Source organism: Hymenobacter psoromatis, assembly GCA_001596155.1.
GTDB lineage: Bacteria > Bacteroidota > Bacteroidia > Cytophagales > Hymenobacteraceae > Hymenobacter.
On the sequence record CP014771.1, the window covers coordinates 57,672 to 173,014 of the forward strand.

103 protein-coding genes, 1 tRNA gene and 2 pseudogenes (1 of these 106 only partly in view) are annotated in these 115,343 nt (G+C 60.6%); 52 read left to right on the forward strand and 54 right to left on the reverse strand.

The window, feature by feature from the left end:
• The 3 genes in view from A0257_00270 to A0257_00280 are tightly spaced (at most 26 nt apart) and all read left to right on the forward strand, a layout consistent with a single transcriptional unit that may run on beyond the window.
• On the forward strand, window positions 1–535 hold the 3' portion of the coding sequence (locus A0257_00270; GenBank protein AMR25671.1) for an SAM-dependent methyltransferase. The gene continues 206 nt to the left of window position 1, outside the view; the window shows 535 of its 741 coding nt (coding positions 207–741); its start codon lies off the left edge, out of view; its stop codon occupies window positions 533–535.
• Window positions 536–555: 20 nt separating this feature from the next.
• Window positions 556–771, forward strand: coding sequence for a hypothetical protein (locus A0257_00275; protein ID AMR25672.1), 216 nt, complete (start codon window positions 556–558; stop codon window positions 769–771).
• 26 nt (window positions 772–797) lie between these two features.
• Complete coding sequence (locus A0257_00280) at window positions 798–1,895, forward strand: carnitine dehydratase (protein AMR29566.1); 1,098 nt, start codon at window positions 798–800, stop codon at window positions 1,893–1,895.
• 154 nt (window positions 1,896–2,049) lie between these two features.
• Here the strand turns inward: A0257_00280 and A0257_00285 are convergent, their stop codons facing one another.
• From A0257_00285 to A0257_00305, 5 genes are all read right to left on the reverse strand, one after another.
• The gene (locus A0257_00285; protein ID AMR25673.1) at window positions 2,050–2,502 is read right to left on the reverse strand and encodes a hypothetical protein; all 453 of its coding nucleotides are present in this window, start codon (window positions 2,500–2,502) and stop codon (window positions 2,050–2,052) included.
• A gap of 226 nt (window positions 2,503–2,728) precedes the next feature.
• Window positions 2,729–3,718 (reverse strand): hypothetical protein, encoded by a 990-nt coding sequence (locus tag A0257_00290; protein ID AMR25674.1) that lies wholly within the window; start codon window positions 3,716–3,718, stop codon window positions 2,729–2,731.
• Window positions 3,719–4,105: 387 nt separating this feature from the next.
• Entirely contained in the window at window positions 4,106–4,933 is an 828-nt protein-coding gene (locus A0257_00295; GenBank protein ID AMR25675.1) for a hypothetical protein, read from the reverse strand.
• 111 nt (window positions 4,934–5,044) lie between these two features.
• The gene (locus A0257_00300; protein AMR25676.1) at window positions 5,045–6,718 is read right to left on the reverse strand and encodes a hypothetical protein; all 1,674 of its coding nucleotides are present in this window, start codon (window positions 6,716–6,718) and stop codon (window positions 5,045–5,047) included.
• Between the two features lie 18 nt (window positions 6,719–6,736).
• Window positions 6,737–9,835, reverse strand: coding sequence for a hypothetical protein (locus tag A0257_00305; GenBank protein AMR25677.1), 3,099 nt, complete (start codon window positions 9,833–9,835; stop codon window positions 6,737–6,739).
• A gap of 721 nt (window positions 9,836–10,556) precedes the next feature.
• On the opposite strand from A0257_00305, the gene A0257_00310 reads away from it, so the two are divergent.
• The 4 genes from A0257_00310 to A0257_00325 all read left to right on the forward strand — a co-directional run bounded on the left by A0257_00310 (window position 10,557) and on the right by A0257_00325 (window position 14,186).
• Entirely contained in the window at window positions 10,557–11,258 is a 702-nt protein-coding gene (locus tag A0257_00310; protein AMR25678.1) for a hypothetical protein, read from the forward strand.
• A gap of 6 nt (window positions 11,259–11,264) precedes the next feature.
• On the forward strand, window positions 11,265–11,738 hold the full coding sequence (locus tag A0257_00315; GenBank protein AMR25679.1) for a hypothetical protein: 474 nt from the start codon (window positions 11,265–11,267) through the stop codon (window positions 11,736–11,738).
• 119 nt (window positions 11,739–11,857) lie between these two features.
• Window positions 11,858–13,042, forward strand: coding sequence for a hypothetical protein (locus A0257_00320; protein ID AMR25680.1), 1,185 nt, complete (start codon window positions 11,858–11,860; stop codon window positions 13,040–13,042).
• A gap of 289 nt (window positions 13,043–13,331) precedes the next feature.
• On the forward strand, window positions 13,332–14,186 hold the full coding sequence (locus tag A0257_00325; protein AMR25681.1) for a hypothetical protein: 855 nt from the start codon (window positions 13,332–13,334) through the stop codon (window positions 14,184–14,186).
• Window positions 14,187–14,379: 193 nt separating this feature from the next.
• Here the strand turns inward: A0257_00325 and A0257_00330 are convergent, their stop codons facing one another.
• From A0257_00330 to A0257_00365, 8 genes are all read right to left on the reverse strand, one after another.
• Complete coding sequence (locus tag A0257_00330) at window positions 14,380–15,234, reverse strand: dienelactone hydrolase (protein AMR25682.1); 855 nt, start codon at window positions 15,232–15,234, stop codon at window positions 14,380–14,382.
• A 76-nt stretch (window positions 15,235–15,310) separates the two neighbouring features.
• A complete protein-coding gene (locus tag A0257_00335; protein ID AMR25683.1) occupies window positions 15,311–16,621 on the reverse strand; it encodes an ABC transporter in 1,311 nt (436 codons plus the stop codon).
• 131 nt (window positions 16,622–16,752) lie between these two features.
• Entirely contained in the window at window positions 16,753–17,388 is a 636-nt protein-coding gene (locus A0257_00340; GenBank protein ID AMR25684.1) for a hypothetical protein, read from the reverse strand.
• Window positions 17,389–17,424: 36 nt separating this feature from the next.
• On the reverse strand, window positions 17,425–18,738 hold the full coding sequence (locus tag A0257_00345; GenBank protein AMR25685.1) for a deoxyribodipyrimidine photolyase: 1,314 nt from the start codon (window positions 18,736–18,738) through the stop codon (window positions 17,425–17,427).
• 168 nt (window positions 18,739–18,906) lie between these two features.
• The gene (locus A0257_00350) at window positions 18,907–19,623 is read right to left on the reverse strand and encodes an oxidoreductase (protein AMR25686.1); all 717 of its coding nucleotides are present in this window, start codon (window positions 19,621–19,623) and stop codon (window positions 18,907–18,909) included.
• 57 nt (window positions 19,624–19,680) lie between these two features.
• The gene (locus A0257_00355) at window positions 19,681–20,091 is read right to left on the reverse strand and encodes a hypothetical protein (protein AMR25687.1); all 411 of its coding nucleotides are present in this window, start codon (window positions 20,089–20,091) and stop codon (window positions 19,681–19,683) included.
• Window positions 20,081–20,269, reverse strand: a complete 189-nt coding sequence (locus A0257_00360; GenBank protein AMR25688.1) for a hypothetical protein — start codon at window positions 20,267–20,269, stop codon at window positions 20,081–20,083. The genes A0257_00355 and A0257_00360 overlap by 11 nt, the downstream gene beginning before the upstream one ends.
• 263 nt (window positions 20,270–20,532) lie before the next feature.
• Window positions 20,533–21,468, reverse strand: coding sequence for a transmembrane permease (locus tag A0257_00365; protein AMR25689.1), 936 nt, complete (start codon window positions 21,466–21,468; stop codon window positions 20,533–20,535).
• Window positions 21,469–21,610: 142 nt separating this feature from the next.
• Here A0257_00365 and A0257_00370 point away from each other — a divergent pair, with 142 nt between their 5' ends.
• The 3 genes from A0257_00370 (at window position 21,611) to A0257_00380 (ending at window position 26,998) form a co-directional block, all read left to right on the forward strand.
• Window positions 21,611–22,906 (forward strand): AAA family ATPase, encoded by a 1,296-nt coding sequence (locus tag A0257_00370; GenBank protein AMR25690.1) that lies wholly within the window; start codon window positions 21,611–21,613, stop codon window positions 22,904–22,906.
• Window positions 22,907–23,183: 277 nt separating this feature from the next.
• Window positions 23,184–24,971, forward strand: coding sequence for a signal peptide peptidase SppA (locus tag A0257_00375; protein ID AMR25691.1), 1,788 nt, complete (start codon window positions 23,184–23,186; stop codon window positions 24,969–24,971).
• A gap of 137 nt (window positions 24,972–25,108) precedes the next feature.
• Window positions 25,109–26,998, forward strand: coding sequence for an aminopeptidase (locus A0257_00380; protein ID AMR25692.1), 1,890 nt, complete (start codon window positions 25,109–25,111; stop codon window positions 26,996–26,998).
• A 41-nt stretch (window positions 26,999–27,039) separates the two neighbouring features.
• Here A0257_00380 and A0257_00385 read toward each other — a convergent pair whose 3' ends face one another.
• Entirely contained in the window at window positions 27,040–27,381 is a 342-nt protein-coding gene (locus tag A0257_00385; protein AMR25693.1) for a hypothetical protein, read from the reverse strand.
• Window positions 27,382–27,702: 321 nt separating this feature from the next.
• On the opposite strand from A0257_00385, the gene A0257_00390 reads away from it, so the two are divergent.
• Entirely contained in the window at window positions 27,703–28,518 is an 816-nt protein-coding gene (locus A0257_00390; GenBank protein AMR25694.1) for a purine-nucleoside phosphorylase, read from the forward strand.
• Here the strand turns inward: A0257_00390 and A0257_00395 are convergent.
• The 5 genes from A0257_00395 to A0257_00415 all read right to left on the reverse strand — a co-directional run bounded on the left by A0257_00395 (window position 28,515) and on the right by A0257_00415 (window position 32,922).
• Window positions 28,515–28,910, reverse strand: coding sequence for a hypothetical protein (locus A0257_00395; protein AMR25695.1), 396 nt, complete (start codon window positions 28,908–28,910; stop codon window positions 28,515–28,517). The two genes, A0257_00390 and A0257_00395, sit on opposite strands and share 4 nt — an antisense overlap.
• Before the next feature lie 26 nt (window positions 28,911–28,936).
• The gene (locus A0257_00400; GenBank protein AMR25696.1) at window positions 28,937–29,185 is read right to left on the reverse strand and encodes a hypothetical protein; all 249 of its coding nucleotides are present in this window, start codon (window positions 29,183–29,185) and stop codon (window positions 28,937–28,939) included.
• An 18-nt stretch (window positions 29,186–29,203) separates the two neighbouring features.
• Window positions 29,204–30,031: a hypothetical protein gene (locus tag A0257_00405; GenBank protein AMR25697.1), complete on the reverse strand. Its 828-nt coding sequence runs from the start codon at window positions 30,029–30,031 to the stop codon at window positions 29,204–29,206.
• Window positions 30,032–30,163: 132 nt separating this feature from the next.
• Window positions 30,164–32,446 (reverse strand): TonB-dependent receptor, encoded by a 2,283-nt coding sequence (locus A0257_00410; protein ID AMR25698.1) that lies wholly within the window; start codon window positions 32,444–32,446, stop codon window positions 30,164–30,166.
• A 170-nt stretch (window positions 32,447–32,616) separates the two neighbouring features.
• Window positions 32,617–32,922, reverse strand: a complete 306-nt coding sequence (locus A0257_00415; GenBank protein AMR29567.1) for a thiol reductase thioredoxin — start codon at window positions 32,920–32,922, stop codon at window positions 32,617–32,619.
• A 152-nt stretch (window positions 32,923–33,074) separates the two neighbouring features.
• Here A0257_00415 and A0257_00420 point away from each other — a divergent pair, with 152 nt between their 5' ends.
• The 12 genes from A0257_00420 (at window position 33,075) to A0257_00475 (ending at window position 47,501) form a co-directional block, all read left to right on the forward strand.
• A complete protein-coding gene (locus tag A0257_00420) occupies window positions 33,075–33,800 on the forward strand; it encodes a hypothetical protein (protein ID AMR25699.1) in 726 nt (241 codons plus the stop codon).
• A 12-nt stretch (window positions 33,801–33,812) separates the two neighbouring features.
• Window positions 33,813–34,937, forward strand: a complete 1,125-nt coding sequence (locus tag A0257_00425) for a hypothetical protein (protein ID AMR25700.1) — start codon at window positions 33,813–33,815, stop codon at window positions 34,935–34,937.
• Window positions 34,938–34,947: 10 nt separating this feature from the next.
• Entirely contained in the window at window positions 34,948–35,370 is a 423-nt protein-coding gene (locus tag A0257_00430) for a GNAT family acetyltransferase (protein ID AMR25701.1), read from the forward strand.
• Window positions 35,371–35,388: 18 nt separating this feature from the next.
• Window positions 35,389–36,162: a hydrolase TatD gene (locus A0257_00435; protein ID AMR25702.1), complete on the forward strand. Its 774-nt coding sequence runs from the start codon at window positions 35,389–35,391 to the stop codon at window positions 36,160–36,162.
• Between the two features lie 92 nt (window positions 36,163–36,254).
• On the forward strand, window positions 36,255–37,331 hold the full coding sequence (locus A0257_00440; GenBank protein AMR25703.1) for an L-asparaginase 1: 1,077 nt from the start codon (window positions 36,255–36,257) through the stop codon (window positions 37,329–37,331).
• 144 nt (window positions 37,332–37,475) lie between these two features.
• Window positions 37,476–37,566: transfer RNA gene (locus A0257_00445), tRNA-Ser, on the forward strand.
• Window positions 37,567–38,406: 840 nt separating this feature from the next.
• On the forward strand, window positions 38,407–39,507 hold the full coding sequence (locus tag A0257_00450) for an efflux transporter periplasmic adaptor subunit (GenBank protein AMR25704.1): 1,101 nt from the start codon (window positions 38,407–38,409) through the stop codon (window positions 39,505–39,507).
• 101 nt (window positions 39,508–39,608) lie between these two features.
• Window positions 39,609–42,806, forward strand: a complete 3,198-nt coding sequence (locus tag A0257_00455; protein ID AMR25705.1) for a multidrug transporter AcrB — start codon at window positions 39,609–39,611, stop codon at window positions 42,804–42,806.
• Complete coding sequence (locus A0257_00460; protein AMR25706.1) at window positions 42,799–44,235, forward strand: RND transporter; 1,437 nt, start codon at window positions 42,799–42,801, stop codon at window positions 44,233–44,235. Before A0257_00455 ends, A0257_00460 begins: the two co-directional genes overlap by 8 nt.
• Before the next feature lie 433 nt (window positions 44,236–44,668).
• Window positions 44,669–45,274 carry a hypothetical protein gene (locus tag A0257_00465; GenBank protein AMR25707.1) on the forward strand — a complete coding sequence of 202 codons (606 nt, stop codon included), beginning with the start codon at window positions 44,669–44,671 and terminating at the stop codon, window positions 45,272–45,274.
• Between the two features lie 104 nt (window positions 45,275–45,378).
• Entirely contained in the window at window positions 45,379–46,143 is a 765-nt protein-coding gene (locus tag A0257_00470) for a hypothetical protein (protein ID AMR25708.1), read from the forward strand.
• A 20-nt stretch (window positions 46,144–46,163) separates the two neighbouring features.
• Entirely contained in the window at window positions 46,164–47,501 is a 1,338-nt protein-coding gene (locus A0257_00475) for a hypothetical protein (GenBank protein ID AMR25709.1), read from the forward strand.
• Window positions 47,502–47,535: 34 nt separating this feature from the next.
• Here A0257_00475 and A0257_00480 read toward each other — a convergent pair whose 3' ends face one another.
• The 6 genes from A0257_00480 to A0257_00505 all read right to left on the reverse strand — a co-directional run bounded on the left by A0257_00480 (window position 47,536) and on the right by A0257_00505 (window position 53,044).
• A complete protein-coding gene (locus tag A0257_00480) occupies window positions 47,536–48,120 on the reverse strand; it encodes a hypothetical protein (protein AMR25710.1) in 585 nt (194 codons plus the stop codon).
• Between the two features lie 71 nt (window positions 48,121–48,191).
• The gene (locus tag A0257_00485; protein AMR25711.1) at window positions 48,192–48,815 is read right to left on the reverse strand and encodes a hypothetical protein; all 624 of its coding nucleotides are present in this window, start codon (window positions 48,813–48,815) and stop codon (window positions 48,192–48,194) included.
• Window positions 48,816–49,039: 224 nt separating this feature from the next.
• A complete protein-coding gene (locus A0257_00490; GenBank protein ID AMR25712.1) occupies window positions 49,040–50,290 on the reverse strand; it encodes an aspartate aminotransferase in 1,251 nt (416 codons plus the stop codon).
• A gap of 83 nt (window positions 50,291–50,373) precedes the next feature.
• Window positions 50,374–51,000: a hypothetical protein gene (locus tag A0257_00495; protein ID AMR25713.1), complete on the reverse strand. Its 627-nt coding sequence runs from the start codon at window positions 50,998–51,000 to the stop codon at window positions 50,374–50,376.
• Between the two features lie 192 nt (window positions 51,001–51,192).
• On the reverse strand, window positions 51,193–52,170 hold the full coding sequence (locus tag A0257_00500; protein AMR25714.1) for an electron transfer flavoprotein subunit alpha: 978 nt from the start codon (window positions 52,168–52,170) through the stop codon (window positions 51,193–51,195).
• Between the two features lie 133 nt (window positions 52,171–52,303).
• Window positions 52,304–53,044: an electron transfer flavoprotein subunit alpha gene (locus A0257_00505; GenBank protein ID AMR25715.1), complete on the reverse strand. Its 741-nt coding sequence runs from the start codon at window positions 53,042–53,044 to the stop codon at window positions 52,304–52,306.
• A 148-nt stretch (window positions 53,045–53,192) separates the two neighbouring features.
• Between A0257_00505 and A0257_00510 the strand changes: the two genes are divergently transcribed.
• The 9 genes from A0257_00510 to A0257_00550 all read left to right on the forward strand — a co-directional run bounded on the left by A0257_00510 (window position 53,193) and on the right by A0257_00550 (window position 68,233).
• Window positions 53,193–53,528: a hypothetical protein gene (locus A0257_00510; protein AMR25716.1), complete on the forward strand. Its 336-nt coding sequence runs from the start codon at window positions 53,193–53,195 to the stop codon at window positions 53,526–53,528.
• A gap of 128 nt (window positions 53,529–53,656) precedes the next feature.
• Window positions 53,657–54,340 (forward strand): DNA-binding response regulator, encoded by a 684-nt coding sequence (locus A0257_00515; GenBank protein ID AMR25717.1) that lies wholly within the window; start codon window positions 53,657–53,659, stop codon window positions 54,338–54,340.
• Window positions 54,341–54,373: 33 nt separating this feature from the next.
• A complete protein-coding gene (locus tag A0257_00520; GenBank protein ID AMR25718.1) occupies window positions 54,374–55,789 on the forward strand; it encodes a hypothetical protein in 1,416 nt (471 codons plus the stop codon).
• Window positions 55,790–56,045: 256 nt separating this feature from the next.
• Window positions 56,046–57,605, forward strand: a complete 1,560-nt coding sequence (locus tag A0257_00525; GenBank protein AMR25719.1) for a hypothetical protein — start codon at window positions 56,046–56,048, stop codon at window positions 57,603–57,605.
• 136 nt (window positions 57,606–57,741) lie between these two features.
• On the forward strand, window positions 57,742–58,848 hold the full coding sequence (locus A0257_00530; GenBank protein ID AMR25720.1) for a hypothetical protein: 1,107 nt from the start codon (window positions 57,742–57,744) through the stop codon (window positions 58,846–58,848).
• A 166-nt stretch (window positions 58,849–59,014) separates the two neighbouring features.
• A complete protein-coding gene (locus A0257_00535; protein ID AMR25721.1) occupies window positions 59,015–62,122 on the forward strand; it encodes a cation transporter in 3,108 nt (1,035 codons plus the stop codon).
• A gap of 303 nt (window positions 62,123–62,425) precedes the next feature.
• Window positions 62,426–63,736 (forward strand): hypothetical protein, encoded by a 1,311-nt coding sequence (locus A0257_00540; protein AMR25722.1) that lies wholly within the window; start codon window positions 62,426–62,428, stop codon window positions 63,734–63,736.
• Between the two features lie 86 nt (window positions 63,737–63,822).
• A complete protein-coding gene (locus A0257_00545; protein AMR25723.1) occupies window positions 63,823–64,923 on the forward strand; it encodes an efflux transporter periplasmic adaptor subunit in 1,101 nt (366 codons plus the stop codon).
• 157 nt (window positions 64,924–65,080) lie between these two features.
• The gene (locus tag A0257_00550; protein ID AMR25724.1) at window positions 65,081–68,233 is read left to right on the forward strand and encodes a cation transporter; all 3,153 of its coding nucleotides are present in this window, start codon (window positions 65,081–65,083) and stop codon (window positions 68,231–68,233) included.
• 109 nt (window positions 68,234–68,342) lie between these two features.
• On the opposite strand, the gene A0257_00555 is transcribed toward A0257_00550, so the two are convergent.
• From A0257_00555 to A0257_00575, 5 genes and pseudogenes are all read right to left on the reverse strand, one after another.
• Complete coding sequence (locus A0257_00555; protein ID AMR25725.1) at window positions 68,343–69,275, reverse strand: hypothetical protein; 933 nt, start codon at window positions 69,273–69,275, stop codon at window positions 68,343–68,345.
• A 116-nt stretch (window positions 69,276–69,391) separates the two neighbouring features.
• Window positions 69,392–69,994 (reverse strand): annotated as a pseudogene (locus A0257_00560) (hypothetical protein).
• A gap of 110 nt (window positions 69,995–70,104) precedes the next feature.
• Window positions 70,105–72,147, reverse strand: coding sequence for a hypothetical protein (locus A0257_00565; GenBank protein AMR29568.1), 2,043 nt, complete (start codon window positions 72,145–72,147; stop codon window positions 70,105–70,107).
• 282 nt (window positions 72,148–72,429) lie between these two features.
• On the reverse strand, window positions 72,430–72,792 hold the full coding sequence (locus A0257_00570; protein AMR25726.1) for a hypothetical protein: 363 nt from the start codon (window positions 72,790–72,792) through the stop codon (window positions 72,430–72,432).
• Window positions 72,793–73,110: 318 nt separating this feature from the next.
• A complete protein-coding gene (locus A0257_00575) occupies window positions 73,111–74,598 on the reverse strand; it encodes a hypothetical protein (GenBank protein ID AMR25727.1) in 1,488 nt (495 codons plus the stop codon).
• A 203-nt stretch (window positions 74,599–74,801) separates the two neighbouring features.
• Here A0257_00575 and A0257_00580 point away from each other — a divergent pair, with 203 nt between their 5' ends.
• Together A0257_00580 and A0257_00585 are read left to right on the forward strand one after the other, a co-directional pair.
• Window positions 74,802–75,434 (forward strand): hypothetical protein, encoded by a 633-nt coding sequence (locus A0257_00580; GenBank protein AMR25728.1) that lies wholly within the window; start codon window positions 74,802–74,804, stop codon window positions 75,432–75,434.
• Between the two features lie 276 nt (window positions 75,435–75,710).
• Window positions 75,711–76,214, forward strand: a complete 504-nt coding sequence (locus A0257_00585; protein AMR25729.1) for a hypothetical protein — start codon at window positions 75,711–75,713, stop codon at window positions 76,212–76,214.
• Window positions 76,215–76,248: 34 nt separating this feature from the next.
• On the opposite strand, the gene A0257_00590 is transcribed toward A0257_00585, so the two are convergent.
• From A0257_00590 to A0257_00600, 3 genes are read right to left on the reverse strand one after another with little or no spacing between them, the layout of a single operon-like run.
• Window positions 76,249–76,935, reverse strand: coding sequence for a peptidoglycan peptidase (locus tag A0257_00590; protein AMR25730.1), 687 nt, complete (start codon window positions 76,933–76,935; stop codon window positions 76,249–76,251).
• Between the two features lies 1 nt (window position 76,936).
• Entirely contained in the window at window positions 76,937–77,722 is a 786-nt protein-coding gene (locus A0257_00595; protein AMR25731.1) for a hypothetical protein, read from the reverse strand.
• Between the two features lie 5 nt (window positions 77,723–77,727).
• Window positions 77,728–78,477 carry a beta-ketoacyl-ACP reductase gene (locus tag A0257_00600; GenBank protein AMR25732.1) on the reverse strand — a complete coding sequence of 250 codons (750 nt, stop codon included), beginning with the start codon at window positions 78,475–78,477 and terminating at the stop codon, window positions 77,728–77,730.
• 94 nt (window positions 78,478–78,571) lie between these two features.
• Here A0257_00600 and A0257_00605 point away from each other — a divergent pair, with 94 nt between their 5' ends.
• A complete protein-coding gene (locus A0257_00605; GenBank protein ID AMR25733.1) occupies window positions 78,572–79,807 on the forward strand; it encodes a geranylgeranyl reductase in 1,236 nt (411 codons plus the stop codon).
• A gap of 172 nt (window positions 79,808–79,979) precedes the next feature.
• On the opposite strand, the gene A0257_00610 is transcribed toward A0257_00605, so the two are convergent.
• Complete coding sequence (locus A0257_00610) at window positions 79,980–80,792, reverse strand: ABC transporter ATP-binding protein (GenBank protein ID AMR25734.1); 813 nt, start codon at window positions 80,790–80,792, stop codon at window positions 79,980–79,982.
• 101 nt (window positions 80,793–80,893) lie between these two features.
• Window positions 80,894–81,625: an ABC transporter permease gene (locus A0257_00615; protein ID AMR25735.1), complete on the reverse strand. Its 732-nt coding sequence runs from the start codon at window positions 81,623–81,625 to the stop codon at window positions 80,894–80,896.
• A gap of 118 nt (window positions 81,626–81,743) precedes the next feature.
• Between A0257_00615 and A0257_00620 the strand changes: the two genes are divergently transcribed.
• Window positions 81,744–82,433 carry a short-chain dehydrogenase gene (locus A0257_00620; protein ID AMR29569.1) on the forward strand — a complete coding sequence of 230 codons (690 nt, stop codon included), beginning with the start codon at window positions 81,744–81,746 and terminating at the stop codon, window positions 82,431–82,433.
• A 116-nt stretch (window positions 82,434–82,549) separates the two neighbouring features.
• Here the strand turns inward: A0257_00620 and A0257_00625 are convergent, their stop codons facing one another.
• Window positions 82,550–83,329, reverse strand: coding sequence for a hypothetical protein (locus A0257_00625; GenBank protein ID AMR25736.1), 780 nt, complete (start codon window positions 83,327–83,329; stop codon window positions 82,550–82,552).
• 22 nt (window positions 83,330–83,351) lie between these two features.
• Between A0257_00625 and A0257_00630 the strand changes: the two genes are divergently transcribed.
• The 4 genes from A0257_00630 (at window position 83,352) to A0257_00645 (ending at window position 87,710) form a co-directional block, all read left to right on the forward strand.
• On the forward strand, window positions 83,352–84,044 hold the full coding sequence (locus tag A0257_00630) for a short-chain dehydrogenase (protein AMR25737.1): 693 nt from the start codon (window positions 83,352–83,354) through the stop codon (window positions 84,042–84,044).
• A gap of 161 nt (window positions 84,045–84,205) precedes the next feature.
• Window positions 84,206–85,114, forward strand: coding sequence for a gliding motility-associated ABC transporter ATP-binding subunit GldA (locus A0257_00635; protein ID AMR29570.1), 909 nt, complete (start codon window positions 84,206–84,208; stop codon window positions 85,112–85,114).
• Window positions 85,115–85,257: 143 nt separating this feature from the next.
• Window positions 85,258–85,983 (forward strand): gliding motility-associated ABC transporter permease subunit GldF, encoded by a 726-nt coding sequence (locus tag A0257_00640; protein ID AMR25738.1) that lies wholly within the window; start codon window positions 85,258–85,260, stop codon window positions 85,981–85,983.
• Between the two features lie 2 nt (window positions 85,984–85,985).
• Window positions 85,986–87,710 carry a gliding motility-associated ABC transporter substrate-binding protein GldG gene (locus A0257_00645; GenBank protein AMR25739.1) on the forward strand — a complete coding sequence of 575 codons (1,725 nt, stop codon included), beginning with the start codon at window positions 85,986–85,988 and terminating at the stop codon, window positions 87,708–87,710.
• A 10-nt stretch (window positions 87,711–87,720) separates the two neighbouring features.
• Here A0257_00645 and A0257_00650 read toward each other — a convergent pair whose 3' ends face one another.
• A complete protein-coding gene (locus tag A0257_00650; GenBank protein AMR25740.1) occupies window positions 87,721–88,008 on the reverse strand; it encodes a hypothetical protein in 288 nt (95 codons plus the stop codon).
• Window positions 87,996–88,175, reverse strand: coding sequence for a hypothetical protein (locus A0257_00655; GenBank protein ID AMR25741.1), 180 nt, complete (start codon window positions 88,173–88,175; stop codon window positions 87,996–87,998). The genes A0257_00650 and A0257_00655 overlap by 13 nt, the downstream gene beginning before the upstream one ends.
• Window positions 88,176–88,219: 44 nt before the next feature.
• On the opposite strand from A0257_00655, the gene A0257_00660 reads away from it, so the two are divergent.
• On the forward strand, window positions 88,220–89,227 hold the full coding sequence (locus tag A0257_00660) for a hypothetical protein (protein AMR25742.1): 1,008 nt from the start codon (window positions 88,220–88,222) through the stop codon (window positions 89,225–89,227).
• Window positions 89,228–89,450: 223 nt separating this feature from the next.
• On the opposite strand, the gene A0257_00665 is transcribed toward A0257_00660, so the two are convergent.
• Together A0257_00665 and A0257_00670 are read right to left on the reverse strand one after the other, a co-directional pair.
• Window positions 89,451–90,884, reverse strand: coding sequence for a peptidase M48 (locus A0257_00665; protein AMR25743.1), 1,434 nt, complete (start codon window positions 90,882–90,884; stop codon window positions 89,451–89,453).
• Window positions 90,885–91,067: 183 nt separating this feature from the next.
• On the reverse strand, window positions 91,068–92,273 hold the full coding sequence (locus A0257_00670) for a hypothetical protein (protein ID AMR29571.1): 1,206 nt from the start codon (window positions 92,271–92,273) through the stop codon (window positions 91,068–91,070).
• 329 nt (window positions 92,274–92,602) lie between these two features.
• Here A0257_00670 and A0257_00675 point away from each other — a divergent pair, with 329 nt between their 5' ends.
• Window positions 92,603–94,882 carry an aconitate hydratase gene (locus tag A0257_00675; GenBank protein ID AMR25744.1) on the forward strand — a complete coding sequence of 760 codons (2,280 nt, stop codon included), beginning with the start codon at window positions 92,603–92,605 and terminating at the stop codon, window positions 94,880–94,882.
• Between the two features lie 73 nt (window positions 94,883–94,955).
• Window positions 94,956–95,492 carry a hypothetical protein gene (locus A0257_00680; protein AMR25745.1) on the forward strand — a complete coding sequence of 179 codons (537 nt, stop codon included), beginning with the start codon at window positions 94,956–94,958 and terminating at the stop codon, window positions 95,490–95,492.
• Here A0257_00680 and A0257_00685 read toward each other — a convergent pair.
• Entirely contained in the window at window positions 95,483–95,671 is a 189-nt protein-coding gene (locus tag A0257_00685; protein ID AMR25746.1) for a hypothetical protein, read from the reverse strand. The genes A0257_00680 and A0257_00685 overlap by 10 nt on opposite strands.
• A gap of 290 nt (window positions 95,672–95,961) precedes the next feature.
• Between A0257_00685 and A0257_00690 the strand changes: the two genes are divergently transcribed.
• The 6 genes from A0257_00690 to A0257_00715 all read left to right on the forward strand — a co-directional run bounded on the left by A0257_00690 (window position 95,962) and on the right by A0257_00715 (window position 100,759).
• The gene (locus A0257_00690; protein ID AMR25747.1) at window positions 95,962–96,273 is read left to right on the forward strand and encodes a hypothetical protein; all 312 of its coding nucleotides are present in this window, start codon (window positions 95,962–95,964) and stop codon (window positions 96,271–96,273) included.
• Between the two features lie 70 nt (window positions 96,274–96,343).
• On the forward strand, window positions 96,344–97,279 hold the full coding sequence (locus A0257_00695) for a hypothetical protein (protein AMR25748.1): 936 nt from the start codon (window positions 96,344–96,346) through the stop codon (window positions 97,277–97,279).
• Between the two features lie 277 nt (window positions 97,280–97,556).
• Window positions 97,557–98,552 carry an aldo/keto reductase gene (locus tag A0257_00700; GenBank protein AMR25749.1) on the forward strand — a complete coding sequence of 332 codons (996 nt, stop codon included), beginning with the start codon at window positions 97,557–97,559 and terminating at the stop codon, window positions 98,550–98,552.
• A 97-nt stretch (window positions 98,553–98,649) separates the two neighbouring features.
• Window positions 98,650–99,375, forward strand: a complete 726-nt coding sequence (locus A0257_00705) for a hypothetical protein (protein ID AMR25750.1) — start codon at window positions 98,650–98,652, stop codon at window positions 99,373–99,375.
• A gap of 332 nt (window positions 99,376–99,707) precedes the next feature.
• Window positions 99,708–99,968, forward strand: a complete 261-nt coding sequence (locus tag A0257_00710) for a hypothetical protein (protein ID AMR25751.1) — start codon at window positions 99,708–99,710, stop codon at window positions 99,966–99,968.
• Between the two features lie 95 nt (window positions 99,969–100,063).
• Window positions 100,064–100,759: a hypothetical protein gene (locus A0257_00715; GenBank protein ID AMR25752.1), complete on the forward strand. Its 696-nt coding sequence runs from the start codon at window positions 100,064–100,066 to the stop codon at window positions 100,757–100,759.
• Window positions 100,760–100,898: 139 nt separating this feature from the next.
• Here the strand turns inward: A0257_00715 and A0257_00720 are convergent, their stop codons facing one another.
• The 3 genes from A0257_00720 to A0257_00730 all read right to left on the reverse strand — a co-directional run bounded on the left by A0257_00720 (window position 100,899) and on the right by A0257_00730 (window position 103,694).
• A complete protein-coding gene (locus A0257_00720) occupies window positions 100,899–101,591 on the reverse strand; it encodes an NAD-dependent deacylase (protein AMR25753.1) in 693 nt (230 codons plus the stop codon).
• Between the two features lie 159 nt (window positions 101,592–101,750).
• Complete coding sequence (locus tag A0257_00725) at window positions 101,751–102,599, reverse strand: hypothetical protein (protein AMR25754.1); 849 nt, start codon at window positions 102,597–102,599, stop codon at window positions 101,751–101,753.
• A gap of 183 nt (window positions 102,600–102,782) precedes the next feature.
• Window positions 102,783–103,694 (reverse strand): hypothetical protein, encoded by a 912-nt coding sequence (locus tag A0257_00730; protein AMR25755.1) that lies wholly within the window; start codon window positions 103,692–103,694, stop codon window positions 102,783–102,785.
• A gap of 75 nt (window positions 103,695–103,769) precedes the next feature.
• Between A0257_00730 and A0257_00735 the strand changes: the two genes are divergently transcribed.
• Window positions 103,770–104,129 (forward strand): hypothetical protein, encoded by a 360-nt coding sequence (locus A0257_00735; GenBank protein AMR25756.1) that lies wholly within the window; start codon window positions 103,770–103,772, stop codon window positions 104,127–104,129.
• Between the two features lie 200 nt (window positions 104,130–104,329).
• Here A0257_00735 and A0257_00740 read toward each other — a convergent pair whose 3' ends face one another.
• The 7 genes and pseudogenes from A0257_00740 to A0257_00770 all read right to left on the reverse strand — a co-directional run bounded on the left by A0257_00740 (window position 104,330) and on the right by A0257_00770 (window position 111,438).
• On the reverse strand, window positions 104,330–104,662 hold the full coding sequence (locus A0257_00740) for a tRNA-binding protein (protein AMR25757.1): 333 nt from the start codon (window positions 104,660–104,662) through the stop codon (window positions 104,330–104,332).
• A 20-nt stretch (window positions 104,663–104,682) separates the two neighbouring features.
• Entirely contained in the window at window positions 104,683–105,249 is a 567-nt protein-coding gene (locus tag A0257_00745) for a hypothetical protein (protein AMR25758.1), read from the reverse strand.
• A gap of 347 nt (window positions 105,250–105,596) precedes the next feature.
• Window positions 105,597–106,907: pseudogene (locus tag A0257_00750) on the reverse strand (MATE family efflux transporter).
• A gap of 196 nt (window positions 106,908–107,103) precedes the next feature.
• Entirely contained in the window at window positions 107,104–108,060 is a 957-nt protein-coding gene (locus A0257_00755; protein ID AMR25759.1) for a hypothetical protein, read from the reverse strand.
• Between the two features lie 119 nt (window positions 108,061–108,179).
• On the reverse strand, window positions 108,180–109,121 hold the full coding sequence (locus A0257_00760; protein AMR25760.1) for a tellurium resistance protein TerC: 942 nt from the start codon (window positions 109,119–109,121) through the stop codon (window positions 108,180–108,182).
• Window positions 109,122–109,208: 87 nt separating this feature from the next.
• On the reverse strand, window positions 109,209–109,991 hold the full coding sequence (locus A0257_00765; protein AMR25761.1) for a dolichyl-phosphate beta-D-mannosyltransferase: 783 nt from the start codon (window positions 109,989–109,991) through the stop codon (window positions 109,209–109,211).
• Between the two features lie 91 nt (window positions 109,992–110,082).
• Entirely contained in the window at window positions 110,083–111,438 is a 1,356-nt protein-coding gene (locus tag A0257_00770) for a hypothetical protein (protein ID AMR25762.1), read from the reverse strand.
• A gap of 85 nt (window positions 111,439–111,523) precedes the next feature.
• On the opposite strand from A0257_00770, the gene A0257_00775 reads away from it, so the two are divergent.
• Window positions 111,524–112,027 carry a D,D-heptose 1,7-bisphosphate phosphatase gene (locus tag A0257_00775; GenBank protein AMR25763.1) on the forward strand — a complete coding sequence of 168 codons (504 nt, stop codon included), beginning with the start codon at window positions 111,524–111,526 and terminating at the stop codon, window positions 112,025–112,027.
• 28 nt (window positions 112,028–112,055) lie between these two features.
• Here the strand turns inward: A0257_00775 and A0257_00780 are convergent, their stop codons facing one another.
• The 3 genes from A0257_00780 to A0257_00790 form a co-directional block, all read right to left on the reverse strand.
• Window positions 112,056–112,964 carry an epimerase gene (locus tag A0257_00780; GenBank protein ID AMR25764.1) on the reverse strand — a complete coding sequence of 303 codons (909 nt, stop codon included), beginning with the start codon at window positions 112,962–112,964 and terminating at the stop codon, window positions 112,056–112,058.
• A 236-nt stretch (window positions 112,965–113,200) separates the two neighbouring features.
• A complete protein-coding gene (locus A0257_00785) occupies window positions 113,201–113,884 on the reverse strand; it encodes a GTP cyclohydrolase (GenBank protein ID AMR25765.1) in 684 nt (227 codons plus the stop codon).
• Complete coding sequence (locus tag A0257_00790; GenBank protein ID AMR25766.1) at window positions 113,874–114,287, reverse strand: 6-pyruvoyl tetrahydrobiopterin synthase; 414 nt, start codon at window positions 114,285–114,287, stop codon at window positions 113,874–113,876. Before A0257_00790 ends, A0257_00785 begins: the two co-directional genes overlap by 11 nt.
• 223 nt (window positions 114,288–114,510) lie before the next feature.
• Between A0257_00790 and A0257_00795 the strand changes: the two genes are divergently transcribed.
• On the forward strand, window positions 114,511–115,218 hold the full coding sequence (locus A0257_00795) for a hypothetical protein (protein AMR25767.1): 708 nt from the start codon (window positions 114,511–114,513) through the stop codon (window positions 115,216–115,218).
• Window positions 115,219–115,343: the final 125 nt, after the last annotated feature.

The window sequence follows — 115,343 nt, forward strand, 5'->3', positions numbered from 1 at the left end:
AGCCGAAGCCGAGGAGCGGCCCAATATTCATTACCAGGTAGCCACGGCCGAGCACACGCCCTTCCCCGACGACTATTTTGACCTGATTACCGTGGGGCAGGCCGTGCACTGGTTCGACCAGGAGGCCTATCACCGCGAGGTGCGGCGCGTGGCCGGCCCCGGCACCGTGCTGGCCGAGTGGGGCTACCAGTTTTGCTACACCGACCAACCGGGCCTTAACCAAGTGCTCAAGCAGTTTTACGACGAAACGTCGGCCCCTTACTGGGATGCCAACCGCCGCCATGTTGAAAACAAGTATGCTGAGCTGCTCTTTCCGTTTGCTCGGGTGCGGCAGGCTCGGTTTACTGTGACCAAGCACTGGCAGTTAGCCGATATGCTGGGCTACCTGCGCTCGTGGTCGGCCACTGCCAACTATGCCCGGCAGCACGACGGGGCCGATATGGTGCTGCTCGTAGCCGACGAGCTGGCGCGCCAGTGGGGGGTAGGGGAGCGAGAAGTAGTATTTCCCATATTTGCGCGGGCCGGCGTAGTGTAATGAATCAGTAATCTTTTTCGATGAAAGCTAAAAAAATTCTCTGCCTGCCCGTCGGTTGGAAAGTGCGCGTGAAGCTGTCGGCCACTGGTACTTATACCGTGCTACTCTTCAAGCAGCAGCAAGTTCGCATGGAGTTGATGTGCCAGAAAGCCTCCATTGCGATGGCCGTGTGGGAATGCGTAGCCTGGGCGTCGCGGGTGCAAACCGATAAAAAGCTACTATATCCATTAACCTGATGACTGCTACCCTGCCCTTTGACGGCCTGCGCGTGCTGGAGCTGGCTACCGTGCTGGCTGGCCCGCAAGTGGGCCAGTTTTTTGCCGAATTGGGGGCAGCGGTGCTGAAAATAGAATCGCCCGCCGGCGACGTAACCCGCACCTGGCGCACCGCCGGCGACGACCCCGAGAGCAGCGTGTCGGCCTATTTTGCCGCCTCCAACTGGGGCAAAACTTCGCTGGTGCTCGACCTGACCCAGCCCACCGCGCAGGCCGAGCTGCACCGGTTGGCCGCCCAGGCCGATGTGCTGGTGGCCAGCTTCCGGCCCGGTGCTGCCGAGCAGTTGGGCGCCGGCCCTACCCCCCTGCTGGCCCTCAACCCGCGCCTCATCTACGCGCACCTCACGGGCTACGGCCCCGCCAGCCCGCGCGTGGGCTACGATGCCGTGCTCCAGGCCGAAACCGGTTTTATGCACCTCAATGCCGCTGGCCCGGCCGACCCGCCCCAGAAAATGCCGGTGGCTTTTATTGATTTATTCGCCGCGCACCAGCTCAAAGAAGGCATCCTTACGGCACTCTACCAGCGCGAAAAAACCGGCCTGGGCGCGCTAGTGGAAGTGAGCCTGCACGACAGCGCGCTAGCCTCGCTGGCCAACCAGGGCGCTACCTGGCTCACCACCGGCCACGACCCCGTGCCGCTGGGCTCGGGCCACCCCGGCATTGTGCCCTACGGCACCGTTTACCGCGCCGTCGAGGGCCAGCGGCTGGTGCTGGCCGTGGGCACCGACGCGCAGTTTCAGCAATTGTGCCTGGTGCTCATGCGCCCGCACTGGGCCGCCGAGCCACGCTTCGCTACCAACCCTGCGCGGGTGCGCCACCGCCAGGCGCTCGAAGAGCTGCTGCTGGTGCGCATCGCGGAGCTCAACGGCGCGGCCCTGCTGCACGAGCTGGCCCGCCTGGGCGTGCCGGCCGGCGCGGTGCGCTCGGTGGGCGAGGCCCTGGACCAGGATGCGGCGCGGGCCATGCTGCTGCCCCCGGCGGCTGCCTTTCCCTACCCCGGCCTGCGGACCGTAGCGTTTCGCAGCTCGGCCTGGCCCACTGCCGCTACCTTGCTGCCCCCCTCGCCGTTGCCCGAGGGGGGGTAGGCGCGGTAATTGGACAAGCGCCGCCTTGCAGCGCCTTCCCAGGCTTTACCGTTGAGGTAATACATTATTCCTCGCCAAGTAATGTAGAAGAGAAGGAAAAGGATAATCTGCTCAAAACCACAGAAGCGTTGGTGCGCCTGCGCGCCCTGAAACTCTAGTTATCGTCGCGCCCGCTGGCGAGGCCGGGAGGCGGCGTGCCCTGATTGCCGCGCACCGTAGGAATGCCCATCTTCTCCTCGCGCTTCTGCTGGTAGCGCGCGAATTGGGGAGCGGTAAGCACGTCCTTGAGCTGCTCCAGGCGCGCCAATCCAATATCCTCGATATAGCCGCGCAGCTTGATGGGCTCCTGACGGTAGCGCACGCGGGCTGCCTCCAGGTTGCGCACCGAGTTAGTGTTAATTACCCGGACTTTTTCAACCTGGGCGGGGCTTAGGCTGAGCGCCTGCGTCATATTAACGGTCAGCGATTCAACCCGGTCGGCCACCGAGCTAAGCCGGGGCGATACGGGTTCAGTGGGCTTAATAACCGCCGAAGCCAACTGAGCCATTACCGGCGTGGCGGCCAGCGAAATGCCAGCGGCGACCAGAAACATAGGAAAGGGGCGCATAATATAAAAAGTATCGTAAAAATTACGTAAAGGCTACTTTGGAACGAATGCCTGGTGCAGGCTAAGTACCCGTTGCTAATTAGTTTGCTATAAAAGAACGTCATGCTGAGCTTGCCGAAGCATCTCTACCACGAGAGTAATCTCAACGTTTAGAGTGAGTTACGCAGTAGAGATGCTTCAGCAAGCTCAGCATGACCGTCTACTTTACCATGAACTGTGTTAGAATTTAAGAGGCCTGGGCCAGTTTCGAGCAAAAATCAGCTTGGTAGGGCACACCCGATTTGATAATAGCAAAGGCCTGCTTGAGGAGTTTGTTGCAGACGGCAATCAGGGCTAGTTTCTTGTTCTTGCCTTTGGCCACTAGGCGGTCAAAAAGGGCCGCACAAGCCACGTTCGTTTTCTTGGCCGAAAAGCTGCACATAAAGAGCTTGCCGCGAATCAGCCCCCCACCCATTTTGGTGATGCGCACCTTCCCGCGGATACTCGTGCCCGAGGTATGCTCGCGGGGGGAGAGACCGGCTAAGGCAATGACTTGCCGGTAGTTATCGAAGTGAGTGAAGCCGCCGACAAAGAGCAGTAGCATGCCCGCTGTTTTGCGCCCAATGCCAGGAATGGAGCACAACAGCGTCATTTCCTGCGCAAAGCGCCGTTCTAACAGGGCCAGTAGTTCGGCCTCTACCGCTTCCACTTGCTGCGTTAAGGTCTTGAGCAGCTGCTGAAGCCGTTTCAAAGCGAGTTTGCTCACAATAGGTTGGTGCTGTAAGGCTTCCAACGAGTTGCTAATCATCACTTTTTGCTTGAGTAACTGCTCATTGACCTGTTCTAGGTGCCGGCACTCGACCAGGACCGCTTCGTCCGGCTGCCAGACTTTCAACGGCTGTTGCTGACCATAGCGCAACAACCACTGCGCATCTTTGCGCTCGCTTTTGCCCTTACCTAAGTGCAGTTGAATGAAGCGTCTAATTACCAGCGGATTGAGCACGGCCACCTGTCCGCCCTGTTCATGCAGGTAGTAAGCCAGGGCCAGATTATAGGTGCCCGTGGCTTCCATCACAAACTGGCACTGCCCGCCGCACGCCTTCACTAGCTGCTGAAAGCCCGCTTTGGTATTGCTGACTTCCAGGTGCTTAATCTGGTCATTTACTTGATAACAGACGGCCAGCGTGGCTTTGCTCACGTCCAGGCCGACAACGGGTAACGAAGAGGCGATAACCATTAAGTACAGCAGTAAAAGAGTGGAGAAAAAGTAGTAAAAAAGGACTTCTAGGGTGTCTTTTACTATCCTGATACAGGCTCGGTGGCCTACTGGAACTGTCCAAAGTGACCCTAAAAAAGAGCGGGGATTGTCATGTTAAACGGGCTCCAACGCCCCATAAGATTAGAATCTTATTCCGCTCCTTTCCTTTCATTGGCCCAAATTAGAGGGCGTACCTGAACATAGGATAAAGTATTTGCCAACGGGTACTTAGATTACGCTAAATCGCTAACGCTGGCAACTACCATTTTGGTGCCGAAGATAGCAATTGCACAAAAAAAGCCGCTGATTTCCAGCGGCTTTTCATGAAAAATGCAATTTGTTCTAGCATAAGAACCTTGCCGTCGATTACTTAATGGTAAACGTTCCCCCAGTTGATTTACCGGTCGCATCGAAAGAGCCGGGCGTTAGTAAGATGGTATAAGTGCCATCAGCAGCAACGCTTAGGTTTCCACCATCTTGCGTTAGTGCGCCACCAGTAGGGACAGCGCCGCCCAGGTTAGCCGTCCAGTCGCTGTTAAAGCGAAATTTATAGCCGGCTGGGCTGGTGCCGGCCAGTGCTTTAATTGGGCCTTTATACGAATACGTTTTGCTGGCACAATCGTAGGTCATCACTACATCGGTGCTCCACCCGCTTATCGCGTCACCAATAAGGCTCCAGGATTTGGCTGGTTGCGCGCAGTACACGTACGTGGTGGCCGCCAGCGGTACTACATTAGAAAAAGAGGTAGAATTGGAGGCGTAGCTGGCATTGAGTCGAACTTCTACATCGGTAGCGGTGCCGGGAGTGAGACCCAGGTTAATGAGCGCCGTATTTAGGTCGCTTACCGTCACGGTAGTAGTCGAAGCCCCGGTTGTTGAAGCACTGCCAGCCACAATAGAAACCGGCGTAGTGAAATTACTCCCCTTTTTGGCGAACTGCAGATAATACGTGATGGCAGGCAAAGTCGCCGTATTGTCGGAGATGCTCAAGGACTTAACCGGCGTCCAGGTAAACGTTATCGCGGTGTTAGCAGCATTAGCCTGAGTCAGGGTAACGGTGGTAGCCGAAGCGGTGAGCGTAGGGCTATTGGAAGGCGTAAGGATGGTGCGTACTTCGTCCTTTTTGCAGGAGGAGAAGCTAATGGACGCGAGCGCAAGTGCTCCAGCCGCGATTCTGATAATCCAAGGTTTCATGTAAAGCAGTGGCTAGTGGGTGAAGAAATACTATCCGACGAATTTCTCAGAACTCGGAATCGTTTCACTCAGCGAAACGATTCCGAGTTCTGAGAAATACCGTAGTAAAAACTAGTAACCGGGATTTTGCACCAGGTTAGTATTAATGCTCAACTCGGAAGAAGGCAATGGGAATAGCTGAAGGTGGTCATCCACACTGTTACCATTGATAGAGGTTCCCCCCTTCCACTGCCAGTTATAGTTATTAGTGAACTTGCCGAAGCGAATGAGGTCGGTGCGGCGGGTGGCCTCCCAGTGCAATTCCCGCGAACGCTCGTCCAGGAAAAACTGGAAGTTGTTAGCAGTCAGCGTCGCGGCCGTTACGGCACCGGCCGTGCCGCCAGGTTGGCCCTTGAAAGCCCGGTTGCGCACAGTGTTCACGTACTGCAAGGCCAGACCAGCATCGCCGGTGCCCCCGCGCGAAACGGCTTCGGCATACGTTAGGTACATGTCGCCTAGCCGAAGCATGGGGTAGTCAGTATCCACAAAAGTGGCATCTGAGCCCGCTGCGCCGGCTGAGGTAACATTGCGGAATTTTATGGGTACGTAGCCGTTAGAAAAGTCGGTGAGTGAAGTAACATTCAGCGTCTGACCAACAACGTGGAAGCTGCCGCGTTCGTCAGCGGCCGTGTCGGGAAACTGCGTAAAAAGGCTGGGGGTAGCCCTGGTGCCACCCCAGCCACCCCCAATCCCGTAAGGAATTGGGCTCCAGTCAGTGCCGGCAGTACCCGAAACCGAAGCGTGGGTCAGGAAAGTGGTGCCACCATAGGATTGAGTCGTCTTGCCATCGAACACGACCGGGAAAATAACTTCCGTATTGTTCTGGTTATTATCAGCCAAAAACAGCTTGCCATAGCCGTTCTTAACTAATGGAGAACCAGTGGCTGCGTTAGGTAGCAGGGAGTAGCCCGCATCGATTACTTTCTTGGCATAGGTGGCCGCATTGTTGTAGCAAGCGGGAGCCGCGCTGGTTCCGGCGTAGGTTACGCCATTCAGGTACATTTTAGCCAGCAGCGCATAGGCGGCAGCCTTGTCGGCCCGGCCATACTCATTGGTGCGGGGGGCGAGTAGCGCGCCGTCAATGGCTTGCAGCTCCGACTCGATATACTTGTACAAGTCGGCCCGGCTAATCTGCTTGGGCAGGGTTGATGTGCCAATGGAACTGTTTTCATCCGCGAAAGGCGGGTTGCCATACAGGTCCATCGCGTGGTAGTAAGCCAAGGCCCGCAGGAAACGTACTTCGGCCCGATACGCCGCAATATTGGCCGCTTCGGCGCTTGAAATACCCCGCGAGGCCAGTTTGGCATCGGTAGATTCCTGCAGGTAGCTGTTGCAGATAGTTATCTCATACAGCAGGCGGCTATACAGGCCCCGAATCAGCACGCCGCTCGATGTCCAGTTCATGTTGTGCCAGTCCTGCACACCAGGGTCGCCCCACTGAATCACGGCTTCGTCGGTGGTCAGTTCCTGCGCGCTCCAGTACTGGCGGATATAGTCAGAAGTACCCTGGTCGATACCCTGGATATCGCCGCTGCTGGCGTCGGGACCGCCAGGACCGGTGATAGCAAAGCCCGCATATGCTTTGGCCAACTGGGTTTTGTAGCCCGCGGCGTCTTTAAAGACGACATCGGCGCTTAGGTCGTACGTGGGAGTACGGTTCAGGTCTTTCGTGCAGGACGGGGCCAGCAGCAGGGTAGTAGCAGCTAACGAAAGTGCTTGCGCACTACGAATAAATACTTTTTTCATGACAGGGCGGGAAGTGTCTTAAATATTTAGGTTCAGGCCAAAAGTATAGGTGCGCGGCCGGGGGTAGGTGTTGTTGTCAACCCCGTTGGAAATCTCCGGGTCCAGGCCCGTATACTTCGTGATTACGAACACGTTCTGAACTGCAAGCGTGAGGTTTAGATTCCCGCGGCTATTGAGGACCTTGCCGATGTTGTAGCCCAGTGTAGCGTTCTGCATACGCAGGAAAGAAGCATTCTGGATGTAGTAGTCCGACGAATAGTGATTGGTAGCATTCGCGTTCGGAAACTGCGTAAAGAGCGCGTCTGTCGTGACGTTGCCTAAGTAATTGCTGGAGCCGGTAATACCATAATAATTACCATTACCCGACTGAATGTTGTTGTACACATAGTTGCCGAGGTTGCTGCGGAGCGTGAAAGCAAGGCTCAGGCTCTTGTAGGTCACGTTGGAGCTGAAGCCCAGGATAACCGGCGGCGCTGACTGCTTGTAGAAATAACGGTCGTTGCTGTCCACTTTGCCGTCGCCGTTCAGGTCAGCATATACGCCGTCGAGCGGCTTGCCATTGGTGTCATACACCTGCTTGGAGGCGTAGAACGACGACGAGGGCTGGCCCACGGCAAAGATGCCGATGTTGGTGCCGGTGCCGCCCGAAATGCCGTTCGTCTCAAGACCCACGAAGCCGGGCTGTTGCGGCCCCAGCGACAAAATCTTGTTTTTGTTGTAGGTGGCGTTGAAGTTCACGTCCCAACGGAAGTCGGTCGAGCGGACTGGGTTCAGGTTCAGGTTCAACTCTACCCCCCGGTTTTCCAGCGAGCCCACGTTGAAGACGTAGTAGTTGGTGAAGTTGGTCAGGCCGGGCAGGTAGATGCCGTTGAGCAGGTCGGTCGTTTTACGATAATAGGCATCTACCGAAGCCGTAATCCGACCTTCCAGGAATCCTACGTCCAGGCCCGTGTTGTAGGTAGTGGTAGTTTCCCACTTCAGGTTGCTGTTATAGCCTAAGGGCGAATAGGGGTCGTACGTAATATTACCCAGTGTATATTGGGCATTTGGGGAGTTGTGCGTGTAGCGCGGAATAGTGGGGTAGTCACCAGCTATCCCGAATACATCCTGTTGGCCCGTGCGCCCGTAGCCCAGGCGCAGCTTCAAGTCCGAGAAAGTAGTGTTGTCCTTCAGAAAATTCTCCCCTTTGACGCGCCAGGCAAACGAGGCAGCCGGGAACAAGGCGTTCCGGTTGTTGGCATTGAAGCGCGATGACGCATCATTACGCAGAGTGCCCGTTACCAGGAAGCGGTCCTTGTAGTTGTAGTTTAACCGGCCGTAATAAGAGAGAATAGTGTACTGCGTACGGTAAGGCGTAGCAGCGGCGACGCGGGTAATGAGCTGCGGCAGGCCGCTGGCATCGTAGTTTCCATCCTGGCCCAGGTAGCTGTCATAGGCCGGCGAGGTCGTAACGAAGTCTTGATACGAATAGCCAGCCAGCAGCTCCAGGTGATGGTCACCAAACTGCTTGCTGTAGTTGAGGTAAAACTCCAGGAGCTTGTTGTTACGGTTCTGCTTATATAAGCTGTAAGAACCCCCACGGGCATTAGCAGTAGCGGGCGAAGCAACACGCGGCGTATTAAAGTAGTCGGTGGCCAGCTGGACGCTCTGATTATTGGCACCACTGCTGCTCAATACATCGTAGCCTACGTTCAGGTTGGCGTGCAGGTCGGGCAGAAAGTGTAGCTTATAATCCAATTGCACGTTGCCAATGCTGCGCAGCACCGTGCTGCGGTCGCGAGTCAGCTTCAACTGGGCCACGGGGTTGCCCGGCACGTTTTGCTGAGGCGAGCTGGTAGGATTGGTAGGGTCTTGCAGGTAGGTATAGTAGCCACCATAAGCCGAATTACCCGAATATATGGGTAAGGTTGGATTAAAGGCCGCCGCTGAGCCGATGGCACCATTGTCGGCAAAATTGTTGTCAGTTACCGAACCCTTGACGTTTAAGTTGATGCGCAGGTGGTTATCCAATACCACCGGAGTCAGGCTGATGGAGCCAGTATTACGCACAAGCTTATTCGTAATCAGTATCCCCTGCTGATTCAGGTTGCCATACGACGCGCGGAAGGGGAGTGCTTTGCCTATTGAGCCAGTCAAGCTCACGTTGTTGTCGTACGTCATGGCCGTGCGAAAAATCTCGTCCTGCCAATTGGTGTTAGCGGTGCCTAACAGGCTGGTCTTGGTAGGTGCCAGCTGCTGCACGGCGGCCCGAAACGCATCAGCCGACAGGACTGGCAGCGAGTTGTAGCGCCGCGAGAGGGAGGTCTGGGACCGGACATTCACTGTTAGCGCTTCACCCGCCAAACCCTTTTTAGTCGTAATCAGAATAACGCCATTGGAAGCCCGGGAGCCGTAAATGGCAGTAGCCGAAGCGTCTTTCAACACGGTAAACGTCTCAATGTCATTTGGGTTGATAAGTGACAGTGGATTAGGCACCCCCGCGAGTGCTCCTACCCCAGAAGTAGGCGGATTATCAACGGGCACCCCATCAATTACAATCAGCGGGTCGTTGCTGGCATTCAGCGAAGAACCACCGCGAATACGAATAGTGTTGGCTGAGCCAGGAGCCCCGCCACCATCCGTGATTTGCACGCCGGCTATCTTGCCTTGCACCAATTGCTCGGGGGTAGTCACTTGGCCTTGCACGAAATCCTTAGCCGATACCGTAGTGACCGCGCCCGTCACGTCCTGCTTGCGCTGGGTGCCGTAGCCCACCACCACGGCCTCACCCAGGGCCGTCGCGTTTTCGCCGAGCGGTTGGGCTGGTACGTTGGTCGTTTTGCCGGCGGCAATCGTCACGGGCACCCGCGAGGTCGAATAGCCGATAAAGGAAATTACCAGCGTGTGGTCCCCGGCTGGCACGCCCGGAATGGTGTACGTGCCGTCGGCGTTGGTGGAGCCGCCTACGGAAGTGCCCTCTATCAGTACCGTAACGCCGGGTAGGCCTTCCTTTTTGGCGTCTGTTACGCGGCCGCTTACCGTGCCGGTAGTAGCCTGAGCCCAAGCGCCTAGTGAGGCAGTCAGACTAAGAGTTAAAAGTAGGAGAAACCGTAGTTTCACCAGGTAGGAGTGTTTCATAAAGTGTTGAAACGGGTGGGGAAAAGTGAAATAAGTAAAGGCAAGTACTTGAGTTGGTTTGCCGTTTGCAGCCCTTGGGGACTAGAAAAGCTACCGGCACCAGCAAGTCAAAAATGTTGTCGAAAAGAAGTTGCCAACAACCACAAACGATTGCGGATACAAGCCGCTGAAATGTTACCAAATTGTTAGAATTTACGACAAGATAAGCTAATATTCTACCACAAACCAACTAAAAAACCCCCTGCGGCCGTGGGCAGCCAGGGTTATGCCAGTGTTGCCGGGTAAGGTCAGAAGCGTGCCTTTGACTGCCAGTGAGCCCGGTGTGAAGGGCCGCAAACCCCGACGTAAGTCGCCATAGCCTGAAACAGCGGAAAGCACGCTAAGTAAAATTCATTCTCCCAACTTATTAGGGTAGTAGTTGGCGTATTAAACCATCTGCTTGAAGCCCCACTGCCGCTCAGCGAGGGGGTAGGGGGCCGGCGCTGCCTGTTATTTTTCAGGCCCCAAAGCCCACCCTTAGCCTGGGGGTAGGGCCGGAACAAAAATTGAAAATAAGCGGCATCCTAGTTGCTACGCGAGGCGGCAAATGCAGTGGGAGCAGGGTGCCGGCTCCAAAGCCAGGTTTCGCGATTTGAAACGGCGCACGAGCCCCTACCCCCGGCCCGGCAGGCTTGCCCGCTACGGAGTACCGGACGTACTTTTGGTTGATTTCGTCTTCCTTATGAAAGCTATTTACTGTATTCTGCTACTAAGCATCTCGGTACTAGGCCGCTCAGCTGTGGCTAACGCGCAGGCGCGGCGTCCCGTGCCTGGCAAGTCGTCGGCCAAGGGCAAGCCCGGCAGCCGGGTAGCAGCTCCACCAGCACCTATGGAAACGGCCCGGCGCGTGGATAGCCCCGCTGACGAAGGCAAGGCCCCCCTCCTTATCAGCAAAGTGAAAATAAAAGAACCGGTATTGGTGTTTTACCAGCAGGCCGCGCCCAATAAGGGCGTGCAGCAACTGTTGATGGACGAAAAAAACTTGCCGCTGCTCAAAACTATGCCTCTCGAAGACCTAGTGGCCCGCCGCGAGGTCTTCCTTGATGGCCTGGGCAACTACGACCCGCCCAAAACCGCAGCCGATGCCGAGAAATACCGCCTCACGGGCGTGAGCCAGCTGGCCAGCAGCGAAAAGCGCAAGAGTGCCCCCGACGGCCGCAGCACCTACGCCCGCCTGAAAGTGCCCAGCCCCGGCGACCTCTACGTGGTGCGCGAGTCGGCCGAAGAATACCGGCACTTTGTGAGCGGCCCCCAGAAGAAGGGCTCGCGCATCGACTTTAGCGTGAACGCGCTGCCGGGCGTCGATTCGGTGCGGGCCATTTATACGCTGCGCAAAATTGACGCGTCGGAACGGGGCGCGGGCAGTGGTGACATCATCCGGTAGCAACGTATGAACATTACGGAGGCCATTGCCCAGCACGTGCTGGATGCGCACGAAGGCAACAACTGGACGGAAGTTGACCTGGCGCACACGTTGCGGGATATCACGCTGGCCGAGGCCACGACCCAAACCGCCGCCTCGCCCAATACCATTGCAGGGCTGGTGGGCCACCTCGCCTACTGGAACCGGGTGATGGTGCGCCGCGCCCAGGGGCAGGCTATTGTGGTAGGCCCGGCCAATGGATTTGACGGCCCTACCCCCCAATCGGAGGCCGAATGGGCGGCCCTGTGCGCCGATGCGCTGGCATCGGGCCGCGAGCTGGCGGCGGCGGTACGCGACTTCCCGGAATCGCGCCTGCCGGAGCCAATTATGCCAAAGTACTCGTCGGCCTACAAGAACCTGCAAGGCGTTGTCGAGCACCTGCATTACCACCTGGGGCAGTTGGTGCTGCTGAAAAACCTGGTGCGAAATCAGGCTGCGTAGAGAATGGCTTACCAGCAAATGCTTGGAGCACGGCGGTTTTTTGTCGAATTAAAAATAATAAATCAAAAAATACAATTGAATATTTTTTAATTTATTATTTTTAATTTTCAATTCGATATATGAAGTACAAAACCGCGCTAGGTTGGCTGCTGTTGGCGGCTATTACAACCTCCCCGGCGCTGGCCCAAACTACGCTGCGCCTCACTTCCCTACCCCCCGCTACCCCGGCTGGCCAGCCCATCTACGTGGCGGGCTCCTTCAACAACTGGCAGCCAGCCGCCGCGGATTACACCCTGGCCCGGCAGCCCGACGGCACGTACCAGCTGACCCTGCCCGCCACCGTGCGCGGGCCGCAGGAATTCAAGTTTACGCGCGGCTCCTGGGCGACCGGCGAGGCCGATGCCAGCTTTCAGCCCGTGGCCAACCGGCACGCGGAGGTGGGGGTAGGGCCGGCGACCCTCAGCTTTCAGGTACTGAACTGGCAGGACCAGCGCCCCGGTGGGACCCCGGCCGTTCCCAAACTACATACGCTGGCCGCCAACGTGCGCGTGCTGGCCGATTCCTTTTGCCTACCCCAGCTGCACGGGCGGGCGCGGCGCGTCTGGCTCTACCTGCCACCCGGCTACGCCAAGAGCAAGGCCAGGCGCTACCCGGTTTTGTATTTGCAAGATGGCCAAAATGTGTTTGACGAAGCCACTGCCTTTGCTGGCGAGTGGGGCGTGGACGAAACCCTGAACCAGCTGGCCGCCAGTGGCCAGGACCCCACCGGCTGCATCGTAGTGGCCATAGACAATGGCGGCGACCGCCGGCTCGACGAATACTCGCCCTGGGTAAATGCCGAGTACAAAAAAGGCGGCGAAGGCGACCAGTACACCGATTTTCTGGCCCTTACCCTCAAGCCCTACATCGACGCGCACTACCGCACCCGGCCCGACGCGGCGCACACGGTCATTGCGGGCTCCAGCATGGGCGGGCTCATTGCGCTGTACGCAGGCCTCAAGTACCCGCAAGTATTTGGGCGGGTAGGCGCGTTTTCGCCGGCCATCTGGTTTGCTAAAGACTCTATGCTGGCTTATGAGCGGCGGCACCGGCCCGCGCCGCGCGCCAGCCGCTTCTACTTCGTGGCTGGCCCGGCCGAAAGCGAAACGATGCTGCCGCTGATGGCTGCCGCGCGCGATGGCCTGCTGGCCAGGGGATTAGCCCCACGCCAGCTGCGCCTGGTAGCCCCCGCCGACGGCAAGCACGCCGAATGGTTCTGGCGGCGCGAGTTTGGCCCTGCTTACCGCTGGCTGCTAGCGAAATAGAGAGCAGAAAGGCAAAAATTAATTAAATCTTCATTAAATTCGAAAAATAAATTTGCAGAGTTGCCAGCTACTCGTATATTTGCCACCACATGAACCGCCCGCATCTAGTCATTACCGCGATGAATTGCCGCCCCAAACCGGGGTCCGGAATCGCGCGTTATGGCCAGCTGCCACGGGTACCAAGCAAGTAAAAATGCTACTACCCTCCCCGTTCAGCCCAGCTTAACAGCCCGATTCCAGTCCCCTGGAATCGGGCTTTTTTTTTGAATTTTACCCTATCGTTACCGCTATGTCACTGCACCTGCTTGCCCGTCCGCAACACCCCGCTGCCCCCGCCTCGGGCATGGTCTGGAAGATGCTATTTGACCGTCAGCAAGCGCTGCTGCACCGCTGGGCCGGGGCCGGCTTCTGGCAGGCGCTGGCCGAGCTGGGGCTGCGGCGCGACACGCTGCCCAACCTCACTCAAATCAGCCGCCTGGTGCAGCAGCGCACCGGCTGGACGCTGCTGCTCACCGGCACGCCCGTGAGCGACGCCACCTACTACGCGGCCCTGGCCCGGCGCGAGCTGCCGGTAGTGTCGCGGCTGCGCGGTTTCAGCGAGTTTGACCAGCCGCCGGGCGGCGTCGATTTGTTTGCCGACCTTTTTGGGCGGGTTGCGCTGCTGCTCCAGCCCGGCTATGCGCAGGCGCTGCACGAACTGGGCCGCGCCTGGGAGCTGGCCACTACGCCGGCCACGGTGGGGCTGCTGCGCCGCTTTGCCCGCGCCACGTTCGAGCGCGGGTTATTCAAAAACGAGGGGAAAACGCATTTCTACGGCGCTGCGCTGCTCACTACCCCTCGCTACCTGCACGCTGCCGCCGTAGCCGAGGCTACCGCCTACCAGCCCCTGGCCAACGCCATGCGCTACCTCAGCCCGCCCGCCACCGAGGCCGACCTGACGGCCGTAGGCCCGGAAGTATATTTCGTGGCCGAAAGCTGGGCTGAGCTGAGTGCCGCCATCGCGCAGCTGAGCCAGGAGCTGGTGAAGCTGCGGCGCCAGGCCATCGGTAGCCAGCCAGTGCCGTTTACGGCTATGCCCACCGATTACACCAGCCGGCAGCATGCTTTTGTAGCCCGCATACCGGGCCTGCGGCAGCCAGATTAACTAACTGCTGTTGCGCGGTTTGTTCGGTAAAGCACCGCTGGGGCAGTAGCGCGATTTTTGTAAATCGCGCTACTGCCCACTGCGTGACGCCAGTTAAATAAGCAGGGGTAGGGATGAGATAGAACGCAAAAGCGCCCACTTTAGTAGAAGCGGGCGCTTTTGTGCAATACTTAAGCTGCGTTGCAGCAACCAGTTACGCCTTCAAGCGGGCTTTCAGGTAGGCCAGGGCTTTTTGATGAGCGTCGGCGGCTAGCTCCTTGTTGTACTTGGGATTGGAGGGGTTGGCGAAAGCGTGGTCGGCGGGATATTCCTTCACCGTTACCTTTTTACCAGCGGCGGCCATGTCCTTCTCGAACTGCTTCACCACCTCGGGATTAATCCACTTATCCTGCTCGGCAAACAGGCCCAGCACGTCGGAATGCAGCGTTTTGAGCTTGGCCACATCCTTTTCGGGCATCCCGTAATACATTACGCAGCCCACGGTTTGCTTGCCGCCGAGCAGGGCTGCCTGCAGGCTCCAGCCGCCGCCAAAGCACCAGCCAATGGAGGCAAACTCGGCCTTGGGGCCGGCGTATAGTTCGGCCCCTTTGATGATGGCGTCGGCGCGCTCGGTTTTCACGCCCTGCATCAGCTTGCCGGCTTCTTCGGGGGTAGTGGCTACCTGGCCATCGTAGAGGTCGAGGGCAATGACGTTGACGCCGGGCATTTCCTGCGCGTACATCGCCGATTCCTTCTTGATGTAGTCGTTCAGGCCCCACCACTCGTGAATCACGAACAGATATTTGTTGCTCGGCTTGGCGCTCTTGATTTCAAAGCCGTGTCCGGTCTGGCCATCGGTAGTCTTAAATTCAATCATCTGGCCATCACCCTCGTAGGAGTAGGGTAGGGGCGCGTCGTGGCCGCCCGAAAAGTCCTTGTCGGTAGCCAGCATGGCGAAGGCTTCGGTAGCGCTGGCCGTAGTCGGGCGGGCGCAGCAGCTCATCGCGCTTTGGGCGGCGGCCGACCCAAAGATGCACGCAGTAGCCAGGAGTAGCAGTAGTTTTTTCATGGTGGTGAAAAGAAAAATGGTCTGATTAGGTGATACCTAACCAGACCATTCGGCAGAGGTTTGCAAAACGCGGAAACTAGGCGTCGTATTGAGTGCGCACTACCGCGCCTAACTCAGTCAGCAGCGAAAACAGCCCCACGTAGGTGCGGTTCAGGTACACGAAGTGGGCCGAGCCGCGGGGCTCGCGCTGCTGGCGCAGGTCCTGGTCCTGCATCAGGTCGTCGCCCAGGCTGTAGAGACTTTTGAGGTAAGTAGGGTCGCCGAAGTCGAAGGTTTCCTGCCGAAAAGGCCGGCCCACCAATTCCAGCGACTGCGTGAGCGTGCGCAGGTACATTTCGCGCAGGGCGGGCGCGTCGGTGGGGCGCAGTACGCCGGCCTCAGTGAGCAGGGTAGCGAGGCGGGCGGGGTCGGCGAGGGTTTCGGGGGCCAGCAGCGACAGAAACTGCTGCTGCTCCAGCAGCGGCACGTCTTTCACGCAGCCAAAATCTAGCACGCCCACCGTGCCGCCATCGGTGAGGCTGAACAGGAAGTTGCCGGGGTGCGGGTCGGCGTGCAGCTGCCGCAGCTCGCGCAGCTGATATTGGTAAAAATCCCAGAGCGCCTGCCCGAGTTGGTTGCGCACTTCCTGGCTGGGGTTTTCGGCCCGAAACTCCTGGAGGTGCTGGCCGGGCAGCCAGTCCATCGTGAGGATGCGTGCGGCCGACAGGGCGGGGTAGTAGGTCGGAAATTGCAGGTGCGGCAGGTGGCCGCACTTGGCCGCCACGGACTGGCCGCGGCTCAGTTCCAGCTTATAGTCAGTCTCTTCGAGTAGGCGCGCCTCCACCTCGGCGATGTAGGGGCGCAGAGTTTCCTCCTTGAGGCCCATCACGCGCAGGGCCACCGGCTTCACCATCGCAATGTCGGACCGGATGCTCGCGCCTACCCCCGGATACTGTACCTTCACGGCCAGGTCCTTGCCCATTTTGCGGGCAAAATGCACCTGCCCGATGCTGGCCGCCTGCCGCGCATTGGGCTCAAATTCGTCGAAAACCTCGCTCGGCGAATGCCCGAAAGCATCGCGAAACGCCTTGACTACCAGCGGCCCCGACAGCGGCGGGGTCTGGTACTGCGCCTGGCGGAACTGCTCGGCGTAGGCGGGGGGTAGGAGATTTTTCTCCATCGCTAGCATCTGGGCCACCTTCAGCACCGAGCCCTTCATCTCGCTTAGCGTGCCGTAAAGCTCGGCGGCGTTGGCCTGGTGCAGGTCAGCCATCGGCGAGTCGGCCCCCACGGCTTTTTTGGCGTAGTGCTGCACGTAGTTGGCCCCCACTTTAAAGCCGGTTTTGGCGAAGCGGGCGGCGCGAGCCACTTTGGAAGTGGGCAGCGACTCCTGGGGTTGGTCAGACATTTGGGAGGTAGGGACTAAGAATATAAAGGCTGTCATTGCGAGCAAAGCGAAGCAATCGCACCAGAACGATACCCACGCCGGTCGTTCCGATGCGATTGCTTCGCTTTGCTCGCAATGACAGAGCCTAGTTGTTACGAGTGCTTGTGCAGCAAGAACCGCCCGAAATCGAGGGCCGAATCGAAGGTATTCCGACCCACCAGGTCGAAGCTCAGCGTCACGGCTTTTTCCACGGCCGCGTCGGTGCGTTCGAAGTTGGTTGACTCGTCGCGCACGAAATAGAGCAGGATAAATTGCAGCTGGCGCCGGAAAATGCGGCCGTAGCCATCCTGCAAAAACGGCCGGCTGGCCACCTCACCCGTGGCGCGACCTTCGTGCAGCAACCCCCGTACAAAGTCCTCGAAATCATCCTCAAACCGGTTCAGCACCTTGGGCACCAGCGCCGGCTGGCGCTTCTGCGAGCGGCCTAACGTAAGCAACACGAAACTGCGGTTGTTTTTCAGGATTTCGAGCAGCGTGTAGTAAAACGCCAGCAGCTTTTCGCGGGCACCGTAGCCTTGCCAGGCGGGCTCCTGGGCCGCCTGTGTGCGGGCATCGTGGCCAAAAGCGACCCAGGCCTCACGGTCGATGGCCGCGAAGGAGGCGTAGTGGCGGTAAAAATCACCCTCCGAAATACCCTGCGCATCGGCAAAGACAAAAACGGTTTTGGGCGCGTGGCCGTGGCGGCGTAGGTAGTCGAGGTAGGCGGCTTTAAGGTCGGCAGATTCCATAGCCGTATAACCAGCTGGCCGGCCTGCTGGTTCAGGCTACTTATTCCGAGCCTTGCGGATGAGGTCAATGGCCCGCTCGCGGCCAAACTTGTGGTCCACAATGGGGGTAGGATAGTTGTCGGTGCCGAACTCGGGCACCCACTGCTTCACGTACTCATACGCGGGGTCGTACTGTTTTTGCTGGCTGTCGGGGCTATATACTCTGAACCAGGGCGCGGCTATGGCCCCGGTGCCGGCCATCCACTGCCAGTTGCCCACGTTGTTGCTCATGTCATAGTCGAGCAGCTTCTCGGAGAAATAATGCTCGCCCAGCCGCCAGTCGATAAACAGCTGCTTCACCAGCAGGCCCGCCGCCGCGATGCGCGCCCGGTTGTGGATATAGCCGGTTTCGTTGAGTTGGCGCATCCCGGCGTCCACGAGGGGGTAGCCGGTGCGGCCCTCGCACCAGGCTTGGTACTGCGCCTCATCGTCGCGGTAGGGCAGGTGGCGCATCTTGGGGTCGTAGGCTTCGGTGGCGGTGTTGGGGAAATGCCAGAGCAGCATCATAAAGAAATCCCGCCAAATCATCTCGTTCAACAGCTTGTTGTTCAGCTCCTGGGCCTGCTGCATGAGCTGCCGGATGCTCACCGTGCCAAAGCGCAGATGCACCGACATGCGGGTGGTGCCGCGCTTTTCAGCCGGCAAGTCGCGCACCTTATCGTAGCGCTTCACTACCTCGGCGGGGGGTAGGGCGGCGGGCGGCGTCCACTGCTCATGCCGCGCAAAACCCATGCTCGGGAGCGTGGGCCGCTTGGCATCGGCGGGGTGGGGTAGGGCCAGGTTTTCCTGCTTAAAAAGCCGGCTCGACGGATGCGGCTTGAAATCATCGGGCGTCACCTTGGCCTGCCACGCTTTGGAATAGGCCCCGAATACTTTCGGCGGTTTGCCGTTTTTGGTCAGCAGCTCATCCTTGGCAAAAATTACCTGGTCCTTGAAGGCGTTGAATTCTACGCCGTTCTTTTCCAGCAGCTTCGCGATGGCCGCATCGCGCTCGGTGGCGTAGGGCTCGTAGTCCTCGTTGGTGTACACGGCCGCCACGTCGTAGTCTTTCAAGAGCTTAGCAAACACCTCTGGCGTGCGGCCGTAGCGCGCCAGAAAGCCGCCGCCGGCCTCATGCGCCTCGTGGGCCAGGCGCTCCACCTGGTCAAAAATAAAGGTGAGGCGAGCGTCGTCCTTCGGCAATTTTTCCAGGATAGTCTGGTCATAAATGAACAGCGGCAGCACCGGGTGGCCGCTTTGCAAGGCCGCCGCCAGGCCCGCGTTATCCTGAAAGCGCAGGTCGCGCCGATGCCAGAAGAGGGTGATTTTCATGGTAATGTGTTCACGAAGTGACAAAAAATCGCTAGCCCGTCATTCCGAGCTTGCCGAGGAATCTTGCTCGCGCCGTTCGAGTGTCGGTCAACGATGCGAGCGAGATTCCTCGGCAAGCTCGGAATGACGGGCTAGCGATTTCCTAACTAGCTTATTAGCTTATATAAATTATTTTAACTTGCCCATGCCGCCATCCACGGCCAGCACTTGGCCGGTGATGAACGTGGCTTGGTCAGACAGCAGGAAGGCGGCCATGCTGGCCAAGTCGGTGGCCCGGCCCACGCGCTGCAAGGGGTGGCGCCTGGCGCCGGCTTCGGCCTTTTCGGGCGTGTTGAGCAGGGCGGCGGCCAGGGGCGTATCGGTGAGGCTGGGTGCCAGACAGTTGACGCGCAGGCCGCTGGCGGCGTATTCGGCGGCCAGGGCGCGGGTGAGGCCCTCCACGGCGGCTTTGGCCGTGGCAATGCTGGTGTGGAAACTCATGCCCACGGCGGCCGCTACGGTGCTGAACAACACCACGCTACCCCCGCCTTCGGCCTTCTTGAGGCGCTTCACGGTGGCTTGCAGCGCCTGCACCGCGCCCAGCACGTTCAGCTCAAAATCGGCGCGAAAATCATCGGCCGGCACCCGCTCGAAAGGCCGTAGCTTGATGGAGCCGGGGCAGTACACGAGGCCGTGCAGCACCTCGGGCAGCGCGTCGAAGGCGGTGCCCACGGGCTGGGTAGCGTCGTAGGTGAAGTGGGTGGTGCTCAGGGCTGCCAGCTCGGGCGAGAGGTGGCGCGAAGCCGTGAAAAGCGTGGCACCGTCGGCCGCCAGCAGCTGGGCCGTGGCCAGCCCGATGCCCGACGAAGCGCCGACCACGAGGATATTCTTACCAGTAAAATTCATGAATGGCAGCGATGCAAAAGATGGACCTTGCAAACGGCCCAACCGGCGCAATGTTCGCTACACCACGAACGGATTGACGACGCGCAGGGTGCCTTCGACGAGCTGCCCGGCATTCAAATCTTCCGAATAAAGCGTATCGCAGCCGCATTCGAGCGCGGCGGCCACAATGAGCGCATCGAACCAGGAAAACCCGTAGCGATGGGCCAGGCGCGTGGCGTGGGCAATAGTAGCGGGGGTAGTGCTGCTAACCTGATGGCTGGCAGTAAGCTCAATCAGGGCGGTTTGGATATCGGGCCAGGCGGCCTTCATCTTGCGGTGGCTCACATTGACGAACTCAACAAGTACTTGCGTAGATATCCACGTCTCGCCACTGCCAATGGCGGTAATTGCCTGCGCCTTTTTAAGCACTTCATACCCCGAGTAGGCGTAAATCAGCACATTGGTATCCAGAAAAATTCTAGCGCTCATTGGCTTCCTCCCTGTTGAACTTAAAGCCACGTGTATCCAGCTTTAGAGCATCGAATGTGGCGGGCGGGCGGGGCACGGCCAGGGAAGAAGCCGAGATAGTGAGTACCCCCAGGGACTGCAATTCTTCCAGCAGGCGGCGGGCGTGTTCGTTTTGAAGGGTGACGGTGACGGTTTCCATAAGAATGACAAGCCAGATTGAGGAGTACAAGTTACGGCGAAAACCGCCGCCCTACGCCGCTTAGCGCGGGATGGCCCGGCGCGCGGTTTCCAGCGGCAGGTGGGGGTAGGCGGGCGGCAGGGCGGCGTCCAGCTCTGGTTTTTTGTCCAGAAAAATGGGCTCGTTTTCGTTGGCCAGGTTCCAGGTGCCGAGGTAATGCACCTGGCCCGCCGCCAAGGGATAGCTCGTCCATCGCATAGAGCCGCAAAGTAAGGCCAGCCCGGTCACTGGTTTTCGGTCGTCGCCAGTAGCTCGGTGGGCACCGGGCCGGGCCGGGGCTTACGGCTCACCAGCCACACGCCCACGAAGATGAGCGCCGCCTGCCAGGCCTTATCCAGGGTAAAACGGTCCTTGCCCGTGGCCACGGCGATGAGCACCGCCAGCACCGGCTGCAAGTAGATGTACACGCCCAGCAGCGCCGGCGTAGCGTACTTCAACGCCCAGTTATTCAAGAGGTAAGCCAGGATGGTGAGAAAGAAAATCATGTAGCCCAGCTCGGCCCAGATGAAGAGCGGAAAGCGGCCGTAGTCGGCCGCGAGGGCCTGCGACAGCCCCGCCGGGATGGCAATGACGCCGCCCACCAGAAAGATGCGCGCCAGCACCGTGAAGGCGTTGTATTTGCGCATCAGCGGCGCTACCAGCACCAGGTACAAGCCAAAAACCGTGGCATTGAGTAGCAAATACAGATTGCCCAAAAAGGCCGCCTGCGGCACCGCGCCGTTGCTGGGCCGGCTCAGGATGAGGGCCGCCGCGCCGGCCGCGCCCAGCCCAATGCCCACCAGCTTTTGCGGCGTAATCTTATCCTTGAGCAGCACCGCCGAGGCCAGCACCACCACAATGGGCGAGATGGTTTGGAGCAGCGACGCGTTGATGGGGGTAGTGAGGTTGAGGCCCGCGAAAAAGGCCAGTTGATTGAGCCCGATGCCCAGCACGCCGCACGCCACGGTCCGCAGGTTGTCGGCCCGCCCGCTGATGCGCTCGCGCGGGGCCACCAGCAGCTTGAGCAGCCCAAAAAACAGCGCCGCTCCCGCAATGCGCAGCGTCACGATGCCCAGCGGCTGCATGTAGCGCGGCATAATGTCCTTGGCCAGGCTATACGTGCCCGCGTAGATGAGCGAAACCAGGAACAGGGCCGCGTGCAGGCGAATTTTGGCGAACATAGGGGGGTAGGGCAGGCAGCGCGGAAGTAGCGCGAACTTTGTAGTTCGCGTCCCGCGCCGGCCGCATCTATTGCAACGGCCGGCCCGAAACGCGAACTACAAAGTTCGCGCTACTTCCGCGCTCTTCCCGTTACGCTGTTTCATGGCTTTCCTTTTCGATATCCCTACCCCCCCGCCGCTGGCCGAACGCCGCCGCCCGCGCCGCCTGGCCGACTACGCCGGCCAAACCCACCTGCTGGGCGAGCAGGGCGTGCTGCGCCGCTACCTGGCCGCCGGCCGCCTACACTCCCTCATTTTGTGGGGGCCGCCCGGCGTGGGCAAAACCACCCTGGCCCTGCTGCTGGCCGAAGAATTAAAGCGCCCTTTTACCATGCTTTCGGCCATCAATGCCGGCGTGAAGGACGTGCGCGAGGTCATCGAGCGGGCCAAAAAGCAGTCGGGCACCATCCTGTTTATTGATGAGATTCACCGCTTTAGCAAGGCGCAGCAGGATGCGCTGCTGGGCGCGGTGGAGAACGGCACCGTCACGCTCATCGGGGCCACCACGGAGAACCCGTCGTTTGAAGTAATTCCGGCGCTTCTGTCTCGCTGCCAGGTCTATACGCTGGAGGCGCTGGGGGCCGATACGCTGCGCGAAATCGTGCGCCGGGCGCTGGCCGAAGATGAGCAGCTCAGCCAGATTCCGACCGATGTGGTCGAAGACCACGCCCTGCTGGCCCTCAGCGGCGGCGACGCCCGCAAGCTGCTGGGCCTGCTGGAACTGGTGGTGCAAAGCACCCCGCCCGACCCCGCCACCGGCCGCGTGCAGCTCACCGATGAGGCTGTGCAGCGCACCGCCCAGCGCCCGCTGGCCCGCTACGACAAGGGCGGCGAGATGCACTACGACGTGATTTCGGCCTTTATCAAAAGCATCCGCGGCTCCGACCCCAACGCCGCGCTCTACTACCTGGCCGTGATGCTCGAAGGCGGCGAAGACGTGAAATTCATCGCCCGCCGCCTGCTTATTCTGAGTTCCGAAGACATCGGCAACGCCAACCCCAACGCCCTGCTGCTGGCCCAGAGCTGCTTCCAGGCCTGCACCGTTATCGGCCTGCCCGAGTCCGATTTAATTCTGAGCCAGACGGTTATCTACCTCGCCACCTCGCCCAAGAGCAACGCGGCCTACACGGCCATTCGGGCGGCGCAGGCCCAAGTGCGAGCGCAGGGCGTGCATCCGGTGCCGGTGCCGCTGCGCAACGCGCCCACCAAGCTGCTCAAGGAGCTGGGCTACGGCCAGGCCTACCAGTACTCGCACAATGCCGCGGGCAACTTCGCCTACCAGGAATTTATGCCCGACGCCCTGAGCGGCACCCGTTACTATGACCCCGGCGACAACCCCGCGGAGGCCAAAATCCGGGAGCGCCTGCGCGAGTGGTGGCAGGAAAAATACGGCTACTAATAATCGCGGCTTAATCGCGGATTTAGCGGATGGCGCGGATTTCGCAGATTCGGATGGCGCGAAATACTGTGGGGGGCAGTTAGGCTGGTGGGAGGGGGTAGGCGGCCGAAAAGCTGCGGCTTGTAATGCCGGGCAAGTTTGGTCGATAGAAAGCCCACGCGGCCCAAAGGCTGGCCGCGCCGCCTGCAAACGGCGTTATCTTGCCCCGCATTTTCAAATAGCCATTAGCGCCATTCGAATCTGCGAAATCCGCGCCATCCGCTAAATCCGCGATTTTATGAGTCAGTTTTTCAAGTTTGTATTCGCCACTCTGGTGGGCCTGGTACTCTTTTCTTTTGTCGGCTTCCTGCTGATTGTGGGTCTGGTGGCGGCCGCCAAAAGTGCCGGCGGCGACAAAGAAATTGCCAGCAACTCGGTCCTGGAGCTGAAGCTCGACAAGCCCATTACAGAGCGCCAGGAAGGCAGCGACTACGGCCCGCTGGGGGGGGGTAGCGCTAGCATTGGCCTGCTGAATCTGCGCCAGGCCATTGCCGAAGCCAAGGACGACGCTGATATTAAAGGCATTATGCTGCGGCTGGAGCTGGTGCAGGGCGGCATGGCCTCACTCACGGAAGTGCGCGACGCGCTGCTCGACTTCAAGAAATCGGGCAAATTCATCGTTTCCTACGCCGAAGTTTCTTCCGAGAAAAGCTACTACCTGGCCAGCGTGGCCGACCAGATTTACCTGCATCCGCAGGGCTCGCTGGAGTTCAACGGCCTCAGCTCGGAAGTTACGTTTTACAAAAACCTGCTTGATAAGTTGGGCATCGACGTGCAGATTTTCCGGGTGGGCTCCTTTAAGAGTGCCGTGGAGCCGTTTTTCCGCACCAGCTTCTCCGATTCGGCCCGCGCCCAAACCGTGTCGTATCTCAACTCTATTAATGATGACATGATTGCGCAGGTGGCGGCCAGCCGCCAGATTGCCGTGCCGCGCCTGCACACTATTTCCGATTCGATGCTGGTGCGCGACGCGCCCGACGCCCTGCGCCTGGGCCTCGTGACCAAGCTCGGCTACTACGACGAAGTACTTGACTACCTGCGCGGTAAGCTCGGCACGGCCAAAGACAAAAAGCCGAGCATTATCAGCCTGAGCGACTACCACGAAGGCGGGCAAATCAAGCAGCGCGAAGGCAGCACCAGCGGCCAGCGCATCGCCGTCATCTACGCCGAGGGCGACATCGTAACTGGTAACGGCTCAAGCGATAACATCGGGGGCGACAAGTTTGCCGCCGCCATCCGCAAGGCCCGCCTCGACGACAAGGTGAAGGCCGTAGTGCTGCGCGTGAACTCGCCCGGCGGCTCGTCGCTGGCCTCCGACGTGATTTACCGCGAAGTGCTGCTCACCAGCAAGGTCAAGCCCATCGTGGCCAGCATGGGCGACGTGGCGGCCAGCGGCGGATACTATATCAGCATGGCCTGCGATACCATTGTGGCTCAGCCCAATACCATCACGGGCAGCATTGGCGTGTTTGGCCTGCTGCCCAATATTCAGAAGCTGTTGTCTGATAAGCTTGGCGTGACGGTGGACCGCGTGGAAACGGGCAAGTTCTCGGACTTCCCCACCATCACGCGCCCGCTCACCGACTACGAAAAAACGCAGTTTCAACGCGAAATAGACAAGATTTACGCCGACTTCACCAGCAAGGCGGCCCTGGGCCGGCACATGCCCGTGGAGCGCCTGCGCCGCCTGGCCTCGGGCCGGGTCTGGAGCGGCAGCGAGGCCAAGGCCCGCGGTCTGGTCGATGTGCTGGGCAGCTACGACGATGCCGTGCGCCTGGCCGCCGCCCACGCCCACCTCAAAGACGGCGACTACTCAGTACAGCGCCTGCCGCGCCAGAAAACTAGCTGGGAGCGCCTGCTCAACCGCTTCGGCGGCGACGACGACGACGACCAAACGGCCGCCGCCGAGGCGCGTTTTGCACAGGCCAAGCTAGGGCCGCTCTACCCGGTGTATCGCCAGTACCAACTGCTGCTGCAAATGCGCGGCATGCAGGCCCGCCTGCCATATGAGCTGGAAATCAAGTAGATTAATCAGTGATTGAAACAAGAACGTCATGCTGGGCTTGTCGAAGCATCTTGCTCGCGCCGTCAGGGTTACTAACCCAACGATGCGGTAGAGATGCTTCGACAAGCTCAGCATGACGTTCTTTTGTAATAAGTACTATGAAAAAATTTCCTACTGTTGCGGTTTTTGGTGCCCTCCTGCTGGCTGGCCTTGCCCCCGTCGCCCACGCCCAAACTGCTCTCTACCAGCCCCGCGACATTAAGCGGGCGTTTGACAGGGGCACCCGCGCCGCCGACGGCCGGCCCGGCCCCAACTACTGGCAAAACCGCGCCCGCTACGACATCACGGTGCAGGCCCTACCCCCCGCCCGCGCCATCAAGGGCCGCGAAACGATTACCTATTTCAACAACAGCCCCGATACGCTGAAATCACTGGTTTTCAGGCTGATTCAGAATATTCACAAGCCTGGCGCGGCCCGCGACCGCGACGCCGCGCCCGACTACCTGACCACCGGCGTGCAGGTCGATAGCTTTGCCGTGAACGGGCAGGCGCGGCCCTTCGACAGCCAGCGGGCGGGCACCATGCAAGAGGTGGCCCTACCCCGCCCGTTGCTGCCCCACGACTCGGTGCGGCTGAACGTGGCCTGGCATTTCCCTATTTCGCTGGAAAGCGGGCGCGAGGGCATGATTGACAAGACGACGTTCTTTCTGGCCTACTTCTACCCGCGCGTGGCGGTTTACGACGACTACAACGGCTGGGACCGCCTGCCCTTCGTGGACAGCAAGGAGTTTTACAACGACTTCAACGACTACACGTTGCGGGTGCAGGCCCCGGCCAACTACCTCGTGTGGGCCACCGGCACGCTGCAAAACGCCTGGCAGGTGTTGCAGCCGACTTACGCCAAGCGGCTCGAAAAATCCATGACCAGCGAGGCGTTGATGCACATTGTCACGGCCGCCGATTTGGCCAAAAAAGACATTACTGCTCAGCGGCCCATCAACACCTGGGTGTGGACGGCCCGCGACATTTCGGACGTGACGCTGGGCCTGAGCGACCACTACGTGTGGGACGCGGCCAGCGTAATCGTGGACCCCGCCACCAAGCGCCGGGCCAGTGTGCAGGCCGCATTTGCCGATTCCACGGCCGATTTTCACTCGTCGGTGAAGTTCAGCCAGAATGCGCTGAGCTGGTTTTCGCGCAACTGGCCGGGCGTGCCCTACCCCTTCCCCAAGATGACTGTTTTCCAGGGTTTTGCCGACATGGAATACCCGATGATGGTGAACGACAGCCCCGAAAGAGACCTGCAATTTGCGCAGCTGGTGCAGGACCACGAGATTGCGCACACGTATTTCCCGTTCTACATGGGCATTAACGAAAGCCGCTACGCCTTCATGGACGAGGGCTGGGCCACCACGTTTGAGCTGCTGATTGGGCGGGCCGAGAACGGCGAAAAAGCGGCCGACGAGTTCTACCGCAAGTTTCGGGTCACGCGCTGGATTCACGACCCCAGCACCGCCGAGGACTTGCCCATCATCACGCCCAGCAGCGAGCTGCGGTCGGGCTACGGCAACAATTCGTATGGCAAGGCATCGCTCAGCTATCTGGCGCTCAAGGATATGCTCGGCGATGAGCTGTTCAAAAAGAGCCTGCACGCCTACATGGACCGCTGGCACGGCAAGCACCCCATTCCGTGGGATTATTTCAATTCGATGAGCAACGCCTCGGGCCAGGACCTAACGTGGTTTTTTCACAACTGGTTCTTTACCAACGGCTATATTGACCTGGCCCTCACCAAAGCCGACCGAACGGCCCAGGGCACGGCCATCACCATCCAAAACGTGGGCGGCTTCGCCGTGCCGGTCGATTTGAAAGTGACCTACGCCGACGGCAGCACCGAAACCTTGCACCGCTCGCCCGACCTCTGGCGCGCCAACCAGCAGCAGGCCACCATTGCCCTACCCCCCGGCAAAATAGTGAAGTCAGTGGCCCTCGACCACGGTATCTACCTGGACGCCGACCCGCGCAACGACCAGCTGGCCGTGCAGTAGTTGGCTAGCGCAAGCAGCCGCTATTCGCTTTGTAGCCTAACTTAGAAAGCATAGCCCAGGCTGAAATAGCCATCAAATACGGAGCCCGGCTGCCCGACGTTATACCAGTTGCCCACGTAGTAGCAATCGCACATTTCGCCAAGGTTATGCGGATAAAATCGCAGGCCTAGGCCTGCATCGAAAAGAAAGTGCTGGCTGAACCGCCACTGATATCCCAAGCCAAGTCCGCCACCGTGGCCATTTATTTTGGTAGATGCAGTGATAGGCGGCGCGCCTGGGTAGTTGCTCACTACCTGGGCATTGTGGCTGAACGCGCCTGCCTGCACTTGCAGGTAAAGCCCCGTTGGTGCTAGCGGGCGGAAATAAACGCGTGCCGCCAGCATCGCCTGGTAGCCTGGGTAGTCAGCGCTGAAGTAACGCGTCCCGCGCACACTGAGCGACAAATGCCGCGACAGCCGCTGCTCGTACTGAAGGCCAACATTGGCCGATAGGCCATAAATGCCTAGTGATAACACGTGCCCACCCACTGGCTGAACCGGTGCTGCTTCCTGCGCTGCTACAGCCCGCGCCACGCATGCTAAGCCTAGAATAAATAAAGGTGTTTTCATACTGGAAAAGACTACTTAGAATGGCGTGATGGTAAATGTAAAGGTATCTTGCCGGGCGTATTGCCTTATTACCTGACTCTTATTCTCCATCAACCGTTGCAAGCCATCCAAGCCGCCGTCGCCTACATTCAGGCCCAATCCAATCATTTTCAGCCCACTACCGGCATCATCCTCGGCACCGGCCTGGGCGCGCTGGCCAAAGAGGTCGAAGTCGAGCACGAAATCAGCTACGCCGACATTCCCAATTTCCCGGTTTCGACGGTGGAGAGCCACGCGGGCCGGTTGCTGCTAGGCACGCTGGCCGGGCAGAAAGTAGCCGTGCTGCAAGGCCGTTTTCACTATTACGAGGGCTACTCGATGGCCCAGGTGGTGCTGCCCGTGCGGGTGCTGAAGCTGCTGGGCATCCGGCAATTATTTGTGAGCAACGCGGCCGGCGGGCTGAACCCCGAGTTTGCTATTTCAGATTTAATGCTGATTGATGACCACCTCAACCTGCTGCCCGGTAACCCGCTCATTGGCCCTAATCTGGACGAGCTGGGGCCGCGCTTCCCCGACATGCACGCGCCCTACGATGTTGGCCTGCTGGCCCGCGCCCGCGCGGCGGCCGAGGCCCTGGGCCAGGGCGGCACCACCCAGCGCGGCGTGTACGTGGCCGTGCCTGGCCCCATGCTTGAAACGCCCGCCGAATACCGCTACCTGCGCTTCATCGGGGCCGACGCGGTGGGCATGAGCACCGTGCCCGAGGTTATCGCGGCGCGCCACCTGGGCCTGCCGGTGCTGGCCGTGTCGGTCATCACCGACCTGTGCTACCCCGGCCAGCTCAAGCCGGTTGTAATCAGCGATATCCTGGCCGCCGCCGCCGTGGCTGAGCCGCGCCTCACGGCCCTGATGAAAGCCGTGCTGGCGGGCTAGCGCACCGGCAGCCCCTCAGTCAGGGCGGCGGCGCGCAGGCGAGTGTCGTGGGTGAAGAAGCCGTTGAGCGGGCCGCCGGCCCGCTCAACGGCGAGTTGAATGGCATCCAAACTGCGCAGGGCCAGGGCGTGGTGTTTACGAACCAGCTTGGCCGCTTGGGCAAGCAATTCCGAGGATAGGACTATCCGCTGAAAAGCGGGCCAGTCGGCCGCTAGCAGGCGCAGGCGGCGGGTGGCCAGATTTTGCGTTAGCACGTGCTGACGAACTTTGGTTTGGAACGCGGAATGCAGTTCTACCCAAGCCAGCTCAGCTACGACCAGCGTATCGCGGTCTAGTTGAATTTGGGCGCGCAAGGCCGCCGAATCAGCTTCCTGATAGTAGAGCTTCAGCAACGAGGAGGAATCCAGAAAAAATTTCACTAGGGCGACTCCTCTCGCTCTTCCAGCACAGCATCCGATACACTACTGCCCGGCGTGGTAGGTAACGCCAGCGCTTCATCAAACGAGAAACGAGGTTTTTTAGAGGGCATTGCCACTGCAACACACTCGGGCTTACTAGCCAGAAACGTAACGAGCACTTCGCCCGCCGGGAGGTTAGCGGCGGCCGGCAGCGGCTCGCTCAGCCGCACCACGCCGTTTTCATACGTTCCGCGCACAGTTATTAACATGAGTCTAAGGTAACGACTTTACTTCAGATACACCGTGCGCTGGTCGCTCACGAGCACCGTGAAAATGCCCAGGCCGCCCTGCACGTTGCTGTGGATGGACGAGGGCTGCGCAAACGGGTTGCCGTTGGCGTTGCGGGCGTTGCGCACCGACTGCCGGAAGTCGTAATATAGCGAGTCGAGGTGGTAGAGGGTGGTCGTGACCGTGTCGCCGGGCACGAAGCGATAGGTCGTGACCTGGGCGTAGGGCTGGCCATTAAAAAGCCGGTCGTTGAGGTCGTTATCGGTTTCCGAGTTGTCGGACGGTTTGCCCTTGTGCAGCATCAGGCGGTAGAAATCGTTGGTGACGCCGGGGTCAGTCCACTTGGTCACGAAGTAGGCCTTTTTATTGGCCCCGGTCAGCGCGTTGAACTTGTACTGCGCCGAGTCGATGCGAATGAACGTGGGCACGATGGTGGTGCCCGTGAGGTGCCGCCCGCGCTTGTCCTGCGCATCGAGGCCAAATTGCTGGCCGGCCTGGGCCACGAGCGGCGTGGTGCCAATGTGGGTGTAGTACTTGCCGGTGACGTTATCAATGCCGGGACTGAAACGCAGGGGTAGGGGCCGGCCGCCGGGCAGCGTCAGGGTCACGGTTACGTCGGTGGGCAGCTGCACGGTTTGGCCATTCGTGAGCGCAAGTATCTGCGAGCCAGCCGCTACGGCCTGGCCATCATCCAGGTACGGCACCGATTCGGTAATGGTGAGGCGCGGTATTTCGCCGTTTTGCAAATAGCACTCGGCCACGAGTTGGTTGGCGTAGTAGGGCAGGGGCACGTTCACGTCGTTTTGCAGGCTTTTGCAGCCCGCCAACAGCCCTACCCCCCCCGCCAAGACCAACGTTAAAACCCGCGTACTTATCTTCTTCCCAACCATAACTATAACCATTAAAAAATAATCGTCTACAAAATCCGTGAAATCCGCTAAAATCCGTGTAATCCGTGATTAGAATTTGAAATTATACGTCACTGACGGGATGAACGGAAACAGCGATACCTGCTGCGCCCGGTAGCCCGTCACCTGGTCCGTCACTTTGTCGCGGGTTTGCTCGAAGTAGATGAAGTAGGCGTTGCGCCGGTTATAAGCGTTATAAATGCTGAACGTGAGGTCGCGGTCGCCGCCAATGCGGGTAGGCCGCAGCTTGTACACCAGGCCCAGGTCGAGGCGGCTGTAGGGAATCATGCGGTACGAGTTGCGGTCGGGGTACACGGGCACGGCCTGGATGCCGCCCTGGTAAATATCCTGGATAGCAAAGCGGCCCAGCGGCAGGGTAGTGGGCGCGCCGCTCGTGTACACAAAGCTGGCCGTGAGCGAGACGCGCGGATTGAGCTGGTGAATAACTACGACGTTCAGGTTGTGCCGCCGGTCGTAGTTGGGGTAAAAATCCTGGCCGTTATTGATGCCCGTGGTACCGAGCTGAGGCGGAAAATTGCGCTTGGTCCAGGCCAGCGTGTAGCCAATCCAGCCGGTAGTTTTGCCGGTCTTTTTCTCCAGATAAAGCTCATTGCCGTAGGCCCAGCCGCGCCCGAAAAGGAACTGCGTATCGAGGTTGTTATTGGCAAAAATCTGGGCCCCGTCTTTGAAGTCAATCTGGTTGTTGGCCCATTTGTAGTACACTTCATCGGTGAGCAAAAACTTGCCGCCGCCGAGCAAAAAGCTCGCGCCCGAGCTCACCTGCTGTGAGCGCTCGGGCTTCACCGAGAGGCGCGACGGGTACCAGATATCGGTGGGCAGCGACGCGCCCGAGTTCGACACCAGATGCACGTACTGGTACATGAGCGCGTAGCTGGCTTTCAGCGCCACCTTGTCGGTGAGCGAATAGCGGGCCGATGCGCGCGGCTCCAGGCCGGCAAAGTGGTCGGTGCCGCTCTGAAAGCCTGACAGCCGCAGCCCTAATTCGGTCTGAAATTTATCGTTAACCTTGATATTATCGCTGGCGTAAAGGCCGGCTTCCTGGCCGAGGTAATTAACGTCGGAATTGATATTCAGGCTGTTATCCTGCGAGCTGCGCTGCAAGCGCCCTACCCCGAAATTGTGGGCCGTAACCAGGGCACCAAACTTGATGGTGTGCTGGTCGTTGGGCACGTAGTCGAAATCGGTGCGCGCCGTGTAGTCCAGAATGGTCGAGCCCAGGTTGAAGGTAAACTGGTCAATGCTGTTGCCCAAATTATACTTGTACGAGGTCACCGACGCGGTGGTGTTGGCCGTGAGCCGGGGCGAAAACACGTGCTGCCAGCGCAGCGCGCCCAGCGTGTTGCCCCAGTTAAACGTGGCCTGAAAGCCATTGGGCGAGGTAAAGCCGAAGATATCGCGCCCCAGGTAGCCCGTAAAAAACAGCTGGTCCTGGGTGCCGAGCGTGTAGTTGGCCTTGGCGTTGAAGTCGTAGAAATAGTAGTCCGGGATGGGCGTGTAGTCTTCTTTGCTGGCATTGGCCCGGTTGAGGGCGCGGGTAAAAATGTCGAAATACGTGCGCCGCCCGCTCACGATAAACGAGCCTTTGCCCTTGCGTATCGGCCCCTCAAAGCTGAGCCGCGACGAGATGAGGCCGATGCCGCCCGTGGTCACGAACTTGCCGCGGTCGCCTTCGCGCAGCTTCACATCGACCACCGACGAAAGCCTACCCCCATACTGCGCCGGGAAGCCCGACTTATACAAATCGACGCTCTGCACGGCGTCGGAGTTGAACACCGAGAACAGCCCGAACAAGTGGTTGGGGTTGTAAACCACCACGTTATCGACCAGCACCAGGTTCTGGTCGGCCGAGCCGCCGCGCACGAATAAGCCGCTGCTGCCCTCGCCGCCGCTTTGCACGCCGGGCTTGAGCTGCAGGGTTTTCAAAATATCGACCTCGCCAAACAGAGCGGGTAGCAATTTGGCCTCCCGAATGCTGAGGTGCTCGACGCCCATCTGGGTGGTTTGCAGCTTCTCTTTCAGCGTCTGCTCGCCCCGCACCACCACCTCGCCGAGCTCGCTAGCCACCGCTGCCAGCGTGAAACTGTGCTGCTGGTTGCGGTGCAGAGTCAGGCTCAGCGTCTGGGAGGTGTAGCCCACGAACGACACCACCACTTGCTGCGGCCCCTCGGGCAGGCTGAGTTTGTAGTGGCCATCGGCCTCGGCGGCCGTGCCCAGCCCCAGCGCTGGCACCGCCACCGAAGCGCCGGGCAGCACGCCGCCGTCGCTACCCCTCACTACCCCACTCAGCACGTGTTGCGCCTGGGCCCAGCCCAAGTGAGGAAAGGTTACTAGTAAAACACTGATTAATATAAAATTGCGTAGTAGCACGTCTCGAATCATAACACAAAGTAACGGCCCGCGGGCGCGTGTTGCGCCAACGCCGAGCGCGTTGCTTTAGTTTGTGGCCCGGCCACTTTCCTGCGCGGCAATACTACCCAGGCAGCTTATATATAAGCTCCCACTGCCTGCGCGAGCTGGGTGGCCGGCACCACGCCCGCCTGCCGCCACACCGGCTGCCCTTTGTGAAAAAGAATGAGAGTAGGGATGCTTTGTACCTTGAATTGCTGGGCCACCGCCTGGTTTTTGTCCACATCTATCTTAATGATGCGCAGCTTGCCCTCGTGCTGCGCGGCAAATTGCTGCAAGATGGGCGCCATCGTCTTGCACGGGCCGCACCAATCAGCATAAAAATCGACCAGCACGGGCATGCCGGGGCTATTAATGAGTTCGGAAAAGGACTTGCGGGGCATGGCTTTTTTAAGTATGAAGTAGAAATTATGAATTGGGGCGGGGTAGGGCGGCAAGTGGTCGGCCGACTGCAAAAACTGGCAACGGTAAGTTTGTAGGCCAAAGCCAGCCCTGGGTTCAGGTAGTACCCATCTGCTGAGGCTACGGTTTCGTTTTGCCGCTTCCTAATCCGCTTACGCGCCCGCCAGCCTGGCTGCACCCGCTGTTTCCGGGCAGCGAGTGGCGGGGTGCGCCGGTGGGACCCACCGGCGCACCCCGCCTCTACCTCACCTTCGACGACGGCCCCATTCCCGACGAAACGCCCTGGGTGCTGGAGCAGCTAGCCGCCTACCAGGCCCCGGCTACGTTCTTTTGCGTGGGCGACAACCTGGCCCGCCACCCCGACATTGCCCGCGCCGCGCTGGCCGCCGGCCATCGCCTCGGCAACCACACTCAGCACCACCGCAGCGCCTGGAACACGCCCCGCGCCGCCTACCTGGCCGGCGTGGCCGAGTGCGAGCAAGTGCTGGATGAATTGGGGCTTGGTGCTTGCTCAGTGCTTGGGGGGGATAAAGCAGCCGAGAATCTCAATCCCAAGCACCAAGCCCCAAGCACCAAGCCCCAAAACCCCCTCTTCCGCCCGCCCTATGGCCGCTTAACCTGGCCGGTGCTACGGGCGCTGCGCGGGCAGTACCGCATAATTATGTGGTCACTGCTTACCCGCGACTACGACCCCGCCCTACCCCCCGAAACCGCGCTGCGCCTGACGCTGGCCGCCACCCGCCCCGGCGACATCGTGGTGCTGCACGACTCGCGCAAGGCCAGCCGCTCGCTGCGCTTTTTGCTGCCCCGGCTGCTGGCCCACTTCAGCGAGTTGGGCTACGAATTCGCGCTGTTATAAGTTGATTGTCAGATGCTGAGCCTGCTATTTTGCGTGAGCGTCGCCTACTGCCTGCTGTGGCTGGGCTGGCTGGCCTACGTGACGTGGCGGTTGGCCCGGCGCACGGGCGCGCCCGCGCCGGTGGCGCTGCCCACGCCGCTGCCGCGCGTGAGCATTCTCATCGCGGCCCGCAACGAAGCGGCCGCCCTGCCGCGCTGCCTGGCCAGCGTGCGGGCGCTCGCCTACCCCCCCCATTTGCTCGAAGTGCTGCTCGGCGACGATGCCAGCACCGACGCCACCCGCGCCGTGGCCGAGGCCGCCATGTGGGGCTTTGCGGGTGATTTTCAGGTAATTTCTATTACCGATACATTGGGCCCGGCGCGGGGCAAGGCCAACGTGCTGGCCCACCTGGCCCGCCGCGCCACTGCTGACTATCTGCTCATTACCGATGCCGACATTGCCCTACCCCCCACCTGGGTGCCGGCCATGCTGGCCCACGCCGCGCCGGACGTGGGCACCGTCACGGGCCTCACGGTGGTGCAGGGGCCGGGCTGGCTGGCCCGCCTCCAGGGCCTCGACTGGCTGCTCTCGCTGGCCTCCATGCAGGTGGCCACCGACGCGGGCCAGCCCATGACGGCGATGGGTAACAACATGCTCGTGACCCGCGCCGCCTACCGCGCCACCGGCGGCTATGAGGCGCTGCCATTCTCCATCACCGAAGATTTTGCCCTGTTTGAGGCCGTGAACGCGCGGGGCTACGGCTTCCGGCAACTGTTCGAGCCAGCCGTGCGGGCGGCCTCGCTGCCGGCGGGCTCGTGGGCCGAGTTGCTGCGGCAGCGCCTGCGCTGGATGCGCGGCGCGGCGGCCTTGCCCCCCAAGGTGCAGGTGAGCTTGGTGCTGTTTAGTGGCTACTGGCTGGCGGTGGTGGGCCTGCTGCTGGCCGGCCGGCCGGCCTGGGCGCTGGGCGCGCTGGCCCTCAAAATAGCCGCCCAGGGCCTCATGGCCGGGGTGGCCGCGCGCCGCGCCGGCCTACCCCCCCCGGCTGGGTTGGTGGTAGTCGGCTACGAGTTTTTTTCGTTAGCGCTCCTCACTGACCTCACCATCCGGCGCGTATTTGGGCCTAAAAAAGTTGATTGGAAAGGGCGGGCTTATCAATGAGCAGTTAATAATGAGCAGTGAGCAAGTTGTTATTCAGCCCATTGCTGCCGTGCAGACCTACGCCCTGCGCCACGCGGTGCTGTGGCCCGATAAGCCGCCGGCCTACGTGCGGCTGCCCGACGACGACGCGGGCCAGCATTTCGGCGCGTTCGTGGCGGGCGAGCTGCGGGCGGTAATTTCGCTGTTCGTGACGCCCGCGGGTGAGGCGCGCTTTCGCAAGTTTGCCACCGACCCGGCCTGGCAGGGTAGGGGCCTGGGCACGGCGCTGCTGCGGCACACCAGGCAGGCGGCGCGGGCGCGGGGAGCCACCGCGCTTTGGTGCGATGCCCGCCAGAATGCCCTGCCGTTTTACCAGCGTTTTGGCTTGGTGCCGGAGGGCGACGTTTTTTACAAAGGCGACATTGCGTATTTGCGGCTGCGCTGCGCGCTTTAAGAAGATAATCTGCTTAGTATGAAGTTAATAGAAACCCACGCGCACCTCTATTCCGAGCAATTCCGGCCCGACCAGGCCGAGGCGCTGCACCGCGCCGTGGCGGCGGGCGTCGGCACCATTTTGCTGCCCAACGTGGACCACTCGACCATCGACGCCATGCTGGAGTTGGAGGCCATCGCCCCCGGCACCTGCCACGCCATGATGGGCCTGCACCCCTGCTCGGTGGGGCCAACTTTTGAAAAGGACCTGCAGGAAGTGGCCGACTGGCTGGCCCGGCGGCCCTTCGTGGCGGTGGGCGAGTGTGGCATCGACCTCTACTGGGACAAAACCTACCTGCCGCAGCAGCAAGCAGCCCTGCGCGAGCAGCTGCGCCTGGCCAAGCAGTACGATTTGCCCATCGTGCTGCACACCCGCAACGCCTTCGAAGAGGCCTACGAACTGGTGGCCGAAGCCCAGGATGGCAGCCTGCGCGGCGTGTTTCACTGCTTCTCCGATGGCCTGGCCGAAGCCGAACGTATTATCGCCCTGGGCTTTAAGCTGGGAATCGGGGGGGTAGCAACCTTCAAAAACGGCGGCCTCGACCAAGTGCTGCCCCATGTGGGCCTGGAGCACCTGGTGCTCGAAACCGACTGCCCCTACCTGGCTCCGGTGCCCTACCGCGGCAAGCGCAACGAGCCGGCCTACCTGCCCCTGGTGCTGCACCGCGTGGCCACGTTGCTGGGCCAGTCGCCCGATGCCGTAGCCGGGGCCACCACCCGCACCGCCCGCGAGCTATTCCGGCTGGCGGAGTAACTATGAATTATGAATTATTTTCCGGTTCTCATTTCTTGCCCTCTTCCTCTTTATTCAATTCATGATTCATAATTTCTAATTCATAATTAAAAATGAGCTTACCCCTGTTGGCGCTGCCCACTGCCGCCGATGCCGCCGACGCGGCGGCCCCGCGTCTGCTCATTCTCTACACCGGCGGCACGGTGGGCATGGCCGTGAACCGGCGGCAGGAGCTGGTGCCCATGCACTTTAGCAAGCTGGGCAAACGCATGCCCGAGCTGCGCCAGCTGCCCTACCGCCTGGAGCTGCTGGCCTTTCCGCAGCCTATCGACAGCAGCAACGTGACACCCGCCGACTGGCTGCTGCTGGCCCAGCTCATCGGGTTGCACTATGCTGATTTTGATGGGTTTGTGATTTTGCATGGCACTGATACGATGGCTTATTCGGCGGCGGCGCTCAGCTTTTTGCTCGAATATCTGGGCAAGCCGGTCATTTTCACCGGGGCGCAGGTGCCCGTGGGCCGCACCCGCTCCGATGCCACCCGCAACCTACTCACGGCCTTGGAGATAGCCGCCGCGCGCCACCCCCGCGCCCACACCGTGCGCCTGCCCGAGGTGGGCTTGTTTTTCAACGACGTGCTTATTCGCGGCACCCGCGCCAAAAAGGTCGAGAGCCAGCAGTTCGCCGCCTTCAAAAGCGAGAACTACCCGCCGCTGGTCCGCGCCGGCATCAACCTCGATTTCAACGATAAAAGCATTCGCCTGCTGCCCGCCGCCCGCCTCAAAGTGCACCAGAAGCTGGAGGAAAAAGTAGCCGTACTGCGGCTGTTTCCGGGCATCACGGAGGGGGTAGTGGAGGCCGTGCTGAGCGTGCCCGGCCTGCGCGGCTGCGTGCTCGAAACCTATGGCTCGGGCAATGCGCCCACCGCGCCGTGGTTCCTGGCCTGCCTCGAACGGGCCTATGCCCGAGGGGTTTACCTGCTCAACGTGAGCCAGTGCGAGGAGGGTAGGGTGGTGCAGGGCCACTACGAAACCAGCGCCCGCCTCGCCGGCCTGGGCATCATCGGCGGCGACGACATCACCACCGAGGCCGCCATTACCAAGCTCATGTTCGTGCTTGGCCTGGGGCGCAATGAGGTCGAAACCCGGCAGCTGCTCAGCCATGACCTGCGCGGCGAGATTACCCTGTAGGGTGAGCGGATGTGTGGTAAGTTTAGCTTGCCGTTTTAGCTGCTGCGGCCCGCGTCCGGCAGGCTAAAGCCTACCCTACATTCTCCCGGCAAGCCGAAGCTTACCGCACACTGCGCTTTCCTGCCTATCTTTGCAGCCCCATTCAGAGAGGTGTCCGAGTGGTCGAAGGAGCACGCCTGGAAAGTGTGTATAGCCCAAAAGGTTATCGTGGGTTCGAATCCCATCCTCTCTGCAAAAAGCCCCGTTTCCAAGTTGGAAGCGGGGCTTTTGATTTTGTGAGAAATGGTCGCCAACGAGCTCCTTACAAAAGCTTTTCGCGGGTGACGTTTGAATAACTGCGTAATAGCAGTGAACAATATTCCCAGCCTTATTTTGAAAAATAAGCTGAGCAAAATTAGTCAGGGACTACTTCGCCCAGATGTTTTGAGCGGACTCGAACGGTCATAGCAAACGCTAGCCAGCAGGCAGCAGATAAAATGCAATTTTATCCGCTGCCTGCAATCCCGAACTCAGAGTTGATTAGCTGTAGTGCGCCGGATTAGAAAATTCTAATTTCTTTCCAATACTACGTTAATACGACCACCGCAATTTTGTCTCAATACCCTTGGCCTTTGGGCCAGCACGCCCTACCAAGCGGGTACGCTAGTGGCGGTTCAGCCAGTCACAATGCAACTTCTTTATCTAGTCTTCCTCGTTTCTTCATGTCTTCTTAATAGCAAAATGCTGACTTTTGTATCACCCAGCACTCGATACTGGTAATTCAGTGTCGGCTTATTCCCACCATTCTACGCTCATAAAATTTGAATTGGGGCCAGCATGTTGCTGGCATTCAAAAGCTTTTTGCTTTTTGAATATAGCTGATAGATAGGCATGCAAAACATAGTAGTTGAAATATCCATTCGCGGGATGGGTTTTGTATTTTGGCAACGATGTCTGTCGGACAACCAATGAGCCAACCAACATAAAGACGGGCTGACTTTGTAGTGCCGGCTGCCAACCTACTGTTGGGGCTGGTAATCATTGTTTGCCTGGTTTCCTACCTATAAATTTTTTCTGGATTACCAAGCGCTTAGTTATGATTTCTGATGCTTTTGTGAAAAGAATATTCCTGTTCCTGAGCTTGTTTGTTGTGTGTTGCTGCATCAGTTGCTCAAGCAAGAAGGAGGAAAAAGAAGAGCAGGTCAAGCTTCTGGTTACCAGTCCTTTGAAGAAGGACACAACCGTTACCAGAGAGTATGTGGCCCAGATTCACGCCTTCCAGCACATTGAGCTGCGGGCCCTGGAGAAAGGCTACCTGCAAAAAATCTTCGTGGATGAAGGGCAGACCGTGCAAAAGGGCCAGCCCATGTTCCAGATTACGCCCCTCATCTACCAGGCTGACCTGCAAAAATCGGAGGCGGAAGCCAACTACGTAGGGATGGAGTATAAGAACACGAAGAGCCTGGCCGACAGCAACATCGTGTCGAAAAATGAGTTGTCGCTGTCGCGGGCCAAGTTCGATAAGGCCAAGGCCGACGTGTCGCTGGCCCAGACGCACCTGCAGTTCACGTCGATTAAAGCCCCGTTTACGGGCATAATGGACCACTTTCAGGGCCGGCTGGGCAGCCTCGTGGCGGAGGGGGACCTGCTGACGACGCTCTCCGACAACAGCAAAATGTGGGTGTACTTCAACGTGCCCGAGGCCGAATACTTGGCTTATAAGGCGCAGGCCAAAGCTGACAACATCGTGAACGTGCAGCTGCTGATGGCCAACAATGAGCTGTTTCCGCTCTCTGGCAAGGTGCAAACCATTGAGGCCGACTTCAACAACGAAACCGGCAACATTGCCTTCCGGGCCACCTTTCCGAACCCCAACGGGCTGCTGCGCAACGGCGAAACCGGCAGCGTGCTGATGACGGTGCCGCTCAAAAATGCCATTATTATTCCGCAGAAAGCTTCCTTCGAAGTGCTGGAAAAGCGCTACGTGTACGTGGTGGATGCCAAGAACATCGTGCATCAGCGCGAGATTGCCATTGCGTCGGAACTGCCTGACCTATACGTGATTAAATCAGGGCTGAACGCCAGCGACAAGATTCTGCTCGAAGGCATCCGCAAGGTGAAGGACGGCGATAAGATTAGCTACACCTTCGAGAGCATGAAGCAGGTGCTGCCCACGCTAAAAGTATATTCTGAATAGTGTTTTGGTGCTTGGTACTTAGTGATTGAGCCGTTCAACGAGCTGCTACCTAAACGACCCAAGCACCAGGCACCAAGCCCTAAGCACCAATTTTCTATTCTATGTTTAGTAAATTCATTCGCAGGCCCGTATTTGCCATCGTTATCTCGATAGCAATTGTCCTGTTGGGTATGCTGGCTATCAAGACCCTGCCTACCTCGCAGTTTCCCGAGATTTCGCCGCCGATGGTGATGGTGAGCGCGGCGTACCCCGGAGCCAGCGCCAAGGTGCTGACCGAGTCGGTGCTGATTCCGCTGGAGCAAGCCGTGAACGGCGTGCCGGGCATGAAGTACATGACCTCCGACGCGGTGAGCGCGGGCGAGGCCAACATCCAGGTGGTGTTTAACCTGGGCACCAACCCCGACCAGGCCGTGGTGAACGTGAACACCCGCATCGCGCAGGTGCTCAACCGCTTGCCTGTGCTGGTGCAGCGCGAGGGCGTGATTGTGAACCGCGTGGTGCCGAACATGCTGATGTACGTGAACTTGTACAGCAAGGACAAGAACACGGACATGAAGTTCCTCTTCAACTTCGCCGGTGTGAACATGCTGCCCGAGCTGCAGCGCATCAACGGCATCGGGCGGGCCAACTTGCTGGGTAGCCGGCAGTACGCCATGCGCGTGTGGCTCAAGCCCGACCGGATGCGGGCCTACAAAATCTCGGTCGATGACGTGATGAAATCCATTGGCGACCAGAGCGTGATTGGCTCGCCGGGCCGCATCGGGCGCTCGGACGGGGGCCGCGCCGAGGCGCTGGAGTACGTGCTCTCGTATAAGGGCCGCTTCAACGACGCGGACGAATACAAAAACATTGTGCTGCGGGCCAACGCGAACGGAGAAATGCTGCGCCTCAAGGACGTGGCCAACGTGGAGCTGGGTAGCGAATTCTACGATATCTACTCTAACCTCGATGGGTACCCGTCGGCGGCAATGGTGCTTAAGCAAACCTATGGCTCAAACGCCAGCGACGTAATCGCGCAGGTGAAAGCCAAGCTGGAGGAGATGAAGAAAACGTCGTTTCCGCCCGGCATGGACTACAAAATCAGTTACGACGTGTCGAACTTCCTCGATGCTTCGACTGAGAACGTGATTCATACCCTGCGCGACGCTTTTATTCTGGTGGCGCTGGTGGTGTTCCTGTTTCTGGGCGACTGGCGCTCCACGCTTATCCCGATTATTGCCGTGCCGGTTTCGCTCATTGGGGCGTTTGCGGCCATGCAGGCGTTTGGGCTGACTATCAACATGATTACGCTCTTTGCGCTGGTGCTTGCTATTGGCATCGTGGTGGATAACGCCATTGTGGTGGTAGAAGCCGTGCACGTAAAGATGGAAGAGAAGCACCTGTCGCCCTTCGGGGCGGTGCAGGAAGTGGTGGGCGAAATCAGCGGCGCTATTATCGCCATCACCATCCTGATGACGGCCGTGTTCGTGCCGGTGGCCTTCATGAGCGGTCCGGTGGGTATTTTCTACCGGCAGTTCTCCATTACGATGGCCACGGCCATTATCATTTCGGGGGTAGTAGCGCTCACGCTCACGCCGGTGCTCTGCGCCATGCTGCTGAAAAACACCCACGGCCAGCCCCGCTCCAAAAACCCCCTCAACCGCTTCCTCGACTGGTTTAACCGCGGCTTCGACCGCCTCACCAAGAGCTACACTGGTCTGCTGCAAAAGGTGGTGGACAAGCGCCTCGTGACGCTGGCGATGCTGGGGGCCTTCCTAGCGGGCATCTACTTCATCTCCCTCAATCTCCCTACCGGCTTTATTCCGAGCGAAGACCAGGGGATGCTGTACGCCATTGTGCAAACGCCGCCCGGCTCGACGCTGGAACGCACCTACGCCATTTCGGAAAGGTTGCAGCAGTTGGCCAAGGACGTGCCGGGCATCCAGAGTATTTCGACGCTGGCGGGCTACGAGGTGCTCACCGAAGGCCGCGGCTCCAACGCGGGTACTTGCTTGATTAACCTCAAGCCCTGGTCCGAGCGCAAGGAATCTATCCACGACGTGGTGGCGGCCCTGGAAATCAAGGCGAAGGAGATACCGGGAGCCAACATTGAATTCTTTGAGCCGCCGGCGGTGCCGGGCTACGGCGCGGCGGGTGGTTTCCAGTTGCAATTGCTGGATAAAACCAACACCGGCGACTACAAAGCACTCGAAAAAGTAAACAACGAGTTCCTGGCCAACCTCAAGAAGCGCAAGGAGCTGGCGGGCCTCTTCACCTTCTACTCGGCCAAATACCCGCAGTACGAGCTGGAGATTGACAACGACCTGGCCATGCAGAAAGGCGTGGACATTGGCAACGCCATGAATACGCTCAGCATCATGATTGGCTCGACTTACGAGCAGGGCTTCATCAAGTACCAGCGCTTCTTTAAGGTGTATGTGCAGGCCGCGCCCCAATACCGCCGCTTGCCGGAGGACGTGCTGAACATGTGGGCCAAAAACGACAAGGGCGAAATGGTGCCGTTCTCGGCCTTCATGAAAATCGTGAAGACCCAGGGTGCCAACGAGATTAACCGTTACAATATGTACACTACCGGCTCCATCCGGGGCGATGCCGCCCAGGGCTACAGCTCGGGCGAGGCCATTAAGGCGGTGCAGGAAGTGGCGGCCAAAACCCTGCCGCGCGGCTACGACATCGACTGGGGCGGCCTCTCGAAAGACGAGGTGGGCCGGGGCAACGAGGCAGTAGTTATTTTCCTCATCGTGCTGGCCTTCGTGTACCTGGTACTCGCCGCGCAGTACGAGAGCTTCCTGCTGCCGCTGGTCGTTATCCTGTCGCTGCCCACGGGTGTGTTCGGTTCCTTCCTGCTGCTCAAAACGATGGGCTTGGCCAACAACATCTACGCCCAGGTGGGGCTGGTGATGCTGGTAGGTCTGCTGGGCAAAAACGCGGTGCTTATCGTGGAAGTCGCCGTGCAGAATCACGAGCGCGGCATGTCAATACGCGACGCGGCCATTGAGGGTGCCCGCGCCCGATTCCGCCCGATTCTGATGACCTCCTTTGCTTTCATTGCGGGTCTGATTCCGCTAGTGCTGGCCACCGGCGCGGGGGCCAATGGCAACCGCACCATCGGCACGGCGGCGCTGGGCGGGATGCTGTTCGGCACCGTGTTCGGGGTAATTATTATCCCTGGCCTGTACTTCCTGTTCGGCACCATTGGCGCGGGCCGCAAGCTGATTGACGATGAAAACGAATATCCGATAAGCGAGGGTTTGGAACCGCGTGTATTAGTTGAAGAAGAATTGGAAGCTCATGCTTAAGAGACGAATTTATCAAGGCCTGACCACGGCCAGCCTGGCACTGGCCGTGGCCGGCTGCAAACTGCCCACGCTGGTGCAGCGCAACGTGAACCGCACGGTGCCCGCCACTTATAACGGCAGCACGCAGGACACCATTAGCACGGCCCGGATGCGCTGGAAGGAGTTTTTTACCGACCCCGACCTGGCCGCGCTCATCGACACGGCCCTGCAGCACAACCAGGAGCTGAACATTACGCTCCAGGAAATTCAGATTGCCCGCAACGAAATTCAGGTTCGCAAGGGGGAGTATCTGCCTTTCCTATCGCTGGGCGCGCAAGCGGCAGCCGAAAAGCCGGGCCGCTACACCCTGCAAGGTGCCACGGAAGATGCCATCAATATTCAGCCCGACCACGCCACGCCTACCCCCCTGGCCAACTACCAGCTGGGCGCGTTCGCGAGCTGGGAGGTCGATATCTGGCACAAGCTGCGCAATTCGCGCAAGTCGGCGGCCACCCGCTACCTGGCTTCCGTGGAGGGCAAAAACTTCATGGTGACCAACCTGATTTCCGAGATTGCCAATTCGTACTACGAGCTGCTGGCCCTCGACAATCAGTTGCTTATCCTAAAGCAAAGCATTGAGATTCAGGAGAATGCCCTGCGCATCGTGCGGGAAGAAAAGGAAGCAGCCCGCGTGACGGAGCTAGCGGTAAAACGCTTCGAGGCCCAGGTCCAGAACTCCATCAGCCTGCAATACAAGACGCAGCAGCGCATTGTGGAGACTGAAAACCAGATTAACTTTTTAATGGGCCGGTTTCCGCGGCCCATTACCCGCGACGACCAGGCTTTTGCGGGCCTGGTGCCGACGACCATTCAGGCTGGTGTGCCCGCGCAGCTGCTCAGCAACCGCCCCGATATCCGGCAGGCCGAGCAAAACCTGGTGGCCGCCAAGCTGGACGTGCAGATAGCGCGCGCCAATTTTTACCCGTCGCTGGGCATTTCCGGGGGGGTAGGGTTTGAGGCATTTAAGCCCGGCCTGCTGTTCACCACGCCCGAGTCGATACTCTATAACCTGGCCGGTGATTTATCCGCGCCGTTGATTAATCGCAACGGCATCAAAGCCCTGTACGTCACGGCCAATGCTTTGCAGCTCCAGGCGGTGTACAACTACGAGCGCACCGTGCTGAACGCGTACATAGAGGTGTCTAACCAACTGTCGAACATCAACAACCTGCAAAGCAGCTACGACGCGAAGCTGAAAGAAGTACAGGCCCTCAACCAGTCTATCCGTATTTCTAATAGCCTCTTCAAAGCCGTGCGGGCCGACTACACGGAGGTGCTTTTCACGCAGCGCGACGCGCTGACCTCGAAATTTGACCTGACCGAAACCAAGATGCAGCAGCTCAATGCCACGGTGAACATCTACCGCGCGCTGGGCGGCGGCTGGAATTGATAAGGATTCTGGTTTGGATTAGCCGAAATTTGGAACGAGCGCCCTCCTGAGTATCCCCCAGGAGGGCGCTCGTTTTATAGGTAGGGTGCGGGGCTTGCCCCCGCCCGTCGTTGAACAATGAGCGCTGGTTACGTGCAGCGACGGGCGGGGGCAAGTCCCGCGCCCTACCCCCGGTCGCTCACCTTCACTTGCCAGAAAGTGTTCTATTGGTTAAAAAAGTGGGTAAATAAGGCCCCCTTGCCCATAGCTGAAGTACCAAAGCTAAATCGTTGTCTGCTTGCTGGTTTAGTTAGCGGTATCCTTATGGTTAAATGCTGGCCGTCGAGATTACTTTCGCCAATCCGCGTATTTGCTGTCACATACGGGGGTAGTAAATCCGTAAGCAATGTGCCTGGGTAAGGTATATTGCGCAGTTTAGCCAACTGTAGAAAGCATGAAATCTTTTGATAGTGATAGTGAAGTGCACCGTCGCCGCATTGTGGCGCGCGCCGTGGCCGTGACGGCCAACACGGCCCTGGCCCCCCGGCGCTACGAGCGGCAGCTGCTGGACCGCTACCAACAAGGCGAACTCACTATTGACCAGGTTATTAACCTGCTGGATATCAGTACGTATCAGGTGCTTTATCATAGCGTGGCTGTGCGGCCATTTACTGAGGCCGAGCTGCATACCTTACTCAAAAATGCCCATAGCTTCAACGTTCGGCAAGGCGTCACGGGCATTTTGCTCTACAGCGATAGCCGGTTCGTGCAGCTGCTGGAAGGCGATGAGCAGTCGGTGCGCAAGCTCTACGACCGCATTCAGCAAGACCCCCGGCACACCCAGGTAGTAACCGTGAGCGAAGGGCCGGGGCCGTGCCGGCGGTTTGCCGACTGGAGCATGGGCTTTGGGCGGGTGGCGGGGCCCGAAATGGCCGAAGCCCTCGACACGGTGCTGGGGCAGGGGGTAGCGCCGGCGCCGGAAGTAGCCGAGCCCTACTTGCTGGCGCTGCTGCAGGCGTTCGGCGTGGACCCGGCTGCTCTGCCAAGTCCCGGGAAGTAGCTGTAACGCGCCGGTCAGCTGGTCGATGAAGGGATGCTGCGGGGGGAATGCAAGCGCGCACGTGCAACTTGCCGCCTCGGGGACTACCCGATATCACCAACGCTATGCAACTCGAATTACAAAATCTAACCAGGTCCTTTGGCCCTAAAACCGTGTTGCGCGCCGTGAGCCTGACCGCCCACACCGGCTACTGCGTGGGCGTGGTGGGCCGCAACGGCGCGGGCAAAAGCACGTTGTTCAACCTGTTGGCCAACACCTTGCTACCCAACGGCGGCCGCTTGCTGCTCGATGGCCAGCCGCTGGGCGAGACGTTTCCCGTGGCGGTGAAGCGGCGGATGGGCGCGCTGGTCAACCAGGCCTACCTCGTCGAGCAGCTCACGGCTGGGGAATACCTGCAATTCGTGGCCCGCATCTACGAGCTGCCCGCCGCCCAGGCGCGCATCGACAGCTTGCTGACGCACTTGCTGGAAGACTACGCGGCCGTGCGCCACAAGCGCCTTGGCACGTTTTCGACCGGCATGAAGCAGAAAGTAGCCGTGGCCTCGTGCCTGCTGCACCGGCCCGAGCTGCTTATTCTGGATGAGCCCTTCAATGGCCTCGACGTGTTTGCGGCCGAGAGTCTGTTGGCGCTGCTGGCCAGCTACCGGCCGCAGGCCATCACGTTTGTGTCGTCGCACAACCTGGCCCACATCGAAAAAATCGCTACCCACCTGCTGGTTATCGATGACAGCGAGGTCAAATACTGGGGCACGCTGGACGAGTTCCGGCACGGCCAGCGCACCCTGCTTGACGAGGCGCTGCTGCGCCTGCTGCACCCTACCCCCACTGGCCCCACCCAAGACCTGACATGGCTCACCAACCAGCGCTAGGCCCCCGTTTGGGCCATTTTTTGCCCTACCTGCTGCGCTGCCGCCTGCGCGCCGTGCTGTGGGCCGATGATGGCGGCGAGCGCGCTATCACGCTGCTGCTGCTCGCGCTCATGCTGGCCTACGGTGCCGGCCTGGGCTATATGCTGAATCACCAGACGGCCGGCCCGCGCCATTTTTTGCCCGAGATGCTGGTTGGCCTCAACGCACTGTGGCTGGTGTCGGCGCTGCTCATCGACTTCTTCCCGTCCCTGCGGCCGGTGGTGCGCACCGTGCCCGAGCACTTTCCGGTATCGGCCCGGCTGAACGTGGTGACGGCCTTTCTGCTCGATTTGCTCACACTGCGCCGGGTGTTGGTAGTGGCCGTGCTGCTGGCCGCGCTGGCCGTGGCTCCGCGCCACGCGCTGGTGCCGGGCTTCAGCCTGCTGCTGGTGCTGGGGGCCAGCATGCTCAGCTTCAACGTGCGGCTGCTGGTGGCGCTGCGTCGCTGGCGGCACCCGCTGCTGCTGGCCCACCTCGCCAGCCTGGGCCTGATGCTGGCGTGGCTGGCCTGGCCCACCGCCCCCCACCACCAGGCGCTAGGGGTGGGCATGGCTCTGCTGCCCTGGCTGCTGGGCGCGGCGCAGCTCTACTGGCTCGGCCCGTATTTCAGCGCCCGCTATCTGCCCGCCGAGACCGAAGCTCCCGCTGCCCAAACCCTAAGCCGCCTACCCCTGGTCTGGAAAGTATATGGCCGCAAAACCTGGCTGCCCCTGCTAATAGGACAGGTGCTCAAAGCCTTGCTGTTTATTATCACCGGGTTATACCTCGTGGAGAAAGGCAAGCTGGTCACTAATTCGTTTTTCTACCTAGTTCTGGTGCCCAGCGTTAACTTCACCTATGTCAATAATAACCTATTTGGCTTCCTGCGCGAGCTGACGGCCAACGAGTTGCTGCGGCTGGGCCTCACGCCGCGCCTGCCGCGGCTCTACTTGCAGCTGGCCGGCCCGGTGGTGCTGGTCGAGTGCCTGGGCACGGCGCTGGGGCTGCTGCTGCTGTTTCCGGCTTCTTTCTGGCCGCTATTGTGGCTGTTGCCGCTGGGCGCGGCGGCGCAGCTCAGCGTGGGCTGGTGGGGTAGTCTCTACCAGGCCAAGGCGGTAATCAGGATGGTTGATTTCGTGAACATGCGCAACAACGTTTCTACCCTCATGAGCTTTTGCACGCTTGGCGTGGCGGCCGGGCTATATTTTCTGCCGTGGTGGTGGGCGCGTATAGCGCTGGCGGCCGTGGTCACGGCGTCGGCCATTCTGCCGCTGCGCGCCGTGTGGCGCAACGATGGTGCCCTGCGCCGCCGCCTCTGGCGCGGCATCGGTGCCTGGTAAGCGGGCCGTCGACAGGGGGGGTAGGGGCCCGTGGCTACGGCCGCTCCAGGCCGCCCAGCAGCACCGTGAGGATGTTGCTTTCCAGTTCTTCGGCCGTCAGGCCGCGGCCGGGGCGATACCACAGCTCTACCCAGCGCACTGCCGACAGCACCGTAAACAGCGCCACCGACACATTCACCGGCCGAAATTCGCCCGCCGCGATGCCCGCCTCAATCAGCGCGGCAAACCCCTTTTCGTAGGTCTTGCGCGCCTGCTTAAACTCGGTGAGACGCGGCTCGGGCAGGTATTTCCAGTCGTGGTTGGCCACCGATACCGCCGCGCCGTCCTCCACCATCAGGCGAATGTGTAGCTGCACCAGCGCCTTTATTTTCTCTCCGTACGGAATAGCTTGCTCAGCAGTCTCCCGCAGCTGCGAAATATAGGAATCCGAAATGCGGAAGCAGATGGTATCCAGCAGCTCGTCTTTCGACTTGATATGGTTGTACATGCTCGCCGCTTCCATGCCCACCTGCCCGGCCAGGTCGCGCATGGAGGTGCCGCCGTAGCCCCGGTCTTTGAAAAGCTTGGCCGCTTCGGTCAGGATAAGCTCGCGCTTAACCGATTTTTTCGTTTTGAGCATGGCGGGTGGGAAGAGAGGGGTAGCAATCGCAAAGCTACTCTTTCCCGCGCCAACCTAACTACCGTTCGTTATTAGTTCCGGGGAGTTTGCTCGTCCGCCGGGCCGCTCACCATGCGCGACACCAGGCCGTGGTCACCCGTCACTTCCGCCCACACTACCCCCCCCACGTGCAGCACGATGTAGCCGATAATTAAATACATCGTCACGTTGTGAATCTCTTTGGCCGTGTGCTCGATGCTGTGTAAAAACGGCATATCATCGCTAAAGACCATGATGAGACCCGTGGTGACCATAATGGTAATAAATAAATAGAACGCCGCATAAGTAAGCTTGGCCAGCAGGGCCTCGCGGGCGTCGGCATGCTCGGCGGGGGCGGCCAGCCGGTAGCGCCGGGCCGCCGCCATCAGCCGCGCCCCAAAGCGCCGGCCGGCCGGGTCAAGCGCCTGCATCACCGTCCAGAACAGCCAGAAAGACGCCAGCGTCAGACCAATCCACACGTGCCAGGTCCAGATGCGCTCGCTTATTACGTGTGCCAGCGCGCGGCCCTGCTGCTGCGTCAGGCTACCCCCGCTCTTGGTAATGGCCGCCTGAAACTCCGGCACCGCGCTCCGGGCATTCACAATAACCATCTGAAAAAGAATGGTTAAGAGCTGGCCCGACACCAGCGTGGCATTGGCCCAGTGCCAGATGCGCATTCCCCTGGAATAGTCGTGGGTGGCAGTGGCGGGAGGAGCAGTAGCGGTTTGCATAAGAGGGTAGGGGAAGCTTTAGCTCGCTGGCTTTGGTGAAAAAATTAAAAAATACGAATCAAAAAAACCAGGCGCTGGGCTTTCAGCTTTTGGTTTATCCTCTTCCATTCCTATTGCTTCGCATCAACTCGAAAATCACCCCAAATAACAACGCTATCGACTGATTTTCCTCAGCCCGGCAAGCTGAGGCTTACCGCACGCTCTGCGGCCACCGCGGCCGGGCGGGTGCGGCCGGGGTAGGCCAGCAGCGCTTGTTCGAGGCAGGTGAGGGCCGCGTCGAGGTCGCGCAGATTCAGAATGTAGGCCAGGCGCACCTGCCGCGCGCCCAGGCCGGGCGTCTGGTAAAAGCCACTGGCCGGCGAGAGCATCAACGTCTCGTTCTGGTAGCTGAAACTGGTCAGCAGCCACTCGCCAAAGCGCTCGGCGTCGTCCACGGGCAGCTCGGCCATCACGTAGAACGCGCCGCCCGGCCTGGGGCACCGCACGCCCGGCATGGCCTGCAAGCGGCGCACCGTGAGGTCGCGCCGGGCCTGATACTCGGCCCGGTTCTCATCAAAGTAGCTTTCGGGCAGCGCCACGGCGGCCTCGCCCAGCAGCATGCCCAGGCCGGGCGGACTGATGCGCATCTGGGCAAAGTGGAAAGCCGTTTGGAACACGGTCGCGTTGCGCGTCACCAGCGAGCCCACCCGCGCCCCGCAGGCGCTGTAGCGCTTCGAAATCGTGTCCAGCACCACCACGTGGTCCGCGCCACCCGCCAGATTGAGCGCGCTCGTGGCGCGCGCCCCGTCGTAGCAATATTCCCGGTAAGCCTCATCCGAGAGCAGAAAAAGCTGGTGGCGCTGGCAAATACGCAGCAGGCCTTCCAGCTCGGCGCGACTATATACGTGGCCGGTGGGGTTGCTGGGGTTGCAGAGCAGAATTGCCTTGGTGCGCGGCGTAATCACGGCTTCGAAGGCCGCCAGGGGGGGTAGGGCAAAGCCGTTGTCGATGGTAGCCGTCACGGGCACGATAGTGACGCCTGCCGCGATGGCAAAGGCCGTGTAGGCCCCATAAAATGGCTCAGGCACCACCAGCTCGTCGCCGGGGTTCAGGCAGGTGAGCAGCGCAAACAAGATGGCCTCGCTGCCGGCCGTCGTCACCAGTATCTCTTCCGTATCAACTTCAATATCAGCGCGGTGGTAGTAGGCCCGCAGCTTCTGGCGGTAGCTGTCGGTGCCCGCCCCGTGGCTGTAGGCCAGCACCCGAATGTCGGCCTGGCGCACGGCTTCAAACAAGCTGGGGGGGGTAGCGATATCGGGCTGGCCAATGTTGAGGTGATACACGTGCTTGCCCTGTTGCTTGGCGGCCTCGGCAAAGGGCGCTAATTTGCGAAAGGGTGAGGCTGGCATATTTTGCCCGCGTTGCGATACGGATAATGACATAACTTACAGAAAGTTGTAAAAATAGCGTAAGAAAAAGTCCCGGCCGATTTTTCGGCCGGGACAGTTGCGGAGAGCGAGTAAAATTAGCCGTTACGCTTATTTAGCTCGTCGCGAATCTTGGCGGCTTTTTCGTAGTCTTCTTTTTCGAGCGCCTGGGCCAGCATCTTGGTTAGCTCATCGAGTGAAACCTGCCCGCTGGGCTCGGCGGCGCGGGGCGCGGGGCGGGCCGCCTCGTCAGTGCCTTCCTCGTCGTCGTCGTCGTCGCGGTCGTCGTCATCCTCCTCGCCGGCCTCGTCGAGGTCCGAAAGAATGATGCCGGCCTCGCTCAGCACGCTTTCCACCGTGAAAATGGGCACGCCAAAGCGCAGGCCAATGGCAATGGCGTCGGAAGGCCGCGCGTCAATCTCAAACGTGGTGGCCCCGTCGGAGCACACGATGCGCGAGTAAAAAACGCCTTCTTTAAGGTCGGAGATAACCACTTCCAGAATGGCCACGTGCACATGTTCGGCGAAAGCCTTGAACAGGTCGTGCGTGAGGGGCCGGTTGGGACTGATTTTTTCAATCTGAATGGCAATGCTCTGCGCCTCAAACATGCCGATAATGATAGGCAGACGGCGGTTGCCGTGCTTTTCACCCAGAATAAGGGCGAACGAGCCGGACTGTGATTGCGAAGAGGAGAGGCCCAGAATTTCGAGCGGGATTTTTTTCAAGGGTCGCGGGGGGCGTTTCGGGTCCTGGAAACGGATAATGGGTAGTCTTTACGACAAATAAAGCAACAACGGCCGGAAATAGCTTACTAAACGCGGCGTTATTGGTTGAAAAAGCACAAAAAAACGTCATGCGGTGGGTGCCGCATGACGTTGATAGTAAAAGCAATAGCTGGCAGCGGCGCCAGCGCTCACCTAGCCGAGTTCTTTTACGGCCGCCGTCAGCTTGGGCAGCACGTCAAACACGTCGCCCACGATGCCGTAGTCGGCTGCCTTAAAGAACGGCGCTTCCGGGTCTTTGTTAATCACCACAATCACCTTCGACGAGTTGACGCCCGCCAGGTGCTGAATGGCCCCCGAAATGCCGCAGGCAATGTAGAGGTTGGGCGAAACCGTGATGCCCGTCTGGCCCACGTGCTCGTGGTGGGGGCGCCAGTCCACGTCGCTTACTGGCTTCGAGCAGGCCGTGGCCGCGTGCAGCGCTTTGGCCAGGTCCTCAATAAGATGCCAGTTTTCGGGGCCTTTCATGCCCCTACCCCCCGACACGACCAACTCGGCTTCGGGCAGCAAAATGCCGCCGGCCTGGTCCTGCATCACCACCTGCTTGGGCGCGTCGGCAAAGTCGGCGTCGCTGAGCTGGGCGGCGAAAGCGACTACCTCGGCCGTTTTGCCGGCTTCGTGCTGCGCCTCAATGGAGTTCTTTTTCACGGCGATAATCTTGCGCTCGCCGGTCAGCACCACGTCCGAAAACGCTTTGCCCGAAAACGCGCCGCGCTTCACCGTAAACTGGCCGCCCTCGGTTTTGGGCAACTCGACCACGTTGGTGGCCAGCGAGGCTTGCAGCCGGATGGACAGCCGCGAGCCCACGGCCGCGCCGATGTTGCTGTTGGCCAGCACAATCACCTTGGCATCTTCCTGCTGGGCAGTAGCAGCAATGAGCTTGGTGTAGGCATTGTTCACGAAGTCCTTGAGGCGCGGCTCCTTGTCATAGAGCACCTTGGCGATGCCCTGCTCGCCAAGCTTGGCGAGGCTGGCATCGGAGGCTTCGCCCACGGCCACGGCGGTGGCGCTGGTGCCGAGCTGCGCGGCCAGCCGCGCGCCGTAGGTAGCCACTTCGAGCGAAGACTTTTTCACTTCGCCCTTATCGCATTCAACTACTACTAAAACTGACATATCGTTGAGTTATTTAGCTAAGAGGATATCTGTCATTGCGAGCCTGCGAAGCAATCGCACCAGAACGAAATCGTTCGAGCATCGTTTGGGTGCGATTGCTTCACAGGCTCGCAATGACAGCTGTTTTTATTACTTAAATGACTTTCGCTTCGTTGCGGAGCAGCTTAATCAGGTCGCCGGCGTTGGCGGCGTCGATGAGCTTCACGCCCAGCTTTTTGGGGGGTAGGGCAAACTCCGTAACCTCGGTGCGGGGCGCGCCGGCGGTGGCGGGCACCACTTTCAAGGGCTTGGTGCGGGCCGTCATAATGCCGCGCATGTTGGGGATGCGGGGCTCGCACATGGGCTGCTGGCACGAGGCCACGAAGGGGGTAGCAACCTGCACAATCTCCTTGCCGCCCTCAATCTCGCGCTCCAGCGTGGCGGTGTTGCCGCTCATATCCAGCTTCATAGCCGGGGCCACGGTCGGGATGCCGAGCAGCTCGCCCACCATGCCGTGCACCTGAAAGCCGTTGTAATCAATGCTTTCTTTACCCATCAGAATTACATCGTAGCTACCCTCCTTGGCGACGGCCGCGATTTGCTCGGCCACGAAAAAAGCATCCTTCGGCGCGGCGTTTACCCGGATGGCGTCGTCGGCCCCAATGGCCAGCGCCTTGCGAATGTTGGGCTCCGTATCGGCCTCGCCCACGTTGAGCACCGTCACGGTGCTGCCCGCGTTGGCCTCCTTCAGCTCGATGGCGCGGGTCAGGGCGTATTCGTCCCAGGGGTTAATCACAAACTGCACCCCGGCCTTGTTAAACTCCTTGTTATCGGGCGTAAAGGCGATTTTGGTAGTTGTGTCGGGAACGTTGGAAATGCAAACCAGAAACTTCATGTAAGCAAGGGTAGGGTGAGAGAAGAAGGCAAAAGTAGTCGGCTTGCATAACAGTTGCCAGGCCAAAAAAGGTCTTTCGACCTTACCTACAACCAGAATGCGGCCTGAAAGTCGCAATTTTGCTCCAAAGATAGCCCAAACCCCGCCCATGAATGCCCCCGGCCGCCTGCAACAGCTGTTAGCTTTTTACGAAGCCGACCCCACTGACCCGTTCACGATTTATGCCCTGGCCACCGAATATCGGGCGGCCGAGCCGCTGCGCGCCTGGGAATTCTACGAAAAGTTACTGACTGCGCACCCCGACTACGTGGGCACCTACTACCACGCCGGCAAGCTGCTCGAAGGCTTTGGCAGGAAGGACGAGGCTGAGAAGGTGTATCGCAAAGGCTTGGTAGTGAGCCGCAAGGCCGGACAGCTGCACGCCGCCAGCGAGATTCAGCAGGCGTTGAACAGCTGCCTGGGCCTGGATTATGATGATGAGTAGGCAGTAGCGCGAACTTTCCAGTTCGTGCGCGAGCGCCAGCGAGCATAGTCGTTCGCGGCGCGCGGTGCCGCCTGCTCGCTACGCTCGCGCACGAACTGGAAAGTTCGCGCTACGTTAAACTTAATACCATGTCAACCAAGATTTTACTAGTCGAAGACGAGCCTAAGGTATCGGCTTTCATTCGGCGCGGGCTGGAGGAGGAAGGTTACGAGGTGGAAGTGGCCTACGACGGCACTTTTGGCCAGCGGCTGGCGCTGAGTAAGGAATTCGACCTGCTTATTCTGGACGTAATCCTACCCGGCCAGAGTGGCCTGGAGGTGCTCAAAGCCGTGCGCGCCCAGGACCAGGAGCTGCCTATTCTGATGCTTACCGCGCTGGGCACCACGCAGGACAAGCTGCTGGGCTTCGATGGCGGGGCCGACGACTACCTCATTAAGCCCTTCGACTTCGTGGAGCTGCTGGCGCGGGTGCGGGCGCTCACGCGCCGCCGCGACCGCCGCTCGACCAAGGGCAACCAGCTGAGCCTGGCGGACCTGACGGTGGACACGGCGGCCAAAACCGTGACCCGCGCCGGGCAGCCCATCAAGCTCACGGCCCGCGAGTTCAACCTGCTGGAGCTGCTGCTGCGCCACCAGGGCCGCGTGCTGAGCCGGGGCGAAATAGCGGAGCACACCTGGGAAGATTCTTTCGACACGGGCTCCAATGTGATTGACGTGTACGTAAATTACCTGCGCAATAAAGTGGATAAGAGTTTTGATAAGAAGCTGATTCATACGGTGGTAGGGATGGGCTACGTGCTACGGGAAGAATAGCCGCCCTACCCCCCGCGCTATCTTTAACGAGCTATGGCCTCCCTTCCGCGCTACGCGTTTCTCTACCGCGTTACTATTCGCAACCGGCTGACCTGGTTGTTTTTAGGTATCGTGGCCGTGCTGCTGTTCGCGGTGCTGGCCCTTGTGTTCGTGTTGCAGCTGACCTCTTCGCGACGCGAGTTTCGGCAGCGGCTGCGCGAGCGGGCGCAGGTGACGGCCTACATCTACCTCGAAAAGGACGAGATGCGGGCCAGTGCCTTTCGCGACTTCGAGAAAAAATACCTTCAGGCGCTCAGCAACGAGGTGTTGCAGGTATATGACGCGGCCGGCCGGGTGCGCTTCGTGGCCGAAGATGAGCGCGTGCGGCTCTCTGATGCCATCCTGGCGCGCATCGTCATTAATAAAGAATACTATTTTCAGCTGGGCCAGCGGCAGGCGGTCGGGCTGTTTTATCAGGATAACCAGGGCGACTACACCATCGTGGCCGCCGCCGAAAACGTGTATGGCCAGCGCCGCCTGCGAAGCCTGGCCACGATTATGGCCGTGATTTTCGTGGTGAGCCTGCTCGTTATCTATGGGGTAGGGCGGGGCTTCGCGGGCCGGGCGCTGGCCCCCATCGCCGCCCTCAACGACCAGGTGGACCGCATCACGGCCCAGGACCTGCACCAGCGCGTGGATGAAGGCTTTTTGCGCGCCAGCAAGCGCGACGAGCTCACGCGCCTGGCCCGCACCTTCAACCGGCTGCTGGGCCGCCTCGAAGCCAGCTTCGAGGGGCAGCGCACCTTCGTGCGCAACGCCTCGCACGAGCTGCGCACGCCCCTGACGGCCAGCATTGGCGAGCTGCAGGTGCTGCTGGCCCGTGAGCGCTCGCCGGAGGCTTACCGCGAAGGCGCGGCCTCGGTTTTGGGTGAATTGCAGCAGCTTAAAACATTGATTAATAACTTGCTGGACATGGCGCAGGCCGATGGCAACGTGCCGCTCACCGAGGAAGTGCGCCTCGACGAGCTGCTGTGGGAAGTGCGCGAGGCCGTGGCGCCAGCCCAGCGCGCGCGGGTGCAGATAGACCTGGGCGACCTCGCTGAGCTACCCGCCGACCCAGCCGCTTTCGTGGTGCCGGGCCACCGCGGCCTGCTGGCGCGGGCCCTGGGCAATCTGGTCGATAATGCCCTCAAATACTCGGCCGACGACCAGCGGGTGCTCCTGAGCCTGCGCTGCCAGCCGGGCGGGGGCTGCCTGGTGCGCGTGGCCGACGGGGGGGTAGGCATTGCCGCCGACGATTTGGGGCAGGTGTTTCAACCGTTTTTTCGGTCGGCGGCGGTGCGGGGGGTGGTGGGGCACGGGGTGGGGCTGCCGCTGGCCCAGCGCATCACCAGCCTGCACGGCGGCACGCTTACGTTGCGCTCGGAACCCGGCCGGGGCACGGTGGCCGAGTTGCTATTTGGTGGTTGAACTGAAAAAAGATGAAGTTTTTTTAAGAAATTCATCTTTCTAATTCATTTCTAATGTGCCTCTAATAAGGACCTAATGTGGGTAACGGAGCTTTGTATTATCCTTTCACAGCTGCATTTGTCAGTTGCCACGCGGCCTGCCGCGGCGCGGCGGCCGGCCGGCAGTTTTGCCCATTATGCGTTTCCCGAATTTTGCCTTTCGAACCCTGACCGTAGCCGGGGGACTAAGTTTGACCGCCGTGGCTGGCTGGGCTCAGATGCCCATGCCCAATGCGGCCCGCCCGGCCACTGGTGCGCCGCTGCCCGCCACGCCGGCCCCGGCCACCGTGCCCGCCACCACTACCGGCCAGGTGCCGGGGCCCAAGGGTAACATTGCCCCGGCCCAACTTCCTGGCCAGCCCAGCGCCACGCCCACGTTTGGGCAGCCGGGCGCGCCGCTCACCAGCCCCGGCGGGGCCCTGAGCCGCCCCGGCGGGGCCTTAAGCAGCCCCGGCGTGGGCAGCCCTACCCCTTCCGGGGCGGCCAATACTGGGGCGTTTGGCGCGTACCCCGTGGCGATGGGGCTGGCTCAGGGGGCCGCGCTGTCGCCTACCCCTACCGACACGCTGCACGTCACGCTCGACCAGGCGCAGGCCCGCTTTATGCAGGCCAACTTCCAGTTGCTGGCCCAGCACTTTAATATTGACGTGGCCAATTCGGCCATCCGGCAGGCGCTGCTGCGCGACAACCCCAACCTCCAGATGGAGGTGAACGCGTATAATCCGAATACCAAAAGCTTCTTCCCGCTGGGCCGCCAAACCGACCCGCTGAACCCCTCGGGCGGCACCTTCGTGGCCCAGATTCAGCAGCTGATTGATATTTCGGGGCGGCGCAGCAAGCTGGTGCAGCTCTCGCGCACGGGCGTGGCGGTGCAGCAGGCAGCTTTTGAGGACCTGCTGCGGCAGGCGCGCTTCCAGCTGGTGCAGTCGTTTTACAACGTGGTGGCCGAGCGCCGCAAATTGGATTTTACGGAGCAGGAGCGCACGCAGCTGGGCCGCCTGCTGGCCGGCTACCGCGAGCGCCTGCGCCTGGGCACGGTGGCCTCGTATGAGGTGACGCGCCTGGAGCTGGAGCAGCAGAGCCTGGAGCGCGACCGCAGCGACCAGCTCAACCAACTTACGCAGGACCAGGCCACGCTGCGCGTGCTGCTGGCCACGCCCGGCTCGGTGTTCGTGGTGCCCGAGGGCGTTGAGTTCCTACCCCCCCCACCAGCCACGGTGCCCGCCCTGGCCGACCTCGAAACGCAGGCTTTTGCCCTGCGCCCCGACCTGCGCGCCGCCACCGAGCAAACGGCCTACACCCAGCAAAACCTGGCCGTGCAGCGCTCGCTGGCCGTGCCTAAGCTGCTGGTGGGTGCCGACTATGCCAGCCAGGGCAATACTTACGTCCACTATTTCGGCTTGCAATCGGCCATCGACCTGCCGGTTTTCAACCGCAACCAGGGCAACGTACAGGCGGCCAAAGTTGGCATTCAGCAGTCGGGCTTTGCCCTGAACGGCGTGCATCTGCAAGTGGAACAGGACGTGGCCAGCGCCTACGAGCAGCTGCAACGGGCCATTGGGCTGCGCCAGAGCATCACGCCCGACTACCTGGCCCGCACCGCCAACGTGAGCCGCGACGCCGTGGCCGACTACAACCGCCGCCTCATCGACCTGGTGAGCTTTATCGACAAGTTCCGGGCTTATAAGGAAGCCCAGCTCGGCCTCATCGATATCAGCAGCCGCCTGCTGCAAGCCGAGCAGCAAGTCAACTTCGCCACCAACGCTAAAGTGTTTTAATTAATTGAGAATGAAAGCATTTGTCGTTGCGAGTTTGCGAAGCAATCGCACCCGCACGAAACCCGAACGACTCGTTCTGGTGCGATTGCTTCGCAGGCTCGCAATGACAGATGGCTGGTTATTCCTCATTCCAACAATGAAGTCCTTCCCCAAAACGACCTTTCGCCTGCTTATCGCGGGCCTGCTGGCCGCCCCGGTCCTGAGCCTGACTGGCTGCGGCGGCAACAAACCCGAGCTGCCCACCAACACCAAGGATACCGAATCGACTTACCGCACCGACACCGTAAGAAGCCGCGACCTGGTGCAGGACATGCGCTTTACGGGCAAGGTGAGCTACGACCAGCGCCGCGTGGACCAGGTGTTTCCGGTGGTGAGCGGCAACGTGCTGAGCGTGAATGCCGCCCTGGGCGCGCACGTGACGCAGGGCCAGGCCCTGGCCACCGTGCAGAGTGCCGACGTCAGTGGCTACCTCAACGACTACAACGGTGCCAAGAGCGACTATGCTCTGGCCAAGCGCACCGCCGACAACACCGAGCAGCTCTACAAAACCAACTTCGCCTCGCAGTCCGACCTGGTCGCGGCCCGCGAGGGGCTGGTCAAGGCCCAGTCGACGCTTAACCGTAGTCAGCAGATACTCAAGCTGTACGGGGCCAGCACCGGCGGCACGGCCCAGCCCATCTACCAGGTGAAGGCCCCGGTGAGCGGCTACGTGGTGGCCCGCAACATCAACCCTAACATGCAGCTGCGGCCCGACAACTCGACGCCGCTCTTCACCATCTCGGACCTGAGCCGGGTCTGGGTGCTGATTAACGTGTACGAAACCGACGTGGAGGAAGTAAAAGTAGGTCAGCCGGTGATTATCACCGCGTTGGCCTACCCCGACAAGCAGTTTAAGGGCATCATCACCAACATTTCCAACGTGGTGGACGCCGACACCCGCGTGCTGCAAGCCCGCGTGGAGCTGCCCAATCCCGACGGCCTGCTCAAGCCCGATATGTTTTGCACCGTGTCTCTGCAACTCAAAGATGGGGGCGAAGACCTGGCGCTAAACCCGAAAGCGGTGATTTTCAGCAAGGACAACTACTTTGTGGTGAAGCAGGACAGCCCCGGTAAGTACCGTGTGGTGCCGGTGCAGGTGGTGCGCACCACCTCGCAATACACCTACGTGAAGGGCGACCTTAAGAACGGCGACCAGGTTGTGACCGAAGGTAGTCTGCTGCTGTTTAATGATTTAACGGATTAGGTTTAAGCTGCTCTCCGCGGGCACCTCACCCCCCGGCCCCCTCTCCTGCGGAGAGAGAGCAACGGTCATGCACCGGTCGGCAATCGTCAGGCTCCCCCTCTCCGCAGGAGAGGGGGCCGGGGGGTGAGGTGCCCGCGGAGGGCGACTAAAAGTCAACTACTTAGCAATGAATAAATTCATCAAAGGGCTCATCGGCTTTTCGCTGAGACACCCGTTCATCATCTTCTTTATCACCGCGTTGGTGGTGGCAGCGGGCGCGGTGAGCTTCTACTACACACCCGTGGAGGCCTACCCCGACGTGACCAACACGGAGGTGGTCATCATCACGCAGTGGTCCGGCCGGTCGGCCGAAGAAGTGGAGCGCTTCATCTCCATCCCGATTGAGACGGAAATGAACTCGATAAGCCGCAAAACGGTGATTCGCAGCATCAACCTGTTTGGGCTGTCGTTCATCAAAATCGTGTTTGAGGACGGCACCGACAACTTCAATGCCCGCATGGAAGCCGCCCAGAAGCTGGCCAACGTGAACCTGCCCGACGGCGTGGACCCCGAAGTGCAGCCGCCCACCGGCCCCACCGGCGAGATTTACCGCTACACACTCACTTCCAAAACCCGGTCTTCAACCGACCTTAAAACCCTGGAAGACTGGGTGATTGAGAAGAACCTGAAGGCCGTGCCGGGGGTAGGCGACGTGGTGAGCTTCGGCGGCAAGGTGAAAACCTACGAGGTGGCCGTGACGCCCCCACTGCTCACCAAATATGGCCTCACGGCGCTCGACGTGTTCCAAGCTTTGCAGCGCGCCAACGTGAACGTGGGCGGTGACATCGTGCGCGAAGGCCAGCAGTCGTTCGTGGTGCGCGGCATCGGCATCGTGAAGAACGTGTCTGATATTGAGAAGATTATCATCAAAAACGTGAACGGCGTGCCGGTGCTGGTGCGCAACATTGCCAACGTTCACACCTCCAACCTGCCGCAGCTCGGCATCGTGGGCCGCGACGACCACGACGATGTGGTGGAAGGCATCGTGCTGATGCGCAAGGGCGAAAACCCCGGCGCCGTGCTACCCCTGCTCGAAGCCAAGGTGGACTACCTGAACACGACCGTGCTACCCAGCGACGTGAAAATCAAGGTGTTCTACGACCGCACCGAGCTCAACGAGCACACCCTGCACACGGTGGGCGAGAACGTGGTAATGGGTATTACGCTGGTAACCATTGTCTTGCTTCTTTTTCTGGCCGATTGGCGCACCACGGTGACGGTGGCGATGGTAATTCCGCTGGCCCTGCTCTTCGCCTTCATTCTGATGCGCTGGAAAGGCATGACGGCCAACCTGTTGAGCATCGGCGCCATCGACTTCGGCATTATTATCGACGGGGCCGTGGTGATGGTGGAAGGGCTCTTCGTGATGCTGGCCCACTGGGCCGAGCACGAGGGCATGGAAAACTTCAACAAGCGGGCGAAGCTGAGCAAAATCCTGCACACGGGCACCGAGATGGGCAAGTCCATCTTCACGTCTAAGCTCATCATTGTCACGGCGTTGATTCCGATTTTCTCGTTCCAGAAAGTCGAGGGCAAGCTGTTTTCGCCGCTGGCCTACACGCTGGGCTTCGCCCTGTTGGGCGCGCTGCTGCTGGCCCTCACGCTGGTGCCGGTGCTCTCGTCCATCCTGCTGCGTAAGAACGTGCGGGAGCGTCACAACCCGCTTATCGAGTTCCTGAACCGCAACTATTCGCCCTTGCTCGACAAGGTGATGGGCCACCCGCGCCGGGCAATGGGCGGCGCGCTGGTGGCGCTGGTTATGGGCATCGGGGCTTTCCACTTCGTGGGCACCGAGTTCCTACCCCACCTCAACGAGGGCAGCATCTACGTGCGCGCCTCCATGCCCTTGAGTATCAGCCTGGAAGACTCGTACCACTTCACCAAGCAGTTTCGGCAGGACTTTGAGCAGTTTCCCGAAGTGCGCGGTGTGATTTCGCAGACCGGCCGCCCCAACGACGGCACCGATGCCACGGGCTTCTTCAACCAGGAATTCTTCGTGGACCTCTACCCGGCCGACCAGTGGAAGCGCAAAGTGACTAAGGATGAGCTCATTGCCGAGATGCAGGCCAAGCTGGCCCACTACCGGGGGGTAGATTTCAACTTCTCGCAGCCCATCAGCGACAACGTGGAGGAAGCCGTGTCGGGCGTGAAGGGCTCGATGGCCGTAAAAATCAGTGGCGACGACCTCAACTTCCTCGATAAGAAGGCCGATGAGGTCTATGCCCAACTCAAAAAGGTAAAGGGCATTGAAGACCTTGGCATCTTCCGCAACCTGGGCCAGCCTGAGCTGCACATCACCCTCGACCCCGACAAGATGGCCCAGTTTGGCGTGTCTGCCGCCGATGCCAACGCTGTCATTGAAATGGCGATAGGGGGTAAGGCCGTGAGCCAGGTCTTCGAAGGCGAGCGCAAGTTTGACCTGCGCCTGCGCTACGACGTGCCCTACCGCTCGACGCCCGACCAAATTGGTAACCTACTGGTACCCAACCTGAACGGCGGCAAGGTGAAGCTCCAGGAAATTGCCGACATCGGCAACGTGGCCGGCCCGGCCTTCATCTACCGCGAGAACAACTCGCGCTTCATCGCCATCAAGTTTTCAGTGAGGGGTAGGGATATGGGCAGCACCATTGCCGAAGCGCAGGCGTTGGTGAAGAAAAACGTGGCCCTGCCCAAAGGCTACAGCGCACAGTGGAACGGCGAGTTTGAGAACCAGGAGCGGGCCCAGCGCCAGCTCTCCATCGTGGTGCCCATCAGCATATTAGCCATTTTCTTCATCCTGTTCATCTCCTTCGGCAATGCCCTCGACTCGGTGCTGGTGCTGCTCAACGTGCCGTTTGCCCTCATCGGCGGCATCGCGGCGCTGCTGCTGACCGGGGTCAACTTCTCGATTTCGGCGGGGGTAGGGTTCATCGCCCTCTTCGGCGTGGCCACCCAGGACGGCGTTATCCTGGTCAACAAATTTCGCCAGAACATGCGCGAGGGCATGCCCCTGGTGCAGGCCATCAAGGACGGTGCCCGCTCGCGGCTGCGCCCGGTGGTGATGACCGCCCTCATGGCCTCGCTGGGCCTGCTGCCGGCCGCCCTCAGCCACGGCATCGGCTCCGAAACCCAGAAGCCGCTGGCCATCGTGGTTATCGGCGGCCTCATCACGGCCACGCTGCTGTCGCTGCTTATTTTGCCGGCCGTGTACGAGTGGGTATATAGCAGCAAGCAGGAGCGAGAGCGGCATAAGTAAGCCACTATTTTTGAGGCGCTAAGCAAGCCCCTGGCCCCAATGGCCAGGGGCTTTTTCGGCTGATTATAATTCAATTCTAATTGGTTTCTAATCTCCTTCTAATCGGTTTCTAACCTCTTTATAATGAGCTTCTAATGAATATGTTGGTCTGATGAATGAAGTCCGCTTTCTTCCTGTTAGCTTTGTCTAAATGCCTGGCAAGATATTTAAAGTAAGAAAGTGATTTCACAAAGAATTTTTGGGGCCATTCGTCGCTGTCGGCCAGCTCTTTCAGTGGCGGCCACTCGGGCTAATCCAGCGCGCTTGGTGAGGGCCGGCGTGCTGCTGGCAGGGCTGAGCTTAAGCCTGGCTCCGGCCGCTTCCGCGCAGCTGCCGGCGGGCGCGCCCGCCCCGCCCGTCGATACGGTGCGCCTGACCCTGCCCGAAGCCGAGCAGCGCTTCGTGCAAAACAACCTGCAGGTGCTGGCTCAGCGCTACAACATCACGGCGGCGCAGGCGCTGGCCGTGCAGGCCCGCCTCATCGACAACCCGACCATCCAGCTGGACCAGAATGCCCTGCTGCAAGTTCTGCACCAGCGCCAGCTCGACGATGGGAGTGGCCGGGCTAGCAACCAGTTTGCTTTTCAGGCCCAGCAGCTGTTTGCGCTGGCCGGGCGGCGGCGGGCGGCGGGCAAAGCGGCCCAGCAAGCGGCCGTGGTCGAAACCTTCAACCTGGAAGACCTGGTGCGCAACCTGCGCTTTCAGCTGCGCACCACCTACTACGATATCTATTTCCGGCAGCAGACGCTGCGCGTCTATGACAACGAGATTCCGTCGCTGCACCACACCGTGGACCTCTACCAGAGCCAGTTTGAGAAGGGCAACATCGCACTCAAAGAAGTTATTCGCCTGAAAGCCTTTTTGTTTACGCTGGAAAGTGAGCGGCTGGGCCTCGTGACCGAACAGGCCAGTGCCCAGGCCGACCTGCATATTCTGCTGCGCGACTCAACGCGCTCGGCTTACCGGCCCGTGGTTAACTCCGGCCGGGTGCAGAACCTGTCGCTGGCCCCCTTTCCCGAGACCCAGCTGACCGATACGGCGCTGGTGCGCCGCGCCGACCTGCTGGCCCGCCGCGCCGAGGTGCAGCGCCAGAACCTGAACCTGAACCTGCAGCGCGCCGTGGCCACGCCCGACCTGGCAGTGGGGTATAGCTATGACCGTTTTGGCTCATACATTGCCGATTATCAGTCGCTTACCCTGGGGTTAGCGGTGCCGATTTTTAACCGCAACCAGGGTAATATTCAGGCGGCCAAGGCCCAGATTAATGGTGCCCAGGCCCAGGCGGCCCAGCAGCAGTTGGTGGTGCGGCGCGAGGTGCACGAGGCCTACCAGGTGGCCCAGCGCCAGGATGACCTCTACCAGCACACCAGCCGCGACACTACCCCCTTCGCCCGCCTCATCGACAACATCGAGCAGAGCTACACCAAGCGCCTGATAAGCGTGGTCGAATACTTGGACTTTTACGAAGCTTACAAAAACAACGTCATTCAGCTCAACACCTTGCGGGCCAATCGGATGCGCGCCTTCGAAAACGTCAACCTGGCCACGGGCCGCACGCTCTTTCGGGCGGAGTAGGAGTTTGGGTTCCTTGTTTCCAGCTCCTGGGTAGGAGTTGTCAGCGGGTTAGGATTTTAAGAAATCAAAAAGAATAAATTAATACAATGAAAAATTATTTGTTGCTGCTGAGCCTGGGCCTCGGTCTGGGAGCCTGTTCTAAGTCAGCGGAAACGGCTAGTGCGGACGAGGCCAAAACGGCCAAAAAGTTCTCGCTTTCTGACCAGACGCTCAAGGAATTAGCTTTCGATACCGTGCGCCTGGAGCCCGTGCGCAGCGAGCAGTCATTCTCGGGCCAGGTGGTGACCAACGGTGACAAGACCGCCAAGATATTTCCCCTGGTAGGGGGGGTAGTGGAAAAGCTCAATGTGGAGCTGGGCGACCACGTGACCAAGGGCCAGGTGCTGGCCGTGGTGCGGTCGGGCGAAATTGCCGACGTGCAAAACCAGAACAGCACCGCCGGCACCGATGTGGCCATTGCCAGCAAAAACCTGAGCGTGGCCGAGGACCAGTTTAAGGCTGGCCTAGCCGCTGAGCGCGACGTAGTGCTGGCCCGCGAGGAGTTGCGCAAAGCCCAGAGCAACCTGGGCAAAACCAACAAGCAGCTCGGCATCTACGGCGTGTCGCAGGATGGGCACTACGTGATTAAGGCCCCGATTTCGGGCTTCATCACCGATAAGAACGTGACGCAGGGGATGCAGTACACCAATGCCAACACCGATGCCGATGGCTTTTTTACCATCGCCGACCTCGACCAGGTGTGGGTGCTGGCCAACGTGTTTGAGTCGGACATTGCCAAAGTGAAGCTGGGCTACCAGGCCGACATTACTACCCTCTCCTATCCCGACAAGCATTTTAAGGGGGTAGTCGATAAGGTCTTCAACGTGCTCGACCCCGACAGCAAGGCGCTGAAAGTGCGCATCCGCCTCCAAAACCCCGATTACCTGCTCAAGCCCGAGATGTACGCCCAGGTGCATATCCTGAACACCGAAAAGCAGAAGGAGCTGGCCGTGCCCGCCAGCTCGGTGATTTTTGACAAGGACCAGCATTTCGTGCTCGTGTACAAGAGCCGCACCGACGTGGAAACTCATCCCGTGAAGGTGACTAAAACTGTGGGCGACATCAGCTACGTGAGCGGCAACATCAAGGCCGGCGACGCCATCGTGACCAAAAACCAGCTGCTCGTGTACGACGAGCTGAACGACTGACTATAAGCCCGTTTGTCATTGCGAGCGCAGCGCGGCAATCTTTCCTGGTCGTTCGCATGAATTGGGTTAGTAACCCTTACGTGAAGGAAAGATTGCCGCGCTTCACTTCGTTGCGCTCGCAATGACAGGCGATTATAACTAACTCATTAATAGCGCAGTGAATAAGTTTATCCAGGGCATTATTGCCTTTTCGCTCAAAAACAGGGGGTTTATCTTTCTGCTCACGCTGGCGGCGATTATCGCCGGGGTAGTGAGCTACCGGAACACGCCCATCGAGGCGTTCCCGGACGTGACGAACACCGAAATCACCATCATCACGCAGTGGCCCGGCCGCTCGGCCGAGGAGATTGAGAAGTTCGTGACCGCGCCCATCGAAATCGCGCTCAACCCGGTGCAGAAAAAGACCAGCGTGCGCTCGACCACGCTCTTCGGCTTGTCGGTGGTGAAAGTGATTTTTGACGACGGCGTGGACGATGCCTTCGCCCGCGTGCAGGTCAACAACCTGCTGGCCGGGGCCGACCTGCCCGAGGGGGCCGAGCCCGAGGTGCAGCCGCCCTACGGCCCCACCGGCGAAATCTTCCGCTACACGCTGGCCAGCAAGGACAAAAGCACCCGCGAGCTGAAAACCATTCAGGACTGGGTTATTGAGCGCAACCTGAAGGCCGTGCCCGGCGTGGCCGACGTGAACAGCTTCGGCGGCGAGGTGAAAGCCTACGAAATATCGGTGGACCCCAGCAAGTTGCAGGATTTTGGCCTCACGCCGCTGGACCTCTACACCGCCGTGCAGCGCTCCAACATTAACGTGGGTGGCGACGTGATAAATCAAGGTCAGCAGAACTACGTGGTGCGCGGCATTGGCCTGCTCAACGATATTTCGGACATCAACAACACGGTGGTGAAGACCGTAAACGGCGCGCCCATCCTGGTGAAGGACGTGGCGCAGGTGCGCGAGTCGGCCCTACCCCGCCTGGGCAAGGTGGGCCGCGGCCTCAACGACGACATGGTGGAAGGCATCGTGGTGATGCGTAAGGGCGAAAACCCGTCGGAAGTCATTAAGCTGCTGCAAGCCAAAGTGGAGCTGCTGAACGACAAGATTCTGCCGCCCGACGTGAAAATCAGCACGTTCTACAACCGCCAGAACCTGATTGACTTCTCGACCGAAACCGTGATTCACAACCTCACCGAGGGCATGATTTTCGTGACGGTAATTGTTTTCCTGTTCATGGCCGACTGGCGCACTACGGTGATTGTGAGCATCATCATTCCGCTGGCGCTGCTGTTTGCCTTCATTTGCCTGCGGCTGAAGGGCATGAGCGCCAACCTGCTCAGCATGGGTGCCATCGACTTCGGCATCATCATCGACGGGGCCGTGGTGATGGTGGAAGGCCTCTTTGTGGCGCTCGACCACAAGGCCCACGAGGTGGGCATGGAGCGCTTCAACAAGCTCGCCAAGCTGGGCATTATCAAGAAAACCGGCCGCGACATGGGCAAGTCGATTTTCTTTGCCAAAGCCATCATTATCACCGCGTTGCTGCCGATTTTTTCCTTCGAGAAAGTAGAAGGCAAGGTGTTCTCGCCGCTGGCCTGGACGCTGGGTTTCGCCCTGCTCGGCGCGCTGATTTTTACGCTGACGCTGGTGCCGGTGCTGGCCTCGATTTTGCTGCGCAAAAACGTGCGGGAAAAGGAAAATTTCTTACTGCGCGCTATTAATAAGGGCGCGCGCAAAGTGTTCGTGTTCACCTACGCCCGCAAAACGGCCAGTCTCATCGCGGCCGCCGCCATCGTGGTGGCGGGCATCGGGATGTATCAGTTTCTGGGCACCGAATTTCTGCCCGAGCTGAACGAGGGTAGCATTTACGTGCGGGCGCAGCTGCCGCTAAGCATCTCGCTCGACGCGTCGAACAAGCTCTGTAATGAGATGCGGCGCGTGTTCATCAGTTTCCCGGAGGTGAGCGACGTGGTGAGCCAGACCGGCCGCCCCAACGACGGCACCGACCCCACGGGCTTCTACAACAACGAGTTTCTGGTGCAAATCAAGCACACCGACGAGGTGCAGAACAACATGAAGCACAAGGCTTACCGCGAAGCGCTCATCGAGCGCATGAAGGATAAGCTGGACCGCTTTCCGGGGGTAGATTTCAACTTCTCGCAGCCCATTACCGACAACGTGGAGGAAGCCGCCTCGGGCGTGAAAGGCAGCATCGCCGTCAAAATCTACGGCACCGACCTCAAGCTGATGGAAGGCAAGGCCCGCCAGGTGTTCGAAGTGCTGCAAAAAGTAGCTGGCATCGACGACCTGGGCCTGCTACGCAACATCGGCCAGCCCGAGCTGCATGCCGACCTCGACGAGCGCCGCATGGCCAGCTACGGCGTGAGCAAGAGCGACGCCAACGCCGTGCTCGAAATGGCGGTGGGCGGTAAGCAGGCCAGCCAGATGTATGAGGGCGAGCGCAAGTTTCCCATCCGGGTGCGCTACGAGACGCAGTTCCGCGAGAGCCCGACCGAGATTGCCGCCCTCATGGTGCCCACCCAGAGCGGCAAAACCGTGCCCCTGAACGAGATAGCCGACATCAAGCAGGTGACCGGCCCCAGCCTGATTTACCGCGACGACAACACCCGTTTCTCGGCCGTCAAGTTTTCGGTGCGGGGTAGGGACCTGGGCTCGGCCATCGCCGAGGCGCAGGAAAAAGTGAACAAAGTGGTGGTGCTGCCCAAAGGCTATTCCATGAAGTGGACCGGCGACTTTGAGAACCAGCGCCGCGCCTCGCAGCGCCTGGCGCAGGTGGTGCCCATCTCGCTGGCGCTCATTTTCTTCATCCTGTTCATCCTGTTTGGCAACCTGAAAGATGCCGGTCTGGTGCTGCTCAACGTGCCGTTTGCCCTCATTGGCGGCATCGCGATGCTGCTCATTACGCACACCAACTTCTCGATTTCGGCCGGTATCGGCTTCATCGCCTTGTTTGGTATCTGTATTCAAAACGGCGTGATTCTCATCAGCGTCTTCAAGCAGAACATGCTGGCCAAGATGAGCCTCGACCGCAGCCTGGCCGAGGGGGTAGCCTCCAGGGTGCGCCCGGTGGTGATGACTGCCCTCATGGCCATCATTGGCCTCATGCCGGCCGCCCTCAGCACCGGCATCGGCTCCGAAACCAGCAAGCCCCTGGCCATCGTCGTCATCGGCGGCCTGCTCACCGGCACGTTGCTGACGCTGTTCATCTTCCCCTTGATTTTCGAGCGCACCTACCGCGCCCAGCACACGCACTACACCGACGACCGGGCCACGCCGCCAGCGGCCGTGCTGGTGCATTAGCGAAGTAGCGCGAACTTTCCAGTCCGTGCGCGAGCAAAGCGAGCAGGTGGCAGCGCGCGGCGCGAACGACAATGCTCGCTTTGCTCGCGCACGAACTGGAAAGTTCGCGCTACTTCGCTAGAAACCGCTTCACTACCCCCTGCCACTGGCGCGGGTGCTTGGGCCAGTACGGTTCGTGGCCCGAGCCCGCGAAATCGACCCGCTGCTTAGGTCCGGCCAGGTGCGCAAAAATGGTATCCGTTTCGGCGCGCGTCACGCGTGGGTCGGTGGTGCCCCAGAGCAGCAGGGTGGGGGTAGGCACGCGCCGGGCATACTCGCCCGCGTTCAGGCCGAAGGCCCAGTAGCCATTCTCCACGCTGCCCCACAATACCAGCAGGTTAGCCAGCGGGAAGGGGGGTAGGCGCATGGCTACGAAGCGGTTGCGGGCCGTTTGAAGCATACTGCCGTAGGGGCATTCGAGGATATTGGCGGCGGGACGCAGGCCCAGCTCGGCTTCGGCCCGCAGAATGGCCACCGCGCCCATGCTCACGCCGTAGAGCACCACCAGCGCGCCCGGCTGCCGGGCCTGCGCCCAGTGAAAGGCCGCCGCCACATCGTCAGCCTCGCGGTAGCCGATGGTAGTTTGGTAGCCTTCCGAAGCCCCGTTGCCGCTGAAATCGAGCAGCAGCACCGCGTAGCCGAGCTGCCGAAAATATCCCGCCTCGGGCCGCAGCCGCGACTTATCGCTGGTGTAGCCGTGGCAGAGAATAACGATGCCGCGCGCATTCGGCAACGGCCCATACCAGGCAGCCAGCTGGCCGTTAGGGCTGTGCAGCTTCACATTCTCATAGGAGAATATTGGCGGCCCCAGGTTCACCGGCTTCGGGTTTTTTAAGCCCGTGAGCATCACCTTGATTTTTTCGCTGGTCGGCAGCTTTTCGGGGTTGCGGGTGCGCGGGCCGGCGTCAGTGGTAAAGTGCGTGAAGCGCCAGGCGTGGAGCGCCACCACCCCGTTGAGCACGACGACGACCAGGGCCAGCGTCCACAGCAGCCGGCGCAGCATCAGGGGCGCGGCCGGCGCGGGCCGGGCCGGTAAGTGGGGGGTAGGGCGGCGGGCCGCGCCGGCCGCGGGTGGCGCACGTCGGCCCCGGCCAGGCCGCGCAGGTCGGCCACTTCTTCGGCGGTGAGGTCGCGCCACTCGCCGGGTTGTAAGCCGCTGAGCGTGAGGCCACCCAAACTCTGGCGCACCAGCCGCAGGCAGGGCAGGCCCACGGCGGCGCACATCTTGCGCACCTGCCGGTTCATGCCCTGCGAAATGCTGATTTCGACCCAGCTCGTCGGAATGCTGGCCCGGTACCGGATGGGCGGGTTGCGCGGCCACAGCGCCGCCGTGGCATCGGGGGGTGGGGCGGCCGCCTCGGCGGGCAGCGTAAAGCCTTCCTTGATTTGCACGCCCTCGCGCAATTGGACTAAAGCCGCTTCGGTGGGGTAGCCCTCCACCTGCGCCCAGTAGGTTTTGCTAACCTTGTAGCGCGGGTCGCTGAGGCGGTGCTGGAGCTGCTTGTCGTCGGTGAGCAGCAGCAGTCCTTCGCTGTCGAAGTCGAGCCTGCCCACCGGGTACACGTTCGGCACTGCCACGAAATCCTTGAGCGTGGCGCGGCCGTGCTCATCCGTGAATTGGGTGAGGACTTCGTAAGGCTTATTGAGAAGGAGGTAGCGCATGTTTCAGTTATCAATTGGGCTGGTGCGAAGTCGTTTGTCATGCTGAGCTTGTCGAAGCAGCTCTACCGCTTCATCCGGTTCGTTGCACGGCGCGGATGAAGCGGTAGAGCTGCTTCGACAAGCTCAGCATGACCGTTCTTTTTATATCCGAAAAGTCCTGCTAACTGAAATCAAATCCCGCCCTGGTACTTGCGCGTGGCCCATTCAGCCGCCAGCAGCGCCACCAAGGCGAAAAACAGCCACTTCAGATTTATCAAATCCTTCAAATCTTCCTCGCTGCTCAGCGTCGGCTTGAAATTCGCCTTTTCAATATCCTGCGCCAGCTTGTCCAGTTGCGCGGGGTAGTAGAGATGGCCGCCGCTGCGGCGGCTGAGCTGGGCCAGCAGGTGGTGGTCGGCCTTCGATTCCTGGGCCTCCAGCGGCTGGTTTTGCACCAATAATTCGCCGCTGGCCTGCTGGGCCTGGCCGCTGAGCGTGGCCCGCGCCTGGTAGCGGTAGAGGCCCGCCGGCAGCGGCCCCAGGTGCAGCGGCGAGCCATCGGCGGTGTTGGCAAACGTGACGGTGCGCGCCCGGCGGGCCGAGTCGGTAAGCGTGAGCGTGATTTTCTGGTCGTAGATGCGCTCAAACACCGCATTGTAGGTTTCGGCACCCAGCGTCACATCATCCTGCGTGCCAAAGACATCCTGGGTCGGGTACACGTCGAGGTGCTTTTTATTGGCATTCTGGGTCAGCAGCTGGAGCGTGCAGCTGATGAGCCGGTCGTAGGCCTCGGGGTGGTCGTCGTGGGCCACGGCTTCCTGCAAGCGCCACTGCCAGGTGTTTTCGGCCAGCAAGGTGGCGGCTCGGGGGGTAGCGCTGGCGCTGCCAAACACCAGCAACGGCTTCTGGGTGGGCAGGCGACCCACCTGCTGCCACAGCGCGGCCTCGGCCCCCGCGCCCAGCCGCAGGTCGCCAAACGGCACCGGCACGGGCGGGTACTGCGCGAAGCGGCGGCGGCTTTCCTCATCGAGCGGCAGGCGCGCGAAGCCGGGGTTGGGCAGCGGCGTCACCTCGTCGGTCTGCGCCCCGCGCGGCTGCACGCTCAGGCCGGCATTGAGCTGGTTATAAGCGATGTAGTCGGACTGCGAACCCAGCACGTACAGCACCGGGACCTTGGCGGCGCGCACCCGCGCCAGCAACTCCTGGCCCAGGCCGCCGCGCGCCGGCAGCTGGTGCAGCACCGCCACGTCGAAGCTCACGGAAGGGGGTAGGGGCTGGCCCACGCCCGCCACGGCCAGCGTCAAATCAAAGTTATTATTGGCCAGAATGGCGGCTCGCAGCGCCTTAAGGTCGGGGTGCGGCGCGGCCCCGGCCAGCAGCACGCGCAGCTTGCCCTTTACCACTTCAATAAAGGCCGTGCGGGCATTATTGAGGGCCGTGAACTCGCCGGCCTGGGGCAGCACGCGCACCTCGTAGCGCCGCTTGCCGGGCGCGGGCGCGGTGAGCTGAAACGTGAGGCGCACCCGGCGCTGGCCGGGGGGGAGGGCCAACCGGCGCGACTCCAGCACGCGGCCTCCCTCGCGCACCTCCACCGTGGCCACGCCGCCCGCGTAGCCCTCGTAGCCAATTTCGGCTTCCAGGGGGAATTTATTGCCGCTGAATGCCACCCGGTTATACACTAAGTCGGTGAGGCGCAGGTCTTTTTTGGCAATGGTGTCGCCGAGCGCTACGCTGAAAATCGGGAAACTGAATTCCGAAAACTGCGGCTCCTGGCCCTGGTTCACGAGGCCGTCGCTCACGAGCACCACGCCGGCCAGGTTGTAGTCGGCGTTGGCCTCGCGGCTGTCGGCCAGCAGCTGATTGAGGTCGGTGCGGCTGGCCGTGAAGCGCAGCGAATCGGGGTTGGCCTCGGGCCGGGTGAGCGTGCGGGTTTCGACCCGAAAGCCCTTTTCGCGCAGCGTGGCCGCCAGTCGGGGCAGACCAGCGGTGAGCTGGCTCAGCGCCGCCGCCGGCGTAAACAAGCTAACGGACTGCGAATTATCCACGGCCAAAACTACCGTCGGGGCCTCGGTGCGGGTCGTCGTCGTTTTAATAAACGGCGAGAGCAGCAGAAAGCACAGAAAGCTCACCACCCCGAAGCGCAGCCCCGCCAGCGCATAGTTGACGGCCCGGCTCCACGGCGCCCGCGCCGAGTAGAGCAGCGCCGAGTAGCCCGCGCCCACGGCCAGGCACAGCAAAATAAACCAGGGAGAGTAAGCAGTAGACAGCAAGAGCAGAAACGCGCCTATGGACCAGCGCGGCGCAAGAAACGAAAAAAGCCCGCCAAACCGGCACGCGCCCGCAAAGATGCGCCCCCGCCGCGGTAGCTGCGTGCCTAACGGCCGGGCCGCCGCAGTACGTTCCGAAAGAGAGACGCGCGAATGATTCGCAAAGTAGGGTGCGGGGCTTACCCCCGCCCGGCGTTGAACGATTCACGCATATCTCGTTCAACGCCGGGCGGGGGCAAGCCCCGCACCCTACGTAATCAGCTTGAACCCCACGCCGCGAATATTCAGAATTTCCAAACTTGGGTCCCGCGCTAGGCGCTTGCGCAGGCGCGACACGTACACGTCCATCGAGCGGGCAGCGAAAAAATCGTCATTGCCCCAAAGCTGGCGCAGGCAGGCGCGGCGGTCGAGCACGCCATTGCGGTGCTGGACCAGGAGGAGGAGCAGGTCGTTTTCGCGGGCCGACAGCTGGGCCACGCACTGCCCGGCCAGCCACAGCTCCTGCCGCAGCGGCCGAAACTCGAACTGGCCCAGCCCGATGACTTCGGCCGGGGGGGGTAGGGGCAGGGGCCTGGCGGCGCAGCAATTCGCGCACGCGCAGCAGCAACTCATCCAGGCGAAAGGGCTTTTTGAGGTAGTCGTTGCCGCCGGCCTCGAAGCCCCGCACCACGTCGGCGGGCGCGCCGCGCGCCGTCAGAAACAACACCGGCAGCGCGGGCAGCGTGCGGCGCAGCTCGCGCACCACCGCGAAGCCGTCGAGGCCGGGTAGCATCACATCCACCAGGAGTAAATCGGGCGGGCTTTGCTGCGCGCTGCGGAGCCCTTCGCGGCCTTCGGCGCAGGTCGTCGCGGCGTAGCCGGTGCGCGTGAGGGCCTCGGTGAGCAGGCGGGCCAGGGCCGGCTCATCTTCCAGAATCAGAATATGGAGCATCAGCTAAGTGGCCAGGGGTAGGGGAACGTGGCCCCGCGCCCCGGCTGGCTGCGCAGCGTGAGCGTGCCGCCGTGCGCCTGGGCCACTTGCCGGGCGTAGTGCAGGCCCAGGCCGTAGCCCTTCACGGCGTGCAAATCGCCGGTCGGCACCCGAAAAAACTGCTCGAATACCCGCGCCTGGTACTCGGCCGCGATGCCGGGGCCGTCGTCGGACAGGTGCAGCGCCACGGCGGTGGGTAGCAATTCGCCGCGCAAATCCACCCGCTGCCCGCCGTATTTGAGGGCGTTATCGAGCAGCGTGGCCAGGGTGTTGGTGAGGTGCGCGGCGTCGCCGAGCACGGTAGCGGGCAGCAATTGTTGCCAGCATAATTGCCGCCCGGCCTGGGCAAATTGCGGCTGCTGCCGGGCTGCCAGCTCGGCCACCAGCTCGGCCCAGGCCACCGGCTGGCGGCGCAGGGGTAGGGCGGCCTGCTCCAGGGCCACGCTCTGCAAAATGCGGTCGATGAGCCCGCCCAGCCGCGTCGCCTGCTCGCCGATGAGCGCCGCGTATTCGGCGCTCGTGGCCGCATCGAGCGCGAAATGCCGCAGCGAGTCGGCCGCCAGCTGAATCGTGGCCACGGGCGTTTTCAGCTCGTGGGTCATGTTTTGGGTGAAATCAGCCTTGAGCGCGGCCAGCTTTTTCTGGCGCTGCATGGTGCCCACGGCGTAGGCCGTGCAGCCCAGCACCAGCGCCAGCAGCGCCCCCGAAGCCAGCAGCACGCCTTGCAGTTGGCCCCGCACCACGCCGGGCGCGGCCGGCAGCCACACTTGGGCCACTTGCGCCACTCGGTTGTTGGGCGGGCCAAAGCGCACCGGCACCAGCGCCAGCGGGTAGCTGGCCGGGGCCGGGCGCAGCGAATCGGGGTCGGCCACGGCCCGTAGGCGCAGGCGGAAGGGCAGGGCGGGCAAGCCGCGCCGCCGCAGCTCGGCCGCCAGCACTTGGCGAAATTCGGCGGGGGTAGTGCGGCTGCGCTGAATAGCGGTGCTGAGCTGCCGGCCCAGCCATTGGGTGTGAAAATAAACGTAGCCCCGCGCCAGCTCACCGCGCACGGTGCTGCCCACGAAACGCCTGATAAAGTAGGTCCGAGCAGCCGGGGTAAGATGCGCCAGCCGGGGTTTGAAGTCCTCAAAACTCAGCGCTGTCTGGTCATCCCTGCGGGCTGGCACGCCGGCTATGAGAAATTCCGTAGTGCCGTAGCGACGGCTCACGCGGCAGCTCAGGCGCACGTGAGTCGTGTCTTGCAGCCACCGCGCGTACTGGGTTAGCAAGCGCTCGTTTTGGGCCGCCACCGCCTGCTGGGTGGCGGCCACCAGCGCCGCCTGGCTGTCTTGCCGCAGCCGCCAGCTTGCCTGCCGATAGGTCTGATACGTCCAGTAGCCCTGGAAAGCCAGCACGCCCAGCGCTGCCAGCAGCAGTAGTCCCGTGGCCAGCCAGATGCGCCTTTTCATGCCGCCAAGGTAGGGGTAGGGCGGCGGGCTCTGGTCAATTTTAACACTCGTTAACACTGCTTAACGGGCGTTAACGCATTCGGGGAAATGGCACGGCGTGCTTTGTATTCGTCATTCACCCTACCCCTTTCTGCTCCATGAAACTGCTGCTTGCCACCCTCCCGTTTGGGCTATTGGTCCTTGTCCACGCGCCGATTTTACCTGTGGCTAAACCTAACCCCGCCACCCGCGCCCTACCCCCCGACAGCACCACCGTGCGCCTGCGCTACGGGGTCGAAAGCGCCGACCTCACTGAGCTGATGGGCCACGTGCTGCACGTCGAAAAGCACCGCCTGGAGCTGCGCGACCGCCGCTTGGCCGGCCGCCACCTGCGCCTCACGCTGCAAGAATACCGACGCGGTGTGCCCGGCCCCGAAAAGTCCCTCGATTCAGACGCCAGTCTTACCCGCCTCGACTCGGCGGGCCGCCTGGCGATTACCATTTACGCCCGTCAAGTAGCAGAAAATAAAGTAGAGAACACCTTCATTCTGCCCCGCGCGGCTCTGCCCCGCACCTTCACTGCTATGCCCGGCCAAGCCGATAACTACAGCCTGCGTTTCGATATCCACCCGCTGCGCCGCTCGCCCGACCAAACCGGGGCTGCCCCCACCAGCCCCGCCACGGAGTTCAAGCTACCCATCGGCCCCACCGCCATCCTGGCCGTGTACACCCTACCCTATGAAAAAGACGGCTTCTCCTATTACTGCAACCTGGCCCAAAGCCGCGTGCCCGTGACCGAGTGGTACAGCCGCTTCAACGTGCCTCATTTCATAGTGTACCGCGCGCGGGTGGAGTAAGCGCGGGGAGTTCAGACACGGGGCGGGCTGCCGGCTTTTTGGCCGGCTGTCCGCTCATCGTCAGAACAAGCGGCGCGCCCGACGAGCGGACAGCCGGCGAAAAAAGCCGGCAGCCCGCCCCCCCTGGCTTTCTGAAACAGCAATTTGGTAAGAATAAAAATCGTTTACAATAATACTTACCAGCACTGGTAAGTATTATTGTAAACGATTTTTATTCTTACCAAAGTCTTTTACCTCATGTCCCGTCGTGCTGCTTACTCTTCCTCGCCGCTGGCCGTGCTGCGCCGCCATTTCGGGCTTCCGCAAGACACGCTGGCCTCCTTTCTGCGCGTGACTCCGGCGCAGCTCAGTCGCCTCGAAGCTGGCCACCGCAGCCTCAGCGCGGCCGTGATTGCGCGCCTGCTGCCCCTGCTACACGCCCTGCCCGACCCCGCTGCGCCTCCCGATGCCGAAGAGCCCGCCGCCCACCTGGCCCCGCCCGCTGCCGCCCCGCTGGCCGCCCGCCTGGACCAGTGCCAGCACCAGGCCCGCCAGCTGCGCCGCGAGTTGGCGGCCCTCACCACCATGCTAACCAGCGCCCGCCGCTGGCAGCAGGCCTTACCTCCCCTCCTGGCCACGGCCGAAGACGAGCGCGCCCGCGCCTGGCTGCTGCGCCGCCAAGAGCAAGCCGCCGCCGACCTCGACAGCGAAGCGGCCGCGCGCTACCACCTGCTGCGCCTGCGCCTAGCCGCGTTGGAAAGCGAATCCGCCGGGCTGGCCGCCCTGCTGGGCGCAGGCTAAGCAGCCGCGCGTAAATACTAATTTCGCAACCGCGCTACCGGCTAACCACCATCACCAGCTCCGCGCTATTAAACACGCTAGCCGGCGAAATAACCGGCTCATCCAGCGGCAGCCGGTTGCCGTAGCGCTCGCGCAGCTTGGCCCGCACGGCGGGATTCGTCAGGTCGAAGTCGCGCAGCTGCTGCAACCGCCCCAGCTGCCGGTGCAGCCCCCGGTCGTACACCTTCCAAATCAGCTCGGAGCAATAAATCTGCTCGTCCGACCAGTTGAAGGCCAGGTCGTAATCGCGCCCCAGCAGTGGTTGGCCCGCCGCCCGCAGCCGGGCCAGCGCGGCCGGCGTGAGGGCCATTGCCGCGTCGCGCAGCCGCTTCACCACGAAGTGCCCGCCCTGCCCCCGTGCCACCCAGCTACTAAGCGGCGTCAGCTTCACCGGCTGCACCGCCTCGAATACCTGCCACTCGCCATTGGTTTTGTAAAGCAGCCCGCAGTGGCTGTACGGCGAGTGCGTAGCCAGCTGAATGGCCCGGCTTTGCGCCGATTGGGAGGTGTGAAAAATGAGGTCGCCTTCGTGCAGCGTAGCGGCCAGCGTTGCTACGACGGCCGTAGCCTGCCGGGCCGCCTGCCAGTGGTGGAGTTTGGCGGACAGGCGGGGGTAGGCGAGTAGGCTGGCCGCGCCAACCACCAAGAACAATGAGAATACTAGCTTACCTGGTAGCGACATATTAATCGTCGGTTTCTTCTTCCTCGTCCTCTTCTGTTGATTCGTGCTCCTCTTTTTGCCACTCAGCGGCTTCAACTATTCGCCGGGCCTGCCAGCCGTAATTAAGCTGAAACAATTCGTTGACTGTCGGGTCGCGTTTTACTATCTCATCCAACCTCACCACTTTTAGGTCATCAATGTCATAGCTGGTGTCACACAAAAATTGCCAGTCGCCATCGGCTTCGTGAATGACACGCAAAATGGATGAGCCTTCTAAAACCTGCCGGGTAGTAAAAACTGCTATGTTTCGCTCCTCTCGAAATTTAAAATCCAGGTTGCGGTCAAGCAAAGGCTGCCCAGCTTTCCAGTTAGGGTTGAAGCCTTCTTCCCAAGGAAACAGCGCCTGCATATCCGGCCAGACTATTTGCAGCGCCGGAAAATCCCGGCCTTGATTGAACCAGATGCCATAGCCAAAATAGTCGTCGTACCACTCCTTAGCCACGGGCAGCAACCGCACATCGTAGTCGCCTATAAAATCGGGATATCCAAGGCTTAGGTCAGGCGCGGGCTGCTTATCCAGCAATTCCTTGCCTGACCAAAGTACCGAGTGCAGTAAATCCAGATTCAGGCCGAAGCAGATAAGCTCGGGGTAGCCGTAGGTTCTATACAACCCAATCGTGTAGGCAAAGCTGGACGAATAGCCGTCGCCCTTAATCTGAACGACGTGAAACCCATATTTTTCTACGTCGCCGATTATTTTCTTTTCAGCGGCAGCATCGTGCGCGGCGTGTTCTTCCGGCGTAGCCATAATTCTTACGTCAGCATTCCGCCATCCACTTGCAGCACCTGCCCGGTGATATACGCCGAGTCATCCGAGGCCAGAAACGCCGTGGCTTTGGCCACATCCTCCGGCGAGCCACCGCGCCGGAGCGGGATGGCTTTGCGCCACTCCTCCACCTGCTTGGGGTCGAGGGCGTCGGTCATCTCGGTTTCGATGAAGCCGGGGGCGATGGCGTTGCAGCGGATATTGCGCGAGCCCAGCTCCAGGGCCACCGACTTGGTGAAGCCGATGATGCCGGCCTTGCTGGCGGCGTAGTTGGCCTGCCCGGCGTTGCCCTTGATGCCCACCACCGAAGTCATATTAATAATGCTGCCGGCTTTGGCGCGCATCATGGGCTTGGTGGCGGCCTTGGTGAGGTTGAAAACCGATTTTAAGTTTACGTTGAGCACGTTGTCCCACTGCGCCTCGCTCATGCGCATGAGCAGGCCGTCCTGCGTAATGCCCGCGTTGTTGACCACGATATCGAGCTTGCCGAACTCGGCCACCACGTCATCGACCAGCTTTTCGGCTTGGGCGAAGTCGGCGGCGTCGGAGCGGTAGCCCTTGACTTTGGTGCCGTGAGCGCTTAGCTCGGCTTCCAGCGCCTGACCTTTTTCGACCGACGATAAATAGGTGAACGCTACCTGCGCGCCCTGCTGGGCAAACAACGTGGCAATGGCGCGGCCAATGCCCTTCGAGGCCCCGGTGATGAGGGCGACTTTTCCGGCGAGAGTTTGATTCATGGGGCGAAAGTAGCGTAGGGTAAGGGTTAGCTTGCCGTTCTTTGAGCCGAAAGTCTCGCCGAACTACTTCCGGCAAGCTAACCTTTACCCTACCATGTCCGACATCTGTATTCTGGGCGCGGGGCCCGGCGGGGCGCTGGCGGCGCTGCACCTGGCCCGCGCCGGCCAACCCTGCCTGCTGCTGGACCGCGCCACGTTTCCGCGCGATAAAGTCTGCGGCGACGCGCTCAGCGGCAAGGTGCTGGCCGAGCTGCGCCACCTGGGCGGCCCGCTGCTGGAGCGCCTGCGGGCGCTGGGCACCGGCAGCGCCAGCGCGGGCATCAATTTTTTCGCCCCCAACGGTCGCGAGGTGAGCGTGCCCTTCCGGCCCGGCGACAGCACTGCCGCCCGCCCGCCCGACGGCTATGTGCTCAAGCGCCTCGATTTCGACAATATGCTCGTGGAGGAGGTGCGCCAGCAGCCGCTCATCGAGTTCCGCGAAAATTGCGACGTAGCCCGCACCGAGCGCACCGCCACCGGCTGGCAGCTCTTCGACAAAGAGGGTAGGGAAGTGGCGCAGTGCCGGCTGCTGCTAGCCGCCAGCGGGGCGCAGTCGGAGTTTGCGCGCAAGGTGGCGGGCCACCCGCTGGAGCCCGCCCACCACTGCGCCGGCCTGCGGGCCTACTACCGCGGCGTGCGCGGCCTGCACCCGCAGCACCACGTGGAGCTGCATTTCCTGCCCGAGCTGCTGCCCGGCTACCTCTGGGTGTTTCCGATGGCCAATGGCGAGGCTAACGTGGGGGTAGGAATGCTGACCAAGGACGTGGCCAGGCACCGCGTGAACCTGCGCGAGAAGTTTCAGCATCTGCTCACTACGCACCCCGCCTTCCGCGAGCGCTTCGCGGCGGCCGAGCGCCAGGGGCCGGTGCGCGGCTGGGGCCTGCCGCTGGGCTCCAAGCGCCGGGTAATTTCCGGCGATAATTACCTGCTGCTCGGCGACGCGGGCTCGCTCATCGACCCGTTTTCGGGCGAGGGCATCAGCCACGCGATGGTCAGCGGCCGCCACGCCGCCGACTGGGCCGGCCGGGCGCTGGCGACGCAGGATTTTTCGGCCAGGTTTCTACTGGGCTACGACGCGGCCGTGTACCGCCGCCTGGGTCAGGAGCTGCGCCTGAGCACCTACCTGCAGCGCCTGGTGCGCTGGCCGGGCCTGTTCAACTTCGTGGCCAATCGCGCCGCCCACAACCCCACGCTGGCCGAAACCCTCTCGCAGATGTTTCTGGATATTGACCTGCGCGAACGCCTCAAGCAGCCCAGATTTTATTTGAAGCTGCTGTTTGGTAGTAAATAAGCGGTTAGCTATTTGGTTTTCAGTAAAAATAAAGGCCGTCATGCTGAGCTTGTCGAAGCATCTCTACCGCGTAAGTAACTCCTGACGTTGGGATTACTTACGCGGTAGAGATGCTTTGACAAGCTCAGCATGACGGCCTTTCTTCTCTTCAGAAGCCAACAGCTAAAAAATCTTACAAATCCGATAGCGGCTCGGCGGCCAGGTGCTCCAGGCCGTGGGGGCCGTCTTCCTGCTCGATGCGCTTGGCGGCCCGCACCAGCGACGAGCTGAAAATAAACTCGCGCAGCTCCGGCACTTCGGCGTTCAAAATCTCATCCTTGTTGCCGTCCCACAGCTTTTTGCCCTGGTGCAGGAAAATAATGTGGTCGCCAATACCCACCACCGAGTTCATGTCGTGGGTAATGATGGCAGTAGTAATGTCGTATTCGTGGGTGATTTCCGAAATCAATTCGTCAATCTTGATGCTCGTGGCCGGGTCGAGGCCCGAGTTGGGCTCGTCGCAAAACAGGTACTTGCAATTGGGCGCGATGGCGCGGGCAATGCCCACGCGCTTCTTCATGCCGCCCGAAATCTCGGAGGGCATCTTGTTGGCCGCGTTTTCGAGCCCCACGCGCTTGAGGCAAAACTCCACGCGGTCGCGGCGCTCCTCCAGGGTCATGTCGGGCGTCAGCATTTGCAGCGGAAACTCCACGTTCTTGGCCACCGTCATCGAGTCGAACAAGGCCGAACCCTGAAACAGCATCCCGATTTTGCGCCGGATTTCCTGCCGGATGTCCACCTTATTATTGGTAAATACCGTCCCGTCGAAGGTGATAGAGCCAATGTCGGGCTTCATCAGCCCCACAATGCACGAAAGCAGCACGCTTTTGCCCGTGCCCGAGCCGCCGAGCAGCAAATTGCACTTGCCTGTTTCGAGCGTGCAGCTAATGCCTTTCAGCACCTGGTTGCCGTCGAATGATTTTTCGATGTTGGATATTTCAATCATAACTTCACAAGGGGTGAATGGATAAATGAGTGAATGGGTGAATGCTATAGGGCGTATTAGGACGCTTCACTCATTCACTCACTCACCCATCCACCCATTGACTATAAAAGTATGGCCGCCAGCGCGTAGTCGGCCAGCAGAATGGCGATGATGGAGTTGGTGACGGCGGACGTGCTGGCCGCGCCTACTTCCAACGCACCGCCTTCGGTGTAAAAGCCTTTGTAGGCCGAAATGCCCGACACCAGGAAGGCAAAAACCACGGCCTTGATAAGGGCGAAGTAAATATTATAGGGAATAAAATCGGTGCGAATGCCCTCAATATAGTCCTGCGGGGCCATTACGCCCGACAGCGTGCCGGCCAGGTAGCCACCCAAAATGCTGAGCGCCATTGCCAGAATCACCAGCAGCGGAAACATGAACATGGCCGCCAGAATGCGGGGTAGGACGAGGTAGGAAGTCGAATTAATACCCATTACCTCCAGCGCCGAAATCTGCTCCGTAATGCGCATCGTGCCCAGGCCGCCCGCGATAGCCGAGCCCACTTTGCCCGCCAGCACAATGCTGGTAATCGTGGGTGCCAGCTCCAGAATCGTCATCTCGCGCACCATATAGCCGATGGTGGACTTCGGGATGAGCGGGTTGGTTAGGTTGTAGGCAATCTGGACGCAGGTTACGGCCCCGATGAAAGTCGCAACCAGACCCACGACAAAGACGGAGTTGACCCCAATGAGCGTGGCTTCTTCGAAGAAGCGTTTCCACAATATCTTGAACCGCTCGGTGCGGGTCATCATGTTGTAGAGAAATAGAACGAAGGAGCCGAAAGTTTTTAGCATATAAGTAGAAAAAAGGACCATCGAAAACCGGCCGGACGCCCTATAAACCGCCGCGGCCGGGCATCTTTGCGCGTCATACGTATAAAGGTAGAAAAGAGTGGCCTCAACAACGGAGTTAATCGCGATAACGGGGGGTAGCCAGGGCATCGGGCGGGCCCTGGTACTGAGTTTTTTAGCCGCCGGGTTTAGCGTGGCCACCTGCGCCCGCCGGCCCGAAGATTTAGCGGCCCTGGCAGGGGCCTGCCCCGGCCGGCCCCTGCACACCCTGCCCGCCGACCTGAGCCAGCCCGCCGACTGCCAGCGCTTTGCCGCGTTCGTGCTGGCGCTGGGCCAGCCGCTGGGCGCGCTCATCAACAACGCCGGGGCCTATGTGCCCGGCCGCTTCCAGGATGAGCCCGCCGACGGCTCGCGGCTGCGCGACATGCTGAATGTGAATTTATTAAGCGCCTACGACGTGACGCGCGCGCTGCTGCCCACGCTGCTAGGGCAGGGTAGGGGCCACATTTTCACCATCTGCTCCACGGCCAGCATCATGCCCTACCCCAACGGCGGCTCCTACGGCGTGGCCAAATTCGCGCTACTCGGCTACACCAAAACCCTGCGCGAAGAAGTGAAAGCCCAGGGCTTGCGCGTGACGGCCGTGCTGCCCGGTGCCACCCTCACCCGCAGCTGGGAGGGGGTAGGGCTGCCCCCCGAGCGCTTCATCGACCCCGCCGACGTGGCCCAGGCCGTGCTCAGCGCCTACCAGCTTTCGCCCCACGCCGTGGTCGAGGAACTACTTATTCGCCCCCAATTAGGTGATATTTAGAAGATGTGCGGTAAGCTTTGGCTTGCCGGGAAGTGTAGGGTAGGCTTCAGCCTGCCGCCGGTAGTTTGTGAATGCTAAAACGGCAAGCTAAAGCTTAGCGCACATTCCCTACTCCCTCATTCCTTCACCAAGTGGCTGGGGTTCTTGCCCTGCGGGTCAACCAGCCCCGGATTACCGGAATAATAAAACGTGCCCGTGCCATCGAGCACGCCGCCGATATTCTGGTTGGCCCGCACGTGGGCATCGCCAATCCAGGAGGGGTAGGTGTGGAAGTAGCAGAAGCGCGTGATGAGGGCGCTGGCGAAGAGAAAGCCGTTGCTGCCCAGGTTGGGGTGAAAATCCTCGGCCGTGCCCTGTAAGGTCATGTCGCCCGCGTCGTAAATATCAATAAACAAGTACACGCAATTAACATTCAGGTTGATATCGCCGGTGCCTGACGAATGCACGAACAGCGTATCCTGCCGAAACGGCCCGTCGGTCGTAACCAGGCCATAGCCGCGCTGCTCCACATCTTTGAGGTAGGGCAGGTGCAGGCGCACCTCGCGCGGCGTGCTGTAGCTGCGCACCCAATTGCAGCGGCTGGTGTTGCGAATAAGCAGGCGCTTCGGCCCCTGGTACTCGAATGTGATGTCATCAATCACGTTTTCGCCGGCCCGCACTTCAGCGTAGGTCGCCGTGTCGGGCACGATGGTCACATCCACGTTGTCGTAGAGCACAATGTCCGTGAGGCCGCGCGTGATGGCGCGGCGCTGCGTGGTCACGCTGCCGTTGCTCTTGAGGCAGTCCGTGTCGTGGCCCGCCCCGCAGGCAGCCAGCGCCAGGCCGCCGGCCAGCAGGGCCGCCGCCCGGCGCAGCCCGGCCAGCGCGTTACTTTGTAGCGGTATTTGAAGTCGCATCCGTCAAATTTTACCTGAAAGTATGAACCTGAGTGGGAAAGTTGCCATCGTTACGGGCGTGAGCAGCGGCATTGGTCGCGCCACGGCCGAGGCTTTGCTGGCCCGTGGGGCCGCCGTGGCCGGCTGGGGCCGCACCGCCCCCGAGGGCCTGAGTCACGACCTTTTCCAGTTCTTCGAATGCGATGTGCGCGACGAGCACGCCGTGGCCGAAGCCCTCACCAACACCCTGCGCGAGCTGGGGCCGGAAGTTCACGCGTTGGTCAATAATGCGGGGGTAGGGATTTTTGGCCCCATCGACGGCTTCAAATCCGAAGACTGGCACGCCATGTTCGATACCAACGTCAACGGCCTGTTTTACTGCACCCGCGCCGTGCTGCCGGCCATGAAAAAGCAGCACGTCGGCCACATCATCAACGTCGCCTCGCTGGCTGCCACGGCCGGCACCGCCAACCTGGCCGGCTACTGCGCCACCAAATACGCCGTGCGCGGCTTCTCCGACGCGCTCTTTAAGGAGCTGCGGCCCGACGGCATCCGCGTTACCTGCGTCATGCCCGGCTCGGTCGAAACCCGGTTCGGCGGCATGGAGCCCGGCCAGGAGCCCGACCCGCACAAGATGCAGCCCGAAGACATTGCCGCTGCCATTGTCCACGCCCTTGAAGCGCCCAAGGCCACGATGATTTCAGAGATTCAGATGCGCCCGGCAAATGTGAAGTAAGTAGTTCGCTAATCGGTTGTCCTTGCGAGCGCAACGCAGTGGAGCGCGGCAATCTTTCCTTCACGTCAGGATTACTAATCTAGTGAAGCGAACGACCAGGAAAGATTGCCGCGCTCCACTGCGTTGCGCTCGCAATGACAAACGATTTTGAAAGTCAGCAAATGGTTGAAGTAGAGAATTTAGTTAAAACCTACGGCGCGCAAAACGCCGTGGACGACATCAGCTTCCAGGCGGCGAAGGGCGAAATCGTGGGCTTCCTCGGGCCCAATGGCGCGGGCAAGAGCACGACCATGAAAATCGCGCTCGGCTACCTGCCGCCCACGGCCGGCACGGTGCGCATCGGCGGTTTCGACGTGCAGCAGGACCCCCTGGCCGTGCGCCGCCGCGTGGGTTACCTGCCCGAGCACAACCCGCTCTACCTCGACATGTACGTGCATGAGTACCTCGAATTTATCGGCTCCGTCCACGGCCTGGGGGGTAGGGAATTGCGCCAGCGCGTGGCCCAGCTGGTGCAAAAAGTCGGCCTCACCCGCGAGCAGAACAAGCAAATCGGCGCGCTCAGCAAAGGCTACCGCCAGCGCGTGGGTTTGGCGCAAGCGCTGGTCCACGACCCCGAAGTACTCATCCTAGACGAGCCCACCACCGGCCTCGACCCCAACCAGATTGGCGAAATCCGCCAGCTCATTCGCGAGCTGGGTGCCGATAAAACGGTCATTTTCAGCACCCACATTCTGCCCGAAGTCACGGCCCTGTGCTCCCGCGTCGTCATCATCAGCCGGGGCAAGCTCGTGGCCGACGCGCCCGTGGCCGAGCTGGCCGCCCGTGCCGCCGGCGAAACCGTGCTCCGCGCTGAGTTTGAAGGCCCCGTAACTATCGCCCAACTGGCCGCCCTACCCGGCGTGCGGGGGGTAGAGGCCGCTGGGCCGGGCGTGGTGCTCATCCGCACCGACCCCGGCCGCGACGTGCGCGCCGCCGTGTCGCGCCTGGCCGTGGAGCAGGGCTGGCTGCTGCTGGGCCTGCGGCAGGAGCAGCAGAGTTTGGAGGCGGTGTTTGGGGAATTGACGAAGTGATACATAATTGGTTAAAAAAGAACGTCATGCTGAGCTTGTCGAAGCATCTCGCGTGCAGCAGTAAACTCTAATCGTCAGCAACGATGCGAGCGAGATGCTTCGGCAAGCTCAGCATGACAAATCCGCGCAAGCGGCGCTAGTAAATGCTTACCATTTTAAGAAAAGAATTCAACGCCTTTCTCAACTCGCCGGTGGCCTACGTCGTCATCGGCGTGTTTCTGGTGGCGACTGGGCTGTTCGTGTGGGTTTTCCCCGACAGCAGCGTGCTCGATTACGGTTACGCTGACCTGCAATCGCTGTTCAACCTCGCGCCGTGGCTGTTTTTGCTGCTCATTCCGGCCATCACCATGCGCACCTTCGCCGAGGAAAAGAAGGCCGGCACGATGGAGCTGCTGCTCACGCGCCCGCTCACCGATGGGCAGATTGTGGGGGGTAAGTACCTGGCCTGCCTGCTGCTGGCGCTTTTTGCCCTGCTACCGACGCTGCTCTACTACTTCTCGGTGTATCGGCTGGGTTCGCCGCCCGGCAACATCGATTCGGCGGCCACGGTGGGCTCGTACCTGGGGCTGGGGCTGCTGGCGGCGGTGTTCACGGCGCTGGGCGTGCTGGCTTCGGCCCTCACCCGCGACCAGATTATTGCCTTCGTGCTGGCCGTGGTGGCGTGCTTTCTGGTGTACACCGGCTTCGATTCGCTGGCCTCCATTCTGGCGGGCGCGCCGGCTTATTACGTGAGCCAGCTTGGCATCGCGGCGCACTACCGCGACCTCAGCAAGGGCCTGATTGACTCGCGCGACGTGCTCTATTTTCTCACCGTCATTGCCGTGGCCCTGCTGGGCACGCGGCTGGCCCTCCGCAGCCGGAACTGGTAAGCATGGAACCGACTACAACTGCTCTCCCTACCCCCGCTTCTTCGCGCAAAGGCCAGGATTTGCTGCGCTTCGCCCTCATCGTGGGCGCGCTATTTATCCTCAATTTCGTGGCGCAGCGCTTCTTTTTCCGGCTCGATTTGACGGAGGAAAAACGCTACACCATGTCGCCGGCCACCAAGCAGCTGCTGGGTAATTTGAAAAAGCCCGTCACCATTACGGTGTACCTGGCCGGCGATTTTCCGCCCACGTTCCGCCGCCTCGAGCAGGGCGTGCGCGAGACGCTGACCGAGATGCAGGTATACGCGGGTGGCAATCTCAACTTCGTGTTCATCGACCCCAGCGCGGCGCCCACTGAGGCGGGCCGCAATAAATTCTACGAAATTCTCTTCAAAAAAGGCTTGAAGCCGACTAACCTCGGCGCGAACGAAAACGGCAAGCGGATTGAGAAAATTATCTTCCCTTGGGCCGTGGTGGAGGCCGGTGGCCAGAGCCGCAACGTGCTGCTGCTGCGCGGCAGCCAGGTGGCCGCCCCCGAGGAGCGCCTCAATCAAAGCATTGAGGGACTGGAATATGAGCTGGCCAGCACCATCCGGCAGGTGGCGCCGCCCGGCGGGGCCAAGCGCCGGCTGGGCATCATCGCGGGCCACGGCGAGCTGACGAACGTGGAAATGGCCGACATCCTCACCGCCTGGAGCCAGAACTACGACGTGTTTCGCGTCAACCTGAACCAGGTAAAGGACCTGCGCGGCAACCTCGACGCCGTGGTTATCGCCAAGCCCACCGGCCCGTATTCGGAGCTGGAGAAATTCCGGCTCGACCAATTCATTACCCACGGCGGGCGGGCGCTGTTTTTCGTGAATGCCCTGCGCGTGAACCTCGACAGCGTGAGCCGCAACGGCGCGGCCCTGGCCACGCCCTACGACCTGAACCTGGACGACCTTTTCTTTCGCTACGGCGTGCGGCTGAACCCGGATTTATTGCTTGACCTCAACTGCGGCCAGATTCCGCTGGTGACGGGCATGACCGGCGACAAGCCCAAAATCGAACCGCTGCCCTGGCAGCTTTATCCCGTTATTAACCGCTTTAGCCCTAACCCGATAACGCGTAACCTCGACGCGGTGTACATGAGATTCGTGGGCAACATCGACACCGTGAAGGCGACCGGCGTGCGCAAAACCTCGCTCATGACCACCTCGCGCTACACCCGCGTGCTGCCCGCGCCGGTGCCCATCAACTTCAACGATGCGCGCCTGGAGCCCAATCCCAAGCTCTACCATAACAGCTACCAACCAGTGGGTTATCTGCTCGAAGGCAAGTTCCGCTCGCTCTTCGCCAACCGCGCCGTGCCGGGCACCACGCAGTACCAGCCCGACCAAAACCCCAACGCCCAGCCCAGCAAAATCCTGGTGATTTCGGATGGCGATTTCCTGCGCAACGACGTGGACCCCAAGAGCGGCCGGCCCCTGCGCCTGGGCTATGACCGCCTCTCCAGTACCGAGTTTGCCAACCGCGAGCTGATTCTCAACGCCACCGACTACCTGCTCGACGAAACCGGCCTCATCGCCGTGCGCGGCAAGCAAATCACGCTGCGCCCCCTCGACAAAGTGCAGCTCGCCGACAAGCGCCAGCAGTGGCAATTGCTGAACCTGGGCGCGCCGCTGGTGCTGCTAGCCGCCTTTGGCGCGGTGCGGGCCTGGCGCCGTAAGCGCCGCTACGCGCGGTTTTGAGGGGGTAGGGTTATTGTAGAGCTAGAGCTGTTACTGGCCGCGCACCAGAATGAATGCGCAGAATATCAATTCGCACGGGCGAAACGATACGGTAAACAATTCGATAGCCATTCTTCAAGACCTCTCGAACTGCTGGGTGCGCCACTTCAGGTACCATTCGGCCGGCTTCCGGAAAATTTTCCAACATGCGGGTGGCCTTAATGAGTTGCGTAGTAAGCCGGTCGGCATAAGCTTCGGCGTAATTTTGGCTGGCTTGCAAGTCATCCATTGCCTCATTAGTCCACCTTACTTGCGCCATGACTTTACCCGACGCTCAACTTCTTCCTGAGAAATAGTTTCGCCAGCTTCGCTCTGACGCAAACCCTCTTCCACTTTCTCTATAAAAATGAGTCGCTCCAATAGCTCATTAAAGTCTATGGGCTCGGGCAGTGCCTGCACGGCGGCCAGAATGGTTTCTTTGGTCATAGCGAGTAGAATAACAGGGTTGATTGCGAAGATACACTAAACAATTGCTGGCCGCTTTCTACTTGCAAATGTTCATCCTGCACACTTGGCTGCCGCGTAGCTTTGCGCTTTCTCCTACCCCCTTCGTTATGCGTCTGTCTCCTTCCCTGCTCCTGCTTGTACCCGCCGCGCTGCTAAGCGCCTGCGCCACCCAGAAAACGGCGCAAACGGACGCTGGCAAGCAGACTGTGCTAGCCACCAAAGCCACCAGCCACTACTTGGCCACGCCGCCCACCATCGACGGCTCGGCCAGCGACTGGACCGACTCGCTGCAATACGACGCCAACAGCCATTTGCAGTACCAGGTGCTCAACGACGACCGCATGGTGTACGTGCGCCTCAAGGCCAATGACGCGCCTACCCAGGCCAAGCTCGTGTATCTGGGCATGGTGGTGTGGCTCGACTCGACGGGCCGCAACCAGCAGCAGCTGGGTATCCGGTTTCCGCTGGCCGTTGATTTGAAGTCCTTTAAGCCCTCGGCCGAGCGGCCGGCCGGCGCGATGGGACCCAGCGCCGCCGAGCGCCAGGCCGAGCACGTGGCGCGCCTGCGCACGGCCCTTGCCGGCGACCACGAGATGGAGCTGCTCAATTACCGCGGCAGCAAGGAGCCCGTGCTCACCGACTCCGAATCGAAGCTCGGCGTGAAGGCCGCCATCGGCCTCGATGAGCGCAACAATATTATCTACGAGCTAGCCGTGCCGCTGCGCCTCGTGTATCGGCGCGTGCCGGCGCTGGCCGCCGGGCAGTCGGCCGCCATCGGTGTCTGGATTGCCGGCCAAAAGCCCAAAATGCCCGCTGGTAGCCAGCCGCAGTCCGACATGAGCGTGATGGGTCCACAGGGCGGCGGCATGGGTGGCGGCTACGGCGGCGGCGGTATGGGTGGCGGCTACGGTGGTGGGCGCGGGGGCTACGGTGGTGGCCGCGGCGGCTACGCGGGCATGAGCCGCGGCAACAGTGGCCCCAGCTTCCAGACCTTCACTCTGAAAACCAGCGCGCAGCTGGTTGGCAAGTAGTTACGAGTCTTCGTGCAAAAGAAGGGGGGGTAGGGAGCGCGTGCTCCCTACCCCCCCCTAGTTAAGAGTAAACCGCAAACCAGAACGTCATTCCGAGCTTGCCGAGGAATCTCGCTCGCGTCGTGGAACGAAGCCCGGACGACTGCGAGCGAGATTCCTCGGCAAGCTCGGAATGACGTTCTCCTTCGCCACGCCACTGCGGGTCAGGTAAAATTACGGACACCTACTGCCCGATTACCTTGAACAGCGTGCCGGCCGGCAGGCGGTCGGTGAGCTGCATCCCGTTGAGGATGGCTTCCTCTTCGAGGCGCTTGCCGGGCACGCCGTTGGCCGTGAGCGCGGCCGAAAGGGTAGTGGCCGTTTTGGCTTGCTTGATGTGCACGCGCTCGGCTTGGCGGTTGAGCTTGCTGGCCTCGGTGAGGCGCTGGTAGCCCTGCGCGGCACTGGCAAACTGCGGTGCGTAGGTGCCGAACGTGGCCGCCGTGGCCAGGCCCACGAAGGCAAACATCGACTTGCCATCCTGAATAATGTAGCTCTGCACGTGGGCCGGCGTGCTCTGCTGGTCTTGCGAGGCCTGCTGGTCGCCCTCAAACACGAGCGCCGGCAAGCCGTTGATGGTGGTGCGTCGCGCGGTGCCAGGCGTCACGCCAATTTGCTTGGCCAGGGTCTGAGCGGCCTCTTCGAGCGAGCTGCCGCCTACCCCCATAAAAGCCAGCAACGCCTTGCCGTTGGGCTCAGACATCTGAAACTGCTCGGGCGAGTTCTGCGACTTCCAGCCCGCCGGAATTGGGAAGCGGAATTTCAAATCGGGGTGGTAAAACACGCTGTTTTCGACAAAGCCCTGGCGCGGGTCGTCGCCAAACGGCAGCCCTTCGAGGGAACGCAAATAGCCGTCGCGGTTCACCAGAAGCGTCCGTTTTCCGAGACTCTGCTGGGCCTGCGCCGCCAGCTGCTTCACGCGCTCGTAGCGGTCGGCCGAGCTGGGGTGGGTGGAGAGAAACGCGGGCGTGCTGCCGCCGCTCTGCTGCTCGGTGCGCTCCAGGGTCTGGAAAAAGTTAGCCATGTGCGAGGCATCATATCCCACTTTGGTGGAGTACTTCACGCCCAAGCCGTCGGCCTCGTTCTCGTCGCCCCGGCTGTATTTGAGGCTCACCAGCTGCGCGGCGGGCTGCGCAATACGGCCCAGCAGGTTGGGCGACGCCATCGTGGCTACCCCCACCAAAATGCTGGACAAGATGGAGTTACGCTGTTGCTTCTTGCCGTGCTGCGCCGTGATGTGGCCCAGCTCGTGCCCCAGCACACCCGTAAACTGCGCCTCATCATTAAAATACGCCATGATGCCGCGCGTGAAATACACGTGCCCGTCGGGCGTGGCAAAGGCGTTGATAACCGGCGAATCGACAATGGTAAAGCCGTAGTCGCCGGGCCGGTCCGAGATGGCCGTCATGCGCTTGCCTTGCTGCGTAATGTAAGCTTGCAGCTTGGGATTATTATACAGCCCAAACTGGGCAATTACCTGCGGGTCGGGCTGCGCGCCTTGCAGCGGCGCGGCCACGCGGGCGGCGGGTTGGTAGAGTTTGGTGGGGGTAGCGCTGGCCAGCGGCAGCAACAAAAGCAGCGCGGCCGGCCGCAGTACGCGGGAAAAAAATGCGGGCATGGGTGGAGAAAACAGAAGAAAGCAGCCGTAATTCAATTGTCGGGCCAATTGCGCTGGTGCCGCGGCGGCGGGCGCTTGCGCGGCCCGGCTTGGCGCGGCAGTAAAAAAAGCGCCACCATCCGCTAGTCGGACAGTGGCGCTTAAAACGGGGGGGTAGGGTGAAGGTTTCGTAAGACGCGGCCGCTACTCCTTCAGCAGCTTGTCCACGGTGCGGTTGAAATGCGCCTTTTCCTCCTCGTAATACTTCCCCGTACCCGGCCCCGAAAAGCCCGTCCGAATGCTGCGTACCACGCCTTTTTTATCGAGGAAAATTGTGGTTGGGAAGCCTATGAAATTCGAGAGCTGCGGCAGCGACTTGGCCACCGAGTCTTTATCCGACACGCCGGCCACGGCCAGGTCGTAGCCGATATTAAAGCGCTCTTTCATCTTGCGCAGGCGCGGGGCGGCCTTGTTGTAGTCGGAGCTGCGCTCGTAGCCCAGGCCGATAATCTCGACGCCGCGCGCCTTATTCTGCTCGTACCAAGGCGCGAGGTAGGCAGTTTCGTCCATGCAGTTGGGGCACCACGAACCCAGGATTTGCAGCACCACTACCTTGCCCTTGTACTTGGGGTCGGTAGGGGAGATGCTGCTGCCCTGCACGATGCTCGGAAACTTGAAATTCAGCCGCGACTCGCCTTTTTTGAGGTAAGTAAGCGTGTCGGCATCGGGCAGCTTGGCCTTGGGGTCGAGGGTAGCGGTCCAGGTTTCGTGGCCACTTTTGCCAGAGTAATAATCGCCTTTAATTTTAGTGTAAACCTGGTCGTTTAGTGTGTCTGCTAAGCCCTGGTTGTTATCTGGTATGCCTGTAAATAGGAAAGCATGGCCGCCATCAAATGTACTCAGGTGCATCATTGCCCCGTCAACTTGGCCAGCCAGGTAGCGGTAATCCCCGGTAGTGGTTAAGAACGTGCCGGTTACGTCGCTGCCCGTTTGCTTAAAAATGCCAACTGCCGGATAAGACTTGCCGGTTGCGTCTTTAAACTCCGTTTTCCATGTTCCAACGAAAGATGAGCCTTTAGTACTAGTGCTTTGGAATAATGGCTGCCCTCCCGCAGTAGCCACCAGCGGCACTCGATACGGCGTCTTGCTATCATACTTCACCCACGCGCCTTTCAACTTGTCCTTGCCAGCGGCGCGCACCACCAGCGCCGCGTCAAAGACGTGCAGCTTAATGGTGGCCGAGTCGCCAGCCGCCGAAATCTCGTCGCAGCGCAGGCGCTCCTCGCCGTTCAGGCCCTTATTAATCAGGTATACCACGGGCTTGCCAGCTTCCGTTTTCACCTCAAATAGAAATGGAATCGTCTGGCCCTGCGCGGCCAGCTCGCCGCGCCAGGGGCCGGGCGTGAGCAGCGCCGCCGCCGAAGTAGCGCCCGCGCCTCCCTGCGCCGTATCGGTAGTAGTGGATTGGCAGCCAGCCAGCAGCGCCGCGCTCAAAAGAAGGGGGTAGGCTTTCATGAAATAGCAAAGTAGAAGCCTCAAAACTAGCGCCGCCCCCATTTAGTTATTCCCTCCCTCTGCGTCTCTTCTGCGTAAACCTCTGCGTCTTCTGCGGTAAAACCACCCGCATCAGCCTAGAACCATCCCTTATCTGGACCGGTTCTAAGTACACGCATAAGCTACCAACTTGCCTACCGTGCGCGTTACTTTTGCGCGTAAGCTAACAACCCACTCTCCCTCCTATGGCGTTTGACCTTGATATGATTCGGGCCGTGTACGCGGGCCTCGGCTCGCGCATTGAAGCGGCTCGCACGGCCGTTGGCCGCCCGCTCACGCTCACCGAAAAAATCCTCTACGCTCACCTCTACGGTGGCAAAATCGGCGAATCGTACCAGCGCGGCGTGAGCTACGTCGATTTCACCCCCGACCGCGTGGCCATGCAGGATGCCACTGCCCAGATGGCACTGCTCCAGTTCATGCAGGCCGGCAAGCCCACCGCCGCCGTGCCCAGCACCGTGCATTGTGACCACCTCATTCAGGCCCAAAACGGGGCCACCGAAGACCTGGCCCTGGCCAACGAGGAGAACCGCGAAGTCTATGATTTCCTGGCCTCGGTTTCGAATAAATACGGCATCGGCTTCTGGAAGCCCGGCGCGGGCATTATTCACCAGGTCGTGCTCGAAAACTACGCCTTCCCTGGCGGCATGATGATTGGCACCGACTCGCACACCCCCAACGCGGGCGGCCTGGGCATGATTGCCATCGGTGTAGGCGGCGCCGATGCCGTGGACGTGATGGCCGGTATGCCTTGGGAATTGAAATTCCCGAAGGTGATTGGCGTGAAGCTGACCGGCAAGATGAGCGGCTGGACTTCGGCCAAGGACGTGATTCTGAAAGTAGCTGGTATCCTGACCGTAAAGGGCGGCACCGGTGCCATTGTGGAATATTTCGGCGAAGGCGCGGAAAGCCTGAGCTGCACCGGCAAAGGCACCATCTGCAACATGGGCGCGGAAATTGGGGCTACGACCTCAGTATTTGCCTATGACAACAAAATGGGCGACTACCTGCGCAGCACCGAGCGCGCCGGCATCGCCGACCTAGCTCAGCAGCAGTGGGGCCACCTGCGCGCCGACGATGAGGTGTACGCCAACCCCGCCAACTTCTACGACCAGCTCATCGAAATCGACCTCAACACGCTGGAGCCCTACGTGAACGGCCCGTTCACGCCGGATGCCGCCTGGCCTATTTCGGAGTTTGCCGCCGCCGTAAAGGAGCACGGCTGGCCCGAAAAGCTGGAAGTGGGCCTCATCGGCTCATGCACCAACTCTTCGTACGAAGACATCACCCGCGCCGCCAGCATCGCCAAGCAAGCCGTTGATAAAGGCCTGCACGTAGCCGCCGAGTTCACCATCACGCCCGGCTCGGAACTGGTGCGCTACACGGTGGCCCGCGACGGCCTCCTCGACACGTTCGCCGAAATGGGGGGGGTAGTACTCGCCAACGCCTGCGGCCCGTGCATTGGCCAGTGGGCCCGCCACACCGACGACCCCAAGCGCCGTAACTCCATCATTACGAGCTTCAACCGCAACTTTGCCAAACGCAACGATGGCAACCCCAACACGCACGCCTTCGTGGCTTCGCCCGAAATCGTGACCGCCTTCGCCATCGCCGGTAACCTCATGTTCAACCCCCTCACCGACACGCTGCCCGGCCGAAACGGCAACGTGAAGTTTGACGAGCCCGTTGGTGTCGAGTTGCCCCCGGCTGGTTTTGCGGTAGAAGACGCTGGCTTCCAGGCTCCTGCCGCCGATGGCAGCCGCGTGCAGGTGCTGGTGGATAAGAACTCGGCCCGCCTGCAGCTGCTGGAGCCCTTCAAGCCCTGGGAAGGCACCGACCTCATCGGGTTGCGCGTGCTCATCAAGGCGCTCGGCAAATGCACCACCGACCACATCAGCATGGCCGGCCCGTGGCTGAAATTCCGGGGCCACTTGGACAATATTTCCAATAACATGCTTATTGGTGCCACCAACGCCTACACTGGCGCGACCAACGCCGTGAAAGCCAGCGGCATCCAGGGTGAGCCCTACGTGCCCGTGCCGCAGGCCGCCCGCGTGCTCAAGAGCCTGGGCATCGGCAGCATCGTCATTGGCGATGAGAACTACGGCGAAGGCAGCTCGCGCGAGCACGCCGCGATGGAGCCGCGCCACCTCGGCGTGCGCGCCGTGCTGGTGAAAAGCTTCGCCCGCATTCACGAAACCAACCTTAAGAAGCAGGGCATGCTAGGCCTCACCTTCGCTAACAAGAGCGACTACGACCTCATTGAGGAAGACGACCAAATCGACATCCTCGGCCTCACGAGCTTTGCCCCCGGCCAGCCGCTGCAAGTGCGCCTGCGCCACGCCGACGGCGACACCGACCTCATCACCGTCAACCACACCTACAACGAAGGCCAAATCGCCTGGTTCCGAGCTGGTTCGGCCCTGAATCTGATTAAGATGCAGGAGAGCGGGGTAGGCGCGTAAGCGACTGGTTTGCTGCGTAATTTAACGGCCGCCTCGGGAAACTGGGGCGGCTGTTTTTTGGTATATTTGGGGTATGAAATCTGCTAGTCTTTTGCTTACTGCCATTGAAATTGATAAACTGACTAATTCAATTGAAAATGCGGTAACGGGCAACGTTTTCGAAACAGATATATTGCCAGTGTCAGCTGTTGACTTGAAGATAATTACCAAAAAAAATGGCTGGCTCTTCGACTGGCGAAAAGAAGCCAGACAATTAACGCACAAAGTATTCAAGCTAACGATTGCTGGTAATCCTGCCATCGTACAAGGACTAGTGAGCCTGGAAGTAAAATCAGACCACCTCTATCTGCATCTAGTTGAAAGCGCTCCATTCAACCGAGGCAAGCAGAAGATATACATTGGAGTACCCGGCAATCTATTCGCGTTTGCTTGTAAATTGTCTTTCCAGCATGGGCACGAAGGGAACGTAGCATTTGTTTCTAAAACCCAGCTTATCACCCATTATTCCGAAAGCTTGGGTGCCATTCATTTTGGCGGGCACTTGATGATACTTGATACAGTAGCAGCCAGAAAGCTTATCGTCAGATACTTCAAAGATTTTCAGCCATGAACAAAGACCTGATTGAACTTGATGTGGACCTCATCGGCAGCCAAGACCCCGCTCTGCAACCCACAGCCGAAGAGTTTGCTGCCTTGAGCGCCTACCTGCGTGAGCGGCGTCTCCACAATGAAGCTATTGTAGAAGCCTTTCGCCAAGCTGAAGAAGCTGGGCGAGAATTTTTGTTGCAAGCGGCTGGGCAAGCCGCATAGGAAGTTACTTGCTACCTGTTACGAGAACGGCCGCCTCGGGAAACCGGGGCGGCCGTTTTTGCTTATAAAGAAATGTCAATGAAATACATTGTTCTACTCTTTTCTTTTTTTACCTTCGGCCCTGTCAAGGTCAGGATTATGCGCATTGGGACAAAAAATATCTTCCGAAAAGCTACCGGAAATTAATTGCGGAAGAAAACGCGTATTTAATTCAGGTAAAAAAGACTGAAAAGCCATCGCACGATTATTACAGATTCGATACCTATCGAATGCGTGGGAAGTTTATAGGTAAGGAACAACTTATTGACCCCGTTATAATGCAGTCGATGAAAATTGTATATTGGGCATTTCCTGGCAGTTTACCAAAGCCAGCACAGTTGGATGGATTGATAAAAAAAGAATTCCTTTTTAATGTGGAAGGGGTTGAGGTATGGATGCCAATTGAGAAAATGCTTGAGACGCATATGCGCCAAGAAGTTAAAGTAGGCGAGGATGTAACGCTTTATTGTTTGTTCTTGAACGACCACCGTCTGAATCATAAGCTTTATAATAACTTGATGATATCTGAATTTAGAAAATAGAGTTACTGCTGGCACGAGCTATGCTGCGCTAAATTCTTGCCAAGTAATAGCTGGTTTCTCCTGAAAATTAATGCACCTAATTACTCGCCCCGCCCTACCCCTCGCCGGATTCCTCATCACGCTACTCGGGGCCATCTTGTTCTCCACCAAAGCCATATTCGTTAAATTAGCTTTCGGCGCGACGCACACCGATGCGCTGACGCTGCTCACGCTGCGAATGGTATTTGCGCTGCCTTTTTATGCGACGGTGGCCGTTGTTGTTTCGACTAAAAGGACAAATGTGCGCCTGACGCGCCCGCAGTGGGTGCTGGTAATTTTATTGGGAATGCTGGGTTATTACGTAAGCAGCCTGCTCGATTTTATTGGGTTGCAATACGTGTCGGCGGGGCTGGAGCGGCTGCTGTTATTTCTGTATCCCAGCTTCGTGGTTTTTATTAATGCGATTGTTTTTAAGCAGCGCATTACGTCCATTCAAAAATGGGCGCTGCTGCTTACGTATCTCGGAATTGCTATTGCCTACGCGGGCGAATTGACGATTGACACGAGCCGGCAGGGGTTGTATTGGGGCAGCTTTTTGATATTTCTGTGCGCCATTACCTATTCGATGTACATAGCGGGCAGCGGGAAATTAATTCCGTTGGTTGGTGCCAATAAATTCACGGCCTACGCGATGCTGGCCGCTACGGCGGGCATTTTTGCGCATTTTGCCTTGGCCGGTAATAGTCAGCTTTTGGTGGCGGGGAAAGGCCTGTGGCGTTACGGGCTGCTCCTGGCCGTGTTTTCGACCGTGCTACCCTCCTTTTTGATATCGCAGGGGCTGAAACGAATTGGGTCGAATAACGTGGCTATTGTCAGCGGCATCGGGCCGATTTCGACGATTGCGCAGGCGCATTTCTTTTTGCGCGAGCCGATTTTTGCGGCCCAGATTGGCGGAACCGTTTTGGTGGTGTGCGGGGTGCTGCTACTGAGCTGGAAAAGGTCGGCCGTGGCGGTGGCAGCCGCTTGATGGCTTATGGCAGCTGTTTAGAAAGCCGTTAGAACGTCATTCCGAGCTTGCCGAGGAATCTCGCGTGTTTTGTTGTAACGATACCCAAGCGAGGCGAGCGAGATTCCTCGGCAAGCTCGGAATGACGTTCTAACGGCTTTTCCTACTTCCTAAAAATAGCTTCTGGTAGGAGTAGCTGGTGAAATTATTCCGTAAGCTGTTTTTCGCGGCTATTCGTGCAACCCGCAACGGTTTTTGGAGTTAGCAAAATAGCACACTTTGGCATTCCCTACCCCCCATGAATCACCGCGCTCTCGGCAAAACCGGCTTCTCCATCTCTGAAATCAGCCTCGGCACCTGGCAGGTGGGCGGCAAGTGGGGCGAGCCCTTCGACCCCGCTAACGCCGACCGAATTTTGAACGCCGCCGTGGACGCGGGCATCAATTTCATCGACACCGCCGACGTGTACGGTGATGGCGACGGCGAGAGCGAAAAGGCGGTGGGCCGCCTCGTGCGCAGCCGCTCCGGCGAACGCATCTACGTGGCCACCAAGTGCGGCCGGCGCTTGCAGCCGCACACCAATGAGGCCTACCAGCCAGCCGCCCTGCGCGGCTTCGTGGAAGACAGCCTGCGCAACATGCAGCTCGAAACCCTCGACCTGGTGCAGCTGCACTGCCCGCCCACCGACGTGTACTACCGCCCCGAGATTTTTGAGCTGTTTGACCGGCTCAAGGATGAAGGCAAAATCCTGAACCTGGGCGTGAGCGTGGAGAAGGTGGAAGAAGGCCTCAAGGCCATCGAATTCCCGAACGTGACCACGCTGCAAGTGATTTTCAACATATTCCGGCAGCGGCCGGCCGAGCTGCTGTTTAAGGAAGCCGCCCGGCGCGACGTGGGCCTGATTGTGCGGGTGCCGCTGGCCAGTGGCTTGCTCACGGGCAAGTTTTCGGCCCAAACCACCTTCGCGCCCGACGACCACCGCAACTTCAACCGCAACGGCGAGGCCTTTGACAAGGGCGAAACTTTCGCGGGCGTAGATTACAACACCGGCCTGGCAGCGGTGGAGGAGTTGAAAAAGCTGTTCCCTGGCCAGCCGCAGCTGGCCCCGCTGGCCCTGCGCTGGATACTGATGTTTCCGGAAGTAAGCTGCATCATTCCCGGTTCCTCCAAGCCTGAGCAGCTGCTTTCTAACCTGAAAACGGAAGAGCTGCTGCCCCTGACGCCGGAGCAGATGAGCGCCGTGCGCGACATCTACGACCGCCTGATTGGGCCGCAGGTGCAGCAGCGATGGTAGGCTAGGGGCTCGGGCGGCCCTACCCCCCGCCGCGCGGGCAAAACCGCCGCTGCCTATATTTGCCGGTCCCACTTTAGCCAGAGGTTACCCCATCCGCATGGATTTAAAAGAGCTTGAAAACGGCGTAAACCCCGACGTGCACTGGTATTACCAGAGCAAAAAACTGCCGCTGCTGCGCGCCGCGCAGCGGGCGCTGGCCGGCGGCAAGCCGCTGACCATCGTAGATATTGGCTCGGGCTCGGGCTTCTTCGCGCTGGAGCTGGAGAAGAAATACGGCGCGCAGATTGCCAAAGTTTACTTGGTCGATACGGGCTATTCGGAGGCAGAAATGGCCCCGACGCGCGGGGCCAAGGTGGAAAAAGTACACGCTATTCCGGCGCGCATCGAGAACGGCCTGGTAGTGCTGATGGACGTGCTGGAGCACCTCGAAAGCGACTTGCAGATGCTGCAAAGCGTGAAGGCGGCGTGCGTGGGCGACAATAATTCCTTCTTTATCACGGTGCCGGCGTTTCAGTCGCTCTGGAGCGGGCACGACGTGTTTCTGGGTCACTACCGGCGCTACCGGATTGTGATGCTGCGCGACGTGCTGCGGCAGGCCGGCTTCCGCAAAATCAATAACTACTACCTCTACGGGGCGCTTTTCCCGCTGGTGTGGTCGGTGCGCCAGCTTAGCAACCTGCGCAAAAAGGAGGCGGCTTCCAATATGCGACCGCTCAATGCGCTTGTTAATAAAATACTGCTGGCCCTCAACTCCTTGGAGATGAAAATCGCGTCGGCCAATAAATTCTTTGGTGTGACCTGCGTCGGCGAAGGCAAAATCTAAGTTGGGCTCTACCCCCCTTCGCCACGGCGGAGGGGGGTAGAGCCCAACTTAGCTCACAGCGTAGCGACCTGCGCGCCCCGCGCCCCGCGGGGTTTTTGCACGAGGTAGTAACTGCTGTTACGCAACGGGGAGTAGCGCGAACTTGGTAGTTCGCGTCCCCGCGCCGTTCTACTGGCTTTAACGGCGCGGGAACGCGAACTACCAAGTTCGCGCTACTCCCTGTTGCCATCTCGAATAAGGTAGTGCGTAACAGCAGGTAGTAATAGGCCAGAATGCCCAGGCCAATTCCGAAGGGGATGATAGCCAGGTGCTTGCTATCAGCAAGCGTGCCGATGCGCACGGTGTCGAAGCCAAAAAATTCGCTGAGCATCCAGTACGAGTTGGCCGAAATCCAGAAGACGATGGCTAGGTTGTGGGCCAGCTCCGACTTGAGGTGGCGCGTGCGCCAGGCAGTAATGAGCGCAATGCCCAGGGTAGGGGCTATCATCAAGATACCCAGGGTTTTCCAGACTATGCACCAGCTAATGTCCTTGACGAGCCAGAACAGGATGTGCGTATTTTCCATTTGCCGGTACTTGGCCGGAATGGCGTAAATTTCTTCAACTGGCTGGGCTAGGCGGGCGAAAGCGTGGAGGGCAGGTTACTTTTGGCAGATTCGCGTACTATTTCATAAAAGTACTTCCCGCTTATGTCGTCGCTTTTGCGCAAAACGTTGAAAATAACCGCCTGGTCGGTGGGCTCGGTAGTGGGCGCGGTGGCCGTGTACTACGGGGTAGCCCAAGTGTTGTCGCGCATTCCGGTGGCGGCCGAGGCTACCGCGGAAGCCGCTACTGTCCCGTTTTTTATCCGCTCCAACGGCGTGCATACCGACCTGGTGATGCCCGTCAAGAGCCAGTATATTGATTGGAGCCGCCAACTGCCTTTCGGCAACACGCAGGCCCACGACCCTACCTACGAATACGTGGGGGTAGGGTGGGGTGATAAAGGCTTTTATCTCGAAACGCCCACCTGGGCCGAGCTCAAGCCCAGCACGGCCGTGCGGGCGGGCTTCTGGCTGAGTAGCACGCTCATGCACGCCACCTTTTACCGCGCGGCCGACCTGGCGCCCGGCCCCGAGTGCGTGCCCCTGCACCTCACGCCCGCCCAGTATCACCGGCTGATTGCCTACGTTGAAAAGAGCTTTCAGCGCGATGCGGCCGGCAATTTCAACTGGGTGCCGGGCCACAGCTACGCCGACCACGATGCCTTTTACGAGGCCAACAGCCGCTACAGCATCCTCAATACCTGCAATACCTGGTCGAACCGCGGCCTGAAAGTCAGCGGTCAAAAAGCCAGCCTCTGGACGCCCTTCGACACGGGCATCTTGTATCAGTACGGGCGGTGAAAATTTGGAATGAGGCTGTTTAGAAATTAGTCAGCCCGTCATTCCGAGCTTGCCGAGGAATCTCGCTCGGGTCATTCGGGCCTCGTTCCACGACGCACGCAAGATTCCTCAGCAAGCTCGGAATGACGGGCTGACTTTCTTATTCTAAATTCCCGATTTCCTTCAGCACTTGCGGCACGCCGATGCCAGCGGGCTCGACCACATAATGCACGCCGCGCCGGCCGCTCACCTCGGGCTGGTGCGGGTCGATGACGTACACCGGGCAGTCGGCGGGGGCGTAGTGCAGCAGGCCGGCGGCCGGATACACTTGCAGCGACGTGCCCACCACGAGCAGCGCATCGGCGGCAGCCACTAGTTCGGCGGCTTCTTCGATGGCGGGCACCATCTCGCCAAACCACACGATGTGCGGGCGCAGCTGGCCGCCGTCGGCCGCGAGGTCGCCCACGGCAATGTCGCCGTCGCAGGCGTAGATGGTTTTTTCGTCTTTCACGGAGCGCATTTGGCGCAGCATGCCGTGCAGGTGCAGCACCTGCGCCGAGCCGGCGCGCTCGTGCAGGTCGTCCACGTTTTGGGTGATGATGCTCACCGTCCAGCCCGGCACTTCCTCGAAGCCGGCCAGGGCCAGGTGCGCGGCGTTGGGCGCTACCTCGCGGGCCTGGGCGCGGCGCTTGTTGTAAAAATCGAGCACCAGCGCTGGGTTGCGGGCAAAGGCCTCGGGCGTGGCCACGTCTTCGATGCGGTGCTCTTCCCAAAGCCCGTTGGTGTCGCGGAAAGTGCGGATACCGCTCTCGGCCGATACGCCGGCCCCGGTAAGTACTACTAAATGAGGCATGTTTTTGCTGATTATGGCGGAATATACGCTAAATAAAGAACGTCATTCCGAGCTTGCCGAGGAATCTCGCTCGCCTCGTGGAACGAAACCCGAACGGCGCGGGCGAGATTCCTCGGCAAGCTCGGAATGACCTTCTGCTAACTGCTTTTCAACTGCAGTTCATTCACTAGCCAGCGCGGCATAGCGCTGTTCGGCAAACGTGCGCAGGCGCTGGAAAGCCGCGTCCACTTCCTGCGCGTCCTCGCTAAGCAGGTTGCCATACACTACGCGGTCGGTGGCACGCAGGGCGCGGCGAACATCCTCATCATTGTCAAAATATTGAGTCAACTCTTTGGTAGTAAGCGAGCTGAGATTATTATTATCGAGACTAGACAAATAATTTTTCCACAATGCCACGGTGCGCTCGACCACCGAAGCCGAGCGCGAAAGCGTGAAGCGCTCGGCATTGCGGGCAAACTGCGCCAGGAAATACACGTGGTTTTTTCGGCGCTTGTAGCGGCCATAGCGCTGCCGCCAGCGCCGGCCGGAGAGGGCCCATGCGCCGCCGCCCAGCGCCAGCAGCCCCGCCAGCCCCGCCAGCCAGAAGGGATAGTTGAACGCCGCGGCCAGCGGCAGCCAGCGGTAGCCAGCATGCAGGGTAGGCGGGCTGGCTACCGCGTTGGGAGGGGGGGTAGGGGCCACGCGCCGCAGCCGCAGCTGCGCCATCGGTGGCAGCAGGCGCAGCGTGTCGTGGGGGCCGCGCAGCACCAGCACGGGCAGCTGCAACGCCTGCACCGGTGCCAGCGAAAACGTGCGCAGCTGATACACCACGCGGTCGAGGCTGCGGCCGTTTTCGGTGCGGGTGGGCAGCCAGCGCCGCCCAGCGTACTCAAACGGCCCGAAGGCCGCCAGCGAGTCGGGAAAAACGACTTCCTCGGCGGGGTCGTGGAGGTAGCTCAGCTCATAGCTCAGCGGCTGGCCCACCTCCACTACGGCGCGCGAAAAGCGCCCCACCGGCCCGGTGCCCACCGCCGCATGGGCCGGCCCTACCCCCCCGGTCAGCGCCCAAGTCAGATTAATTAAAAATGATAAGTTAAAAAATAGAAATTTGACAGTTTGATTTTTAACTTTTAACTCATCATTTTTAATTCCGTGCAGGCAATCCGGAGCTGCTTTAGTACGACAAGAATATAATAACTGTCTCATCGTCGCCTAGCCTTTGCGCTGCCGAAATAAACCCACTAGCTGGGGCACAAAATCCTCGTCGGTGCGCAGCGTGATGAGGCCCACGCGCTGGCGGCGGCACAGCGTGCGCAGCGCCTGCTGCCGCGCCTGCTGCTGGCCGGCGTGCTGCGCCCGAAAGGCGGGGGCCGAGGTATCGACCCAGCGCAGCAGGCCGGTTTCGGCGTCGCGCAGGGGCACGATGCCCAGCGCCGGAAAGTCGGCCTCCTGCGGGGCCAGCAGCTGCACCACCACCAGGTCGTGCTGCCGGGCCAGCATGGTCAGCTCGCGCTCGTAGTTGTCGTCGATAAAATCGGAGATGAGCACCACCAGCGTGCGCCGCCGTAACAAGCTAAGCACCTGCCGAATGCCCGCGCCTACCCCCGTGTGCGGCGACACCGGCACCAGCTCATACAGCCGCTGGAGCATGGCATAGGCCGCTCGCAGGCCCTTGGTGGGCGGCAGGTACAGTTCTTTTTGGTCCGAAAAAGCCAGCAGGCCGAGGGCGGCATCCTGGCGGGCGGCGCTCAGGGCCAGTACGCCGGCCAGGTCGCGGCCCAGGTCGAGCTTGCGCGGGGCGCTGGCCGCGCCGCCGCCCACACGCTGCGAGGCGCTTACGTCGAGGGCCACCAGCACCTGCTGCTCGCGCTCTTCCTTGTAGGTTTTCACGAACGTGCCGTGGCCCTTGCTGCTCACCGCCCAGTCGATGGCCCGCACCTCATCGCCGTATTGGTAGAGGCGCACGTCGTCAAATTCCAGCCCGTTGCCCCGAAAAACTGACCGAAAATTGCCTTGCAGCTGCGCCTCCACCGCCTGGCGCATCCTGATTTCGAGGTGGCGCAGGCGGCGCACCAGCGCCGTGAGGCTGGCGGGCAGGCGGGCAGAAGCGGTGGCGGGTGGCATGGCGGGCAGGAGGTAGGAAGGCGAAGCTACGGCGCGGGCGTATTTTTGGGGGTGAAATCGTCGTTGACTCAACTCGTGCTGGCGCTGGGCCTGCTGCTGGCAGCCGGCTGCGGCCGGCCCGAGCAGGTGCCTACCCCCGCCAACCTGCTGCCCAAGGAAAAAATGACGACTCTGCTCGTGCAAATCCATCTGCTCGAAGCCCGTGTCGAAACCAGCCGCCTGCCCCCCGACTCGGCGCGGGCGCTGTTTTTGAGCCAGCAGCGCGACCTGATGTGGCGCAACGGCGTGTCGCAAACCGACTCGCTGTTTGAGCGCAGCTACCGCTACTACGCCTCGCACGGCAAGGACCTGGACGAGATTTATGCGGGCGTTATCGACTCTTTATCGCAGCGCGAGAAGAAAATGGGGGTCAAGCCCACGCCCCAGCATCATTAGGAAGGTTTATGAGCTATTATACCTGAATGTATGGTCGCTTAGAAAGTAAAAAAAGTCGCCAGAACGTCCTTCCGAGCTTGCCGAGAAATCTCGCCCGCGTCGCTGAACGAAGCCCAAACGAGGCGAGCGGGATTCCTTGGCAAGCTCGGAAGGACGTTCTAATAACCCCCTGACTCAAAAACCGCAGCGTCCGCCCGCGCCTAATGCACCCGGCTGCCGTTGGGCACAGGCACGGCCACGGCCAGCAGCACCGGGTGGCCGTCGGCATCGGGCGCGCCCAGCACCAGCACTTCGGACCGGAAGGGGCCAATTTGCTTGGGCGGAAAATTGACCACGGCCAGCACCTGCCGGCCCAGCAGCGTAGTCGGTGTGTAGTGGTGCGTGAGCTGCGCGCTCGACTTTTTGAGGCCGATTACCGGTCCGAAATCCAGCACCAGCTGATAAGCCGGGCGGCGCGCTTCAGCAAACTCGCGGGCCTCCACGATGGTGCCGACCCGCAGGTCTGTTTGCTCAAAATCAGCCCAGGAAATCATGCGGCAAGGGGGGTAGGGAATCAGGCGTCTTTCTCGGCAAATTCGGCTAAATCCAGCAATTGCTGGCGCACCTGGGCTTCCCACTGGGCTTGGCGCGCGTGCTCCAGGCCGTGCCGGGTTTCGAGGTCGTAGTCGTCTTCGGCCTTTTGCCAGGCGGCGTAGGAAGCCTGGCTCACGCGGTCGAAACGGTCGCCCAACTTGCTGCACGACAGGCGCATGGTGGCCAGCTGCTGGCGCAGGCGGCGCGCATACACCTCGGCAATATCGAAGTGCAGCTGCTCGTGGCGCAGCAGCGCGGGCGTCATGGCGGCCGGGTCGCGCACCCACGACGCCGTGGGGGAAAAGCTGGCCTGTGCGGTGCCCGTAAACACGTCGCCCCGGCAAATAGCACCAGTGTTAATGTTGGCCGACGTGAGTGCCGCGTGAGTCTGGCCCGGCCGGGGCCGACCCTTGAAATCACTCACCTTAAGCGGCCGGCTGGCCGACCACCGAATGAACCCGGCGGGCAGCTGCACGGTGGCCTGCGCGGCGGCCGGCCGCGCCGCCAGCAGCCCCAGCGTCAGGCAGCAACTGAGAAGAATACGCATGAAAAAAGCGGTTACGGATGCGGAAGAGGGGGTAGGGCGGGAATTAATAAAGCCGTCTGTCATTGCGAGCGAAGCGCGGCAATCGCACCAGAACGGTGGATGAACGACTGGCGTGGATGTTGTGCTGGTGCGATTGCCGCGCTTCGCTCGCAATGACAAACGTCTTTTGCGTAAGCCCTATTAATACATCAATTTTAATTCATCCCTACCTCCTTCGCAACGGCCAAGCCGGCCGGGCAAGTTCCGCGCGGCTAGCCGGCCGGCTGGCCCATTACCACGGTTTCTTCCGCATCGACCAGCGCCTCACCCGGCTGGCGGGGGCCGGCGGCCGGCTGCCCCGGCGCCGTGCGGCGGCGGAAGCGCAACAGCAGCACCACGGCCACGATGCTGAGGCCCGTGAGCAGGCCCAGCCACACGCCCGGCGCGCCCAGCTTCAGGCCGAAACCCAGGCCGTAGCCGAGGGGTAGGGCAATGGCCCAGTAGGCCAGCAGCGCCACCACCGAGGGCACCTTTACGTCTTCGAGGCCGCGCAGCGCGCCCAGGCCCACCACCTGCAGGCCATCCGACACCTGGAAGGCGGCCGCGATGGCCAGCAGCGTGGCCGCCTGCGCCACCACGGCCGGGTCGGTGTTGTAGAAAGTCGGAATGACGTGGCGCAGCCCAATCAGCAGCAAGCCCATCGCGCTCATAAAGCCGAAGGCCAGCCAGTAGGCCGCGAAGCCCGCCTGCCGCGCGCCCGCCAGGTCGCCGCTGCCGCGCAGGTTGCCTACCCGAATGGTGGCCGCCGCCGCAATGCCCGTGGCCGCCATGTACGTGACGGACGCCACGTTAATAGCAATCTGGTGGGCCGCCTGGGGCGTCACGCCAATCCAGCCAATCATTAAATATGACATGCTGAACGCGCCCACTTCCAGCATCATCTGCACGCCGATGGGGAGGCCCAGGGCCAGCTGCCCGCGCAGCTCGGCCAGGCCCGGCCGCAGCCAGGCCGACGCCTGGGCGGGCCGGCGCGCACGCAGCTTCTCGGCGCGCAGCACGAACTGCGCCATCAGCAGGGCCATGCCCAGGCGCGAAATCAGGGTGGCCCAGGCCGAGCCCATCAGCCCCATTTTGGGCGCGCCGAAGTGCCCGAAAATCAGCGCGTAGCACAGCAGCGCGTTCAGCACGTTGGCCACGATGGAAAGCTGCATGGCCTGGCGCGTCAGCCCCAGCCCCTCGGCCCACTCCCGAAACCCCTGAAACACCATTAGCGGCAGCAGCGACAGGCCCACCACGCGCACCCAGGGCGTAGCCTGCGTCACTACCGCGGTGGCCTGCCCCAGGTAGGGTAGGACCAGCGGCAGCAGCTGGCTGAGGCCCGCCAGCAGCACGCCCACCAGCGTATTCAGCCACACCGTGCCCACCAGCAGGCGGCCCAGCGCGGCGTGGTCCCCGCGCCCGTTGGCCGCCGCCACGCGCGGCACCGCTCCCATGCTGATGCCCAGGCCCAGCACCAGCAGCAGCGACGTCGTGCTCACGCCCATGCCCACCGCGTCGAGCGGCAGCTTGCCCAAATGCCCCACCAGCACCGAGTCGGTGACGCCCACCAACACGTGGCCGAGCTGGCTCAGTACCACGGGGTAGGCCAGGAGAATAGTAGGGCGAAGGTGGGATTTCACTTGGTAAGGGGGTAGGCTAACTTGTCATTGCGAACAGCGCGTTTGTCATTGCGAGCGCAGCGCGGCAATCGCACCTGCACGATGAACGACCGACCGGCGCGGATGTCGTTCTGGGGCGATTGCCGCGCTTCGCTCGCAATGACAAACGCGCTGTTCGCAATTACTGGCGAGGGTAATTCACCCCAAAATTACATCCCTACCTCGCCACCGCCAGCACCACGTCGGCAAAGTCGCCGGCCTCATCCTGAAATACCTCGACCACCCGCAGGCCCGCTCCGGCCGCCAATCCGGCTATCTGGGGTAGGGTAAACTTATAAGAGCTTTCGGTGTGAATAGCCTCCCAGGCGGCAATTTCGAAGGTCTGACCGGCCAGCGCGGCCACCCGCACCGTTTGGGCGCGGCGGCTCACCAGCCACGAGCGCATGGCCCCGGTGCTGGGGTCGTAGTCGGGGAAATGCTGCCAGGCATCGAGCTGAAAATCAGCCCCGGCCTCGGCATTGAGCCGGCGCAGCAGGTTGAAATTAAACTCGGCCGTGACGCCCTGCGCGTCGTCATACGCCGCCCGGATGCGGCGCGGGTCCTTGCGCAGGTCGAAGCCCACCAGCAGGCGGTCGGCCGCCGTGAGTGGCTGGACCAGCTCACGCAGAAAAACCACCTGCTCGGCCGGCGTGAAGTTGCCGATGTTCGAGCCCAGAAACAGCACCGCTTTGGCCCCCGGCCGGGTGGCCAGCGTGGTGAGCGCCGCGCCGTATTCGGCGGCCAGCGGCTCGGTGGGCAGGGTAGGCAGCTCGCGGCGCAACGTGGCCGCCAGCTCGTCGAGGGCCGAGGGCGAAATATCGACCGGCACGTAGGAGAGTGCCACTGGCTGGGCTTGCAGCTCACGCAGCAAGAGCTTGGTTTTCAGGCCGTCGCCAGCGCCCAACTCCACCACGGCCAGCGGCTGGCCAGCACCTGCGCCCGCCGCCAGCGCCCGCCCAATGGCCGCGCCCTGTGCCTGAAAAATAGCCAGCTCGGTGCGGGTGGGGTAATACTCGGGCAGCCCCATTATCTGCTGAAACAGTCGGCTGCCCGTCGCATCATAAAAGTATTTGGACGACAGCGTTTTCGGCGTTTGGCTAAAACCCTGGGCCAGGTGTTCGGCAAGGTGGTTCAAGGAAATGGGTACTTGGTAATGGGTAATAAGTAGTGGGTACTGGGTGCTGGGTAAGCAGGGGTAGAGAAGGAAGTACTAGGAGCACGCGATAAAAGCGCTTACTCATTGCCTATTACCCATTACTCGTTGTTTTTAGGCCACAGCAGCGACGCCCCCACGGAGCCCAACAGCAACAGCCCCACTATGCCCAGCGAAACCGGCATGGGTAGCTCCAGGTTAAAGCGTTCGCGCAAAATATCTTCGACCAACAGCTTACCCCCAATGAAAATCAGGATGAAAGCCAGCCCATAGTTGAGGTAATGAAACAGCCGCATGAGGCTGGCTAGGGCGAAATACAGCGCCCGCAGCCCCAGTAGCGCAAACACGTTGGAGGTATAAACCACGAACGTGTCGCGCGAAATGGCCAGGATGGCCGGAATGGAATCGGCCGCGAAAACCACGTCGGTCGTCTCAATCATCACCAGCACCACCAGCAGGGGGGTAGCAAACCGCACGCCCGCGCGCCGCGTGAAAAACTTGCCTCCATCGAGCTGCCGCGTAATGGGCAGGTGCCGGCTCAAAAACCGCACGATGGGGTTGTTGTTGGGGTCAATCTCGGGGTCGGCACCGCCGCTGAAGGCCATGCGCCCGCCCGTATACATCAGAAAAATCCCCAGAATGTAGAGCAAAAAGTGAAACTTGGCCAGCAGCGCCGCGCCCGCCACAATGAAGATGCCGCGCAGCAGCAGCGCCCCCAGCACGCCCCAGAACAAAATGCGGTGCTGATACTCGGCCGGCACCTTAAAGTAGGTGAAAATGAGGAGGAACACGAACAGGTTGTCCACGCTCAGCGCCTTCTCGATGAGGTAGCCCGTCAGCCATTGCAGGCCCGCCTCGTGGCCCATCGTGCGGTACACGAAAAAGTTGAACGTCAGCGAAAGCGTTATCCAGAATGCGCTCCAGCCCAACGCCTCGCCCAGCTTCACGGCGTGGGTCCGGCGATTAAGAACCAGCAAATCGAGCAATAAAAGCCCGACTACCAGCAGGTTAAATAAAAGCCAAAATAGAGGAGTGTTTTCCATCCGGTAGCGTTGTGCTTACCCGATACGCAAAAACAGGGGGGTAGGGTAGGCGCGTGTGCGGTAAGCTTTAGCTTGCCGCACACGCGCCTACCCTACGCTGATGCTGGGCTGCCCTTGCGGCGCGTCACTAGTGCGGCGCGGCGGGTGAATCCAGCTGCTCAGCTTCATTTGCACCACCCCAAACAGCGCCTCTTTAAAGATGCCTTTCGACATTTTTGACTGGCCGCGGGTGCGGTCGGTGAAGATGATGGGCACTTCTTTGATGCGAAAGCCCAGGCAATAGGCCAGCCATTTCATCTCAATCTGGAAGGCGTAGCCCACGAAGTGAATCCTGCTCAGGTCGATGGCTCGCAGCACCCGCGCCGAGTAGCACTTGAAGCCCGCCGTGGCATCGTGAATGGGCATTCCGGTGACGAAACGCACGTATTTCGAGGCGAAATACGACATCAGCACCCGGTTCATGGGCCAGTTCACCACGTTCACGCCGTCGCTGTAGCGCGAGCCGATGGCCAGGTCGTAGCCCTGCACGGCGCAGGCTTCGCGCAGGCGCAGCAGGTCCTGCGGGTTGTGCGAAAAGTCGGCGTCCATCTCAAACACGTACTCATAGCCCCGCGCCAGCGCCCAACGAAAGCCAAAAATGTAGGCCGTGCCCAGGCCCTGCTTGCCCGCGCGCTCTTCCAAAAACAGCCGGCCCGCGAACTCCGCCAAAAGCCCGCGCACTACCGCGCCCGTCCCATCGGGCGAGCCATCGTCAATGACCAGGACGTGAAAATCCTTCGGCAGCGCCAATACGGCCCGCAGAATAAGCTCCACATTTTCCCGCTCGTTGTACGTCGGAATCAAGACCAGTCCGGCGGCCATTGTACTCATAGCTCACAAAGATACGGAGGGTAAGGATTGGGTTGCGCGGCGAGCGAATTTTGCATGAAGAAGGAAGAATCGGCTGCCAGGATAAAATCTTTCACTCCTCCTTCCTTACTGCCAGCTCTCCCGCCAGTCGGCGCGCGTATTTCACGCAGTCGGGAACGCTTACGCCGGCCTGCCAGTTGGCCACCGCCACAATGCCCTGGGCCGCCAGCGGGGCCACCGCCGCCCGCGCCGCCGCCAGGTGCTGGTCAAATTGTGGAATGCTGCGCGGCCAGTAGTAGCGACCCTGCCAGCGCGGCGCGCCCGCAATGCCGTAGAACTGGCCGAGTTCCTGATGCACCGCCGCCAGCTGCGCGGCTTCGGGCTCCTCGGCCTGCCGCGCAAACTGCGTGCCGCCCACAAAGCTGGTAAACAGCACCTGCCCGGCCGGCACGCGGTCCGGAAACAGCGAGCTGGTCCAGACAGCGCCCGCCGAATACGTGCCCTCCACCCGCGGGTTCAGGGCGCCGAAACCAACCAGCGGGTGCGCCACGGCCGCGCGGTCGTAGGCCGAATACACGAGCGTCATGGGGGGGTAGCGCACGGCCGCCAGCGCCGCCGCGGCCGCCGCGAAGTGCGGTGCCAGCAGCTCGGCCGCCGCGTAGGCGGGTAGGGCCAGCGCCAGGTGCGAATACGTGGTGCCAGCTGCTTGAGGCTCGGTGCTAGGGGAGGGGGTAGGGCTACTTGTTAACTGATACTTATTGACTGCCAACTGCTTAATAGCCGTCACCGCCTGGCCAGAATGGTAGCTCGTGAGCCGGGCCGCCAGCGCGTCGGTGAGCGCCTGCACGCCGCCGCGCAGCGTGATGGTGCGGCGGCGGGCGGTTTTGGGGCCTTTGGCGAGGCCGCGCAGCAGCGAGCCGTATTGCGTTTCCAGCGCCGCCAGCTGCGGAAACGTGAGCGAGAGCAGCAGCTCGGCCGGGTCGCCGGCATAAATACCCGCCACAAACGGATTGACGGCGTACTGCACCACCTCCTGGCCAAAGTGCCGGCCAAAGAACGCGGCCACCGTTTCGCCTGGCACGGGGGGGGTAGGGCGGCGCAGCAGCTCGCTCAGGAACCCCAATTTGGTGCGCCAGCTAAAAAAGCTGCTGGCTAGCAGCGCGGGCGGCGAGGCCGGCAGCGCTCGGTACGCGCCGCCGCGCAGCACGTAGCGGTGCTGGCTCACCAGGGCCGCTTCCTGCACGTGGTCCTGCAGGCCCAGCTCGGTCAGCAGCTCATCCAGCTCGGGGCTTAGCAGCAAGGAGTTAGGCCCGGCTTCGAGCTGGTAGCCGGCGGGGGGGTAGGGCGACAGCAGGTTGCCGCCCGGCCGGTCGCTGGCCTCAAACAGGTCGTAGGCCACGCCCGCTTTTTGCAGGTAATAAGCCAGCGTGAGCCCCGTGAGGCCGCCGCCGATGATGGCAATGCGCATAGTGTTTGTCGCTGTTTAACGATAGCCATTAGCTGATAGCTTTGTTGAATACTTGGCCGGAAAGCTAACGGTTATCAGCTAAAAGATGAATAAAGCAATTTTTCTGGACCGCGATGGTGTGCTCAACCAAGAGCTGGGCGACTACGTGTGGACGCCCGAGCGCTTCCGCATTTGCCCCGGCGTGCCCGCGAGCATCGCCCGCCTCAAAGCCGCCGGCTACTACCTCGTGGTCGTCACCAACCAGGCTGGCATCGCCAAAGGCCTCTACACGCGAGCCGAGGTGCTGGCCTGCCACGCCATTTTGCAGCAAGCCTGTGGCCACCAGCTCGATGCGCTCTATTTTTCTGCCAATCACCCGTCCGTCAGCGAGTCCATCTTTCGCAAGCCCGATTCTGGGATGCTCGAAAAGGCCGTCGCCCGCTTTCACCTCGACCCGGCCCAGTGCTGGCTCGTCGGCGACCGCGCCCGCGACCTCGAAGCCGGGGCGCGGCTCGGGGTGCGTGGCATCCTGGTGGGCCACGCCGAGCCGGTGGCCTACCAGCCGCGCGTAGCCGATTTGCGCGCCGCTACGGACTTGATTTTGGGGTAGCGCGAACGCTGCGAGTCCGCGCTACTACTCATTTATAAAATGACTCCAGCGCCGCCAACAGCTGCGGGTATTCATAAGTAAAGCCTTGGCTGAGCACTTTATCGGCGCTCACGCGCTGCGAGCCCAGCACGATTTCGCTCATCTCGCCCATCGCCAGCTTCAGGCCAAAAGCCGGCACTTTGGGCAGCAGCAGCGGGCGATGCATCACCTGGGCCAACGTTTCGGTAAATTCCTGATTGGTAACTGGATACGGGGCCACGGCATTGTACTCGCCCTGCCACAGCGGGTCTTCCAGCATCCGCATCATCAGGCGGCACAGGTCGTCCACGTGAATCCAGCTCATATACTGCCGGCCCGAGCCCAGCGGCGCGCCCGCGCCGTAGCGCACGGTTTTGGCAATCGGCACCAGCGCGCCGCCCTCGGGACTGAGCACGATGCCGATGCGCGGCAACACCACGCGTGGCCCCAGCTCGCTGATGCGGCGCGCCGCAGCTTCCCACTGCACCACCACATCGGCCAGGAAGTCGTCGCCGGGCGCGGCAATGGGCGAGTCTTCGTATAAAATTTCATCGCCCCGGTCGCCATAAATGCCAATCGCTGAGGCCGATAGTAGCATTTGCACGTGGTGGCCGGGCTTGGCCAGCTCCTGGTGCAGGAGCTCCAGCCCATCGAGGCGCGAGCGGATAATTTCGTGCTTGCGCTCGGGCGTCCACTTGCCATCGGCCACGCTGCTACCCGCCAAGTTCACGATAGCGTCGGCGTAGGGCACGGCGGCCGGGTCGATGGTGCCGGCCTGCGGGTCCCAGCCAAATAACCGGAAGTGGCTGGTTTTCTGTGGTTCGCGCGTGAGCAGCGCTACTTCATGCCCGCCGTCGAGCAGCAGCTCGGCCAGTCGCTGCCCAATCATGCCCGTGCCGCCCGTGATAAGAATTTTCATTTTATAGTGACTAATGACTAACTGATGTTACGCAGCGGGGAGTAGCGTGAGCTTTGTAGTTCGCGTCCCCGCGCTGTTAGAATGGTTTTAACGGCGCGGGGACGCGCACTACAACGTGCGCGCTACTCCCCGCTGCCATCTCAAATAAGGTAATGTGTGACAGCAATGACGTGCGCCTAATTAAATGACGGACAGCTCTTTACCTGAATAAGTCCTTAGCCACTAGTCGTTAGTCATTACTTGCCTATCTGTCGCAAAAAATCATTGCGCAACGTGCTATCTTCCAAAAACTTGCCGCCATATTCGCTGGTGATAGTCGAGCTGCTGGTGTCGTTCACGCCGCGGCTCATCACGCAGAGGTGGTCGGCCTCGATGAGCACGGCCACGTCATCGGTGCCCAGGCTTTGGCGCAGGTGCTCGGCAACCTGGCGCGTCAGGCGCTCCTGCACCTGCGGGCGGCGGGCGTAGTACTGCACCACGCGGTTGAGCTTGCTAAGGCCAACTACGTGCTTGCCAGGCAAGTAGGCTACGTGCGCCTTGCCCACAATGGGCACGAAATGGTGCTCGCAGCACGAAAAAACCGTAATATCCCGCTCCACCAGCAGCTGCTGGTATTCGTAGCGGTTCTCAAACAGCCGCACTTCGGGCCGCTGCGCGGGGTCGAGGCCGTTAAACCACTCTTGCACAAACATTTTGGCCACCCGCTTGGGCGTGCCGGCCAGGCTGTCGTCGGTCAGGTCGAGGCCCAGCTCCTCCATAATGGCGCGAAAATGCCCAGCAATGGCCGTTATTTTCTGGTCGTTGCTCTGGTCAAAGGCGTCGGGGCGCATTGGCGTGCGCAGGCCCAGGGGCAAATGGTGGTCCGGGTGCTCGGCCACCGGCACGGGGCGGGCGGCGGGCACGGCAAGGTTATTCTCCATAATATTCGACAAAATTACGGTCGGTTTCGTGCAGCGTCACGGCCAGCGTCAGGCGGGGGGGTAGGGCCGCCCGCAGCCGCCGCCAGATAACGACGGCGATGTTCTCGGCCGTGGGGTTCAGGGCCCGAAAATCCTCAGTATCGAGGTTGAGGTTGCGGTGGTCGAAGTGGTTGAGCACCTGCTCTTTAATGATAGTGCTCAGTTCCTTGAGGTCGAAGACGTAGCCCGTGTCGGGGTCTATCTCGCCGGTCAGGCGCACCGTCAGGTTGTAGTTGTGGCCGTGGTAGTTGGGGTTGTTGCACTTGCCAAATACTTCCTGGTTGCGCGCCTCGCTCCAGGCCGGGTTGTGCAGGCGGTGGGCGGCGTTAAAGTGTTCGGAACGGCAAATAGTAAGCTGAGACATAGGGATTGCAACCGCCTAAAGCAGGTTTTGTTGAAGCTCTTTGAAAGGGGGTAAGGTATAGGACTTAAATAAGAAAAAATAAACTGTTGAAAAATTTTGCTTTTATGCCTTTGGTATTGAAATAAGCTGCTTAAATTTGGGCGTCCAGAGAATAAAGGCGGTAGCGATTCTTTGTATTTTTCCTTGTTTTAACTTCCTTTTAACTACTTCTTTATTTTACCCGATGAAACGAAACCCGCTACTATTATTCTTCTTTCTGCTGGGTGCCCTGCACGTATCAGCGCAGCGCTCGCCCGTTGACGAAGCCGACCAGAACATCAACAACATTCCCCGCAAAGGCCAGCGCGTGAGTATGCAGCTGGACAACAAGCGCGTGGAAACGTCCTGGATTAAACAGCTCAACGACCAGTTTCCGGGCAAGGTTAAGAACAACAAGGGCACTATTACGATGGATGGGGTAACGATTCCGGACATTTCGCCCACGCCCGTCCGCGTCATCAGCCGCGTGGAGGCGCTGCCTACAGGCACCGGCGTGTGGTGGAGCATCGACCTGGGCAACGCCTACCTTGGCCAAGCTTCGACGCCCACGCAGTGGAAAGCCGGCGAGAAATACCTGAAGGATTTTGCCCGCGCCATGTACCGCGAAGACTTGGTGGCCCAGATTACGGATGCCGAAAAGGCGCTGGTGACCTCGCAAAACAGCCACATGGCCGTGATTGCTAAGTCGGACGCCGTGAAGAAGGAAATCGAAAAGAATAAGGCCCGTAAGATGGAAATTCAGCAGCAGCTGGCGGCCAACGCGGCTGAGTTGCAGCAGCTTAACAATCAGGTTGATACTAACCTGAAAGAGCAGGAGGCCGCCCGCGCCGACATCGTGAACCAGCGCGTGGCCCTGGAGGCCGTGAAAGACCGCATGGGCAAGATTGAGTAGAGGTAAGAGGTAAGAATTAGGGACGGCACGTGTCTTTCCCAATTCTTAACTCTTAATTTTTAACTCTTAACTCCAAAAAAGGCCAACCCGCGCGCCCCGGCTTGCGTTTGGGAGACGGACAGGCT

Excerpts from the sequence above, each read along its gene's own strand:
- A0257_00275 (AMR25672.1), top strand. The coding sequence starts at position 556 with ATGAAAGCTAAAAAAATTCTCTGCCTGCCCGTCGGTTGGAAAGTGCGC.
- A0257_00285 (AMR25673.1), bottom strand. The coding sequence starts at position 2,502 with ATGCGCCCCTTTCCTATGTTTCTGGTCGCCGCTGGCATTTCGCTGGCC.
- A0257_00290 (AMR25674.1), bottom strand. The coding sequence starts at position 3,718 with ATGGTTATCGCCTCTTCGTTACCCGTTGTCGGCCTGGACGTGAGCAAA.
- A0257_00295 (AMR25675.1), bottom strand. The coding sequence starts at position 4,933 with ATGAAACCTTGGATTATCAGAATCGCGGCTGGAGCACTTGCGCTCGCG.
- A0257_00300 (AMR25676.1), bottom strand. The coding sequence starts at position 6,718 with ATGAAAAAAGTATTTATTCGTAGTGCGCAAGCACTTTCGTTAGCTGCT.
- A0257_00305 (AMR25677.1), bottom strand. The coding sequence starts at position 9,835 with ATGAAACACTCCTACCTGGTGAAACTACGGTTTCTCCTACTTTTAACT.
- A0257_00310 (AMR25678.1), top strand. The coding sequence starts at position 10,557 with ATGAAAGCTATTTACTGTATTCTGCTACTAAGCATCTCGGTACTAGGC.
- A0257_00315 (AMR25679.1), top strand. The coding sequence starts at position 11,265 with ATGAACATTACGGAGGCCATTGCCCAGCACGTGCTGGATGCGCACGAA.
- A0257_00320 (AMR25680.1), top strand. The coding sequence starts at position 11,858 with ATGAAGTACAAAACCGCGCTAGGTTGGCTGCTGTTGGCGGCTATTACA.
- A0257_00325 (AMR25681.1), top strand. The coding sequence starts at position 13,332 with ATGTCACTGCACCTGCTTGCCCGTCCGCAACACCCCGCTGCCCCCGCC.
- A0257_00330 (AMR25682.1), bottom strand. The coding sequence starts at position 15,234 with ATGAAAAAACTACTGCTACTCCTGGCTACTGCGTGCATCTTTGGGTCG.
- A0257_00335 (AMR25683.1), bottom strand. The coding sequence starts at position 16,621 with ATGTCTGACCAACCCCAGGAGTCGCTGCCCACTTCCAAAGTGGCTCGC.
- A0257_00340 (AMR25684.1), bottom strand. The coding sequence starts at position 17,388 with ATGGAATCTGCCGACCTTAAAGCCGCCTACCTCGACTACCTACGCCGC.
- A0257_00345 (AMR25685.1), bottom strand. The coding sequence starts at position 18,738 with ATGAAAATCACCCTCTTCTGGCATCGGCGCGACCTGCGCTTTCAGGAT.
- A0257_00350 (AMR25686.1), bottom strand. The coding sequence starts at position 19,623 with ATGAATTTTACTGGTAAGAATATCCTCGTGGTCGGCGCTTCGTCGGGC.
- A0257_00355 (AMR25687.1), bottom strand. The coding sequence starts at position 20,091 with ATGAGCGCTAGAATTTTTCTGGATACCAATGTGCTGATTTACGCCTAC.
- A0257_00360 (AMR25688.1), bottom strand. The coding sequence starts at position 20,269 with ATGGAAACCGTCACCGTCACCCTTCAAAACGAACACGCCCGCCGCCTG.
- A0257_00365 (AMR25689.1), bottom strand. The coding sequence starts at position 21,468 with ATGTTCGCCAAAATTCGCCTGCACGCGGCCCTGTTCCTGGTTTCGCTC.
- A0257_00370 (AMR25690.1), top strand. The coding sequence starts at position 21,611 with ATGGCTTTCCTTTTCGATATCCCTACCCCCCCGCCGCTGGCCGAACGC.
- A0257_00375 (AMR25691.1), top strand. The coding sequence starts at position 23,184 with ATGAGTCAGTTTTTCAAGTTTGTATTCGCCACTCTGGTGGGCCTGGTA.
- A0257_00380 (AMR25692.1), top strand. The coding sequence starts at position 25,109 with ATGAAAAAATTTCCTACTGTTGCGGTTTTTGGTGCCCTCCTGCTGGCT.
- A0257_00385 (AMR25693.1), bottom strand. The coding sequence starts at position 27,381 with ATGCTGGCGGCACGCGTTTATTTCCGCCCGCTAGCACCAACGGGGCTT.
- A0257_00400 (AMR25696.1), bottom strand. The coding sequence starts at position 29,185 with ATGTTAATAACTGTGCGCGGAACGTATGAAAACGGCGTGGTGCGGCTG.
- A0257_00415 (AMR29567.1), bottom strand. The coding sequence starts at position 32,922 with ATGCCCCGCAAGTCCTTTTCCGAACTCATTAATAGCCCCGGCATGCCC.
- A0257_00425 (AMR25700.1), top strand. The coding sequence starts at position 33,813 with ATGCTGAGCCTGCTATTTTGCGTGAGCGTCGCCTACTGCCTGCTGTGG.
- A0257_00430 (AMR25701.1), top strand. The coding sequence starts at position 34,948 with ATGAGCAGTGAGCAAGTTGTTATTCAGCCCATTGCTGCCGTGCAGACC.
- A0257_00435 (AMR25702.1), top strand. The coding sequence starts at position 35,389 with ATGAAGTTAATAGAAACCCACGCGCACCTCTATTCCGAGCAATTCCGG.
- A0257_00440 (AMR25703.1), top strand. The coding sequence starts at position 36,255 with ATGAGCTTACCCCTGTTGGCGCTGCCCACTGCCGCCGATGCCGCCGAC.
- A0257_00450 (AMR25704.1), top strand. The coding sequence starts at position 38,407 with ATGATTTCTGATGCTTTTGTGAAAAGAATATTCCTGTTCCTGAGCTTG.
- A0257_00455 (AMR25705.1), top strand. The coding sequence starts at position 39,609 with ATGTTTAGTAAATTCATTCGCAGGCCCGTATTTGCCATCGTTATCTCG.
- A0257_00460 (AMR25706.1), top strand. The coding sequence starts at position 42,799 with ATGCTTAAGAGACGAATTTATCAAGGCCTGACCACGGCCAGCCTGGCA.
- A0257_00465 (AMR25707.1), top strand. The coding sequence starts at position 44,669 with ATGAAATCTTTTGATAGTGATAGTGAAGTGCACCGTCGCCGCATTGTG.
- A0257_00470 (AMR25708.1), top strand. The coding sequence starts at position 45,379 with ATGCAACTCGAATTACAAAATCTAACCAGGTCCTTTGGCCCTAAAACC.
- A0257_00480 (AMR25710.1), bottom strand. The coding sequence starts at position 48,120 with ATGCTCAAAACGAAAAAATCGGTTAAGCGCGAGCTTATCCTGACCGAA.
- A0257_00485 (AMR25711.1), bottom strand. The coding sequence starts at position 48,815 with ATGCGCATCTGGCACTGGGCCAATGCCACGCTGGTGTCGGGCCAGCTC.
- A0257_00490 (AMR25712.1), bottom strand. The coding sequence starts at position 50,290 with ATGTCATTATCCGTATCGCAACGCGGGCAAAATATGCCAGCCTCACCC.
- A0257_00500 (AMR25714.1), bottom strand. The coding sequence starts at position 52,170 with ATGTCAGTTTTAGTAGTAGTTGAATGCGATAAGGGCGAAGTGAAAAAG.
- A0257_00505 (AMR25715.1), bottom strand. The coding sequence starts at position 53,044 with ATGAAGTTTCTGGTTTGCATTTCCAACGTTCCCGACACAACTACCAAA.
- A0257_00510 (AMR25716.1), top strand. The coding sequence starts at position 53,193 with ATGAATGCCCCCGGCCGCCTGCAACAGCTGTTAGCTTTTTACGAAGCC.
- A0257_00515 (AMR25717.1), top strand. The coding sequence starts at position 53,657 with ATGTCAACCAAGATTTTACTAGTCGAAGACGAGCCTAAGGTATCGGCT.
- A0257_00520 (AMR25718.1), top strand. The coding sequence starts at position 54,374 with ATGGCCTCCCTTCCGCGCTACGCGTTTCTCTACCGCGTTACTATTCGC.
- A0257_00525 (AMR25719.1), top strand. The coding sequence starts at position 56,046 with ATGCCCATGCCCAATGCGGCCCGCCCGGCCACTGGTGCGCCGCTGCCC.
- A0257_00530 (AMR25720.1), top strand. The coding sequence starts at position 57,742 with ATGAAGTCCTTCCCCAAAACGACCTTTCGCCTGCTTATCGCGGGCCTG.
- A0257_00535 (AMR25721.1), top strand. The coding sequence starts at position 59,015 with ATGAATAAATTCATCAAAGGGCTCATCGGCTTTTCGCTGAGACACCCG.
- A0257_00545 (AMR25723.1), top strand. The coding sequence starts at position 63,823 with ATGAAAAATTATTTGTTGCTGCTGAGCCTGGGCCTCGGTCTGGGAGCC.
- A0257_00555 (AMR25725.1), bottom strand. The coding sequence starts at position 69,275 with ATGCTGCGCCGGCTGCTGTGGACGCTGGCCCTGGTCGTCGTCGTGCTC.
- A0257_00570 (AMR25726.1), bottom strand. The coding sequence starts at position 72,792 with ATGAGTTGCTGCTGCGCGTGCGCGAATTGCTGCGCCGCCAGGCCCCTG.
- A0257_00575 (AMR25727.1), bottom strand. The coding sequence starts at position 74,598 with ATGAAAAGGCGCATCTGGCTGGCCACGGGACTACTGCTGCTGGCAGCG.
- A0257_00590 (AMR25730.1), bottom strand. The coding sequence starts at position 76,935 with ATGTCGCTACCAGGTAAGCTAGTATTCTCATTGTTCTTGGTGGTTGGC.
- A0257_00595 (AMR25731.1), bottom strand. The coding sequence starts at position 77,722 with ATGGCTACGCCGGAAGAACACGCCGCGCACGATGCTGCCGCTGAAAAG.
- A0257_00600 (AMR25732.1), bottom strand. The coding sequence starts at position 78,477 with ATGAATCAAACTCTCGCCGGAAAAGTCGCCCTCATCACCGGGGCCTCG.
- A0257_00605 (AMR25733.1), top strand. The coding sequence starts at position 78,572 with ATGTCCGACATCTGTATTCTGGGCGCGGGGCCCGGCGGGGCGCTGGCG.
- A0257_00610 (AMR25734.1), bottom strand. The coding sequence starts at position 80,792 with ATGATTGAAATATCCAACATCGAAAAATCATTCGACGGCAACCAGGTG.
- A0257_00615 (AMR25735.1), bottom strand. The coding sequence starts at position 81,625 with ATGCTAAAAACTTTCGGCTCCTTCGTTCTATTTCTCTACAACATGATG.
- A0257_00625 (AMR25736.1), bottom strand. The coding sequence starts at position 83,329 with ATGCGACTTCAAATACCGCTACAAAGTAACGCGCTGGCCGGGCTGCGC.
- A0257_00630 (AMR25737.1), top strand. The coding sequence starts at position 83,352 with ATGAACCTGAGTGGGAAAGTTGCCATCGTTACGGGCGTGAGCAGCGGC.
- A0257_00635 (AMR29570.1), top strand. The coding sequence starts at position 84,206 with ATGGTTGAAGTAGAGAATTTAGTTAAAACCTACGGCGCGCAAAACGCC.
- A0257_00640 (AMR25738.1), top strand. The coding sequence starts at position 85,258 with ATGCTTACCATTTTAAGAAAAGAATTCAACGCCTTTCTCAACTCGCCG.
- A0257_00645 (AMR25739.1), top strand. The coding sequence starts at position 85,986 with ATGGAACCGACTACAACTGCTCTCCCTACCCCCGCTTCTTCGCGCAAA.
- A0257_00650 (AMR25740.1), bottom strand. The coding sequence starts at position 88,008 with ATGGCGCAAGTAAGGTGGACTAATGAGGCAATGGATGACTTGCAAGCC.
- A0257_00655 (AMR25741.1), bottom strand. The coding sequence starts at position 88,175 with ATGACCAAAGAAACCATTCTGGCCGCCGTGCAGGCACTGCCCGAGCCC.
- A0257_00665 (AMR25743.1), bottom strand. The coding sequence starts at position 90,884 with ATGCCCGCATTTTTTTCCCGCGTACTGCGGCCGGCCGCGCTGCTTTTG.
- A0257_00675 (AMR25744.1), top strand. The coding sequence starts at position 92,603 with ATGGCGTTTGACCTTGATATGATTCGGGCCGTGTACGCGGGCCTCGGC.
- A0257_00680 (AMR25745.1), top strand. The coding sequence starts at position 94,956 with ATGAAATCTGCTAGTCTTTTGCTTACTGCCATTGAAATTGATAAACTG.
- A0257_00690 (AMR25747.1), top strand. The coding sequence starts at position 95,962 with ATGCGTGGGAAGTTTATAGGTAAGGAACAACTTATTGACCCCGTTATA.
- A0257_00695 (AMR25748.1), top strand. The coding sequence starts at position 96,344 with ATGCACCTAATTACTCGCCCCGCCCTACCCCTCGCCGGATTCCTCATC.
- A0257_00700 (AMR25749.1), top strand. The coding sequence starts at position 97,557 with ATGAATCACCGCGCTCTCGGCAAAACCGGCTTCTCCATCTCTGAAATC.
- A0257_00705 (AMR25750.1), top strand. The coding sequence starts at position 98,650 with ATGGATTTAAAAGAGCTTGAAAACGGCGTAAACCCCGACGTGCACTGG.
- A0257_00710 (AMR25751.1), top strand. The coding sequence starts at position 99,708 with ATGCGCACGGTGTCGAAGCCAAAAAATTCGCTGAGCATCCAGTACGAG.
- A0257_00715 (AMR25752.1), top strand. The coding sequence starts at position 100,064 with ATGTCGTCGCTTTTGCGCAAAACGTTGAAAATAACCGCCTGGTCGGTG.
- A0257_00720 (AMR25753.1), bottom strand. The coding sequence starts at position 101,591 with ATGCCTCATTTAGTAGTACTTACCGGGGCCGGCGTATCGGCCGAGAGC.
- A0257_00730 (AMR25755.1), bottom strand. The coding sequence starts at position 103,694 with ATGCCACCCGCCACCGCTTCTGCCCGCCTGCCCGCCAGCCTCACGGCG.
- A0257_00740 (AMR25757.1), bottom strand. The coding sequence starts at position 104,662 with ATGATTTCCTGGGCTGATTTTGAGCAAACAGACCTGCGGGTCGGCACC.
- A0257_00745 (AMR25758.1), bottom strand. The coding sequence starts at position 105,249 with ATGCGTATTCTTCTCAGTTGCTGCCTGACGCTGGGGCTGCTGGCGGCG.
- A0257_00760 (AMR25760.1), bottom strand. The coding sequence starts at position 109,121 with ATGGAAAACACTCCTCTATTTTGGCTTTTATTTAACCTGCTGGTAGTC.
- A0257_00765 (AMR25761.1), bottom strand. The coding sequence starts at position 109,991 with ATGAGTACAATGGCCGCCGGACTGGTCTTGATTCCGACGTACAACGAG.
- A0257_00770 (AMR25762.1), bottom strand. The coding sequence starts at position 111,438 with ATGCGCATTGCCATCATCGGCGGCGGCCTCACGGGGCTCACGCTGGCT.
- A0257_00775 (AMR25763.1), top strand. The coding sequence starts at position 111,524 with ATGAATAAAGCAATTTTTCTGGACCGCGATGGTGTGCTCAACCAAGAG.
- A0257_00780 (AMR25764.1), bottom strand. The coding sequence starts at position 112,964 with ATGAAAATTCTTATCACGGGCGGCACGGGCATGATTGGGCAGCGACTG.
- A0257_00785 (AMR25765.1), bottom strand. The coding sequence starts at position 113,884 with ATGGAGAATAACCTTGCCGTGCCCGCCGCCCGCCCCGTGCCGGTGGCC.
- A0257_00790 (AMR25766.1), bottom strand. The coding sequence starts at position 114,287 with ATGTCTCAGCTTACTATTTGCCGTTCCGAACACTTTAACGCCGCCCAC.
- A0257_00795 (AMR25767.1), top strand. The coding sequence starts at position 114,511 with ATGAAACGAAACCCGCTACTATTATTCTTCTTTCTGCTGGGTGCCCTG.